The organism is Actinacidiphila bryophytorum (genome assembly GCF_016916835.1).
GTDB classification, from domain to species: domain Bacteria; phylum Actinomycetota; class Actinomycetes; order Streptomycetales; family Streptomycetaceae; genus Actinacidiphila; species Actinacidiphila bryophytorum.
The window spans coordinates 57,672-171,047 of record NZ_JAFFIX010000002.1 but is presented as its reverse complement, the minus strand read 5'-3'; the positions used below and the strand labels follow the sequence as shown (position 1 = coordinate 171,047).

99 protein-coding genes, 1 tRNA gene, 1 pseudogene and 1 riboswitch (2 of these 102 running past the window's edge) are annotated in these 113,376 nt (G+C 72.6%); of the genes and pseudogenes, 47 read left to right on the top strand and 54 right to left on the bottom strand.

Annotation, left to right across the window (positions count from 1 at the left end):
* The 4 genes from JT723_RS03945 to JT723_RS03930 all read left to right on the top strand — a co-directional run.
* Positions 1-461: the 3' portion of a glycine-rich domain-containing protein gene (locus JT723_RS03945; RefSeq protein ID WP_307794001.1), read on the top strand. Its footprint begins 4 nt before the window's first position; the window shows 461 of its 465 coding nt (coding positions 5-465); its start codon lies off the left edge, out of view; its stop codon occupies positions 459-461.
* 119 nt (positions 462-580) lie between these two features.
* Entirely contained in the window at positions 581-1,291 is a 711-nt protein-coding gene (locus tag JT723_RS03940; protein WP_251513047.1) for a class I SAM-dependent methyltransferase, read from the top strand.
* Positions 1,292-1,875: 584 nt separating this feature from the next.
* Entirely contained in the window at positions 1,876-2,367 is a 492-nt protein-coding gene (locus tag JT723_RS03935) for a sigma-70 family RNA polymerase sigma factor (RefSeq protein WP_251513045.1), read from the top strand.
* Positions 2,368-3,272: 905 nt separating this feature from the next.
* Complete coding sequence (locus tag JT723_RS03930; RefSeq protein ID WP_205042956.1) at positions 3,273-3,680, top strand: hypothetical protein; 408 nt, start codon at positions 3,273-3,275, stop codon at positions 3,678-3,680.
* A gap of 38 nt (positions 3,681-3,718) precedes the next feature.
* On the opposite strand, the gene JT723_RS03925 is transcribed toward JT723_RS03930, so the two are convergent.
* Positions 3,719-4,348, bottom strand: coding sequence for a redoxin domain-containing protein (locus JT723_RS03925; protein ID WP_240165037.1), 630 nt, complete (start codon positions 4,346-4,348; stop codon positions 3,719-3,721).
* A 110-nt stretch (positions 4,349-4,458) separates the two neighbouring features.
* On the bottom strand, positions 4,459-5,157 hold the full coding sequence (locus tag JT723_RS03920; protein ID WP_205042955.1) for a FadR/GntR family transcriptional regulator: 699 nt from the start codon (positions 5,155-5,157) through the stop codon (positions 4,459-4,461).
* A gap of 147 nt (positions 5,158-5,304) precedes the next feature.
* On the opposite strand from JT723_RS03920, the gene JT723_RS03915 reads away from it, so the two are divergent.
* A complete protein-coding gene (locus JT723_RS03915; protein ID WP_205042954.1) occupies positions 5,305-7,041 on the top strand; it encodes an IlvD/Edd family dehydratase in 1,737 nt (578 codons plus the stop codon).
* Positions 7,042-7,097: 56 nt separating this feature from the next.
* The gene (locus tag JT723_RS03910; RefSeq protein WP_205042953.1) at positions 7,098-8,285 is read left to right on the top strand and encodes a fumarylacetoacetate hydrolase family protein; all 1,188 of its coding nucleotides are present in this window, start codon (positions 7,098-7,100) and stop codon (positions 8,283-8,285) included.
* A gap of 14 nt (positions 8,286-8,299) precedes the next feature.
* Here JT723_RS03910 and JT723_RS03905 read toward each other — a convergent pair whose 3' ends face one another.
* The 4 genes from JT723_RS03905 to JT723_RS03890 are packed head-to-tail and all read right to left on the bottom strand — an operon-like array spanning position 8,300 to position 13,803.
* On the bottom strand, positions 8,300-10,645 hold the full coding sequence (locus JT723_RS03905) for a beta-xylosidase/alpha-l-arabinosidase (RefSeq protein WP_205042952.1): 2,346 nt from the start codon (positions 10,643-10,645) through the stop codon (positions 8,300-8,302).
* Positions 10,646-10,674: 29 nt separating this feature from the next.
* On the bottom strand, positions 10,675-11,571 hold the full coding sequence (locus JT723_RS03900; RefSeq protein WP_205042951.1) for a carbohydrate ABC transporter permease: 897 nt from the start codon (positions 11,569-11,571) through the stop codon (positions 10,675-10,677).
* A gap of 1 nt (position 11,572) precedes the next feature.
* Positions 11,573-12,475 carry a carbohydrate ABC transporter permease gene (locus tag JT723_RS03895; RefSeq protein ID WP_205042950.1) on the bottom strand — a complete coding sequence of 301 codons (903 nt, stop codon included), beginning with the start codon at positions 12,473-12,475 and terminating at the stop codon, positions 11,573-11,575.
* Complete coding sequence (locus tag JT723_RS03890; RefSeq protein WP_205042949.1) at positions 12,472-13,803, bottom strand: extracellular solute-binding protein; 1,332 nt, start codon at positions 13,801-13,803, stop codon at positions 12,472-12,474. The genes JT723_RS03895 and JT723_RS03890 overlap by 4 nt, the downstream gene beginning before the upstream one ends.
* 376 nt (positions 13,804-14,179) lie before the next feature.
* Here JT723_RS03890 and JT723_RS03885 point away from each other — a divergent pair, with 376 nt between their 5' ends.
* Positions 14,180-15,205: a LacI family DNA-binding transcriptional regulator gene (locus tag JT723_RS03885; RefSeq protein ID WP_205042948.1), complete on the top strand. Its 1,026-nt coding sequence runs from the start codon at positions 14,180-14,182 to the stop codon at positions 15,203-15,205.
* A 141-nt stretch (positions 15,206-15,346) separates the two neighbouring features.
* Positions 15,347-16,915 carry an LPXTG cell wall anchor domain-containing protein gene (locus JT723_RS03880; RefSeq protein ID WP_205042947.1) on the top strand — a complete coding sequence of 523 codons (1,569 nt, stop codon included), beginning with the start codon at positions 15,347-15,349 and terminating at the stop codon, positions 16,913-16,915.
* Between the two features lie 39 nt (positions 16,916-16,954).
* Here the strand turns inward: JT723_RS03880 and JT723_RS03875 are convergent, their stop codons facing one another.
* Entirely contained in the window at positions 16,955-18,133 is a 1,179-nt protein-coding gene (locus JT723_RS03875; RefSeq protein ID WP_205042946.1) for a UDP-N-acetylglucosamine--N-acetylmuramyl-(pentapeptide) pyrophosphoryl-undecaprenol N-acetylglucosamine transferase, read from the bottom strand.
* A gap of 114 nt (positions 18,134-18,247) precedes the next feature.
* On the opposite strand from JT723_RS03875, the gene JT723_RS03870 reads away from it, so the two are divergent.
* Positions 18,248-18,934, top strand: a complete 687-nt coding sequence (locus tag JT723_RS03870) for an NADPH-dependent F420 reductase (RefSeq protein ID WP_205042945.1) — start codon at positions 18,248-18,250, stop codon at positions 18,932-18,934.
* Positions 18,935-19,020: 86 nt separating this feature from the next.
* On the opposite strand, the gene JT723_RS03865 is transcribed toward JT723_RS03870, so the two are convergent.
* Both JT723_RS03865 and JT723_RS03860 read right to left on the bottom strand, forming a co-directional pair.
* The gene (locus JT723_RS03865; RefSeq protein WP_205042944.1) at positions 19,021-19,668 is read right to left on the bottom strand and encodes a response regulator transcription factor; all 648 of its coding nucleotides are present in this window, start codon (positions 19,666-19,668) and stop codon (positions 19,021-19,023) included.
* Complete coding sequence (locus JT723_RS03860; protein WP_205042943.1) at positions 19,653-20,936, bottom strand: sensor histidine kinase; 1,284 nt, start codon at positions 20,934-20,936, stop codon at positions 19,653-19,655. Before JT723_RS03860 ends, JT723_RS03865 begins: the two co-directional genes overlap by 16 nt.
* A gap of 124 nt (positions 20,937-21,060) precedes the next feature.
* Here JT723_RS03860 and JT723_RS03855 point away from each other — a divergent pair, with 124 nt between their 5' ends.
* Entirely contained in the window at positions 21,061-21,570 is a 510-nt protein-coding gene (locus JT723_RS03855; protein ID WP_240165036.1) for a hypothetical protein, read from the top strand.
* A 2-nt stretch (positions 21,571-21,572) separates the two neighbouring features.
* Here JT723_RS03855 and JT723_RS03850 read toward each other — a convergent pair whose 3' ends face one another.
* A complete protein-coding gene (locus JT723_RS03850; RefSeq protein WP_205042942.1) occupies positions 21,573-21,773 on the bottom strand; it encodes a hypothetical protein in 201 nt (66 codons plus the stop codon).
* 155 nt (positions 21,774-21,928) lie between these two features.
* On the opposite strand from JT723_RS03850, the gene JT723_RS03845 reads away from it, so the two are divergent.
* Complete coding sequence (locus JT723_RS03845) at positions 21,929-22,819, top strand: hypothetical protein (protein ID WP_205042941.1); 891 nt, start codon at positions 21,929-21,931, stop codon at positions 22,817-22,819.
* A 27-nt stretch (positions 22,820-22,846) separates the two neighbouring features.
* Here JT723_RS03845 and JT723_RS03840 read toward each other — a convergent pair whose 3' ends face one another.
* The 5 genes from JT723_RS03840 to JT723_RS03820 form a co-directional block, all read right to left on the bottom strand.
* Positions 22,847-23,356: a hypothetical protein gene (locus JT723_RS03840; protein WP_205042940.1), complete on the bottom strand. Its 510-nt coding sequence runs from the start codon at positions 23,354-23,356 to the stop codon at positions 22,847-22,849.
* Positions 23,353-23,814 carry a hypothetical protein gene (locus JT723_RS03835; RefSeq protein WP_205042939.1) on the bottom strand — a complete coding sequence of 154 codons (462 nt, stop codon included), beginning with the start codon at positions 23,812-23,814 and terminating at the stop codon, positions 23,353-23,355. Before JT723_RS03835 ends, JT723_RS03840 begins: the two co-directional genes overlap by 4 nt.
* A 7-nt stretch (positions 23,815-23,821) precedes the next feature.
* Positions 23,822-25,672 carry an alpha/beta hydrolase gene (locus JT723_RS03830; RefSeq protein WP_251513043.1) on the bottom strand — a complete coding sequence of 617 codons (1,851 nt, stop codon included), beginning with the start codon at positions 25,670-25,672 and terminating at the stop codon, positions 23,822-23,824.
* Positions 25,673-25,675: 3 nt separating this feature from the next.
* The gene (locus JT723_RS03825) at positions 25,676-26,164 is read right to left on the bottom strand and encodes a hypothetical protein (RefSeq protein WP_205042938.1); all 489 of its coding nucleotides are present in this window, start codon (positions 26,162-26,164) and stop codon (positions 25,676-25,678) included.
* 142 nt (positions 26,165-26,306) lie between these two features.
* Positions 26,307-26,771, bottom strand: coding sequence for a MarR family winged helix-turn-helix transcriptional regulator (locus JT723_RS03820; protein WP_205042937.1), 465 nt, complete (start codon positions 26,769-26,771; stop codon positions 26,307-26,309).
* A gap of 144 nt (positions 26,772-26,915) precedes the next feature.
* Between JT723_RS03820 and JT723_RS03815 the strand changes: the two genes are divergently transcribed.
* Positions 26,916-28,376, top strand: coding sequence for a DHA2 family efflux MFS transporter permease subunit (locus tag JT723_RS03815; RefSeq protein WP_205042936.1), 1,461 nt, complete (start codon positions 26,916-26,918; stop codon positions 28,374-28,376).
* A gap of 13 nt (positions 28,377-28,389) precedes the next feature.
* Positions 28,390-29,517, top strand: a complete 1,128-nt coding sequence (locus JT723_RS03810; RefSeq protein ID WP_372441218.1) for a glycoside hydrolase family 19 protein — start codon at positions 28,390-28,392, stop codon at positions 29,515-29,517.
* Positions 29,518-29,583: 66 nt separating this feature from the next.
* Here the strand turns inward: JT723_RS03810 and JT723_RS03805 are convergent, their stop codons facing one another.
* The 3 genes from JT723_RS03805 to JT723_RS03795 all read right to left on the bottom strand — a co-directional run bounded on the left by JT723_RS03805 (position 29,584) and on the right by JT723_RS03795 (position 35,679).
* On the bottom strand, positions 29,584-30,045 hold the full coding sequence (locus JT723_RS03805; protein ID WP_240165083.1) for a GNAT family N-acetyltransferase: 462 nt from the start codon (positions 30,043-30,045) through the stop codon (positions 29,584-29,586).
* Positions 30,046-30,203: 158 nt separating this feature from the next.
* Positions 30,204-32,867 carry a hypothetical protein gene (locus JT723_RS03800; RefSeq protein WP_205042934.1) on the bottom strand — a complete coding sequence of 888 codons (2,664 nt, stop codon included), beginning with the start codon at positions 32,865-32,867 and terminating at the stop codon, positions 30,204-30,206.
* Positions 32,868-33,105: 238 nt separating this feature from the next.
* A complete protein-coding gene (locus JT723_RS03795; protein ID WP_205042933.1) occupies positions 33,106-35,679 on the bottom strand; it encodes a DUF7617 domain-containing protein in 2,574 nt (857 codons plus the stop codon).
* A gap of 516 nt (positions 35,680-36,195) precedes the next feature.
* Between JT723_RS03795 and JT723_RS03790 the strand changes: the two genes are divergently transcribed.
* Positions 36,196-36,918, top strand: a complete 723-nt coding sequence (locus tag JT723_RS03790) for a DUF4240 domain-containing protein (protein WP_205042932.1) — start codon at positions 36,196-36,198, stop codon at positions 36,916-36,918.
* Between the two features lie 46 nt (positions 36,919-36,964).
* Here the strand turns inward: JT723_RS03790 and JT723_RS03785 are convergent, their stop codons facing one another.
* On the bottom strand, positions 36,965-37,600 hold the full coding sequence (locus JT723_RS03785) for an N-acetylmuramoyl-L-alanine amidase (RefSeq protein WP_205042931.1): 636 nt from the start codon (positions 37,598-37,600) through the stop codon (positions 36,965-36,967).
* Between the two features lie 493 nt (positions 37,601-38,093).
* Positions 38,094-38,252, top strand: a riboswitch (cyclic di-AMP (ydaO/yuaA leader).
* Positions 38,253-38,264: 12 nt separating this feature from the next.
* Here JT723_RS03785 and JT723_RS03780 point away from each other — a divergent pair.
* Positions 38,265-39,383, top strand: a complete 1,119-nt coding sequence (locus tag JT723_RS03780) for a M23 family metallopeptidase (protein ID WP_251513042.1) — start codon at positions 38,265-38,267, stop codon at positions 39,381-39,383.
* A gap of 232 nt (positions 39,384-39,615) precedes the next feature.
* Here the strand turns inward: JT723_RS03780 and JT723_RS03775 are convergent, their stop codons facing one another.
* From JT723_RS03775 to JT723_RS03760, 4 genes are all read right to left on the bottom strand, one after another.
* Positions 39,616-40,668 (bottom strand): MBL fold metallo-hydrolase, encoded by a 1,053-nt coding sequence (locus JT723_RS03775; RefSeq protein ID WP_205042930.1) that lies wholly within the window; start codon positions 40,666-40,668, stop codon positions 39,616-39,618.
* A 6-nt stretch (positions 40,669-40,674) separates the two neighbouring features.
* The gene (locus JT723_RS03770; RefSeq protein ID WP_205042929.1) at positions 40,675-41,616 is read right to left on the bottom strand and encodes an MmyB family transcriptional regulator; all 942 of its coding nucleotides are present in this window, start codon (positions 41,614-41,616) and stop codon (positions 40,675-40,677) included.
* A 52-nt stretch (positions 41,617-41,668) separates the two neighbouring features.
* Positions 41,669-42,409, bottom strand: coding sequence for a helix-turn-helix transcriptional regulator (locus tag JT723_RS36050; RefSeq protein ID WP_205042928.1), 741 nt, complete (start codon positions 42,407-42,409; stop codon positions 41,669-41,671).
* A 233-nt stretch (positions 42,410-42,642) separates the two neighbouring features.
* Positions 42,643-43,392, bottom strand: a complete 750-nt coding sequence (locus JT723_RS03760) for an HNH endonuclease (RefSeq protein WP_205042927.1) — start codon at positions 43,390-43,392, stop codon at positions 42,643-42,645.
* Positions 43,393-43,551: 159 nt separating this feature from the next.
* On the opposite strand from JT723_RS03760, the gene JT723_RS03755 reads away from it, so the two are divergent.
* A complete protein-coding gene (locus JT723_RS03755; protein WP_205042926.1) occupies positions 43,552-44,733 on the top strand; it encodes a DNA cytosine methyltransferase in 1,182 nt (393 codons plus the stop codon).
* Here JT723_RS03755 and JT723_RS03750 read toward each other — a convergent pair.
* The 7 genes from JT723_RS03750 to JT723_RS03720 all read right to left on the bottom strand — a co-directional run bounded on the left by JT723_RS03750 (position 44,668) and on the right by JT723_RS03720 (position 52,349).
* Positions 44,668-45,120, bottom strand: a complete 453-nt coding sequence (locus JT723_RS03750; RefSeq protein ID WP_205042925.1) for a very short patch repair endonuclease — start codon at positions 45,118-45,120, stop codon at positions 44,668-44,670. The two genes, JT723_RS03755 and JT723_RS03750, sit on opposite strands and share 66 nt — an antisense overlap.
* Before the next feature lie 10 nt (positions 45,121-45,130).
* Positions 45,131-46,141: a NaeI family type II restriction endonuclease gene (locus JT723_RS03745; protein WP_205042924.1), complete on the bottom strand. Its 1,011-nt coding sequence runs from the start codon at positions 46,139-46,141 to the stop codon at positions 45,131-45,133.
* A gap of 156 nt (positions 46,142-46,297) precedes the next feature.
* Positions 46,298-46,867 (bottom strand): Uma2 family endonuclease, encoded by a 570-nt coding sequence (locus JT723_RS03740; RefSeq protein WP_205042923.1) that lies wholly within the window; start codon positions 46,865-46,867, stop codon positions 46,298-46,300.
* Positions 46,868-46,879: 12 nt separating this feature from the next.
* A complete protein-coding gene (locus JT723_RS35715; protein ID WP_307863858.1) occupies positions 46,880-48,241 on the bottom strand; it encodes a PrsW family intramembrane metalloprotease in 1,362 nt (453 codons plus the stop codon).
* A 107-nt stretch (positions 48,242-48,348) separates the two neighbouring features.
* Positions 48,349-49,134, bottom strand: coding sequence for a tRNA (guanosine(46)-N7)-methyltransferase TrmB (gene trmB, locus JT723_RS03730; protein WP_205042922.1), 786 nt, complete (start codon positions 49,132-49,134; stop codon positions 48,349-48,351).
* A 45-nt stretch (positions 49,135-49,179) separates the two neighbouring features.
* Complete coding sequence (lhgD, locus tag JT723_RS03725) at positions 49,180-50,406, bottom strand: L-2-hydroxyglutarate dehydrogenase (RefSeq protein WP_205042921.1); 1,227 nt, start codon at positions 50,404-50,406, stop codon at positions 49,180-49,182.
* 527 nt (positions 50,407-50,933) lie between these two features.
* Complete coding sequence (locus JT723_RS03720) at positions 50,934-52,349, bottom strand: NsdA family TPR-like regulatory protein (RefSeq protein ID WP_205042920.1); 1,416 nt, start codon at positions 52,347-52,349, stop codon at positions 50,934-50,936.
* Between the two features lie 1,211 nt (positions 52,350-53,560).
* Between JT723_RS03720 and JT723_RS03715 the strand changes: the two genes are divergently transcribed.
* The gene (locus JT723_RS03715; protein ID WP_205042919.1) at positions 53,561-55,810 is read left to right on the top strand and encodes a macrolactam cyclase family protein; all 2,250 of its coding nucleotides are present in this window, start codon (positions 53,561-53,563) and stop codon (positions 55,808-55,810) included.
* 413 nt (positions 55,811-56,223) lie between these two features.
* Here JT723_RS03715 and JT723_RS03710 read toward each other — a convergent pair whose 3' ends face one another.
* Positions 56,224-57,120: a DMT family transporter gene (locus JT723_RS03710; protein ID WP_205042918.1), complete on the bottom strand. Its 897-nt coding sequence runs from the start codon at positions 57,118-57,120 to the stop codon at positions 56,224-56,226.
* On the opposite strand from JT723_RS03710, the gene JT723_RS03705 reads away from it, so the two are divergent.
* The 5 genes from JT723_RS03705 (at position 57,119) to JT723_RS03685 (ending at position 63,632) form a co-directional block, all read left to right on the top strand.
* On the top strand, positions 57,119-58,540 hold the full coding sequence (locus tag JT723_RS03705; RefSeq protein ID WP_205042917.1) for an aminotransferase-like domain-containing protein: 1,422 nt from the start codon (positions 57,119-57,121) through the stop codon (positions 58,538-58,540). The genes JT723_RS03710 and JT723_RS03705 overlap by 2 nt on opposite strands.
* Positions 58,541-58,563: 23 nt before the next feature.
* Positions 58,564-59,757 (top strand): DNA polymerase III subunit delta', encoded by a 1,194-nt coding sequence (locus JT723_RS03700; protein ID WP_205042916.1) that lies wholly within the window; start codon positions 58,564-58,566, stop codon positions 59,755-59,757.
* Positions 59,758-60,579: 822 nt separating this feature from the next.
* Positions 60,580-61,716, top strand: coding sequence for a hypothetical protein (locus JT723_RS03695; protein WP_205042915.1), 1,137 nt, complete (start codon positions 60,580-60,582; stop codon positions 61,714-61,716).
* A 114-nt stretch (positions 61,717-61,830) separates the two neighbouring features.
* Entirely contained in the window at positions 61,831-63,453 is a 1,623-nt protein-coding gene (locus JT723_RS03690; RefSeq protein ID WP_205043236.1) for an alpha/beta hydrolase, read from the top strand.
* Between the two features lie 102 nt (positions 63,454-63,555).
* Positions 63,556-63,632: transfer RNA gene (locus tag JT723_RS03685), tRNA-Thr, on the top strand.
* A 455-nt stretch (positions 63,633-64,087) separates the two neighbouring features.
* Here the strand turns inward: JT723_RS03685 and JT723_RS03680 are convergent.
* The gene (locus JT723_RS03680; RefSeq protein WP_205042914.1) at positions 64,088-64,633 is read right to left on the bottom strand and encodes a TetR/AcrR family transcriptional regulator; all 546 of its coding nucleotides are present in this window, start codon (positions 64,631-64,633) and stop codon (positions 64,088-64,090) included.
* 170 nt (positions 64,634-64,803) lie between these two features.
* Between JT723_RS03680 and JT723_RS03675 the strand changes: the two genes are divergently transcribed.
* From JT723_RS03675 to JT723_RS03660, 4 genes are all read left to right on the top strand, one after another.
* Positions 64,804-65,643 (top strand): oxidoreductase, encoded by an 840-nt coding sequence (locus JT723_RS03675; protein ID WP_205042913.1) that lies wholly within the window; start codon positions 64,804-64,806, stop codon positions 65,641-65,643.
* A gap of 135 nt (positions 65,644-65,778) precedes the next feature.
* Positions 65,779-66,663 (top strand): SDR family NAD(P)-dependent oxidoreductase, encoded by an 885-nt coding sequence (locus tag JT723_RS03670; RefSeq protein WP_205042912.1) that lies wholly within the window; start codon positions 65,779-65,781, stop codon positions 66,661-66,663.
* Between the two features lie 254 nt (positions 66,664-66,917).
* Positions 66,918-68,369, top strand: a complete 1,452-nt coding sequence (locus JT723_RS03665; protein ID WP_205042911.1) for an aldehyde dehydrogenase — start codon at positions 66,918-66,920, stop codon at positions 68,367-68,369.
* A gap of 282 nt (positions 68,370-68,651) precedes the next feature.
* Positions 68,652-68,927: a carboxymuconolactone decarboxylase family protein gene (locus tag JT723_RS03660; protein ID WP_251513038.1), complete on the top strand. Its 276-nt coding sequence runs from the start codon at positions 68,652-68,654 to the stop codon at positions 68,925-68,927.
* A gap of 638 nt (positions 68,928-69,565) precedes the next feature.
* On the opposite strand, the gene JT723_RS34820 is transcribed toward JT723_RS03660, so the two are convergent.
* The 4 genes from JT723_RS34820 to JT723_RS03635 all read right to left on the bottom strand — a co-directional run bounded on the left by JT723_RS34820 (position 69,566) and on the right by JT723_RS03635 (position 72,971).
* Positions 69,566-69,856: a DinB family protein gene (locus tag JT723_RS34820; RefSeq protein ID WP_251513036.1), complete on the bottom strand. Its 291-nt coding sequence runs from the start codon at positions 69,854-69,856 to the stop codon at positions 69,566-69,568.
* A gap of 339 nt (positions 69,857-70,195) precedes the next feature.
* Positions 70,196-70,588 (bottom strand): type II toxin-antitoxin system VapC family toxin, encoded by a 393-nt coding sequence (locus JT723_RS03645; protein ID WP_205042909.1) that lies wholly within the window; start codon positions 70,586-70,588, stop codon positions 70,196-70,198.
* Positions 70,585-70,857: a hypothetical protein gene (locus JT723_RS03640; RefSeq protein ID WP_205042908.1), complete on the bottom strand. Its 273-nt coding sequence runs from the start codon at positions 70,855-70,857 to the stop codon at positions 70,585-70,587. The genes JT723_RS03645 and JT723_RS03640 overlap by 4 nt, the downstream gene beginning before the upstream one ends.
* 635 nt (positions 70,858-71,492) lie before the next feature.
* Entirely contained in the window at positions 71,493-72,971 is a 1,479-nt protein-coding gene (locus JT723_RS03635; protein WP_205042907.1) for an arabinofuranosidase catalytic domain-containing protein, read from the bottom strand.
* A gap of 450 nt (positions 72,972-73,421) precedes the next feature.
* Here JT723_RS03635 and JT723_RS34815 point away from each other — a divergent pair, with 450 nt between their 5' ends.
* The gene (locus tag JT723_RS34815; RefSeq protein ID WP_251513034.1) at positions 73,422-73,859 is read left to right on the top strand and encodes a hypothetical protein; all 438 of its coding nucleotides are present in this window, start codon (positions 73,422-73,424) and stop codon (positions 73,857-73,859) included.
* A 40-nt stretch (positions 73,860-73,899) separates the two neighbouring features.
* Positions 73,900-74,022, top strand: a pseudogene (locus JT723_RS34810) (SpoIIE family protein phosphatase); the annotation flags it as partial.
* A 172-nt stretch (positions 74,023-74,194) separates the two neighbouring features.
* Here the strand turns inward: JT723_RS34810 and JT723_RS03620 are convergent.
* The gene (locus JT723_RS03620) at positions 74,195-74,887 is read right to left on the bottom strand and encodes an SDR family oxidoreductase (RefSeq protein WP_205042906.1); all 693 of its coding nucleotides are present in this window, start codon (positions 74,885-74,887) and stop codon (positions 74,195-74,197) included.
* A gap of 141 nt (positions 74,888-75,028) precedes the next feature.
* Between JT723_RS03620 and JT723_RS03615 the strand changes: the two genes are divergently transcribed.
* Both JT723_RS03615 and JT723_RS03610 read left to right on the top strand, forming a co-directional pair.
* Positions 75,029-75,967, top strand: coding sequence for a helix-turn-helix transcriptional regulator (locus JT723_RS03615; protein ID WP_205042905.1), 939 nt, complete (start codon positions 75,029-75,031; stop codon positions 75,965-75,967).
* A gap of 215 nt (positions 75,968-76,182) precedes the next feature.
* Positions 76,183-76,491, top strand: coding sequence for a DUF1214 domain-containing protein (locus JT723_RS03610; RefSeq protein WP_251513032.1), 309 nt, complete (start codon positions 76,183-76,185; stop codon positions 76,489-76,491).
* A gap of 42 nt (positions 76,492-76,533) precedes the next feature.
* On the opposite strand, the gene JT723_RS03605 is transcribed toward JT723_RS03610, so the two are convergent.
* The 6 genes from JT723_RS03605 to JT723_RS03580 all read right to left on the bottom strand — a co-directional run bounded on the left by JT723_RS03605 (position 76,534) and on the right by JT723_RS03580 (position 85,026).
* Positions 76,534-77,880 carry an NAD(P)/FAD-dependent oxidoreductase gene (locus JT723_RS03605; protein ID WP_240165035.1) on the bottom strand — a complete coding sequence of 449 codons (1,347 nt, stop codon included), beginning with the start codon at positions 77,878-77,880 and terminating at the stop codon, positions 76,534-76,536.
* Between the two features lie 6 nt (positions 77,881-77,886).
* On the bottom strand, positions 77,887-78,696 hold the full coding sequence (locus JT723_RS03600; protein WP_205042904.1) for an SDR family oxidoreductase: 810 nt from the start codon (positions 78,694-78,696) through the stop codon (positions 77,887-77,889).
* Positions 78,697-78,797: 101 nt separating this feature from the next.
* Entirely contained in the window at positions 78,798-79,685 is an 888-nt protein-coding gene (locus tag JT723_RS03595) for an alpha/beta hydrolase (RefSeq protein ID WP_205042903.1), read from the bottom strand.
* A gap of 202 nt (positions 79,686-79,887) precedes the next feature.
* Complete coding sequence (locus tag JT723_RS03590; protein WP_240165034.1) at positions 79,888-81,132, bottom strand: S53 family peptidase; 1,245 nt, start codon at positions 81,130-81,132, stop codon at positions 79,888-79,890.
* Entirely contained in the window at positions 81,129-83,345 is a 2,217-nt protein-coding gene (locus tag JT723_RS03585) for a molybdopterin-binding protein (RefSeq protein ID WP_205042901.1), read from the bottom strand. Before JT723_RS03585 ends, JT723_RS03590 begins: the two co-directional genes overlap by 4 nt.
* Before the next feature lie 208 nt (positions 83,346-83,553).
* Positions 83,554-85,026 (bottom strand): MFS transporter, encoded by a 1,473-nt coding sequence (locus tag JT723_RS03580; protein WP_307794108.1) that lies wholly within the window; start codon positions 85,024-85,026, stop codon positions 83,554-83,556.
* Between the two features lie 96 nt (positions 85,027-85,122).
* On the opposite strand from JT723_RS03580, the gene JT723_RS03575 reads away from it, so the two are divergent.
* Positions 85,123-85,872 (top strand): TetR/AcrR family transcriptional regulator, encoded by a 750-nt coding sequence (locus tag JT723_RS03575; protein ID WP_205042899.1) that lies wholly within the window; start codon positions 85,123-85,125, stop codon positions 85,870-85,872.
* Positions 85,873-86,012: 140 nt separating this feature from the next.
* On the opposite strand, the gene JT723_RS03570 is transcribed toward JT723_RS03575, so the two are convergent.
* Complete coding sequence (locus tag JT723_RS03570) at positions 86,013-86,213, bottom strand: alpha/beta hydrolase (RefSeq protein ID WP_372441216.1); 201 nt, start codon at positions 86,211-86,213, stop codon at positions 86,013-86,015.
* Between the two features lie 61 nt (positions 86,214-86,274).
* Here JT723_RS03570 and JT723_RS03565 point away from each other — a divergent pair, with 61 nt between their 5' ends.
* The 4 genes from JT723_RS03565 to JT723_RS03550 all read left to right on the top strand — a co-directional run bounded on the left by JT723_RS03565 (position 86,275) and on the right by JT723_RS03550 (position 89,414).
* On the top strand, positions 86,275-86,829 hold the full coding sequence (locus JT723_RS03565; protein WP_205042898.1) for a TetR/AcrR family transcriptional regulator: 555 nt from the start codon (positions 86,275-86,277) through the stop codon (positions 86,827-86,829).
* 103 nt (positions 86,830-86,932) lie between these two features.
* Complete coding sequence (locus JT723_RS03560) at positions 86,933-88,105, top strand: hypothetical protein (protein ID WP_205042897.1); 1,173 nt, start codon at positions 86,933-86,935, stop codon at positions 88,103-88,105.
* A gap of 62 nt (positions 88,106-88,167) precedes the next feature.
* Positions 88,168-88,740: an RNA polymerase sigma factor gene (locus JT723_RS03555; protein ID WP_205042896.1), complete on the top strand. Its 573-nt coding sequence runs from the start codon at positions 88,168-88,170 to the stop codon at positions 88,738-88,740.
* The gene (locus tag JT723_RS03550; RefSeq protein ID WP_205042895.1) at positions 88,737-89,414 is read left to right on the top strand and encodes a hypothetical protein; all 678 of its coding nucleotides are present in this window, start codon (positions 88,737-88,739) and stop codon (positions 89,412-89,414) included. The genes JT723_RS03555 and JT723_RS03550 overlap by 4 nt, the downstream gene beginning before the upstream one ends.
* Positions 89,415-89,542: 128 nt before the next feature.
* Here JT723_RS03550 and JT723_RS03545 read toward each other — a convergent pair whose 3' ends face one another.
* Entirely contained in the window at positions 89,543-90,091 is a 549-nt protein-coding gene (locus tag JT723_RS03545; protein ID WP_205042894.1) for a hypothetical protein, read from the bottom strand.
* A gap of 288 nt (positions 90,092-90,379) precedes the next feature.
* Between JT723_RS03545 and JT723_RS03540 the strand changes: the two genes are divergently transcribed.
* Positions 90,380-90,916 carry a YceI family protein gene (locus JT723_RS03540; protein WP_205042893.1) on the top strand — a complete coding sequence of 179 codons (537 nt, stop codon included), beginning with the start codon at positions 90,380-90,382 and terminating at the stop codon, positions 90,914-90,916.
* A 48-nt stretch (positions 90,917-90,964) separates the two neighbouring features.
* Here JT723_RS03540 and JT723_RS03535 read toward each other — a convergent pair whose 3' ends face one another.
* Genes JT723_RS03535 through JT723_RS03520 form a run of 4 tightly spaced genes read right to left on the bottom strand, consistent with a single transcriptional unit; the run spans position 90,965 to position 96,473 of the window.
* A complete protein-coding gene (locus JT723_RS03535) occupies positions 90,965-92,344 on the bottom strand; it encodes a nitrosuccinate lyase (RefSeq protein WP_205042892.1) in 1,380 nt (459 codons plus the stop codon).
* Complete coding sequence (locus JT723_RS03530; protein WP_205042891.1) at positions 92,341-94,341, bottom strand: FAD/NAD(P)-binding protein; 2,001 nt, start codon at positions 94,339-94,341, stop codon at positions 92,341-92,343. Before JT723_RS03530 ends, JT723_RS03535 begins: the two co-directional genes overlap by 4 nt.
* Positions 94,342-94,371: 30 nt before the next feature.
* On the bottom strand, positions 94,372-94,899 hold the full coding sequence (locus JT723_RS03525; RefSeq protein WP_205042890.1) for a cupin domain-containing protein: 528 nt from the start codon (positions 94,897-94,899) through the stop codon (positions 94,372-94,374).
* A complete protein-coding gene (locus tag JT723_RS03520; RefSeq protein ID WP_240165033.1) occupies positions 94,896-96,473 on the bottom strand; it encodes a class I adenylate-forming enzyme family protein in 1,578 nt (525 codons plus the stop codon). Before JT723_RS03520 ends, JT723_RS03525 begins: the two co-directional genes overlap by 4 nt.
* A 393-nt stretch (positions 96,474-96,866) precedes the next feature.
* On the opposite strand from JT723_RS03520, the gene JT723_RS03515 reads away from it, so the two are divergent.
* On the top strand, positions 96,867-98,786 hold the full coding sequence (locus JT723_RS03515; protein ID WP_251513025.1) for an ATP-binding protein: 1,920 nt from the start codon (positions 96,867-96,869) through the stop codon (positions 98,784-98,786).
* Here the strand turns inward: JT723_RS03515 and JT723_RS03510 are convergent.
* The 5 genes from JT723_RS03510 to JT723_RS03490 form a co-directional block, all read right to left on the bottom strand.
* A complete protein-coding gene (locus JT723_RS03510; protein ID WP_205043227.1) occupies positions 98,779-99,762 on the bottom strand; it encodes an NAD-dependent epimerase/dehydratase family protein in 984 nt (327 codons plus the stop codon). The two genes, JT723_RS03515 and JT723_RS03510, sit on opposite strands and share 8 nt — an antisense overlap.
* A gap of 73 nt (positions 99,763-99,835) precedes the next feature.
* Positions 99,836-100,792: an ATP-binding cassette domain-containing protein gene (locus JT723_RS03505; protein ID WP_205042887.1), complete on the bottom strand. Its 957-nt coding sequence runs from the start codon at positions 100,790-100,792 to the stop codon at positions 99,836-99,838.
* 100 nt (positions 100,793-100,892) lie between these two features.
* On the bottom strand, positions 100,893-101,657 hold the full coding sequence (locus tag JT723_RS03500; protein ID WP_205042886.1) for an ABC transporter permease: 765 nt from the start codon (positions 101,655-101,657) through the stop codon (positions 100,893-100,895).
* Positions 101,654-102,868: a glycosyltransferase gene (locus JT723_RS03495; protein ID WP_205042885.1), complete on the bottom strand. Its 1,215-nt coding sequence runs from the start codon at positions 102,866-102,868 to the stop codon at positions 101,654-101,656. The genes JT723_RS03500 and JT723_RS03495 overlap by 4 nt, the downstream gene beginning before the upstream one ends.
* Positions 102,868-104,067 carry a methyltransferase domain-containing protein gene (locus JT723_RS03490; protein WP_205042884.1) on the bottom strand — a complete coding sequence of 400 codons (1,200 nt, stop codon included), beginning with the start codon at positions 104,065-104,067 and terminating at the stop codon, positions 102,868-102,870. The genes JT723_RS03495 and JT723_RS03490 overlap by 1 nt, the downstream gene beginning before the upstream one ends.
* Positions 104,068-104,599: 532 nt before the next feature.
* On the opposite strand from JT723_RS03490, the gene JT723_RS03485 reads away from it, so the two are divergent.
* The 10 genes from JT723_RS03485 to JT723_RS03440 all read left to right on the top strand — a co-directional run.
* Positions 104,600-106,012 (top strand): class I adenylate-forming enzyme family protein, encoded by a 1,413-nt coding sequence (locus tag JT723_RS03485; protein WP_205042883.1) that lies wholly within the window; start codon positions 104,600-104,602, stop codon positions 106,010-106,012.
* A 52-nt stretch (positions 106,013-106,064) separates the two neighbouring features.
* Positions 106,065-106,349, top strand: a complete 285-nt coding sequence (locus JT723_RS03480) for an acyl carrier protein (RefSeq protein ID WP_240165032.1) — start codon at positions 106,065-106,067, stop codon at positions 106,347-106,349.
* Entirely contained in the window at positions 106,346-106,612 is a 267-nt protein-coding gene (locus tag JT723_RS03475; protein ID WP_205042882.1) for an acyl carrier protein, read from the top strand. The genes JT723_RS03480 and JT723_RS03475 overlap by 4 nt, the downstream gene beginning before the upstream one ends.
* A gap of 42 nt (positions 106,613-106,654) precedes the next feature.
* Entirely contained in the window at positions 106,655-107,824 is a 1,170-nt protein-coding gene (locus tag JT723_RS03470; RefSeq protein WP_240165031.1) for a beta-ketoacyl synthase N-terminal-like domain-containing protein, read from the top strand.
* A gap of 211 nt (positions 107,825-108,035) precedes the next feature.
* Entirely contained in the window at positions 108,036-108,737 is a 702-nt protein-coding gene (locus JT723_RS03465) for a hypothetical protein (protein WP_205042881.1), read from the top strand.
* A gap of 2 nt (positions 108,738-108,739) precedes the next feature.
* The gene (locus JT723_RS03460) at positions 108,740-109,996 is read left to right on the top strand and encodes a beta-ketoacyl-[acyl-carrier-protein] synthase family protein (RefSeq protein ID WP_251513019.1); all 1,257 of its coding nucleotides are present in this window, start codon (positions 108,740-108,742) and stop codon (positions 109,994-109,996) included.
* 24 nt (positions 109,997-110,020) lie between these two features.
* Positions 110,021-111,127, top strand: coding sequence for a 4-hydroxyphenylpyruvate dioxygenase (gene hppD / locus JT723_RS03455; RefSeq protein ID WP_205042880.1), 1,107 nt, complete (start codon positions 110,021-110,023; stop codon positions 111,125-111,127).
* A complete protein-coding gene (locus JT723_RS03450; protein WP_205042879.1) occupies positions 111,124-112,065 on the top strand; it encodes a phytanoyl-CoA dioxygenase family protein in 942 nt (313 codons plus the stop codon). The genes hppD and JT723_RS03450 overlap by 4 nt, the downstream gene beginning before the upstream one ends.
* Positions 112,062-113,042: a thiamine pyrophosphate-dependent dehydrogenase E1 component subunit alpha gene (locus tag JT723_RS03445; protein ID WP_251513017.1), complete on the top strand. Its 981-nt coding sequence runs from the start codon at positions 112,062-112,064 to the stop codon at positions 113,040-113,042. The genes JT723_RS03450 and JT723_RS03445 overlap by 4 nt, the downstream gene beginning before the upstream one ends.
* Positions 113,043-113,064: 22 nt before the next feature.
* On the top strand, positions 113,065-113,376 hold the 5' end (the start) of the coding sequence (locus tag JT723_RS03440; protein WP_205042877.1) for an alpha-ketoacid dehydrogenase subunit beta. It continues 660 nt past the right edge of the window; the window shows 312 of its 972 coding nt (coding positions 1-312); the start codon lies at positions 113,065-113,067; its stop codon lies beyond the right edge, outside the window.

The window sequence follows — 113,376 nt, the reverse complement described above, 5'->3', positions numbered from 1 at the left end:
CTACCGTCCTGGAACCCCTCACCAGCGCAAGCCCGCTCGCCCCGACCCGCGACCCGCGTGACTTCGTCACGCCCGACCAGTGGGAGAAGCTGACCGGCCTCCTCATGAGGGACTACCCCTTCGACAGCGTCATGGCGCAGCGCGTCCTCGGGCAGGGCATCGCCTACCTGATCACGGCCATGGAATGCCGGGGGCAGGGGCTGGGCCTGGGCCCCGGAAGCATCGTGGACATCGGCGTCCACATGATGATCCTCGACACCGTCGCCTACGCCGAGTTCTGCCAGAAGTACAACGGCGGCCACTTCCTGCACCACGTACCCGACGTCGCGATGAAAGTCGACGGCTCCGTGGCGCGCACCGCTCAGCAACTCGCCCGCCACGGCTTTCTCGTCGACGAGCCGCTCTGGGACGCCGACAGCTCCAAGTGCACCCCCTGCCGCCCCGGAGAAGACGGTCACTGACCGACAATTTCCCGTCTGGCCCCCGCTTCGTACCAGAGGTGGGGGCCAGGCGTGCGTCATCCGAGTGGATTCCCCGCAGCCGGCCACGTGCCCGCCCCCACCCCGCCAGGATGTGGCGGGTGACTTCCTCCATCTCACCCGGCACCGATCTTTGGCACCGCTACGGCCAGAGCCTGGTCTGCGACGACGTGAAGCGCGGTGTGGACGGCCGCCTGTTCTGGGACTGGTACCAGCGCACCGGCCCAGGCGCTGAAATCCTCGGGGAGCTGACCGGCCGCACCGTCGTCGACGCCGGTTCCGGGAACAGCCGCCAGGCCGCCCACATCGCCGAGGCACTCAACGCCGCACGGGTCGTCGCCATTGACGCCTCCGCCGGCCAGATCGACCGCGGCCGGGAGATGTTCGGGCATGTTGCCCGGCTCGAGTTCGTCCACGCCGACGCCGCCGACCACCTTGCAGCCGCACCGGACAGCGTCGACGTGGCGTACTCGCTCTTCGGGGCCGCCGATTTCACCGACCCCCGCACGTTGCTGCCCGCCATCGCCACCGCGCTGCGGCCGGGCGGAACACTCGTCATCGCCACCCTTGCCCACTACAGCAGCGGTCAGCCGCCGGAGACGGACCTCCGGCCGGCGAGCATCCCGGTACGGCGCGCGGACGGCGCCCGGACCACGATGCTCCGCTGGGTCCTCGACATTCCCGTGTGGGAAAAGGCGCTCACCGAGGCTGGGTTCGGTGATCTCACCACCGTCACGATCCGGGACGCGGGCACCGAGCAGCAGAAGCCCATGGCGACGAACCTCTTCCGCGCTGTTCGATACCCCGGCTGAGTGGCTCTCGGTAAGGCCGGCCGCGCAACCGACCGGAAGCCGTCCACCGAGTGCGTGAGCGATGCGTGAGCGGACGTGTTGGCACGTGGTAGTGCGCAGCGGACAGGGCGGCAACCTCGATCCGCCTGACCTGCGGGTTTCGGATGACGGCCCACCGTCCAGCACTGGCCCGCACGCCCTGGCCAGGACTTTTGATCCATTGGTTGTGGGTTCGAGTCCCACACGGCCTACGAGCGACAGCGATCCAGGGCTGCGTCGGCCTCCCTGAGGCGCAGTGCGAGGGCGCCCGCTTTCGCAGATCCGGGGCGTCCCCGTGAAACTCCTCCCCGGCGAACGTCACCCGTACGGCGGCCGGATGGCGTTGTAGGGGGCGAACGGGCGTCCCGACGCCGCCTCGACGGAAGGATGCCCACTCCCTCACGGAACTTAGGACTCACCCCACCACGTGCCCGGACGCCGCCGCGGTGCGGGCGATGCCGAGACGCGCCTCCCATGCCTCGGCGGCGCCGCGGAACGCGCGCTGATGCGCACGGCCACGGCGGCCGGCGAGGCCGAATTCGCCGACTGGGCAACGGCGTCCTGGCGTGGGCTGCCGCGGATCGCCTACATGCTCACACCCCGAGGCGGAGGTCGATCTCTACGTTCGGCGGTCGCTGGTCAACAACCACCGCAGCCGGCTGCGCAGAAAGCGGGTGGTCCAGTTCCTGACGGCCTCCGTACCGGACCGGGGCGACGGCGGCCAGAGCGAGACGGTCGAGCACCGCGTCGTGCTGAAAGAGGCGCTGGCGTCACTGTCCACCCGCCAGCGTGCCGCAGTGGTCCTGCGCTACTGGGACGACCCGACCGAGACGCAGACGGCGGACATCCTCGGCTGCTCACCCAACTCGGTCAAAGTCCACACCCGCCGCGCGCTGGCGGCCCTGCGCGGCCACACCGCGCTGGCCGCCGCCGGATCGCGGGCGCGGCGGTGGGCGCCGTACTGCTCGGACCTGCGGCGCACGCGTTCCTCCCGGACACCGGCACCGCCCCGCGCACCGCCGGGCACGTCCGGGTCCTGGCACCCGGCGAGAAGGTGACCGTGTACGACACCACGCGGGTGTGACCGACGTCGTCAGCGTCTACGACCCGGCACACCGCACGATCGTCGGCGCGACCGAAAGCGCGCCGGTGTGGTCGCCCCCGACCGCTCCACCCACCCCCGACGGCCGCCCACGGCCCGCGCGCTGACCTCTCGCGTCCCGCGTCCCGCGGCAGTTCGGTAGGTGACGCGGGCGGCCGGTCGGACTCTGAAGTCCGCGTGCGGCACCGCACACGAGGCGGCGACCACCGCGTCCCCGGACACCCGCCTACGCGCCGGCCCGGACGATCAGGGCCGACGACGTCGTACGCGTCCGTCGTCCCATCCAGGTACTCGAGGACCGGCGACTGGCCGAAGGGCAGGAGTCGCAGCGGCTACGGGACCGGTCCGGGACCGAAGGGTCGCAGCCTTGCTCGGAGCTGTCACCGTCGCGTGCTGCCGCGCCAATCGGACGTGTATCGCGAGCCCCTTACCCGGGGGTACCTGGGGGTTTCTCGCCGGCGTTCAGGCACCTTTGGGAACAGTCCGGATGCCAGCCGCTGCACGGGCGGGCGGAGAGAGCCAGAGCTGTTGCGGGATTTCGGCGGGAGGATCCGCTTCACGGGTAAGAGCATCGGCGTTTGCTGGGGCGTCGGTTGCGGCCAGGGCGCTCATGCACTCGGCGGCGATGACTTCCGTCAGTATATGGCCGCTGAGACGGCCGGCGGCCGAGCGGTTCCGCATCGTCACGCAGAACGGTCACGGGCGCTGAGAGCGGTGCTGGGCATTCCCCCATTCCACTTGCGGCGATCACGGGAGGGACGGAGTGGCCGGATTGTTCGTCAACTACTCGTTTATCAGCCCCCCGCATGATTGATGGAGTTCGCCGGGCCGTCCGAGCGAACTGAAAGGGAGATCAGACCGATGCGAAAGAAGTTCGCGACCTTAGCCGTCGCTCTCCTGCTGGCCGGCGGGACACTCGCCACCGCCACGTCGGCCTCGGCCGCACCTGCACAGCCCAGCGCCGACAGCTGGGACCACATCTGGACGACCGCGGACTCCGCCCACGGCGGCACGATCTACATCCACGAGCACGGCGACACCGTCCGCCTCTGCGACACCGCCGCCGACGGAGCCACCCCTCGGGCGTATGTCTCCTGGGACGGGGGGTGGTACTACCTGGCGGCCTACGGTGGCAAGGGCTATTGCATCGAGGCCAACGCCACGATGGCAGGTTTCGACCTGCCGGAGAACACGGAAATCTACGTTGACATCTATCGGGGCCCGAACTACGCGGATGAGACCTTCCACTCCTACCTCAACGACCACTGAGCTCGGTGTTTGATCCCGGGTGTCACTCGACCTGCTGATCAGCGGTTCCTCCCGGGACATCGGCGGCGGCCGTTCTTCACGCTTCGAGATGTCGAGTCACGAAGCACGGGAGAACGGCCGCCGCGTATGAGTCTGCTTCTCCCCGGGTCCCTTGTGCAGGGACGGGAACGTGCAGGCTCTGGTGGATGCATCAAGGCCGGTCGGCGTTGTCGCCGAGCCAGGTCCAGCGCCTGGGCCAAGCTTCGTGCGGGGTCGGACAGCATCTGGAAAGGGAGGCGGAGCCGCTCGGTGACCTCACGTTGGTAGTCGCTGTCCTGGCTGGAAAGGCCGTACACCTGGGTCGCGCCGGCCGCGAGCAGGTCCTGGCGGTGGTCGCGGAAGCCGCATGTCTCGGCAGTGCAGCCACGGGCGCCGGGGATGGAGTCCCAGCCTTCGGGGAGACCGGTGCCGGGGCGGCCCGTCAGCGGGTAGATGTAGAGCACCGTGCGACCTGCACCCAGCGCCTTCAGGCTGACTGTGGCGCCGTCGGTGGCGTGGAGGTCCAGCTTCGTCGGGGGAAAGCGGCTGTTGCGGTGAGCCGCCTCGTGCGGGTGCGCCACCACGGAGACGGCGCCCATCGCCGCCTGTGCCACCTCGCCGACCTCCTCCTGGACCTTGAGCAGCCGCAACAGCCGTGCCTGTGCCGGGGTTGCGTTGTCCTCGGTTCGGGCCTCGCGCCGCTGTCGTGCTTGAGGCAGCCGGGCACCGCGAAGGCCCCCGTCGCGCAGGCGGGCAGGGGCTATGGGGCATCGCGGTGCAGTGCGGGGGACTGGGCGATCTCTTTTTCTGCCGCTTCGATGATGGTCAGGACCGCGGCCGCCGCTGCCGCGGGATCGCCGGCCGCCACGGCTTCCACGACGGCGCGGTGGCCGGGCAGCGAGGCTTCCACCGCGCCCGGGGTCTGGGTGCTGATGAGGAAACTGTGTTCCAGCGCGATGTCGATGGCACGGCCCAGTGAGCCGAGCAGACGGTTGCCGCCTGCGTCGAGCAGGGCCCGGTGGAAGGCGATGTCGGCCTCGACGTAGCCGCTGCGGGCGGGTTCGGCCGCGGCGGCCTCCATGGCGGCCAGTGCGTCGTACAGGGCTCGTACGTCCTCGGGGCCGGCCCGGCCGGCGGCGAGCCGGGCCGCCTCGGGCTCGACGATCCGGCGCAGTTCGCTCGTGTCGCGCAGCAGTGCCGTGGCGTCCCCGGCCTGCTTCCAGCGCAGGACGTCGCGGTCCAGGTGGTTCCAGAGCTCGGCGGGCAGGACGCGCGTGCCGGTGCGGGGGCGCACCTGCAGCATCCCCTTGGCCACCAGAGCCTTGACCGCTTCCCGCAACGCGCCCCGGCTGACGCCGATCTCGGCCGCGAGCAGGTCCTCGACCGGCAGCGGATGCCGCGGTTCCCACACGCCGCCCACGATGCGGCGGCCGAGCTCGTCGACCACGCGCTCATGCATGGTCGGGAAACGCACCACGATCTCCGTTCACCCCTGGACGTCATTCATCGAATCATTTAATGATTGCTCCCAGACTACGGCCTGCGGGCACCCACCCGACACCGCACCACCGAGAACCAGCCGACACGAGAGCTACGGAGTACCCACATGACCGATGGGAACCGGACGAGCCGTCGCAGCCAGGCGTGGTTCGGCGCGAGCGGCCGCAGCGGCATGCTGTACCGCTCCTGGATGCGCAACCAGGGATTCGGGCACGAGGTCTTCGACGGCCGCCCCGTCATCGGTATCGCGACCAGTGCGTCCGAACTCGCCCCGTGCAACGCACATCTGACCCGCGTCGCCGAAGCCGTCAAGCGCGGCGTGTGGCAGGCCGGCGGCTTCCCGCTCCAGTTCCCGACCATGGCCACCGGCGAGACCCTGATGCGCCCCACCGCCATGCTGTACCGCAACCTGATGGCCATGGAGGTCGAGGAGCTGATCCGGGCCAACCCGCTCGACGGCGTCGTGCTCCTGTCCGGCTGCGACAAGACCACTCCCGCCATGCTCATGGGCGCTGCCAGCGTCGACCTGCCCGCCGTCATGGTCACCGGCGGGCCGATGCTCAACGGCAAGTACCGGGGTCAGGACGTGGGATCCGGCACTCACGTGTGGAAGTTCGAGGAGGACCTGAAGACCGGCCGGATGACCGAGGAGGAGTGCTTCTTCGCCGAGGGCTGCATGGCCCGCTCCGAAGGCCACTGCATGACCATGGGCACCGCCTCCACGATGGCCTGCATGGCCGAGGCGCTCGGTATGCAGCTGCCGGGCTCGGCGGCCTGGCCTGCGGTCGACTCCCGGCGGACGGAGGTCGCGCAGTCGGCGGGGCAGCGCATCGTGCGCATGGTGGAGGAGGAGTTGCGCCCCTCGCAGATCCTGACCCGGAGGGCGTTCGAGAACGCCGTCCGGGTCAACGCGGCCATCGGCGGCTCCACCAACGCCATCATCCATCTCACCGCCATCGCCGGACGCGTCGGTGTCGACCTGGACCTGGAGGACTTCGACGAGCTGGCCCGCGCGGTGCCGACCCTGGTCAACCTGATGCCCAGCGGCACGTACCTGATGGAGGACTTCTGCTACGCGGGCGGGCTGCCGGCGGTCATGGCCGAGCTGCTGCGCGGCGGGCTGCTGCACGGCGAGCAGATCACCGTCACCGGGCGTGGCGTCGCCGAGAACGTCGGCAGCGCCGGGAACGACGACACCGACGTCATCACGAGCCTCGACGCCCCCTTCCAGCCGGCCGGCACCGGTACCGCCGTCCTGCGCGGCAACCTGTGTCCCGACGGCGCCGTGATCAAGCAGTCCGCCGCGTCACCGCACCTGCTCACCCACCGCGGCCCCGCTCGGGTCTTCGACTCCCCCGAGGCCTACCACGCGGTCGCCGACGACCCGGATCTCGATGTCGACGAGAACACCGTCATCGTCATCCGCAACGCCGGTCCCAAGGGCTACCCCGGAATGCCCGAGGTCTCCAACGTCCCGCTGCCCGCCAAGGTGTTGAAGGCCGGGATCACGGACATGGTGCGCATCTGCGACGGCCGGATGAGCGGCACGGGGTACGGGACCGTCGTCCTGCACGTGGCGCCCGAGGCCGCGGTCGGCGGACCCCTGGCGCTGGTGCGCGACGGCGACCTCGTCGTCCTCGACGTCCCGAACCGCACCCTGGACCTCGACGTGGACGCCGCCGAGCTCGCCCGGCGGCGGAGGGCGTGGAAGGCACCCGCCGAGCAGCACACCAGCGGCTATGCCTGGCTCTATGTCCAGAACGTGGAACAGGCCGACCGGGGTGCCGACTTCGGCTTTCTGCGCGGAAGCCGTGGACACGAGGTTCCCCGCGACTCCCACTGAGCCCGCGCCCGGCGACCGGACCCCTCGGCCCCCTCGAATCCAGGAGAGCATCGATCATGGAACCGGCAGCAGCACGCCCCCGCCCTGTCCTCACCGCAGCCTCCGTCCTTCCGGAGGACGCCGACCAGGCCGCTCTTGTTGCACGCGTCCACGTCCCGGAGTGGGGCGGGCCGTGTGTGGCCGCGGTCCGCAACGGGCAGCTCGTCGACCTGACATCCCTCGCCCCCACCGTCTCCGACCTGCTGGAACGTGACGACGCGGCGACGGTTGTCCGGGAGGCCGAGGGCGGCCGCACCTGGAGCCTCGACGAACTGCTGCAGGCCCCCGCCGGCCGCCAGGACCTCCCGCATCTGCTGGCCCCCGTCGATCTGCAGGCGATCAAGGCCGCGGGCGTGACCTTCGCCCGGAGCCTGCTGGAGCGCGTCATCGAGGAGCGCGCGGGCGGCGATCCGGCGCAGGCCGCCCGGGTGCGCGAGCGCGTCGGGCAGGTGGTGGGCGGCGCGCTCGACGGCATCCGCCCCGGTTCGCCGGAGGCGGGCAAGGCCAGGGAACTGCTGGTCTCCGAAGGACTCTGGTCGCAGTATCTGGAGGTCGGCATCGGGCCGGACCCGGAGGTGTTCACCAAGGCCCCGGTGCTGTCCGCCGTCGGTACCGGAGCCGATGTCGGAGTGCTCAGCGCCTCGGTGTGGAACAACCCCGAGCCCGAGGCCGTACTCGTGGTGGACTCGCGTGGACGGGTACGCGGCGCGACGCTCGGCAACGACGTCAACCTCCGCGACATCGAGGGACGCAGCGCGCTGCTGCTGTCCCAGGCCAAGGACAACAACGCCTCATGCGCGATCGGCCCGTTCGTCCGCCTGCTCGACGACGGTTTCGGCCTCGACACCGTACGCGGGCTGGACATCGACCTGCGGATCGACGGCGCGGACGGCTACGTACTGCACGGCAGCAGCTCCATGCGTGAGATCAGCCGCGACGTCCTGGACCTGGTGGCCGCCACACACGGTTCGCACCACCAGTACCCGGACGGTTTCGCGCTGTTCACCGGAACCCTGTTCGCCCCCACCGAGGACCGGCACGAACCCGGCGCGGGTTTCACGCACGAGTACGGCGACATCGTGCGGATCTCCACCCCTTCCCTCGGGGCTCTCGTCAACACCGTGATCACCAGCGAGCAGGCCACGCCGTGGACGTTCGGCGTACGGGCGTTGATGCGCAACCTCGCCCGACGCGGCCTGCTGTGAAGCGCACACCCCGTTCAGGCCCGGCCCACCGGTTCGTGCCCGAACGCGGCATGGAGGCGCCTCGTGTGATCCACGTGGCGGACGGCTCCGGTGAGCGTGACCCTGGCCGTCAGGCGGGCATCCGCGGCGGAGGCCGCCAACCGCACTTCCAGTTCGCCCGGTTCGACGACGCGCCGGCCGTCGCGGCCGGTGAATGACGCGAGGTCGGCCGGGACCGTGACGCGGACGCGGTGGGCCTCGCCCGGCTCCAGGTCGAGGCGGGTGTAGCCGGCGAGGCGTTGCACCGGCTGGACGACGGAGGCGACCGGGTCGTGCAGATAGAGCTGGACGACCTCGGTGCCGGACCGCTCGCCGGTGTTGCGCACGGTGAATGCGAGGGTGAACTCCCCGTCCGTCGGGGCCTCCTGGGTGTCCGCGGTCAGGTCGCTCCAGTCGAACGCCGTGTAGGACAGGCCGTGGCCGAATGCGAACGCCGGGGTCGGGTCGATGTTCGACACCGCGCTGGCGTGTGCGAGCCGCGCACCGAGGTACGTGGCCGGCTGGGAGCCGGGGTCTCGCGGCACGCTGACCGGGAGCCGCCCGGAGGGATTGACACGGCCGCTGAGAACCCCTGCGATCGCACGGGTCCCCTCCTCCCCGGGGAAGAACGACTGCACGATCGCCGCGGACTCCTCCACGGCGCGGCCGAGGGCGTACGGCCGTCCGGCAAGCAGAACCGTGACCACGGGTGTGCCCTGATCGAGCAGGGTGTCGAGGAGGTACTGCTGCTCGCCCGGGAGGATCAGCGAGTCGGCGTCGCAGCCCTCGCCGCTCGTGCCCCGCCCGAACATCCCCGCACGGTCGCCGAGCACCACCACGGCGACGTCTGCCTCGCGCGCCGCCCGGGCGGCCTCGGGGATGCCGGAGAGGTCCTTGTCGTCGACTCCGGTGCCGCGGGCGAGCGTGATCTCGGCGTCGGGGAACTCGGCGGCGAGAGTGTCGTGGAGCGTGGGCAGTTCGATGCCGAGGGGGGTACCGGGGTGGCGGGCGCCGATGTGCTGCGGGAAGGAGTAGCAGCCCAGCACGGCAGTGGCCTCGGTCGCGTTGGGACCGATCAGGGCGATACGGCCGGGCCGGGGGAGCGGCAGGGTGCCGTCGTTGGCGAGCAGGACGATCGCCTTCTCGGCGATCTCACGGGCCAGCCGGCGGTTCTCGGGACGGTCCAGATCGACCGTGCCGCGCAGGGCCTGCGGGTCGTCGGGGTCCGCGCCGTCGAGCGCGGCCGGCATCGGGCTCCAGCCGGGGTCCAGCAGGCCGAGCGCCGCCTTCTGGGCGAGGACATGACGCAGGGCGCGGTCGATGAGTTCCTCCGGTACGCGGCCCTCGGTGACGGCCTGCACGAGGGGCGCGCCGAAGGTCTTGACGTTGGGCAGTTCGACGTCGATGCCCGCCGCGAGTGCGGTGCCGGCGGCTTCGGCCCAGTCGGCTGCGATGCCGTGCAGGGTCTTGAGGAAGGCGATGGCGAAGTAGTCGGCGACGACGGTGCCGTCGAAGCCCCAGGTGTCGCGCAGCAGTCCGGTGAGCAGGTCCTCGTCGGCGGCGGAGGGCATGCCGTCGGTGTCGGTGTAGGCGTTCATCACCGAGCGGGCGCCGCCCTCGCGGACGGCCATCTCGAAGGGGGGCAGCAGGACGTCGGCGCGTTCACGCGGGCCGACGGAGGAGGGGGCGAGGTTGCGGCCGGCACGTGAGGCCGAGTAGCCGACGAGGTGCTTGAGGGTGGCGACGACACCGGCGGACTCAAGGCCCTGCACGTACGCGGTGCCGATGCTGCCCACGAGGTAGGGGTCCTCGCCGATGGTCTCCTCCACGCGGCCCCAGCGGGCGTCGCGTACGACGTCGAGGACGGGTGCGAGGCCCTGGTGGACGCCGACGGACCGCATGTCGCGGCCGATGGCGGCCGCCATGCGGCGCACCGCGTCCGGGTCGAAGGTGGCACCCCAGGACAGCGGAACGGGGTATGCCGTCGCGCCCCAGGCGGCGAATCCGGCCAGGCACTCCTCGTGCGCCAGAGCGGGGATGCCGAAGCGGTTCGCCGAGGCGATGCGGGCCTGGGTGCGGGCCAGGGAGAGGGCACCGAGTGCGGGGTCGACGGGGACGGTGCCGAAGGGGCGCGTCAGCTGGCCGAGTCCGGTGGGCAGCAGCGCCTCAAGGTCGACGGCCTCCTCCATGTCGTGCTGGTGGGGGGCCACTTCGCCGCCTTGGTCGGAGGCGCCGACCCATACGCCGAACAGCTGTGCGGTCTTCTCCTGAAGGGTCATCGCGCCGATCAGGGCGTCGACCCTGGTGGCGGCGGGAAGGGCGGGGTCGTTCCAGAGGGGCATGCCGGGGGTGGTCCCTGCGGCCACGCCGGTCACCGGCTGAATCCGGCGGTCAGGCCGCTGAGCATCTGCCGGCGGCCGAACGCGTACAGGACCAGGACGGGCAGTGTGGTGAGGACGACGGCGGACAGGACGGCGGGGACGTTGATGCCGTACTCGCCCTGGAAGGTCCACAGTGCCAGCGGCAGGGTCCGGCGGCCCGGGCTCTGGGTGAGGACCAGTGGCAGCAGGAACCCGTTCCAGATGGTGAGCCCGTTGAAGATGCTCACGGTGAGGATGGCCGGGCGGGTCAGCGGTACCGCCAGCCGCCACAGCGTCGTCCACTCGGTGGCGCCGTCGACCCGCATCGAGTCGAACAGCTCCTCGGGTATGTCGCGGACGAAGTTGGCGAGCACCAGCACTGACAGCGGGATGGCGAAGGCGATCGACGGGAGGATCAGCGCCAGCAGGCTGTCGTACAGCTTCAGCTTGATGATGAGCAGGTAGACCGGGATCACCGTCGCCTGCAGGGGGATGGCCAGGCCCATGAGGAACAGCCCGTTCATCGCGCGCAGGACCCGCATGCGCCAGCCGCGCACGATCGCGTAGGCGGCCATGACGGAGAAGGCGACGGCCGGCAGGACGGCGCCGACGGTGACCACGGCGCTGTTCGCGAAATAGCGGATGAAGTCGGACTCGATGACCAGCCGGTAGTTGGCCAGCGTGGGGTCGCCGGAGGGCACCAGCGGGTTGCTCGCGTAGTAGCGGCTCTTGTCCTTCAGACTGGTGATGACAATCCAGTACAGGGGTATGGCGACGACGACCAGCCAGGCCCATCCGGCCACGCCGGCGGCCCAGTTGTGCCGGCGGGCCGCCGGGCGGGAGCGGCGTTGCCTTTCGCGGCGGGTGTCCTTTTCCGGACGGTGCGTCCTGGTGAGCGTGGTGGTCACGTCAGGCCCCCTCGAGTTGGCTCTCGCCGGCGTCCCGGCCTCCGAGCCGGCGCAGCAGCAGGGCGAGGGCGAGGCCGACCAGGACCAGGATGGTCGCGATGGCGCTGGCCGGCCCCATCTGGCTGCCCCGCCATCCCCGCTTGTACATGTCCAGCGCGAGAACCCGGGTGGCGTCTCCGGGGCCGCCCTCGGTCAGGACCCAGATGAGGTCGAAGAAGGTCAGCGAGCCGACCACCATCAGCGTGGACGAGGTGATGATGGTGTACTTCAGCTGGGGCAGCGTGATGCTGAAGAACTGCCGGATCCGCCCGGCACCGTCCAACTGCGACGCCTCGTAGAGGGACTTCGGAATCTGCTGGACCCCGGCTTGGTAGATCAGCGAGTGGAACGGTATGAACTGCCAGGAGACGACGAAGACGACGACGCCGAACGCGAGCCCGGGTCTGCCCAGCCAGTCCTTGCTGAGCGCCCCGATCTTCAGTCCGGCGCCCAGGCCGAAATTGGGGTCCAGCAGGGCCTTGTACGCGACCGCGATCGCAGCGGAGCTGAGCAGCAGCGGGATGAAGTACACCACGCCAAGCGCCGCCCGGTAGCGTTGGCGGCCGGCCATGAAGGTGCCCAGCAGGATGCTCAGCGGGGTCTGGACGGCCCAGGACGCGATCATCACGAGGAACGTCACCTGGAGGGCGTGCGGCAGCCCGGGATCGGTGAGGACCGTACGCCAACTGCTCAGCCCCGCCGCGTGGATGGCGCCGATCCCGTCCCATGTGGTGAAGCTCAGGACGAAAACACCGACGAGCGGAACCACGGCGAAGCAGACGAAGACCACCAGCGCCGGAGCCGCCAGCCACGGCAGGATGCCGCGCGGTCCGCGACGCGGCGGGCGGCCGGTAAGCGCGCTCATTTGCCGATGACCGCGTTGAGGTTGCCGGCGAACTGCTTGGGCGAGACGGACAGCTGGAACAGCTTCGAGATGTTGTCCAGCAGCGTCTCGGCGGCCATCGGGCTGAGCGCCTGGTCCCAGGACTGGCCGAACGTCTTGGCCTTGCTGGCGATGCCGTAGGTGAACTGCAGGAAGTCCGCGCTCTTGGAGGCGGCCAGCAACTTCTCCGTGCCCACCCGGATCGGCAGCGACCCGATGCCGATCCACTGCTTCACTTCGGCGTCCTGGAGGACGCCGTTGGCGAAGAACTCCTTGGCGACCTCCTTCTCCTCGGCGCTGGCCTTCGAGGATATGGACAGGTACTGGGCGGGGTTGCCGAAGCTGTTGCTCGGATCGCCCTTGCCGCCCGCAACGGGCGGGAAGTTCATGTAGCCCAGCCCGCCGCTGGAGACGAAGTCCCCGCCGTCGGCCTGCTGGATGCCGTACGACCAGGCGCCGTGCAGCATCATCGCGGCCTTGCCGGTGTACAGCAGCGCCTGGTCGGCGTTGGAGTCCGCGGTGATCGAGGAGAAGCCCTTGATGAACCCGCCTGCCTTGACCAGCTCCTGCACCTTGGCCAGCGCGGTGAGGGCGGCCGGGTTGGACCAGGCGTTCTTCTCGCCCTCGATGACGGCCTGGAACACCTCGGGTCCACCGATGCGGTCGAACAGGAACTCCAGCCACATCATGTTCGTCCACTGGGACTGGCCGCCCAGGGCGAACGGTGCGATGCCCTTCGCGTTGAACCTGGGCACCAGCGCCATGATGTCGTCCCAGGACTCCGGCGGGTTCACGCCGACCTGCTCGAAGAGCCTCTTGTTGTAGTAGAGGATGATCGGCTGCACGCACTCGCACGGCAGCGCGTAGATCCTGCCGTTGACGGTCGCCGCGCCGAACGAGGACGGGAACACCCGCTTCTTGACCTCGGAGTGCTCGCCCATCCACGAGGTGAGGTCCTCGACCTGGCCTGCCTCCACGTAGGTGCGCAGTGTCCCGCCGCCCCAGCCGTAGATGATCGTGGGCGCCTGCCCGGCGCCGATGGCGGACTTGATCTTCGTCTTGTACGCGTCGTTCTGGAAGGTGGTGTCTTTGATCCGCGTCTTGGGGTGGGCCTTGTTGAAGGCCTTCACCGCGCCGGCTCTGACGCCTTCCTGCGGCTGGCTGCTCAGGTACCAGTACGTGGCGCCGACGTTGCCGCCGCCGGGACCGGACGAGCCGCAGGCGGTCAGCGCCGCCGAGACCGGCAGGCCGGCGGCCAGGCCGAGCAGGGTCCGCCGGGACAGGGCACGTCGAGAGACAGGGATGTCCATGGTGTTCTCCGCGATCGAGGGCCACCGGCGTCTCATGGGTCATGCCGAAAAGGTTTCGAAAACACCGGCTGACTTTTCTGTGAGTGCACGCTAGATTTCGAAGTATCGTCGTGTCAAGAGATGTGCAAGCGCATCGCTGAGAGCCCGTCACTTCTCCGTGAGGTCAGGCCAGTGCAACGGTTGCGAGACCCGGCAGGGATCGAAATATTTTCGAAATATCGAAGATCGGGGCGCGGTGGAGTGGGTATTGGCCGCGGGGGCGACTCCCGTCTCCGCGCTCCCTGCCGCGTTGCCGTACCGTTGAGCGGGCCCACCCGAGTGACCGGCCATGGTCGACGGCTGACCACACCGGTGGACATGCAGCTGAGAGGAACCGATGCCACCGAACGCCAGGCGCGCCACTTTGGCTGACATCGCCCAAGTAGCCGGGGTCTCCGTCGCCACCGTGTCCAAAGTGGTCAACGGCCGCGGTGACGTGGCCGCACAGACCCGCGCCCGAGTGCAGGAACTGCTGTACCAGCACGACTACCTGGCACCCGTGTTCCGCCACACCGACGCCCTGGAAAGCCCGATCATCGAGGTTCAGTTCCAGGGCTGCGTCAAGTCGTACGTGGCCCAGACCCTGGAGGGCATCATCGACTCCGCCGCCGAGTCAGGAGCCTCGGTGGTGATCAGCAAGGCGTCCCGCGGCCCGAACTGGGCACGGGATCTGGTCTCAGCCGGGCGCCGCGCCCTCATCGTGGTCACCAGCGTGTACACCGCCGCGCACCTGAAGGAGCTGGCCAGGGCCGGGCTGCCGCTGGTCGTGCTGGACCCGCTGCACCTGCCGGACAGCCGGGTCCACAGCGTCGGGGCGACCAACTTCTCCGGTGGCCTGGCCGCGACCCGGCACCTGCTCTCCCTCGGCCACCGCCGTGTCGCCTATCTCGGCGGACCGGCCATGGCCGTGTGCAACCAGGCACGCATGCACGGCTATCGCGCCGCCATGGAGGCGGAAGGAGCGCGTGTACCCGAGGCGTATGTCCGGCCAGGGGAGTTCACGTACGAGACCGGCCTGCTCGGCGCGTCGCTGCTGCTGGACCTGGCGGAGCCACCGACGGCGATCTTCACGGGCAACGACGAGATCGCCCTCGGTGTCATCGAGGCCGCCCGCGCCCGGGGCCTGCGCGTCCCCGAAGACCTGAGCGTGGTCGGTTTCGACGACACGGACCTCGCCCGGATGGCGTCACCGCCACTGACCACCGTGCGCCAGCCGCTGAGGGAGATGGGCGGTGCCGCCCTGCGTACCGCCCTGCGGCTGGTGAACGGCGACAAGGTCGAGTCCCACCACGTCGAACTCGCCACCGAACTGGTGGTACGCGCCTCGACGGCACCGCCCCGGGGACGGGACCTCACCACCTGAACCCGCCGCGCCGGGGCCGCACCGCCCCGTTGTTCCGCCGGGTGCCCGCTGTTCCGCCGGGTGGGGGACAACCAAATCCGGTCGTCGGCTGTCTTGTCCGAGAAGACCCGGGAGGACCGGGGCGAGGGGGAGGGCGGATCGATGAGAGGGTTCGGCAGGGTCGGCGGGGTGGTGGCGGCGCTCGCGCTGGTGGTGCTCGGGTCGGCAGGGGGCGGGGGGCGGGCTGTGGCCGCGAGCCCGGTGTCGGTGCGGGTCATGGCGTTGCCGCAGTCGGTGTTCGTGCCGCGGCACGGCGACTCGGGGTACGCGGAGCCGTATCTGCTCGCGCTGGCGTCCGGCGGGGTCGACGGCAGCGGTGACGAGACCGATCTGACCGACGTCGAGGCGGTGTTCGACCTGTCCTCGCTGGCGGGCAAGGTCGGGGTACAGCTCACCTCGGGCGGGCCGTCGTGCACCGAGGACCAGGGGGTCGTACGGTGCCCGCTGGGGGACTTCTACCAGCGGACGGAGCTTTCGCCCTTCAAGCTCACGGCCCTGGAGGGCACTTCCGTGGGCGTGGCCGGCACGATCGGGCTCACCGTCACGGCGTCGAACGCCGCGACCGTCACCCGGACGACCCAAGTCGTCGTCGGCAGCCCGCGCTTGACCACCGACCCGGTGACGTCACAGGAGTTGACCGGGGGCAGCGTGCAGGTGTCGCCGGCGTTCGGCAACCGGGGGGACATCGCCGTCACGCAGGGCATCACCTTGCAGGTCAGCAGCGCCGCCGGGACGACCGCGCGCTACTCCAACTGCCGTTACAACCGGGCGGATGCGCCGACCGTCGCCGAGTGCACCTTCGACCGGGCGCTGGCGCCGGGCGACGCCTTCCGCACCGACGGCGCCTTCTCCTTCGCCCCGCCGGACGCGTCGTCCGGCGTGACCGTCACGTACGCGGTGTGGCCGACGGGGAATCCGCCCGACCTGGCAGGGGCGTTGCCCGCAGACGCCCCGCGCGGCACCGGCGGGCCGCTCGGGCTCACCGCGATCGACGGGTCCGCGCTGGTCGCGGGCGGCTCCACGGAGTTGACCTTCCTGCCGCCCGGCGGCACCCATGTGGACCTCGCCGCAACGGCGTTCACCATCACCGGGAAGATCGGCAGGACGGTGGACGTCAACGTCCCCTACCCGACGACGCCGAAGGGCGGCTTCGACCGGAGCATGGTCGAGGGCCCGCTGGAGGTGACGATGCCGCCGGGTACGACGGCGCTGCCGCTCGGGCGCGACGAGGAGACCGAGGCGGTGTACTGCGTACCCGCCGACGGGGGCACCAAGGCCACGTGCGGCTTCGGCCCCGACGGCTTCGGCACGGTGCTGCGCGTGCGCATCGACCGCAAGGTGGCGGGCGCGACGGGCACGATCACCGTACGGCCCAAGGGGGACATCGACCCGAACCCGGCCAACAACAGCGCCGCGATCACCGTGGCCGTGCAGGGCGGCTCCCCGTCGGGCAGCCCGAGCGCCACGCCGACGTCCGGCTCGTCGCCCGACTCTCCTGCGGGCAACCAGCCTTCCCCGATCGCGACGGCCCCCGCAGCCGGTGACGGGAACGGCGACCGGCTGGCCGCCACCGGCACCTCCGGCGCCCCACTGCTCGGCGTCGGAGGCGCCGCATTCCTCCTGGGCGGCGTCCTGCTGGTCGTACGGCACCGCCGCCGCCGCACCGTCTGACCGAAAGCCGGCCCGTCAGCCGGACCGTCAGCCGGACCGTCAGCCGGACGAAGCCGCGGACAGGATGACGTCGACGAGCCGGTCCGCGGCGTCCGGGCGGCCGTGCGACCTGGCGCGCTGGGCCATCGCGGCCCGGCGGGCCGGGTCGGTCAGCAGCGGCGAAGCCGCGTCGCGGAGGGCCGTCGGCGTGACCTCGCCGGTCAGGGCGACGGCGGCACCGGACTGCTCCAAGTGGCGTGCGTTGTGGGCCTGTTCGTTGCCGGCCGAGGTGGCGAGCGGGATGAAGACCGCGGGCTTGCCCAGGGCGGTCAGCTCGGCGAGCGTACCGGCGCCGCTGCGGGAGATGACGACGTCGGCGAGCGCGAGGACGTCGGGCAGTTCCGGTCCGACGAAGCCCGTCGGGTAGTAGCGGTTCGCCAACTCCGGTGGCAGGGCGGCGGCGTGGCGCCGCAGCGCCTCGGCGTGGGCCGGGCCGCACTGGTGGACGACGTTGGCCCGCTCCAGCAGCCACGGGAGCGTGTCGCGTACGACGTCGTTGATCTGCTGGGAGCCCTGGGCGCCGCCGGTGACGTACACCGTCGGCAGGCGCGCGTCGAAACCGTACAGGCCCAGCGCCTCGACGGCCTTCGCCGGGTGGCCGGTGAGCACTTCGGGGCGGATCGGGTTACCGGTGACCACGGCGATGCCGCGTACGGACTCGGGCAGCAGCGGCAGCGAGGACTCGGAGGAGACCGCGATCCGCGTGGCGGAACCGGCGAGTTTGCGGTTGGCCAGGCCCAGCCGCACGGTCTGCTCGTGCAGGACGAGCGGGCGGCGGCACATGCGGGCGGCCAGGCCCGCGGGGACGGCCACGTAACCGCCGGTCGCCAGGACGACGTCGGGGCGGAAGTCCGACACGACCTTGCGGGCCTGCGCGACGCCGAGCGGCACGCGCGCCATGTCGCGGACGTTCGCCGGTGACACCATCTTCAGCGGGTTCGCCGAGCGGCGGATCTTTCCGGTGGCGACGGTGGTGAAGGCGATGCCCTCGGCCGGGGCGACCCGCGCCTCCAGGCCGTCGGGGGTGCCGATCCACAGCACGTCGAGCGTGCCGCCGGCGGCCGCCAGCCGGGCCTGGAGGGTGCGGACCGCCGTCAGTGCCGGGTACGTGTGGCCGCCGGTGCCGCCGCCCGTGACGATGAGCCGGAAGGTGCGGGGAAGAGGAGAAGGGCTGTTCACCCCGCGCACCCTACTGGCTCGCCGGCCGCGGAACCGGCGGCCCCCGCTTCCGCTTCCGCCACCTGCGGGGAAGTGGGGCGGAACATTCCGGGTGCGGTCGGCGTTGGCGACCGTATGGCCACCTTGGGACTCATCGGCAGTGGACAGATCGGCGGCACTCTGGCGCGCGTCGCGGTGGATGCGGGGCTGGACGTGGTGCTCAGCAACTCGCGGGGGCCGCAGAGCCTCGCGGGGCTCGTGGCGGAGCTGGGGCCGCGGGCCAGGGCCGGGACGGCGCAGGAGGCGGCGTACGCGGGTGACTGGGTCGTGGTGAGCGTGCCGGTCAAGGCGTATCCGCTGATGCCGCGCGAGGCGCTGGTCGGGAAGACCGTGCTCGACACCGGCAACTACTACGTGCAGCGCGACGGGCACATCGCGGAGCTGGACAGCGGCGAGACCACGCACAGCGGGTGGCTGCAGCGCCACCTGGAGGGCGCGTCCGTGGTGAAGGTCTTCAACAACATCTACTTCAAGCACCTGGGCGCCCTGCCGCGGCCCGCGGGTGCCGGCGGCGACCGCGCCGCCCTGCCCATCGCCGGCGACGACGCCGGCGCGAAGGCGCGCGCCACCGAGCTGCTCGACGTGCTCGGCTTCGACGTCGTGGACGCCGGGCCGCTCGCCGAGGGCTGGCGCTACCAGCCGGACACGCCCGCCTACGGAAGCCCGTACGCGGACCAGTCGGTCGCCGACTTCACGGCACAGCCGCCCGTCCCGGCGTCGGTGGACGACATCAAGGCGGCCCTGGCGGCGGCCCGGCGCTGAGGACATCCGCACCGGAGAGGCCGGCGCCGGCCGCACATGGTCGGCGTCGGCGCGACATGGTCGGCGTCGGCCGAACCACTCGCCGTTCAGGGGTTGTTGAGGTAGGCGAGGACGGCGAGCACCCGCCGGTTGCCGTTGTCGTCGTCGGTGATGCCGAGCTTGCCGAAGAGCGAGGTCGTGTACTTGCCGATGGCGCTGTCGCTGAGGAAGAGCCGCCGGCCGATGGCCTGGTTGGACAACCCCTCGGCCATGAGGGCCAGTACGGAGTGCTCGCGTTCCGTCAGGGCGTCCAGGCGCCGGCTGGAGGAGCCGCTGGAGAGGAGCTTGGCGATGACGGCCGGGTCCATGGCGGTGCCGCCGCCGGCGACGCGCTCCAGGGCGTCGATGAACTGGTCGGCGTCGAAGACGCTCTCCTTGAGGAAGTAGCCGACGCCGCCCGTGCCGTCGGCCAGCAACTCCCGTGCGTACAGCTGCTCGACGTACTGCGACAGGATCAGGACGGGCAGCCCCGGCACCTCGCGGCGGGCGGCGAGGGCGGCGCGCAGGCCCTCGTCCGTCTGGGTCGGCGGCATGCGGACGTCGACCACGGCGGCGTCGGGCCGCCACCGCAGCAGGGCGTCGAGCGTCTCGGGTCCTGTGGCCGCCGTCGCCACCACCTCGTGCCCGCACGCTTCGATGAGGCGGACCATTCCGTCGCGCAGGAGGTAGAGGTCTTCGGCTACGACGATTCGCATGGCACCATCATCCTCACCCGCGTCGGGCCGCCCGCGGGGCTGCTGATCTCCAGCGTGCCGTCGAAGACGGCGAGCCGCCGGCGCAGCCCGTCGAGCCCGCCGCCCGCCCGCACCGCGGCACCGCCGCGCCCGTCGTCCTCGACCTCGACGGTGACGCCCGCGGAGCCGGCGGCCACCGAGATGCGCGCCCGGTCCGCGTGCGCGTGCTTGGCCGCGTTGGTGAGCAGCTCGGCGACGGCGAAGTAGAGGGCGGACTCGACCGGCGGCTCCAGGCGGAGCGGGGCGTCCGCGGTGACGACCGCTTCGAGCGGGCTGTCCAGGGCGAGGGCGCGGAGCGCGTCGACCAGGCCGCGGTCGTTCAGCACGGGCGGGTTGATGCCCCTGACCAGTTCGCGCAGCTCGGCCAGCGAGGCGGTCGCGCCGGCCCGCGCCTCCCGCATCAGCGCCCTGGCCTGCTCCGGGTCGGTCTCCATGAGCTTCTCCGCGGTCGCCAGCGACAGGCCGAGCAGCACGAGGCGGGCCTGCGCCCCGTCGTGCAGGTCGCGTTCGATGCGGCGGATCTCGGCGGCCTGCGCGACCGTGGCGTCCGCACGCTGGGCGGTCAGCTCGTCCACCCGGTCGGCGAGCGCCATCGCGGGCGACGGGCGCAGGAAGCGTACGGCCGCGGGCACGACGCAGCGCCAGGCGTACGGGGCCGCGGCGACCGCCACGAGCAGGCCGAGCGCCCCGGCGACACGCCAGGCGGTGTCCTGCCGGCTCAGCCCCAGGGCCGCCAGCGCCACCCCGGCGGGCGGTACGCAGGCGGGCAGGCCCGCGGCGAACGGCACGATCGCGGCGAAGCGCACGTCGCGCCGGTTGGCCGGGTCGGTCACCCGCAGCCGCCACTGCTGGTCCATGAGGGCGTCGCGGCGGGAGCGCTCGTAGCCGAAGCCGTTCCACCAGTAACCGGTCGACAGCTGCGTCACCGGCGGGGCCTGCCGGTATCCGCCCGGGATGACGGTGGACGTCCACCGGGCGACCAGGAAGCGGACCGCCCGGCACACCGGGCGGGCCAGGGCCGCGGTGCCCAGGCACACCAGCAGGACCGGCGCCAGCCACGACCACGGGTTGGCCGCACCCCACCAGATCCCCAGCGCCACCGCGGCGGCCCACACCGCGGGCACCAGCATGCTGACGGCGGCGACGGCGCACGCCCGTACGAACCCCACGCCGGCGCGCACCGGCCACGAACCCCGCTGTCCCACGATTCCTCCGCCTGCCGTCTCCATGCCTCCACTGTGCACCGCCCGGGGCGCGCTGCGGGCCTGGTCAGCCCGGGAGTGGGGCCAGCCCCACCCAGGTGTGGGTCCAGACGGATACCCCGGCGGCGGGGCGCTTCGTAGCGTCGTCGGCATGGACACCACACCGCACAGCACGCCGGACAGCACCCCGCACAGCACCCCGGGCAGCACCCCGGACGGCACGCAGAACAGCACCGCCGCGCCGGCCCTCCGCCGCAGCCCCGGCGCCCGGGAAGCCCTCGCCGCGGCCAAGAGCGGCATCACCCTCTACGGCGCCCTCGCCTGCGCCGCCCTCGTCGCGGTCGCCGCACTGGCCGGCGCCGGACAGACGGTGAACACCTTCATGTGGGTGCGGGCGGTCCTGCTGCCCGTCGTCGCCCTCCTCCTGCACCGGATGACCGCCGCCGCCTCCCGCGGCGCGCGCCGGGCCTTCGACCGCGTCAGCACCCTCACCGCGGTCATGCCGGTCGCGATCATCGGCGTCGACCTGATCCCGGGCATCTGCCCGCTGTGGTACGCCGCCGCGCAGACCGTCTGCATGCTGCCCGTCGTCCGCGTCGCCTTCCTCACCCGCGGCCCCGCCCTGCGCGCCGCCTTCCCCAAGTCCTCCACACCGGCCTGACGTCAACGTCCCCGCGACCGCACCCCTTTGAGCACCGCGCGCAGCACCGCCAGGCGCTGCGCGGACTGGACGGGGTCGGACGGGCGGAGCGCGGATCGGGCCGCGTGGACGGCGAGCACGCCGAGGATCAGCCGGACCACGGCGCCGCTGACGGCGGCGGAGGCCAGGACCCACACGGTGGCGCCCATGGTGAGGGTGAGCATCGTCGGTCACCTTTCTGAAACCGGGGAGAACTCCGGTGTAGCGCGCGGGGCGGCGGCACGGCTTCCCCGCAGCCGCGCGGAACCGCCCCCGGCGCCCCAACTCCGCGCAGCTGCGCCCCTGGTGGCCGACCGGGGGATCAGGGAGCATCCGGCCCATGGACGACATGGACGCACCGAGCGGCCCCCGGGCGAAACGGGAGCTGCCCTTCCCCTACGACCTGGACCTGTCGGGGGTCCTGCGCAACCTCAACCGCCGCACCCGCTGGGGGCGCGACCGGCTCGCCAACGACCGCGTCACGGCGGCCCTGCTCGCGGCCGGCATGCGGCTGCTCGAACGCCACCTCGGCCCGGGGGTCCGGCAGCGCGTCAACAGCGAGCGCCTGCTGCTGGGTTCGCTCTCGCAGCGCCGGGTCGCCGAGGAGTTCGCCCGCAACCCCGCGCCCTTCACCCGGTACGGCAACGGTGTCTCGATGCTGCGGGACCGCTGGAGCCCGCACTCGGACTTCGTGACCGACCTGATCACCTTCGCGGTCTGGCGGGAGAACTACCGCCCGGAATTCCGCGAACAACGCGCCGCCAACGTAAGGCGGTTGGTCCACGGCACGGACTTCGTACGGGCCGTGCACGACATCGCCTACCAGCACACGGCAGAAGGCCTCGGACTTCCGTCGGTGCGGCTCGGCCTCGCCCTGATGACCGCCGCCGAGGGCGACGAGGAGGTGACCCGGATCATCTCCACGGTCTACGAGGACTACCTCGGCTCGTGGAAGAAGCTGTACGCGACGGTGTTACGCGAGCGGCACCTGCAACTGCGCAGGGGCCTCACCCTGGACGACCTGGCGAACGCCCTGTCCGCGGCCACCGACGGCATGACCCTGCGGGCCATCGGCGACCCCGCCGCGGGAGTCGTGGACCACGCCCACCGCAGCTCCCTCATGGGCACGGTGGCGCTCGCGGTGATCCACGCCTTCCTCGAACCCGACGACGACGCGAGCGGTCTCACGCTGGAGCAGGCGGTCGCCGCCCGGTTCGACAGACGGCCCTGAGGTGCGGGCGAGTCGCCCCGGCGGGGGTTACTTGGTGCGGAAGCAGGGCGAGGAGACGGCGAACTGGATCAGCGGGTCGCCGTACTTGAGGTTCTTCTCCCAGGTCACATCCATCTGGATCTTCGTCGCCAGGTGGGTGGCCAGGATCTCCTGGTTCTTGCTCATGCTGGAGTCCGGGCCGTTCCTGACGATCTTCCAGCCCTGCCCGGGCAGGCGCGCGGCCAGGTTGGCCATGCCCTTGCCCAAGGCGGTGTTGTCCTTCGAGTGCACGCTCCACATCTGGGACAGCACGCGGTCCGGGCTGTCGTCGTCGCCGTCGTCGCACGACAGGTCGGTCGGGGTGCTCCGCGGCGGGAAGGCGCCCACCTGCTGTCCGGTCACGTGGGCGGCGTTCATGACAGCTGCGGACTGCGTCATGACCTCGCTCCTGACGGTCGCCGCGTCGCGCTCGGGCGTGCCGCTGCCCCCGCATCCCGCGGCCAGGGCGAGCCCACCAGCGACCGCGGCGGCCCGCCAGGCGGCGGCGAGCCGCGTCACTGCCCGGGCTCCTGTGCCGAGACGAAGAAGCGGGAGTAGACGGAGAAGGAGATCAGCGGATCCCCGACGTCCGCATTCCGCTCGAAGGTCGCTTCGAGCTGGACGTGTGTCGCCAGGTGGGTGGCCAGGATCTCCTGGTTGCGGTTCCGGCTGGAGTCGGGGCCGTTGCGCACCACGTGCCAGCCGTTCTCCGGCAGCCGCCGGGCGAGTGCGGCCATTCCGTCTTCCAGAGCCGACTCCTCCACGCCGTACAGCGACCACAGGTGCGTGACGTTGTGGAACTCGTCGGGGTCCTCGCCCTGGTCCCAGGGCAGTTCCATGGGGCCGCCCTCGGACACCCTTCCCTTGACCTGCACCATGTCGAGCACGGCGCTGGACAGTTCGGCGACCTGCGCCTTCACCTCCCGGGCGGGAAGGACTCGTGGCTGGTAGCCGAGACGGTCGGACACGTCGTTCATTTCCCCACTACCTCGGTGCTCCGTACGGCGACTGGTGTGTCAGCTTCACGTTGTCGTACCGGCCGACGACGACCTCGGCCTGGTTCTTCAGGCTGACCGACGGCTTGCCGTTGTCCATGTTCCAGTACGCACTGTGGTTGTGGGCGTCCGACGCCATCACGTTGCCGCCGAACGCCGGGTCGGTCGGGATGTTCCCGCCGCCGCCCAGGCCCATGAAGCGGCCACCGTCGCGGACGACGTGGTCGAGGCCGCCGCCGCCCTCCGCCCACATGTGCGTCGGATCGAGGCCGAGGTCGCCGGGGTGCTTGGCCTGCATGCCCGGGCTGCCCACCGCGATCACGTCGTCGACGGGCAGCGGGTCGGCCGTGCGGAAGTCGTTGTCGGGGTCGTACTTGGCGGTGTCACCGATCAGCGTGCTGCCGTAGCTGTGGCCGATGAGCGTCGTGTGCGCGTGGCTTCCGGTGGCCGCCTGGTGGGCCGCCGCGTTGCCGTCGAGGAAGTTGCGCAGCTCGGGCGCACCGGCGTGGGCGTACGAGTCACTGGTGGCCGCCGGGATGTTGTCGGGGGCGTTGTAGTCGAACCACGTGATGGTCGAGATCTTGGAGTGGGAGTCCTCCAGGTTGCTGGCCTGCCACAGGTTCACCCCCCGGTTGATGTCGCCGCCGATCTTGTCGAGCTTCGACGTCGTGCCGGGCACGTAGATGGCCGTGTGGTCCGCGGTGTCGGGGTTGCCGTTGGCCAGGATGACCTTGCCGTCGCCCTTGCCCTCGGGGTCGAAGCCCAGCAGGTACGCCTCGGGCAGGCCGTCGGTGCCGGTGGCGTCGAAGCGGGCCTGGATGGCGTCCATGCCCTTGACCCGGCCGCGGATGTGGCTCATGTCGCGGTACTTGTCGCCGTACATCGCGTTCCACACCGTCCACTCGGGGGTGTGGACCCCGCGGCCCGAGGGGTCGGCGATGTCCGCCCAGACCTGCTTGGGCGGCGGCGGGATCGAGTCCAGCTGCGTCTGGTAGTTGCCGCGGGTCTCGGCGAGGACCGTGCGGTTGGCCTCGTCGCGTACGGTCGCGGGCAGGCCGTCGAGGGCGCCGATGCGGTCGGGGTAGGCGGCGATGTAGTCGGCCTGGTCCTGCGGGGACAGGCCCTTCCACCAGTCCGCGTTGTCCTGCGGGGTGCCGTGCTTGGGCGGCGGTTTGAGGTGGCTGAGGTAGGAGGCGGCGTCCTTGTCGACGCCGGCCATGTCCTTCTGGGCGTCGGCCCAGTCCGCCGCGGAGACGGTCAGGTCGTCGTCGGCCATGAGCTTGCGCAGCTGCGGCGCCCACTTGTCGTCGGCCGCGGTGGCCTCGCGCAGGGCGTCGGATATGCGGTCGGCGATGTCCTGGGCCACGGCGTGGTGGGGGTTGGGGTCGAAGTGGGCGGCCTGGTGGTCGATCGCGCGGACCGAGGCGTCGGCGGCGCCGGTGACCGTACCGCCGTGGACGGGCTTGCCCTTGTCCTCGCCGCCCTCGGGATAGGTGACCGAGCCGTCGTCGCCGACGGTGAACTTGTGGGCCGCCGCGTCCGCGACGGCCGCGTCGAACTTCGCCTTGGCCGGCGTGATGTCGGAGACGAAGGCCCGCAAGGCGGTGCTGACCAGGCCGCACTCGACCTGTATGTAGTGGAAGTTCTCGGCGACCTCGCTGAGTTGGCGGTGCGCGGCGTCCGCGCCGACGCCGGCGAGCCCGGCGACGCGCATCTTCGCGCTGATGCCGTTCTCGATGTCGCCCTTGCCCTGGTCGGCCATGTCGCTGAGCGCGCGGTAGCCGTCGGCGAGGCCCTCGAACTGGGCGGTCTTGAGGAACTTCAGAGCGGGTACGTCCACAGGTCAGCCCGCCTGGTTCCGGCCGCCGACGGCAGGGGTGTCCTTGTAGGGGTCGTCGAGCTTGTCGAACTCGGCCTTGACCACGTCGTCGCTGACGCACAGGGTCGCGCCCGCCGCCTCCAGCTGCTTCTGCAGCGCCCCGCACCGGGTCAGCAGGCTGTTGACGTAGCCGCTCCAGGTGGGGTGCAACTCGGCCTGGGCGGTGAGGGTTTCGAAGGTGCAGTCGGAGAACTGCAGGCTGGTGTCCATGGCCTGCTGGGCCTCGTAGAGCTTGGTGCCGGCCTTGGACAGGTTGTCCGCCAGCGTGCCGACGCCCTTGGCGGCGGCCTTCCACGCGGCGATGTCGGAGGCCATGCCCGCGTCGCCGCCCGTGGCGTCGGGAGTGCCCCCGCCGCCCCCGCCGTCAGCGGCTGCGTCGGCGTGCGCCAGCGTCAGCACCGGCCCGCCGGCCACCTCCTGTTTGATCCCGGCCCATTCCGCTTCGAAGGTCACGGCCCCCACCCCTCCCCGATCACGCGTCACTTCAGGTGATCCTCGCCCCCACGCTACCCGGCGGGGTGCGGCCCGGGGCATGAGTCGCCGTACTCAGATCGGCAGCGGATCGGCCGTGGGGCGGCCGTCAGACAGCCGGGGCTCAGCCCTCGGTGGGGCTCGGCGGGGCGTCGGGGACGGACTCGCGCAGCACCGCGAGCAGGTCGAGCAGGAGGGTGCGCTGCTTGCCGGACAGTCCGCGGGTGGCCCGCGCCAGCGCGGCCCGGTCGATCTCCTCGGCCTTGGCGTGGGTGGAGCGGCCGAGCGGGGTGAGGGCCAGCAGGTACGCCCTGCGGTCGGTGGGGTGGCGTACCCGCTCGACCATGCCCTCCCGTTCCAGCGCGTCGACCAGCGACGTGACGGTGCGGGCCGCGACGTTGAGCGCCTCGCCCAGGTCGCGCATCCGCAGCGGCTCGTCGGCGGGGGTGTTGGCCAGCGCCCGCAGCAGGCGCAGCCGCGGTACGGACAGGCCGTGGCCGCTCAGCTGCCCGTCGACGTAGGTGCGCAGCCGCACCGTGGTCCTGAAGAGGTCGTCGACCAGTACGTCGCTGCTCCGGGTGTCCACCACTGGGTCCCGCCACGCTCCTTCTTCTGCCGTCGTCCGCGACTGCCCTTGCCGCCGTCGGTTCTGCCGCTGATTGTGCCGCTGCCCGTCTTCATGTGCCGACTCATAGTGAGTAGACTCAGCATATCCGCCGCCGACAGGAGGCCCATGCCCGGCCGTCGCCTCGACCAGCGCCTGGTCGTACCCGTCATGTTCGTCGCCACGTTCTTCCTCGTGGTGATGGACGGTTCCATCACCACGGTCGCGCTGCCCTCCATTGCCCGCAGTTTCGGCGTGTCGGCGGCCGGCAGCGACAGCGTGGTCGTCGTCTACCCGGTGTGCGTGGGCATCAGCATCCCCGTCTCCGGCTGGCTCGGCGACCGGTTCGGCGCCAAGCCGGTGCTGCTCACCGCGATGGGCCTGTTCACCGCCGCCTCCGCGCTGTGCGGAACGGCCGGCAGCCTCGGCCAACTCGTGGTCTGCCGCGGCCTGCAGGGCCTCGCCGGCGGCCTGCTCACCCCGGTCGCCGGCGCGATGCTCTTCCGCACCTTCACCCCGGCCGAGCGCGTACGGGCCTCGCGGATCATGACCCTCCCGCAGCAGATCGCGCCGTCCATCGCGCCCATGCTCGGCGGCACCCTGGTGGACGGGCTGTCCTGGCGGTGGGTCTTCTACGTCAACCTGCCCTTCGGCGTGGCGGCGCTGCTCTTCGGCCTGTTCTTCCTCGACAACCCGCGGCACGGCGAGCCCGGCCGCTTCGACATACCCGGGCTGCTGCTGTCGGGGGCGGCGATGTCGCTGCTGATGTACGGCGTCTGCGAGGGCGCCCGGCAGGGCTGGTCGTCCCCGGTGATCACCGGCTCGCTGGCCGCGGGTGCCGCGCTGGTGGCGGCCACGGTGCTGGTCGAACTGCGCACCGCCGCACCGATCCTGCGGCTGCGGCTGTTCAGGGACGCGCTCTTCCGCGACACCAAGATCGTCGTGCTGCTCGGCTTCGTGCCGTTCATGGGCGCGATGTACGCGGCGCCGCTGTTCATCCAGGAGGCGCAGGGCGGCAGCGCCTTCGCCTCCGGCAGCAGCACCTTCACCGAGGCCGTCGGCGTCCTGCTGACCGTGCAGCTGGTGGCCCGCGTCTACGACAGGGTGGGGCCGCGGCGGATCATGGCCGCGGGCCTTTTCTGCGTGGCCGTCGTGCTGGCCGTGATGACCACGGTGGAGGCGGGTACGGGGCCGTGGGCCTTCCGGATCTACATGTTCCTGCTGGGGCTGGGCATGGGTGCGGTCTTCATGCCGGTCACGGTCGCGTCGGTCAGTACCATCCCCAAGGAGGACATGGGGCAGGCCTCGACCCTCAACAGCGTGATCAGCCAGTTCTCGATGGCCCTGGCGCCCGCGCTGGTCGCCACCCTGCTCATCGCCGACACCCCGGCGGGCGCGCACACCGCGCCGCCGTCCGCCTACCGGACGGTCTATCTCGTGCTCGCGGTGATGGCCCTGGTCGCGGCCCTCTTCACGCTCACCATCCACGACGCCCGCACGTCGCGCGCCCCACGCACCCCGCAAGGCCCGCGCGCCCCGGGGCGGCGGGCGCCGGCCGCCCGCAGGAAGGAGCATTGGTCTGGACCTTGACAGGTCCAGACCAATGCGCTGGAGTGTGCCAGGACCCCACTCAACCCCCATAAGGAGTGGTCACGTGTCGAGACAACGTCTCATCGCGTTCCTGGCCGCACTCGCGGCCATCGTCGGCCTGGCGATCCTCGTGCCCATGTCGTCGCCCGCCTCCGCGGCGACCTGCGCCTCCGCGTGGAACTCGTCCTCCGTCTACACCGGCGGCATGACCGCCTCCTACAACAACCACAACTGGTCGGCGAAGTGGTGGACGCAGGGCGAGACGCCCGGCGCCGCCGACGTCTGGGCCGACCAGGGCAGCTGCACCGGCGGCACCGGCGGTACGACCGGCGGCTCCACCTGCAGCTACCCGGCATGGGCGGCGGGCCACTCGTACGTCACCGGCGACATCGTGCGCTACACCAACGGCCTCAACTACATCGCCACGCACGACAACCCGGGCTACGACCCGACCATCAGCACGTGGTACTGGAGCCCGTACAGCTGCTCAGGCTCCGGCGGCACCACCGGCGGGGGCACCCCGCCGCCAGGCGGATTCGTGGTCAGCGAAGCGCAGTTCAACCAGATGTTCCCGAGCCGGAACTCCTTCTACACCTACAGCGGCCTGACCGCGGCGCTCAGCGCGTACCCGGGCTTCGCCACCACCGGCAGCGACACGGTCAAGAAGCAGGAGGCCGCGGCCTTCCTCGCCAACGTCAGCCACGAGACCGGCGGCCTCGTCTACATCACCGAGATCGACAAGTCCGGCAACTACTGCGCCGCCGAGCCCTACGGCTGCCCCGCCGGCACCTACTCGTACTACGGGCGCGGCCCCATCCAGCTGAGCTGGAACTTCAACTACAAGGCGGCAGGCGACTCGTTGGGCGTCGACCTGCTCGACAACCCGGGCCTGGTCGAGACCGATCCGGCCATCTCCTGGAAGACCGGCCTGTGGTACTGGAACACCCAGACCGGACCCGGCACCATGACCCCGCACAACGCCATGGTCAACGGCGCCGGCTTCGGCGAGACCATCCGCAGCATCAACGGAAGCATCGAGTGCAACGGGGGGAACCCCGCGCAGGTGCAGTCGCGCATCAACGCGTACCAGAGCTTCACCGCGATCCTGGGCGTGCCCACGGGCAGCAACCTGTCCTGCTGACCGGCTGTCCGCCCTGAACGGTCTTCTCCGACCGGGCGCCCCGCCTCCCCTCCTGGGGGCGGGGCGTCACGCGTTCGGGGCCGCCGTGGCGGTCGCGGTACGGGCCACCGGGCGGGTCATGGTGACGTCGACCGGGTCCTCGGCGGCCATGACGAAGCCGTGCCGCTCGTACAGGCGGCGGGCAGGGCTGCCCTGCAGGACGACCAGGCCCACCGCCGCACCCTCCGCGTCCGCGCGGGCCAGCACCGAGCGCAGCACCGCAGAGCCCAGGCCGCGGCCCTGCACGTGCGGGGCGAGGTAGAAGTGCTCAAGCCACAGGCCGGTGTCCACCGGGCGGACGGTCAGGCAGCCGGCCAGGTCGCCGCCGACCGTGACGACGCAGGTGTGCCGCGCGTCGAAGGCGTCCCGGAAGCGCTGCCGTACGCGGTGCTCGTCGTAGCGGCCTAGCCGCACCAGGTCGGGGCGCATGACGAGGGCACGCAGCTCGGCTATCGGCTCGACGTCGGCTGCGGCCGCGGGGCGCAGCATCCACTCGACGCGCTGCGCGCTCTGCGCGTTCTGTGCGCTTTGTGCGCCGGGTGCGCTGGTCGCGCTGTTTGCGCTGGTCATCGGCGGATCATCTCATTCCGCACGTGCGGCTCCGCTGCCCGGGTGGCCTGGTCCGGCCCCCGGGCAGCGGGGGTGGTTCAGCGGCAGCGGACGGACTGGCTGCTGGACCCGGTCGCGGCGGCGGGGTCGGTGGACGCCGTCACGCCGATGAACGGGCGGTGCCCGCCGTCGCGGTAGGTGAAGTTCGACGTGAAGACGTAACTCGTCGCACCCTTCGGCAACTTCACTGTCTGCGGGTCCATGAGCGCGGCACCCGTCTGGGTCGGCAGCACGTTGCGCCACCACACCAGGTGCAGGGTGCCGCCCGCGGCGCCGTCGTACTCCACCCGCACGACCGCTCGCGCGATGTTGCCGCCGGGCACGCAGGTGAGCGTGGCGGTGACGGCCGTCACATGCGGACCGGCCGGCGCCGCGGGCTTCGTCGGCACCGGCGGCCTGGTAGTCGGGGCCTTGGTAGGCCGCGGCTTGGGCCGCTTCGTCGCAGGGGTGGTCGCGGGGGTCGTCGGCGGTGCGGTCGTGGTCGGCGCGGGCGCCGTCGTGGCCGGGGCCGCGGCAGGGGCCGAGGTGGTCGTCGCGGTCGCCGACGGGGTCGTCGTCACCGTCGCGGCGGCGTCGTTGCTGGTGCCGGTCGCCACCGCGGCGACCGTCAGCGCACCCGCGACGACCGCTGCCGCGACGGCGAGCAGCAGCACCTTGGTGCGGCGGCGAAGGCCGCCGCCCTCCCCGGGTGCGTCGTCGGGGACGAAGGTGAAGGGCAGCGCCGACTCGGTGGGCGGTACGGCCACGAGCAGCGGCTCGGCGGCCGACCGCGCCAGCAACGGGGCGACCAGCGCGGCCAGTTCGTACTGCCCGCGCGCCTCCCACTCCTCGCCGTACGCCGCCACGGCCACGGACTCCACCTCGGCCGCGAAGTCCCGGGCGCCCGGGGCGGGTTGCGCACCGTCCGCGGTCAAGCCGCGGGCGACCAGGGCCTGGACGTCCGGGTGCGGCTCGGCGCCGCCGGCCAGGCACGCCGAGAAGGCGGCGGTCGCCGCCTGCACCCCCGTCGCCTCCGCGCCGCCCGCCGCGACCCCGAGGTCCGCGAGCCTGACGCCGCCCCCGGCGGACACCAGGACCTTCGACGGTACGTACCCGGCGTCCCGCAGCCCGGCCTCCTCGGCCGCCGCCAGCCCCAGCAGCGAGCCCTTCAACACGGTCAGCGACGCCTCGGCCCCCGGCCTCGCCCCGCCACCTGCCAGCAGCACGTCCAGGGCGACCCCGTCCACCGCCTGCCGGATGACCGCCGCGTGCGGCCCGTCCTCGACATACGCGTACAGCCGTGCCACGTAGGGCGATTCGAGGCCGCTGAGCCCCTCCGCGGCCTCCCGGAAGTCCGCGGCCTCCGCGGCGGGCAGATACGTGATCACGACCGGCGTCCCCGACACCTGATGCCGCGCCCGCACCACCACATGCCCGGCACTGTCCTCCCCGGCTTCCCCTTCCTCGACATACCCGCCAAGCCGCCACCCGCCTGGCGGCGCGCTTTCGACGGCGGGGGTGGCGGTGGCCGGGCTTGCGGCGGCGACCGGGGGCGCCGTCGCGGCGGGCGTTGCGGACGCGTTGGCCGCGGTGGCCGAGCTTGCGCTTGCGGTCCCGGCCGCGGGCGCGGCCGCCTTCGCGGCGGGCCGGGTGCCGGTGGCGGCGGTCTTGCCTGTACGCGCGGCTGTGCGCTTGGCCGTACCGGCCGGTCTGGCCTTCTTCGGGCCGGCCTTCCCGTCGGCCGGGGGCGCCACGTCCACCGCGCCGGGCGCGGACTCGGGAGCCGCTGCGGGGTCGGCCACCGCGTCCGCCGGTGGCGTCGCCGCTGCCTCGGCAGCGGTGGCGGACGCCTTCGCCGCGTCGGCCGGTGGCGTCGCGGGCGGGGTGGGCGCGGACTGCTTCGCGCGCGTACCCGACGGGGCGGCCTTGCTCGCGTCGGCCGCGGGCGCCTTCGCCGCGGCCTTGTTCGTACGCCTGCCCGCAGCCTTGGCCGTACCGGCCGGGGCGGTGGCCTTGCCCCGGACGTCGTCGGCCGGCGGCGCGTCGGGTGTGGCCGCGCCGGCCGGGACGGGCGCGCTCCCCGCGGACTTGCGCTTGGCCGTACCGGCCGGTGAGGCCTTCTTGGCCTCTGCCGCGCCGGGCGCGGTCCCGGGATCCGCTGCGGGGTTGGCCACTGCCTCGGCCGGGGGCTTCGCGGGCGCCTCGCCCGTACGCCTGCCCGCAGCCTTGGCCGTTCCGGCCGGGGCGGCCGTGCTCGCGTCGGCCGGCGGTGGCGCCGACACCTCGGCGGCGGTTGCGGGCTGCTTCGTAGGCGTGTCCGCCGGGTTGGCGGTATCGGCGGCGGCCTTGCCCGCGTCGGCGGGCTCCTTGGGCGCGGACTTGGTCGTAGGCGTGCTTGCCGCGGGGGCCGTACCGGCCGGGGCGCTCGTGCTCGGCTCCGGCGCGGGCGGCGTGGCCGCAGCGTTGGCCGTAGCCGTCGGGGCGGCCGTGCCCGGGCTGACCTGGGGCGGCGCGTCCGCCGCGCCGGGCGCGGTCCCGGGAGCCGCTGCCGGGTTGGCCACCGCGTCGGCCGGGGGCTTCGCGGGGTTGGGCGGACGCTTGGCCGCCGGGGGCGTGCGCGGGGGGCGGGGGGTGACGCGTTTGGTTGGGGGGTCGGCGGCGGGCGCCGGGGGGGTCTGCTGGGTCTCGCCGGGTATGCCCGTGGCGTCGTGGTCGTGGTCCACCTGATTCCGTCCCTTGCGCACTGCCCCTGGTGGCGGGGCCGCCGTCCGCAGCCCCGCGTTCCTCCGGCTGCCGAGCGGTCCTGCCGGGGCTCGCTCACGGCGTCTGCGTGGACGGCGGCGAGGACACGAGGGTACTGGCGTTCGGCGGAATGCGGGTGCCCGGGGCGCAGGCCCGTCTTCCGGCGCCCGGGAGCGGCGCCGGAAGGCGGGCACATTCAGCGGCGGAACGCCGTACGGGTCAGTGGTGTTCGGCCGGGAGGAGGATGCACAGCAGGGAGCAGGCCACGGCGGACGACGGGTCGGTCGTCGTGGGGTGCGTGCCGTGCGGGGAGTTGGCGGGCGTGAAGCTCGCCGTCGCTGTGTTCTTCATCGGGAGCGCCAGCAGGAAGGAGTCGCAGTAGACCTGGCGGCTGGTGCCGGACGCCAGGGTGAAGGTGCCTGCCGCCGACGAACACGACGGCGTGCTCGGGTCGTTGACGGTGACGCCGGTGGCGTCGACCGGCCCGGCGTTGGTCACGGTGATCCGCCAGTAGGCCGTGCCGAGCAGCTGGAGCAGGCCGACGGGGCTGGACTTGACCCAGGGGCCTGCGCCGCCGGGGCCGCAGGCGTGCCACGACGTGCCCGCGCAGATCTCCTTGTTCACGGTCACGTGCGGCTGGCACGCGGAGCCGGGCTGCACCGGCACGGTGACCGTGTTGGAGGTGAGCGCGCCGGTGGAGTCTGTGCCGGTCGCGGTGTCGGCGACCTGGCTGGTGGCGCAGTCGGTGGTGACGGTCGTCCGCAGGCAGATCTGCGGGTCGTCGCCCTGGAAGTACGCGGTCAGCGCGGGGTGCGCCCCGCCGTCGAAGTCGCTGGTGTCGGTGAGGCTGAACTGCACCGTGACGGTGATCGACGGGTGGTCGGCGGCCGAGATGCCGGACAGGTCCACGGTGCCGGACGGCGACAGCGCGGGCGTCGCGATCACGGTGCCGTCGGGGTCGGTGACCGCGACCGCCGTCGCGGCCTGCTCGGTGTGCGCGAGGTCGAGGCCGGTCAGCCGGGCCTCGGTGTAGGCGGCGGTGTGCCCGGTGCCGCCGTCGCAGTAGAAGTCGGCGGGCTTGAGGGTGACGGAGGCGCCGGTGTGCAGGCAGGGGGAGCCGCCGGTCGCGGGGTCCATCGAGAAGAGGATGCCCGCGTCGCCGAGCCCGATCAGGCAGCGGGTGGTGGCGTCGTAGGAGTAGCCGTAGTCGCGTGTGACACCGGAGTTGACCGCGGGGTGGCCCGCGGCGGCGGGGAATCCGGCGCAGGGCTGGGCGTGGGTCCAGCTGTAGCAGACGGTGTTGCCGGGCAGCGGCCCGCCCCACACGGCGAAGTAACTGCGGTTGTCGCCCCCGGCGTTGACGACCTCGGGGTTGAAGACCAGGGTTCCGGCGGGCAGCGCGTCGAGTCCGGTGGCCGGGGCGGCCAGCGGGCCGCCGTCGAGCGCGTAGCAATTGGTGGACGGTGAGCCGCCGGTGGTGTCCGCGGTGCAGACACCGGTCGGGTGCCCCGCGGTGTCGTAGGCGGTGAAGGCGTTGTACGTGTTCGCGTTCGCGTCGGGTCCCGCCGGGTGGGGGGTGTCCCAGCCGGCGCAGACGGCGTCGGTCGCCGGGTCGAAGCAGCCGAGTGCCGGGCGGCCGGGGGCGGTCGAGCCGCTCGCCAGGGGCGCGGAGGACGCGTAGATGCGGCCGTCGGCGACGGTCAGGGAGCCCTGGTAGAGGGCGTAGGTGTTGCCGGGCAGGTCGTGGTTGGGCGGCACGATCGCGGCGAAGGGCTGCCCGGCGCACGGGGATTGGGTGGCGATGTCCAGGCACAGCACCTGACCGGTGCTGGCCACCCCGTACAGCCGGCCGCCCTGGGCGGCGAGCCCGGCAAGTCCGTTGGCGCTGCTGGGGGAGCCGGTCGCCGAAGCGAGCGGGAAGAAGCCGCAGTTGGCGCGGGCGCCCAGGTCCAGACAGCCGGCGCCGACCGAACCGGCGGCGACGGCCGGGTAGTAGACCACTCCGGGCCGCCCCGGGTCCATGACGTACTGCGGGGTCAGCGTCGTGTAGACGTTCCCGGTGTCGCCGGAACCGAGTGCCCCGGGTGCGGTGTTGAGCGGGCGCGGCCAGGGGCCGCCGGGGCAGGGCTGGCCCGAGGACAGGTCGTTGCAGACCACGAGGCGGGCGGCGGGGCCGCTGTGGTGGTAGATGTTCCACGCCTCGACGTCGCCGGAGGCGGCCCGGTAGAGGATCGGCGTGAAGCCGTCGCCGCCGGTGGAGCGGGTGGCGGCCTGGACGGGCGGCAGCAGGTCCCCGCTCACGTTGGTGCCCGACCCGACCGCGCTGTCGTCGACCGCCTGGACGACGGTGGTCGCGGCGCCCTGGTCGGTGGCGGAGAAGGTGCTGCCGTCGGTGGACCAGCCGGGGGTCCAGCCGGGCGGCACGTGCAGCGAGCCGGGGACGTAGGTCTGCCCGGCGCCCGCACTGCTGATCGGGTCGGTGATGGTCGCGGGCGCGGGTCCGCCGGTGGCGGAAGTGTCGTACGACACCGTCCAGTTGAGGGTGTCGGAGTGCTGGGCGAGTGAGCTGCCGGGGGTCGTGACGTTCTGCACGGTCTTCTGCAGGCCGTCCCCGCTCGGAGGCGGCGGTGTGCCGCCACCGCCTCCGCCGTCGTGGGCGGTTGCCGGGGTGAGCGAGCCGGCCGCCGTCGCGAGCAGCGCCGCCGATATGGCGACCCCGGCCCGCGCGGCGAACCTGCGCGGTCTCGGGGTCGGTGGGTGGTGCGCGGAAAGGGAGCGTAAAAGCCGGAGCATGAATGTCCCCACCTTCGTCTCGGTGCGCGCGGGCGCCTGGCCCGCGCCGCGGAACAAGGTAGGCGGCACAATGTTCGCGAGTCACCCGATCGGACGAAAGGGAAGGGGAGTTGAAAGCAATTATCCGCATGCTTTCGAGAGGGTGCGGAAGTGCGTCGATGCCGCGGCGCTTTTCCGGCCGCAATTGCCCGTCGAAGGGAATACCGAGCCGGGCGTGCGACCCGGCGCGTATCGGTTCGAGTATGCGCTTCTTTTCGCGGCGAAGCGATGTTTGGTGCGGCGGGTGTGCGGTCGTGGCAGGGCGGGTGCGGGGTCGCGGTGCGTCCCGGTACCGTGGTCGCGCTGGGGTGGTTGTGGCGGGTGGGAGGCGTGGTGAGAGGGATGTTGCGCGTGACACGGCACCGCCGCCGGTTCTGCGGGTGCGGGCGGGGCGCCCCTTCCGCCTCGGTGTCCGCCAACTGGGCTTTTCTGCAAGGGAATTGGACCCGTCAGGCGCCCCTGGCATAGTCGACAACCATGGACACCGACTCCTTCTGGACCCTCCTTGAGGACTCCCGGCGGCAGGGAAACGGCGGTGACAAGCGTGATGCCTGGCTGCGCCAAGCGCTCGCCCGGCTGCCTGCCGACGGGATCGTGGGCTTTCAGGCCTGCCTGGACCGGTTGACGGATGAAGCCTTCACCTGGACTCTGCGGGGCGCGGCCGACCGGGTCTTCGGCGGCTGGTGTTCCGACGACGATTTCCGGTCGTTCCAGCACTGGATGATGGGTCTGGGCCGGGCGGTTTTCGAGGCCGCGGTGAACGACCCCGACGTCCTCGCGTACGCACCCGAGGTCTTCCGGCTGGCCGGCCGCCCGCGCGCCGCGTGGTCCGCCGAGGACCGCCCGGCCTGGGCGGCGCTCGACACGCTCGGCCTGGAGGCGTACGAGCTGGCGACCGGCCCCTCCGAGGACTTCGGCGACGCCTTCTACGCGGCCGTGCGGGCCGTCGTGCGTGCCGCCTCACGCGGCTCCTCGTACGGCTCCTCGTACGGTTCCCTGCCTGGCTCCGCGCGGGGCGTCCCGCGCGATGCCGACGCCGCGGGGCGGGCCGGCGCACCGCCCGGGCCGGACGGCTCCCGCGACCCGGCCGGGATCCGCTGGACGGCGCTGGACGAGGAGGAGTCGGCCAGGCGGCTGCCCCGGCTGAGCGTGATGTTCCCGCTGGAGCGGCCGGCGCCGCCCGGGCACCGGCCGCGCTGAGCCGGTCCGGGGGGCGGCGCCGGACCGGCTGGGGGGGATCAGGCGGTCAGACGCCGTTGACCAGCCGCATGTAGCGCACCCAGTCCCAGTTCGGCCCCGGGTCGGTGTGGTCGGTGCCGGGCACCTGGTAGTGGCCGATGATGTGGTTGCGGTCCTTGGGGATGCCGTACTTGTCGCAGATCTCCGCGGTCAGCGCGGCGGAGGCGTGGTACATCGCGGTGGTGAAGTAGGACGGCTGGTCCACCCAGCCCTCGTGCTCGATGCCGATGCTGCGGGTGTTGTAGTCCCAGTTGCCCGCGTGCCAGGCGATGTCGTGCTCGCGCACGCACTGGTCGATGGCGCCGTCGGCGGACCGGACGACGTAGTGGGACGCGGCGGCGTGGGCCGGGTCCTGGAAGAGCGAGATGGTGTCGGCGAAGGTCTCCTGGGTGACGTGGATGACCACCATCTGGATCGGGTAGCTGGTCGGCCGGCTGGAGGCGGTGTAGTTCGCGGTGCTGGCCGGCGCCCAGGTGGCTGACGGGTAGTCGACCGTGACCGCACGAGGTGCGGCGGGCGGGGTGGCGGCCCGGGCGGCACCGCCGGGCGAGAGGTCGGCAGCCAGGCCCGCGGTGGCGGCGGCGCCGAGGCCGCCGCGGAGCAGAGAACGGCGGCTGGGCACAGCGGAGTTGGGGCGTTCCATCGAAGGCTCCCTGAGGCGTCATGGTGGGGACGGGTGCATGACAAGAACGTCGGGCTCGCCCATCGTGCGGCCCGCGCCCGCGGCATGCCAAGCGGTTCGCACATTGGCACAGGTCCAGACCACTGGTGCTGCCGCGCCGGTCACGCGGATATCTCCGCGCACGCCCCGTTCCGGCCGCCGCGTCTCCGCCCGTTCGTGCTGCCGTGCCGCGCCCCGATGGCCCCGCCCGGTCCTGGCTCCCCTGCCCCGCTCGCCCCGCCGCTGCGGGCCGCCGTCGCCGTCTCACCGTCCGTAGTCATGCCACCCCCTCCGATAACAACTGACGCACACTCACATCACCGCCCGGCCACACCGACTGTCCGGTTCATCCATTCTACGTACACCGTGCCCGATTGGTTCCCGGTGCCAACTCTCCGATTCGGCTTGGAAAACCTCTCCGGCTCTATTAACGTTCGATAACGCAGCGCGGTCGTCACCGCCGCCGACAGGCGGCACCGTGCGCTTGCCGAATCCCGTCCGCGGGAACCGGGGACCCGCCCTTCCGCTACCGCGGGAGGGGTCCAATGGGGTGAATCGGGCAGCCGCCAGGCCCGTAGGAGACCTTCCTGCTCCGAACCCGTCAGCTAACCCGGTAGGCGAGAAGGAAGGAAAGGAGTGCGCCCCCGTGGCGTCCAACCAGCCTGCCTACGCTCCTTCCCCGGTAGCCGCACCGACCGGGGAGTGGCCCTTCGGGGAGCGGGACGACGAGTCCCCGCGGCCCGCCGCCTCCGCCCCCTCCTTCGACGCGTACGACCAGGGCTCGGACCCCGGCTCAGGCCCCGACGACGCGGGCACCCGCGGGCAGCTGCGGCTCCCCCGGCAGCGCACCGGGCTCCCCGCGCGCGGCGCCGCCGTCGGCTCGGCCGTCCTCGGCATCGCGGCGATGGCAGCGGTCGGCACCGCGGGAGTGGCCGCCGCGGCCGACGCGCCCCCGGCCGCGCCGCCCATATCGGTCCCCGACGCACCCGGCTTCCCCGACGCCCTCCCGCCGGTCGCGGCTCCCGCCGCCCAGCCCGAGGTCGCGGTCGGCACGCCGTCGTACGACCCCTCGGCCGTGTCACCGGCGCCCGCGCCTGCGCCGGCCCCGGCTTCCGCCCAGGACTCCCCGCAGGCCGGCGTCACCGACCCCGGCGAGGCCCTGCGCGCCCGCATCATCGGCCAGGTCACCCGGCAGCGTGAAGCCGCCGCCCAGGCCGAGCGCGACGCCGCCGCGGCGCAGGCCGCCAAGGAGGCCGCCGCCCAGAAGGTGCGCGACCAGGCCGCCGCCGCGAAGGCGGAAGCCGAGGCCAGGGCCAGGGCTGCCGCGGAGGCCGCGGCGAAGGCCGAGGCGGAGCGGCTGGCCCAACTCGCCGCCTCGTACGTCAAACCCGTCGCCTCCTACACCCTCACCACCGCCTTCGGCGAGACGGGCAACATGTGGGCGACCCACACCGGCCAGGACTTCGCCGCCCCCACCGGCACCCCGGTGCACGCGGTCCACAGCGGCACGGTCACCTCGGCCGGCTGGGCGGGCTCGTACGGCTACCGGGTCGTCCTGCGCCTCGATGACGGCACCGAGCTGTGGTACTGCCACCTGTCGACCATGGTCGCCACGTCCGGCCAGGTCACCACGGGTGACACCATCGGCCGGGTCGGCGCGACCGGCAATGTGCCCGACCCGCACCTGCACCTCGAAGTGCGGCCCGGTGGGGGCGCCCCGATCGACCCGGTGCCGTGGCTGTACGGTCATGACGTCGCGGTCTGACGCCGTGCCTGCCCCCCGGCCCGCGGAAAGCCCGTAACAGGCCCGTACCAGGCCTGCGGCGGCCCGCACGGCGCCCGACCCCGTACCGCCCGTACCCGACCTGTACAGCCGCCCAAGAGCAGCCGGCGGCCCCGGCGTACACCCCCCCGACGCCGGGGCCGTCGGCACGTCGGCCCCCGTTGCGCGTCCCCTCAGCCGCCCGCTGGTGCGTCCAACTGCCCTGCGGGTGCGGTCAGCCGCCCGTGCCCGCCGGTACGCTCCCGGCCGCGGCGCCGTCCACCGCCGCCTCCCGCCGGTGGGCGAACTCGGCCGCCATGCCGACCAGGGCCACCAGGTCCGGGCGGCCGGTCTCGCCGTTCAGCGCGCGGTATTCGACCGCGGCGAGGATCGCCATCCGCTCGGTCAACCCCCAGGCGGGGTAAGGGTCGGCGGCGATCAGCTCGGCGGCCAGCACCGGCAGCGGGCGGCCCGCCTGGTGCCCGCGGTGGATCGCGGTGCGCAGATCGAGCAGGTAGTCGGCGTAGCGGCGCACCTCGGCCGGCGTCATCACCGGGCCGTGGCCCGGCACCACCACCCGCGGGTCGCAGTCCAGGATCGCCAGGCACGCGCGGTGCACCGACTCCAACGGCCCCGCCCAGTGCACCGGGTGGTCCTCGTTGAAGACGACGTCGCCCGCGCACACCACGCCCTCCTCCGGCAGGTGCACGATCAGGTCGCCCGCGGTGTGCGCGGGACCCACTTCGACCAGCCGCACCGCCACCCCGTCCGCGTCCAGCTCCAACTCCCCGCTGAAGGTGCGGTCCGGGTGGACAGCACGCACCACGCCGAAGTCGCCGTAGCGCCCGAAGTGCCGCCGCATGTACGCCCCGAGGGCGGTGCCGGGGTCGCTCCCGGCGATCAGCCCGGCCAGTTCCGCGGGTGCGGGCTCGGCGCACAGGTGCTCGCCGTTGGCCTCGGTGGCGATGATCTCGGCGCCGGGGAAGAGGCCGTTGCCGTACGAATGGTCTCCGTTGCCATGGGTGTTGACGACCGTGCGGATTCCCGGGCCGGGAGCGTTTCCGGAGCCTGTGTCGGCTTGGGCGCCGAGGCCGTCGATCAGCTGCTGGAGGTGCCGGGTCATGCCGGCGGTGTACGGGGTGTCGACGAGCAGCACGGCGCCCGACCCCGCGCTCCGCCCGGTCACGGCGACGCAGTTGGCCATGCCCCAGGTCGCGTGGCCGTCCGGGAGCCATGCGTGGACGTTCGGTGTCAGCGCCTGCAGCGCGTGCGGCAAAGGGGAGTTCATGGGGCCTCATTGTGCATGCGGAGGGGCGGGGTCCGGCGGAGCCGGATCCCCCGGGTCTGCGTCTCCCGGGTCTGCGTCTCCCGGGTCTGCGTCTCCCGGGTCCGGATCGACCGGGCCGCTGGCGGGTGCGGACAGGGCCGGTGCGTGCTGCGGGCGCTCGCCCTGGTCGAAGAGCACGAACATCAGCCGCCCGCCCGGCACCCCGAAAGGCCCGGCCGCGCACAACGTCGCCCAGCCAGGCCCCAGTTCGCTGTGCAGCAGCGGTAGCGCGTTCTCCGCCCGCGGCCCTATGTACTCCCCGGGCGGCGCCTGCAGCACACGGGCGACGACCGGGTCGCGTCCGGCGTCCGCCTGCAATTGCGCCAGCGTCCTGTTGTGCGGGTTGGCCGCCACCGCCGCCCGCAACTGCGGTACGAGCAGCGGCAGCCAGCTGTGCTCCCAGTCCCCGAGGGTGACCCGGGCCTCCGGGTGCAGCAGCATCCAGCGCATCACGTTGCCCGGCACCTCGCGGCGCCGGAAGACGCGGGCGAAGGCCGCGTTGTAGGCGACGACGTCCCAGGCGGCGTCGTTGACGTACGCCATCTCCCGCGACCCGTGCAGCACCCGCTCCCACGGGCTCGGCACCGCCCGCCCCAGCTGCGGGTCGAGCCGGTAGGCCGGCGGCACACCCGTCGCGTACAGGACCAGCGCCTCCCACTCGTGGTCCGACAAGTGCAGGATGCGGGCGATGGGTTCGAGCAGTTCGGTCTCGATCACCGCGAGCCGGCCGCGCTCGACGTAGCCGTACTTGTGCTCGGGCCAGCCGAGCAGCCGGGTCATGTGCTCGTGCGTGAGCCCGGCGACCTTGCGCCCGCGCGGGTCGCCGCGCGGCGCGAGCCCGAACTCCGACGGTTCCACGCGCGCCCTGGCCCGGGCCAGCAGGGCCTGCATCGCCTCCCGGTCGCGCATGCCCCCACGGCTCCCTTCCGGCTGTCACGGCCCCTGCGCGGGGCCGCACCCCTCACAGGTCCCGCGGGTCGACCTCACGGGCGAGTTTGTACCCCGCCTCGAAACGACTGCCGGCGTCCAGCCGTTCCATCAGCGCGGCCATCACCGACTGGACGTCGGGTGCGGTGATGCCCAGCTTCCTGGCGATCCGCTCGTCGCTGTAGCCGTTGGTCATCAGCCGGATCACCGCCCTTTCCCGCTCCCCGAGTCGGGCGTGATGCGGGCCTGCCGACGTACGCGACAGCGGGGTCGCGCGCTGCCAGTACGACTCGTAGATCGCCGCGAAGGACGCGGCCAGCAGCGGACCGCGTACCCGTACCAGCGGTGCCACCGCCCCCTCGCCCGCAGTCAGGCAGGCCGTCTGCCGGTCGAAGACCATCAGGTCGTGCGGCACATGGTCCAGGACCCGTACGCTCACCCCGGCCTCCGAGACCCGCCGCAGATGCGCCGCGTGCCGCGGCACCGCCAGCAGCGCCCGCGGGTACACCGCCCGCACCCGCACCCCCCGCCGGGCCATCGCGGCGTCCAGCGCCAGCGCCACCCCCGTCCACTCCCCGCCCTGCCGCAGGGCGTCCGCCGACTCCCGCACCTCCGCGGTCAGTTCGCGCAGCACCTGCTCGTGCTGCTGCGGCAGCGGATACTCCTCCACGACCACCCCGGCCGGCACCTTCGCCCCCGCCCACGCCCCCGCTCCGGGCACCGTGCAGAACCGCCCCGCGCCCGGCATCCGCCCGGCCCTCGCATCCTGCTGCACAGCCCGGCCCTCCTCGCCCACATCGCCCGCGACCGACGACCCCTCCCACACCGCCCGCACGCCCACGCGCCCCCGTGCGTTTACTGTCGACACGTCAGATGCAGAGTGTTACAGGGGTGTCACACGTTTTCCAGGTCGAATCCGTCGAGGAAATCAACCACCCTAAACCCCCTGAAAAGCCGCGCCTTGTACTGCGTCAGGTGGCTGCGGACCTGTCGCGCTGAACGGAGCGCTCAGTCTCCGGCCCTGGTCCGCCCCGCGAGCTGTACCCGGACGGCTTCCGGCGTACGCCAGGACTCGCCCTCGAAACGCCGGTGACACATCCGGTGGCAGTTGGCGCAGAGGAACGCAAGATCGCTGAGCGTGGTCTGGCGTACACCGGATACATGGAGCGGCAGCACGTGATGCACCTCGATGTAGCCTTCGCCGACGGGGCCGTAGAAGTCTGCGAAGCCGAAGCCGCACACTGCGCAGGACAGCGGCGTGCCGGTCCTCCGTGCCTCCGCGATCTTCGCGAGTCGCAGGGATGGGCTCCGCTCCCGGGCCATGAGGACACGGGTCAGGAGGCGTCCCTCGAGCGCCGCGCCGCCAAAGTCGTCAGTCTCCTCCGGCTGCGGCTGAGCCGCCTCAAGTTCGCCGGAGGCATAGGCCTTGCGGAGAGCGCCTGCCATTGCCAGCATCTCGGTGGGCCGCTCAGTGAACTGGGCGATCACGACGTGGTCGAGCTTCCCGCACCGAGTCGGCACCCCCGGGAAACCGGGGCGGTTGGTTGCAAGATCCGTCGTCTTCCGGCTCACGCTGCCGGGGGACCGGAACTGCGGTACTGAACGGACCACTTCCGCGTCGTGGATCGTGAGCGACCGCAGCATTTCAGACAGCTCCTGGACCGCCCTGTGCCCCTCGCGGAGTTCGCACCAGTCGTTCTCTACCACAAGAGCGCCGGCGAGCAGCAGTTCATCCCATGTCCATGCAGGGCTGCGCATAAGTCATATTGTATGGCTTGCGCGACGGATCTAGGGTCGCCAGCGGGCGTGGGTGTTCCTGCATGCAGACTGGTGGCTGGATTGTCAGTGGTGTCTGTCACCCTCTGTGTTGGTGGACTGCACCGTGTGTCTGCCAGTGGACGTTACGAAGGAGAGTGCATGACTCGCACCGGGCCGGAGGCCAGTTTCACATCGGTGGAGATTTGCGCTGGTGCTGGCGGTCAGGCTGTGGGCCTGCACATGGCCGGATTCCGTCACCTCGCACTGATTGAGATCGACCAGGACGCCTGCGCGACCCTGCGCGCCAACGTCGAGAAGGACTCCAGCTGGGGGGACTGCAAGGTCATCAACGCCGACCTCAAAAAATTCAAGAGCGATGACCTTGGACTGAAGCCGGGCCAGCTTGATCTCCTGGCGGGCGGCGTCCCTTGCCCCCCGTTCTCCTTCGCCGGGAAGCAGTTGGGCGCCGACGACGAGCGTGACCTGTTCCCGCGGATGCTGGAGATGGTGGCTGAGCTGGAGCCCAAAGCAGTGATGATCGAAAACGTGCGTGGGCTGCTTGAACCAGAGCACAAGTTTGCCGCCTACCGCTCGGAAATCGTTGAGGCGCTGGAGAAGATGGACTACCGGATCTGTTACTGGAGGGTGCTGGAGGCCCGTGACTACGGAGTTCCGCAACTGCGCCCCCGTGCAATTCTGGTGGCAATGAAGGCCGAGTACCACCGGCACTTCAAATGGGTTGAGCCGCAGCATGCAGTCGTCACAGTAGCTGCGGCACTGCGGCAGTCGATGCGCAGCCGCTTCCAGGCTGACGGCAGTGCAGGCTGGGAGAAGTTCTACAAGAACTGGCTGGACCAAGCCAAGCTGGGCAGTGTCGCCCCGACTCTGGTCGGAGGGTCGAAGAAGCACGGCGGTGCCGATCTCGGCCCGACAAGGGCCAAGGAAGCCTGGGGAAAGCTTGGTATCTGCGGACTCGGTGTTGCCAACGAGCCGGAGGAAATGACGTCTCCTGAGCGCGATCTTTACAGCCCGCGCGGGCCGAAACTCACTGTCCGTCAGGCTGCGATCATCCAGGGGTTTCCGAAGACCTGGAAATTCTCAGGCCGGAAGACCGCGGCCTACCGCCAGGTGGGCAATGCCTTTCCGCCGCCCGTAGCCAAGGCGGTCGGGGAGCAGATTTTCGCCGCACTTGATGCAGGAAAGAAGGAACTGGAGCGCCGGAAGGCCGAGGACCACGGAAAGGAAATGCTCTTCGATATGACGGTGCCGGCGCCGTCAGGGCCGCCGCGGTCGGAGCTTGTCGACAGTCGCCGCAATCTGAAGCGCGCAAAGGTCAGGTGACTCGTGCTCCCAGAAGCGGAGCACCGTCCAACCTGCATCGACGAGGCGCAAGTCGGTGTCCCGGTCGCGGGCCATGTTCGTGGCGACCTTCACTGACCAATAGCCCTGGTTGGTCTTCGGCGGGACGTAGTGCTCGGGGCAGCCGTGCCAGTAGCACCCGTCGATGAACACAGCTACCTTCGCCGGGCGGAAGACCACGTCAGCTGTCCGGCGAAGATCCGCCAACGGCCGTGCTGCCACGCGGTAGCGCAGGCCGTGTGCGTGCAGCAGGCTCCGAATCAGCCGCTCAGGTTTGGTGTCCCGGCTCCTGATCGCTTGCATGTTGCGGCGGCGAGCTTCGGATGACGCCCACGATCCGTCTGGTGGTGTCCAGCGTGCGGATTCCATGTCCCTCTGCCTACGCTTCCTTGCGGCCCTGAGGCTCGGGAATCCTCGGTGCCGGACCAACCTGAGCACTCGGTTCAACAACCACCCAGTATCGGCCGTCCAACTCCGCCTGAGGCAACCCGGCGTGCTGCGGCCCCGCCGGTGCGATCTTGAACGCCACAAACTCACCTGCCCCGGGCACCGGCCCGCCAAGCGCCTGGGCCACGGCCTGGTGCGACAGATAATCGCCGAGAATAATGATCCCTTCTTCCCTCAGCTTAGGCCGTGCTCGACCTCGGTCGCCTTCCCGTACCCGTGCCATGTAATCGTACTGCTGAGCCACTGTGCGGACCACACTCCGGCTGATGCGGCGACTGTGTACGAGTCGGAACAATTGATTTACGCGCTTCTGGCCTTTGTTTCTGCCCGGTAGCAGGATCTGCTCCCTCGTTGCGGCATCGAGGTGGAGCAGCAGATTTTCAGGCAGTTCGCTGTTCCGCCACAGCCAGCAGATATTCCTGCGGCTTGCAGCTTTGATGCTGCGCTTCCCGTCCCGATTCTTGCCAGCGTTAAGAATCTCTTCGCTGATTCGGATCAGCCCACCGCTCCACGTGCTCGTACTGTCATCTGCGCAGAGGAGCAGGCATAGATGGCCCATAGCCTCCGGCGGAATCATCCATCCGCCGAAATCTTGAGAGTACTTACAGTCGACTTCGATGTCTTCGATCCGGTAGTCCATATCGGACCCGTCGTCGAAGTCGAACTCCCGGTGCAGATTGATTTCTACCATCGAGCCGGCGTGCGTTTTCTCCGTCTGACGGAGCTGCTCCCAGGCGTAACGGCCGGTTGTCTCGCCGCTGAGTAGCTGATCGAATGTTTCCCGGATCACCCTGCCGAACCTCTTGCCATCCGGATCAAGAAGGAGGAGCCGGTCCCGCACGATCATCAGTTCGCTGTCGGCTTCTATCTCGGCGGCGGCCTGGATGTTCCGTGCGGCTACCACGTCGTCTTCGAACGGGAGCAAGCTGGCACCTAGTTTCATGGGATGTCCGAGAGTATCCGTGCCGGCTCGCCCTGGCGTGGGCTCAGCCGAAGATGAAGCGCACCAACGATCCGCGCGGCAAGTGCCTGCTGTCAAATAGGGCTGTGTCTACCGTGCAGCGATTGGCCATGGCACCCACGGCTGGAGCGGTCCGCGTCAGGAAGTCGTCGGGTACGGGCGGAGGTCGGTGGTCTCCAAGGTCCAGGGGCCGACGACGACGGGGGAGCCGAAGGCGTAGTCGTGCTGGGCGCGGTAGCGGGGTCCCTCGGGGGAGGGGCCGGGATCGGTGAAGACCGTGAGGGTGGACTTGCGCGGGTCGACCACGAGGTAGAGCCCGATGCCCATCGCCGCGTAGTCGTGGACCTTCTCGACGTAGTCGTTGGTGTGGTCCGACGGTGAGACGACCTCGACCACCAGTGGGACGTCCTGGGGGTCGAAGGGGGCCATCGTGGACTCGGCGAAGATGGCGTACGGGACCACGATCACATCGGGACGACGGAGCTTCCCCAGCGCAGCGTGTTCGACCTCGCCACCGGTGTGGGCGACGAGATCAGGGGGGAGCTGCTTGTCGAGTTGCTGGCGGATGCGCAGAGCCACGTATTCGTGCGGCCTCGACGGCGGCATCATCATGACGATCTGGTCGTCGCTGATCTCGAACCCGCGCACGAAGTCAGGCGCGCGGTTGGCGAGCTCCTCGGCGACTGCATGCATGCGTGCGTAGTCCATGCCGTCATTGTCCTACAGGTGCTTCGGTCCCGGGGGGAGCCATGTGGCCGGGGGGTGGGTGTATTGGGGCAAGTACGGCGGGCGGGGGGGGGGGAAGGGGGGTGGCCAGGGGAGGGGGGTGGACTGGAGGAGGGCGGGTTGGGCCAGGGGGCGGTCGCGCCAGAGGTGGTGGAGGAGTTCGGACTCGCGGGCCGTGAAGTCCTGGGGGGTCAGGCCGCGGGTGGCGGCGGCGCGGAGGAAGGCCAGGTGGGTGGCGTAGCCGGCGTAGTCGCGTACCGCGCGGGCGCCTGCGTCGCCGTGGAAGCGGCGGGCGGTGTCGCGGGCGTCGGACCTTATGCGCATCGAGCCGAGCGCGACGGGCTCGCGGGGGTGGAGCCAGCCGGCGGTGGCGTAGACGGCCAGGTGGGTGCGGATGGTGCGCAGTTCGCCGGCGCGTGCCCAGAAGGCGAGCCAGACGACCAGGCCGAAGACGGGGATCATCACGGCGACGTAGACGGTGAGGAAGCCGACCGGGGACAGCTGCGAGGAGCCGTTCCAGGCGCCGTGCAGGACCATGGCGAGCAGCCAGCCGCCGACGGGGGCGATCCAGCGCCAGGGGCGGCCGGGGCGGGTGGTGGCCGCGATGGCGAAGCCGATGCCGGTCATCGAGGTGAACAGCGGGTGCGCGAAGGGCGTCATCAGGATGCGGACGAAGAAGGTCGCCGCGGTGGTGGAGTCCAGGACGCCGGCGCCCACGGCCTTGTCCTCGCCGAAGGCGGTGCCGAGGTAGAGGATGTTCTCGGTGAAGGCGAAGCCGGTGGCGACCAGGCCGCTGAGCACGATGCCGTCGAGCAGCGACTCGATGTGCCGGCGGCGGAAGAGGAAGAGCAGCAGGATCGCGGTGCCCTTGGCCGTCTCCTCGACCAGTGGGGCCACGAAGGTCGCACCCCACCTGTCGGACTGGGTCTGGGTGGCGGACAGGGTGGTGGCCAGGAGTTTGGCACCGTACTCGTTGGCGAACAGCGCGACGAGCGTGGCGGCGCACGCGCCCCAGGAGAAGGCGAACGCGACATTTTGCCAGGGGCTGGGGGCGACCCGGTCCAGCCACAGGAAGGCCCCCACCAGCAGCGGTACGGGCAGGACGGCCAGGGCCAGGCCGACCAGGAAGGGCTCGGTGCCTATGTGCTTGCGTACCAGCGCCAGGATGACGACCCCGCACACCGCGAGTGCGGTGAACAGCGCACCGGTACGCACCGCCCGGCTCTCCCAGAACGGCCGCCGCGGGGCGTAGTGCCAGGAGCTGGGGGCGACCGGTACGTACATCTGCTCGTCGGACCGGCGGCCGTCGGACGGCGGGCCGGGCTCGGGTTGGGACGAGAACGAGTACGTGGCCACCTGTCGACAGTACGGGGCGACTGCCCTGCTCCGCGAGGGTAATGGGTAGCCGGATACGTGTGCTGGCGCCTGCCCCGGCGCGGGGCGGAAGGGAGTCGGGACCGGGTTCAGACCCGGGTGAAGATCAGGTCGCGCACCACGTGGCCCTTGGCGAGGCCCTGCCGTTCGAACTTCGTCATCGGCCGGAAGTCCGGCCGCGGCGCGAAACCCGTCGACGGGTGGGCGTTGGCCAGTTCGGGCGCGGCGCTGAGCACGTCGAGCATCTGCTCGGCGTACGGCTCCCAGTCCGTCGCGCAGTGCACGACCGCACCGGGGCGCAGCAGCGGTGCGACCAGGGCCAGGAAGGACGGCTGGATCAGCCGCCGCTTGTGGTGCTTGGCCTTGGGCCAGGGGTCGGGGAAGTACACCCGCAGCCCGGAGAGCGACGCCGGCGGCAGCATGTCGCGCAGCAGGACGATGGCGTCGCCGTTGGCGACCCGTATGTTGCGCAGGCCCGCGCGGTCGGCGAGCGCCAGCAGGTTGCCCTGCCCCGGGGTGTGGACGTCGACGGCCAGGATCCCGGTGGCCGGGTCGGCGGCCGCCATCGCCGCGGTCGCGTCGCCCATCCCGAAGCCGATCTCCAGCACGACCGGCATGCCGGCGCCGCCGTAGAGCGCCGCCAGGTCCAGCGGGCTGCCGTCCAGCTCGACGCCCCACGTCTCCCAGTGCCGGTCGATCGCGGCGGCCTGCGCGTGCGTGATACGGCCGCGCCGGGCGTGGAAGGAGCGGATACGGTGCTCGCCGCGCGAACCGGCGGGGTCGGCGGCCGGCCCGTCCGGGAAGCGGGCGGCCGGGGACGCGGCCGCAGCGGGGGACGCGGCGGAGGCAAGGGAGGCGGGGGATGAAGTGGACACAGTAGGTCCGATTCTACGGGACTGCGCCGGTGGCCCCGCCGCAGGTCACAGCGCTGCCAGCACCCGGCGGGCGACCTCGCGGCCGATCGGCAGGGCGGCCGTCGCGGCCGGGGAGGGCGCGTTCAGCACATGCACGAACGGGGGCGAGCCGGCGAAACGGAAGTCGTCCACCAGGGTCCCGTCGGGCAGGACGGCCTGGGCGCGTACGCCCGCGGGCGCCGGGCGCAGGTCCGCGGGCCGCAGCGCCGGCAGCAGGCGCCTGGCGTTCGCGGTGAAGGCCCGCTTCGACAGCGAGCGCAGCACCTCGCCGGCCTCCTGCCGCCAGTGCCTGCGGGCGATCCGCCAGGTGCCGGGGTACGCGGCGGTGCCCGCCAGGTCCCGCGGGCGTACGGTCCAGCGGCCGTACCCCTCCCTGGCCAGTGCGGGCACCGCGTTCGGGCCGAGGTGGACACCCCCGTGGACGTCGCGGGTCAGATGCACCCCGAGGAAGGGGAAGTCCGGGTCGGGAACCGGGTAGACCAGGCCGCGGACCAGCCCGCGGCGGGCCGGCGCCAGCTCGTAGAACTCGCCCCTGAACGGCACGATGCGCAGCCCGGGGTCGTCCCCGGCCAGCCGCGCGACGCGGTCGCTGTGCAGGCCCGCGCAGTTGACCAGCACCCTGGTGCGAAGCCGGGGCCTCTCGGCGCCCGCGTGGGCGGTCACGGCGACCGTGCCGTCCGCGTCGCGGTCGATCGCGGTGACCCGCAGGCCGTAGCGGATCGTGCAGCCCGCGTCCGCCGCGAGGCCCGCCAGTGCGGCGGCGACCGCGCGGAAGTCGCAGATGCCGGTGGTGCCGACGTGGATCGCCGCGAGGCCGGCGACCTCCGGTTCGTACCCGGCGATCTGGACCGGCCCCAACTCCTTGACCGGGATGCCGTGTTCGCGCCCCCGCTGGACCAGCGCGTGCAGGCGCGGCAGCTCCGCCTGCGCGGTGGCCACGATGAGCTTGCCGGTGACCTCGTACGGGATGCGGTGCTTCGCGCAGAAGTCCGGGGTCTCGGCGCAACCGGCCAGCGCGTAGCGCGCCTTGAGCGAACCGGGGCGGTAGTAGATGCCGCTGTGGATCACGCCGCTGTTGCGGCCGGTCTGGTGCCGGCCCGGGGCGAGTTCCTTCTCGACCACGGCCACGCGGATGGCGGGCTCCGCCCGCACCAGGGCGAAGGCCGTCGACAGGCCGACGATTCCGGCGCCTACGACCAGCACGTCGTACGCCTCTTCCAGAGCCGCGCTCATGCCACGTCCTCCTCACGGGCCGCCCGTGATCAACTTACGCGCTCCAGCTCCCGCTGGGGGGTACGTCTGCGCCCTCCGTCGCGCTTCCGCCTGCCGGCGGGGGTGCCCTCTCCGCCGAGGGTGAGCGTTTTCCGGGGCACGGTGCCCGCGGGGCGCCCCTTCGGCAAGGGGGCAACCATCAGGGGCGCGGGGAACTGCGCGCTCAGCCTCCCCCAGCGCTTCGCCTGGGGGTGCCCCTACTCGCTTCGCTCGCCGGCGGGTGGTCCGTCTCCGGACCGAAGAGCCCCTTTGGGTCGGTGACGACCCGCGCCCCGGTGGGGGCTGGGCGCGCCCACGCGGCGCCAGCCGCAGATCAGACGCAGCCCCGCGCCCCTGAAAACGCTCACCGCCCGCCGCAGGCGCACCCCTCAGCCCCTGCGGCCAGCGGATGGCTCGGCCCCGCCGAAGAGGCACCCTCCGCGCCCCGGGTGGTTGCCCCCTGCGCAGGGGGAGCCGCCTGAGCCGCCGCGGCCAGCGGATGGGCACCCCTACGCGGGGGCGGCCAGGAGGGGGCGGGCTCGTTCGCGGAGTTCGAGCACGCGCGGCTCGTCCGCGTACGGCTCCAGGCGGTGGAGCAGGTCGCGGACGTACTCCGTGGTGCGGGCCGAGGAGATGCGGCCGGCGACCTCGACGGCCTTGACCCCCGCGGCGCAGGCCGCGTCAAGGTTGCCGGACTCCAGCTCGGCGACCGCCGAGACGACGAGCCGCAGCCCGTGCGACCGCACGAACTCCTCGGTCGGCCGCGCCAGCGCATGTTCGGTGAAACGTTGCACCTGGCGCGGTATGCGCAGGTCGCGGTAGCACTCGGCGGCGTCGGCGGCCAGCCGGTCGTAGGAGTAGAAGCCGAGCCAGCTCGGGTCCGCGTCGCCCTCCCTGGCCCGCTCCAGCAGCGCTTCCGCCGCGGCGAGCGAGGCCCCGCAGGCCGCCGCCTCGCCGGCCTTGGCGTGGGCGCGGGCCTCGACGAGGTGGAAGAAGCTCATGGTGCGGGCGGTGGCCAGGCCGCGGTTGCGTTCCAGGGCGGCCTGGGCGAGGTCGACGCCCTCGTCGGCGAAGTTGCGGTAGGTGGCCTGCAGCGACATCGACGCGAGCACGTACCCGCCGAGCGGCACGTCGGCGGCGGCCCGGGCGAGCCGCAGCGCCTGGATGTAGTACCGCTGGGCCGCCTCCTGCTGGCCGGTGTCGAAGGCCATCCACCCGGCCAGCCGGGTGAGTTCGGCGGTGGCGCCGAAGAGCGCGCGGCCGACGTCGTCGCTGTACGAGCCGAGCAGCAGCGGCGCCGCCTCGACCCGCAGGCACTCGGGCACCATGCCGGAACGCCAGTCGCCGCCACCGTACTTGGAGTCCCAGCGGCGGGCGTCCTCGGCGGCCTCGCGGAGTTTGGAGACATCGGTGTGCCCGACGTGCGCCATGCCGGGCGCGGGGGCGTCGCGGGCGACCGTGGCGTCCGCCGGAGTGATCAGCCAGCGCGACGCGGGCGTCACGTAAGCGCTCACTGCGAAAGATCCGGCCAAACTCTGCCAGATGCCGGCGCCGCCGGGTCCGCGGCGGCCCGCGAGGTCCAGCCGCCACAGATCGGTGGCCGATTTCACCGCCTCGCCGACGTCCCGCGGGAAGGCGAGCCCGACCTCCGGCGCCGGGTCGGCGTCCGCCAGCCCTATCTCGTGCAGCGGCACGGGGCGGCCGAGTTTGCTGCCGATGGCGGCGGCGATCAGATGGGGCGCCGCGCCCTGCGGCACCATTCCCTTGGCGACCCAGCGGGCGACGGACGTCTTGTCATAACGCAGCGTCAGACCGCGTTGCGCACCCAGGTCGTTGACCCGGCGGGCGAGTCCGGCGTTGCTGATGCCGGCCAGACCGAGAAGGGTGCCGAGTTTCTCGTTCGGCCCGCGGTGTTCTCTGTTCACTGCGGTTCACCTCGTGATGCCGCTGGGGCAGGCCGGCGGGCCTGGTCTGTCGTCGGGGGTGCGGGGGTCACCCTCCCCTGGAGTCCGATTCAGCCACCGCGGAGGCCTGTTGGCGGCGATCACGGTGCCTGTGCCGGTTGTCCGAGCCGCGCGTACGGGTGCGAACCGGATGCACCCAGCGTAGTTCGCCGCCTCCCGACCGTTAAGGGTCTCGTGTCGGATGGCGCGAATCCAGCCCCTTACAGGAACGCGACGGTGGCGCGGAAAGTGCCCCGGGTGAACTTCCGGCGGGCATCCGATGATTCGCCGCCGCGGGTGCCCGACTCGGCGCCGGCGGACCGCCGTTCGTGTCCGGCGGCGCGTGCTCCCGGTATATGTGGCCGTGCGCCTGCCTGTGCGCTCTGTGCCGATGTGGCTGCGGGCGGTTGCATGGGGAGCCGTGGGTCGGCCCGCGCTTCCGCCAGGCGGCTATGGCGGGGTGCGGCGGGCCAGCGAGTTCCGCTGCCACAATCCCCGCGGGTGGCGGACCGGCCCGGGGGGCGTTGAGTCGCTTCCCGGGCCGTGTGTTGTGCGCGGGCCGCCCCCTCCGGCCGGGTGCCGCGGCCCCGATCCGCCTCCCCGCCCGGCGGCGGGCGGCACGCAGCGTGCTGTGTGCCGCACACGCGCGGTAGTCGCACCGGCCGCGGCCGGTCGCTCCGGGTCGCGGGCGCGGGCCGCCCGGCGGTCCGCCGGAGCCGGCTCGGCGGGCTCCGGACGAAGATCGGCGGCGGAAAACGATCGCCTCAACCGGGCTCGGTTACCCGGCATATCACCCCCGGCATGTGCCGGGGCCGCGGCAAAACTTTGGCGCGAACCCGACGTTTCGGCCGGGGGGCGACTTCGGGGTGCCGGTGGTGTCCGCAACGCCCGTATGGGGGGCGTTTGGCGCCCGCCCGGGAGCGGCGGGGTGCGGTGCTGGTACGGTCATCTCCCGTACGGCTTCGGCGAATTGCTGCGATTTGCGCGGTTTCGCCTCCCGGCGGCGATGGCCGACAGGTGTCGGGCGCACGAACCGGCGCACCCGGGAGCACTCATGCGCCTCCTTGCGCGCATCCTCGTGGCAGCATGGTCTTTCGGACGTCAGACGTGGCGGCACGGCGGGGCGAGGCGCGCGCGAGGGAGCGGTGGGTCGGAGCCTGCGCATCGGCTGTCCACAGCCTGTGGAGGCGACGATGCGGTGGTTGGTGGGGTGGAGCAGTGCCACCGCGGGTCCCGTTCCCGGCGACGGCGGCAGGACCCTGCTGCCGGTCGGCGCCCAACTGCTGTGGGGCGACGCCGATCCGCTGTGGGCGGTGGGCGACTGGCGCACTGACGAGGTCCGCGTCGTCCACGCGGACTCCGCTCACGCGGGCGGTACGTACGGGGCCGTGTCGTACGGGTCCTCTCCGTCGTCGTCTTCGTCCTCGTCGTACGGCTCTTCTTCGTCTTCCCCGTACGGTTCCGCTCCGTACGGCTCCTCCAACGGCAGCGGCTCCCAGGGCCTCGCGCGGCTCGCGGTGCTCGGGCGGTGCGGTGCCAGCGACGCCGAACTGCGGCTCGGCCTCGTCGCCGCCCGCGGCGGCGCCCTGCGGCACGTCACCGCCTGGCCCGGCAGCTACACCGCCGTCCTCCAACTCGGCCGCCGCATCACCGTCCTGGGCGACCTCGCCGGTGCCAGGCCCGTCTTCCACACCCGCTTCTCCCGCGGCACCGCCTACGCCACCGCCGCCCTCCCGCTCGCCGACCTCATCGAGGCCGGGCTCGACGTCACCCACCTCGCCGCCGTCCTCGCCTGCCCCGACGCCCCGGAAGCCCTCGGCGACGGCACGCCCTACCTCGGCGTCCGCCGCGTCCCACCGGGCCACGCGCTGACCCTGCGCGAAGGCGCCCCCGAGATCACCGGCTACGAACCCACCGCCTCGCTCGCCGTCGGCCACCAGCCCGCCACCTCCGCCGACGCCGACGCGGCCATCGCCTCGATACGCGACGCGCTGGTCGAGTCCGTGCGGGCGCGGCTGGCGCAGCCGCGGTTCGTGCCGGACGTCGGGGCCGGCGGCCCCGACGACGACTTCGGCGCGCTCAGCCCCGCCCCCGGCATCGGCGCCGACCTCTCCGGCGGCAGCGCCTCCGCCACCCTCGCGCTGCTCGCCGCCGGGCTCCCCGGCATGCCAGGCACCATCCCCGGCGCCCCCGGCTCACTCGCCGGCGAACGCCTGCTCGCCGTCACCTTCAACGACCTCACCGCGGGCGGACTCCCGCTGCGGGACGGCGAGTTGGCCCGCGCCGGGGAACTCGCCGCCGACCCGCGGCTGCGGCACGTCGTCGTACCAGGTGGCGAAGAAGCGCTTCCCTACGCCGACTTGACCGGCGGCCCCGCCGTACCGCTCACCGACGAGCCCGGCCCGTCGCTGATCGTCGCGGAACGCCACCGGCGCAGGCTCGCCGCGGGCGGCGCCGACCACCTCATCGGCTTCGGCGCCCGGCAGGTCCTCGACGCGCACCCCGCGCGGCTCGCCGACCTCCTCATGGACCGGCGCCGGCGCCACCTCGTACGGCCCGTCGCCGCACTCACCCGCGCGAGCGGGTCCGCCGCGGCCGGGCCATCCGTCCTCGTGCCCTTCACCGTGCCGATCACCGTCTACCGGGCCGCGCGGCGGCTCGCCCGCACCCCTTATCAACAGGGTGTGGAGGACGCGGCGGCCCGGCTGCTCCGGTACGCCTCGGGTTCCGCCGCTGCCGGGGCAGGCAGCGCCTTCGACGGTCCCATCGGGGCGTCGCTCGCCGCGATGGCCTGGGTCCGGCCGGGACCTGCCGCCCGCTGGCTCACCGGGGAAGCGCTCGCCGAAGTGTCCGTACGGCTGCAGGACGCCGCCAGGCGGCCCTGGCCCATCGAACGCCCCGGCGAGCGGCGGGCGCGGGCCGCGCTCGCCCGGCACGCCGCCGACTTCCGCGTCCTGGAGCAGGCAGCCGCCGTCCCCAGCCAGCGGCTGCACGCGCCCTACCTCGACAACGCCGTCGTCCGCGCCGCCCGCGCCCTCCCCGGCGCCCTGCGCGTACGGCCCGGTGCGCGGGCCGACATCCTGCGCGACGTGCTGGCCAGCGCGGGGGTGCGGTCGCTGCCCGCGGGGTGGGGCGCCGCCTCCCACTCCTCGGCCGCGGCGGCAGCCGCCCGTGCGGGTGTGCGGTCGGCGGTCGACCCCCTGGTCGAGCTGTTCGAGGCCCCGCTGCTCGCGGACGCGGGCCTGGTCGACGCCCGCGTCGTACGCGACGCCCTGCGCTCGGCGGCGACGACGCCGGGGGCGCCGCTGGACGGGCTGGGCGAACTGGTCGCCGTCGAGCTGTGGCTGCGGCGGCTGCTGGCGCGGCGGGGGTCGTGCTGGACCGGCACGGAGTCGCCTGGGCGGCGAGCCGTCGCGAGCGGGGTGCAGCGGCTGTCGTTGTGACCGGGGTGGTGCGCCTGCGCTGTGCGGTCGGGGTCGGTGCCGTGCGGTGCGGTGTCCCCGGGGGTGCGCGTGCTGTGCGGTCGGGGTCGGTGCCGCTTCGGGGGTATCTCCTCGGCCTGCGCGCCTCGGCCCTTCCCGAACGAGGCGGCGGGAGTCGCGCGCATGCCTGCGGGGACACCCCCGAATCGTCCCCTCGGGCCGGTTTGGCGGCTTGCGGTCGTCGTCTGTGGGGTGGGCTTTGCTACGTCCTCGGCAGCGGTAGCTGCTGGCGGTTCGCCGGTGTGCACGAGCCTGCAGTCGCCGATGGTGGGGGCGCCCCACAAGGAGGCCCGCACTCGACATCTCATCTGCACGGGTCTGGGGGCACCCCCACGCGGAGCTGTGGGGGAGGGTGGGAAAAGGAACCCGCGCCGTCAGGCGCGGGCGCGTTGCGTGGACGCTATGCAGAGGAGGACGGCGACCGCGGTGGCCGGCGCGGCTGGGGGGACCTGTTCGGCCAGGAGCAGGGCGGACCACGCCAGGGTCAGGAGCGGCTGGGCCAGCTGGAGCTGACTGGCCCGGGCCACCCCGATGAGCCCCATCCCGCGGTACCAGACGACGAACCCGCCGAATTGCGAGACCGCGGCAACGTAAAGGAGCCCGCCGACCCCCCGAGGGGTGACCGGAACAGCCTCCGCCGGCCAGGCGACGAGCGCCGTCACCGCGGTGACAGGAAGGGCCGCCACCACGGCCCAGCCGATGACCTGCCACCCGGCCATGTGCCGGGAGAGCCGCCCCCCTTCGGCGTACCCCGCGGCGCAGACGAGCAGCGCACAGAAGAGGTAGAGGTCGGCGAGCGTCGGCGCCCCCTGGCTCTGCTGGAGCGTGAAGGCGATGACGGCCACCGCCCCGGCGACCGCGCCGTACCAGAAGCGCCGGGAGGGCCGTTCGCCGGTGAGCGTGACGGACATGACGGCGGTCGCGAGCGGCAGCAGGCCGATGACGACAGCGGAGTGCGCCGTCGAGGACGTGCGCAGCGCGAGGGTGGTGAGCAGCGGGAAGCCGATGACGCACCCGGCGGCGACGGTGAGGAGTCCACGCCAGTGGCGGCGTTCGGGGACCGGTACGCGCCGGGCGGCCAGGCAGGCGAGGGCCAGGAGTGCGGCGAGCACGCCGCGCAGCCCGGTGGCCGTCCAGGGTCCGAAGCCGTCGAGTGCCCAGGCGGTGGCGGGGAAGCTGAAGGAGAACCCGAGGACGCCGAGCGCGGCGAGTGCGGTTCCGTGGTTCGCTGCTATCCCGGGGATTCGGGTAGCGCTATCCTGTGCTGTCATGAATGAGGGTAGCAGTGTGGCGCATTTGCTGGGCGTATTGCGGGCCGAGCTTGCGCGCTACCCGGAAGGCGGCAAGTTGCCGTCCAGTCGTGCCCTGATGGAGCAGCACCGGGTGAGCCCGGTGACCGTGTCGCGGGCGATCGCGGCGCTGGTCGCGGAGGGTGCGGTGGTCTCCCGGCCGGGGGCCGGGGTCTTCCGGGCCGCGGCGGTGGCGCCCGCGGGGTATCGGGGCGACCTGTCGTGGCAGGAGGTCGCGCTCAGCGCGGGGCAGCCCAGGGTCGCCGACTCCGGTGGCGTCATGGCCACGTTGGCGGTGCCGCCGGCCGGGGTCGTCGACCTGGTCGGCGGGTATCTGCATCCGTCGCTGCAGCCCGAGCGCGCGCTGGCGGCGGCGTTGGCCAGGGCCGGGCGGCGGCCCGGGACGTGGGACCGGCCGCCGGTGGAGGGCGTGGGGGAGCTGCGGGACTGGTTCGCGCGGGACATCGCGGGGGCCGGATCGGCGTTGGGCGGCGCCGATGTGCTGGTCACGGCGGGCGGGCAGAGCGCGCTCAGTACGACGTTGCGCGCGCTCGTCGCCCCCGGCACTCCGGTGCTGGTGGAGTCGCCGACGTACCCGGGCATGCTGGCCGTCGCCCGGGCGGCGGGCCTGCGTCCCGTACCGGTGCCGGTCGACGCGGACGGGGTGCGTACGGACCTGCTCGCGGACGCCTTCGCGGCCACCGGCGCGCGCGCCTTCGTGTGCCAGCCGCTCTTCCACAACCCCACGGGGGTGTGCCTGTCGGCCGAGCGGCGCCGGGAAGTGCTGCGGGTCGCCCGGGAGGCGGGGGCCTTCGTGGTCGAGGACGACTTCGCCCGGCGGCTCGCCCACGCCGACGCCCCCGCCCTGCCGCGGCCCCTTGCCGCCGACGACCCCGACGGCGTGGTCGTGCACGTGCGGTCGCTGACCAAGGCCACCTCGCCGAGCCTGCGGGTCGGTGCGCTGACCGCGCGCGGCCCGGCGATGGACCGGCTGCGGGCCGGGCAGGTGGTGGACAGCTTCTTCGTGCCCCGGCCCTTGCAGGAGACCGCCCTCGAACTCGTCGGCTCGCCCGCCTGGCGCACCCACCTGCGGGCCTTGCCCGGCGCCCTGCGGGACCGGCGCGCAGCGACCGCCGAAGCGGTGGCCCGCGAGCTGCCCGACGTACGGCTGCGCGTCCCGTACGGCGGCTACCACCTGTGGCTGCGGCTGCCCGACGGCACCGACGAAGCGGCGCTGGCCGCGGCTGCCCTGCACAGCGGTGTCGCCGTCACCGCGGGCCGCCCCTACTTCCCCGCCGAGCCGCCCGCCCCCCATCTGCGGCTGAGCTACATCAGTGCGGTGAGCACCGAGCAGCTGCGGGAGGGCGTGCACCGGCTGCGGCAGGCATACGATCGGGTCTGACCGGTGGGTGAAGGGAGTGTGCGGTGACCGTATGGGACGACGTGGTCGGCCAGGCCCCTGTGGTGGCCGAGCTGTCCGCCGCCGCGACGGACGCCGACGCGCTCGTGACGACCGGCCAGGGCGGGGCGCGGATGACGCACGCCTGGCTCTTCACCGGCCCGCCCGGCTCGGGCCGCTCCACCGCCGCCCGGGCCTTCGCCGCCGCCCTGCAGTGCGTCAGCCCCGACCGCGCGCTGGGCGCCGCACCCGGGTGCGGCTTCTGCGACGGCTGCCACACGACGCTGGTCGGCACGCACGCCGACGTCGAGTTCGTCCGCACCGACCTGCTGTCCATCGGCGTCAAGGACACCCGCGACCTGGTACGGCGGGCGTCGATGTCGCCGGCCGGCGGCCGGTGGCAGGTCATCGTCCTTGAGGACGCCGACCGGCTGACCGAGGGTGCGGCCAACGTCCTGCTCAAGGCGATCGAGGAGCCGGCCCCGCGCACGGTGTGGCTGCTGTGCGCGCCCTCCGTCGAGGACGCCCTGCCCACGATCCGCTCGCGGTGCCGGCTGCTCAGCCTGCGCACACCGTCGGCGGAGGCCGTCGCCGACGTGCTGACCCGGTGCGACGGCATCGACCCGGGGCTCGCGGCGGAGGTCGCCAGGGCCACGCAGGGCCACATCGGGCGGGCCAGGCGGCTGGCCACCGACGAGGCCGCGCGGGAGCGGCGGGCGGCGGTGCTGCGGGTGCCGCTGCGGGTCGCGGACGTCGGCGGGTGCCTGCGGGCGGCGCAGGAACTCGTGGACGCGGCGGCCGAGGACGCCAAGGCGGTCGCCGAGGGCGTCGACGCCAAGGAGACGGAGGAGCTGCGGGCTGCGCTCGGGGCGTCGGCGGGCGCGGGCTCGCGGATGCCGCGGGGGACGGCGGGGGCGATGAAGGAGCTGGCCGACCGCCAGAAGCGCCGCTCGACCCGCACGCAGCGGGACTCCCTCGACCTCGCTCTCACCGACCTCGCCTCCTTCTACCGCGACGTGCTGACCGTTCAGTTCGGGATGGGGGAGCGCATCGCCAACACGGAGGTGGGGGACGGGATCAGGAAGATCGCGGCGAGTTCGCGGCCTGAGCACAGTCTGCGGCGGATCGAGGCCGTGCTCGCCTGCCGCGAGGCCCTCGACCGCAACGTCGCCCCCCTCCTGGCCGTCGAGTCCCTGACCCTGTCCCTCCGCACGCCCTAGCCCCGCCTGCCCCGTTCCAACGGCCCCCTTGCGCAAGGGCGCGCGCATCCGCCGGCCGCGGTGGCTCCGGGGCTCCCCTTGTGCCAAGGGCGCGCATCCACCGGCTGCGGTGGTCGCACGGCTCCCCTTGCGGCGGGGGTATGCTTCCGCCGGCCGCGGGGGTCGGGGTGTCCCTTGCGGCTGGGCCGAGCACGTAGGGGCGCGGGGAACTGCGCGGCCGGCCCTCCCCCAGGGCTTTGCCTGGGGGTGCCCCCATCTCGCTTCGCTCGCGGCCGGTGGTCCGGCACGGACCGAAGAGCCCCTTCGGGTCGGTGACGACCCGCGCCCCGGCAGGGGCTGAGCGCGCCGTTCCCCGCGCCCCTGGGGGGTGCCCCCTTGCGGAAGGTAACCGTCCGAGCCACCGCGGCCGGTGGAGGCGTGCCGCCCCGGCGCAGGGGCAGCGTCCGAGTCACCGCGGCCGGCGGAAGCGCGCCGCCCCGGCGCAGGGGCAGCGTCCGAGCCACCGCGGCCGGTGGAGGCGTGCCGCCCCGGCGCAGGGGCAGCGTCCGAGCCACCGCGGCCGGTGGAGGCGTGCCGCCCCGGCGCAGGGGCGCCGTCCGAGCCTCGCGGGCGGCGAGAGGGTGCCCTCGCGGGCAAGGGGAGCCGTGGGGCCGCTGTGCCCAGCGGAAGGGCGCCGCCCCGCGGAGGGGAGCCGTTTGGGTGATCGACCGGGGTGTGGGCGCGACGACACCCCGGGCTGGCGCCGCCGCCGTTGCATGGTGCAGGCAGTGGTCCCGCCCGCCGTGCCCCCCTCGGGACCGCAACCGTCCCGAAGGGTGTGCCGTGGCTGACGTCGTGCGGTCGGTAGCGATGGTGCTGGCCGCTGCCGCGGCCGTACTGCTCGGGCACCGTGCCCTCCGGCACTGGTGGTCGGAGCGCGCCGGGCGGGCGTACGAACTGCCCGAGGACCGTACCGGCACCGCCCTGCGCGCGGGCGCCGCCGGAGCCGCGGCGCTGCTGGCCGCAGCGCTGGCCGTACCGCTTCTGGGCAGCGGCGCCGCCGACCGTAGCGCGGCCGGCACAAGTGCGGCCGCGCCCGCGCTCGTCGCCGTACCGCCGCCGCCGGCCCGTACACCGGAACCCGCACCGCCGCCGCCCGAGGTGCGCACCCTCGGGCACCCCGCGGGCGGCACCCTCGACCAGCTGCAGGAAGGCACCCGGGTATGGCTGCCCCCGCAGTACGCCTCGCCGAAGGCAGCCGGCATCGGCTTCCCCGTCGTCGTCGCCCATGTCGCCGCCGACGCGGACCCCGACCTCTACGACGGCTTCGTCCTCGCCGCCAAGCGCGGGCTCGCCGACTCCTTCGTCCTCGTGCTGCCCACCGGCTGCGCCGGTGACTCCGCCGCACTCGCCGAGGTCGCGCGCCGCTACCGCGTACTGCCCGCCCCTACCGCCACCGGCGTCATCGGGGTCGGCGCCGGCGCCCCTTGCGCCGTACACGAAGCACTCGCCACCACGGGCCGCTACGGCGCCGCCGCCGGGATCTCCGGTCTGTACCCACCTCTGGCCCCATCATCACTTCCGCATCCCTCCTTGCTGCTCGCCGCGGCCCCCGGTGAGACCGCCGCGGGCGCCGCCGCACTCCGCTTGCGCGACGCCCTGCACCCGCACGGCGACGAGGTGCGCGTCATCGACGGCGTCGCCACCCACCGCGAACTCTTCGCCCTGGTCGCCGGCTACCTGACGGAAAAACTCGACGGTCCGGCCAAGGCCGTCACCCCGCCGTCCCCCGCACCAACCCCCGTAGCCCCCGCGGCCCCCATCGCCCCCGAAGCCCCGTCCTCCCCTACGGCCCCCGCATCACGTGCTCCCCTCGCTCCTCACGCCCCGCTCATCTCCCGCACCCCCTCCGCGGCCCCACAAGCTGCCTACCCACCCCACACCGCACCGCAATCCCGCAAACCGGCGCAAAACTCGTAATCACTCATTAGGGGACACCGTTCCCGGCTGCCACCGCCCGCGGCCGGTTACGCTCGCACCCATCCGTCGGGAGGACCTGAGCAGCCGATGCACCCCACGCACCACGTGCACCCCATGCACCGCACCCGCCCCTTCCGCATCCCGGCCGCCGTGATCGCGGTGACCGGGCTGCTGCTGTCGGCCTGTTCCGGCGGCACCGGCCACCAGGCCGCCGCCTCCGTCTCCGCCCCCTCCTCCGTCCCGGCCGCGACCGCCGCCCCCGCCCCGTCCGACACGGCCGCCTCACCGACCACCACGGCCACCCTCGCCCCACTCCCCGCCGCCATCCCCGCCGACCTGGAGCCGTACTACAAGCAGAAGCTCAGCTGGCGCTCCTGCGGCGTCCCGGACTTCGAGTGCGCCTCCATGAAGGTCCCGCTCGACTACGCCCACCCCGTCGCGCGCGACGACCTCAAACTCGCCGTCGCCCGCAAGAAGGCGTCCGGCCCCGGCAAACGCCTCGGCTCGCTGCTGGTCAACCCCGGCGGCCCCGGCGGCTCCGCCATCGACTACCTGCAGTACGCGGCCACCGGCTACCCCGCCGCCGTCACCGCCCGCTACGACATGGCCGCCGTCGACCCCCGCGGCGTCGCCCGCAGCGAGCCCGTCAAATGCCTCAGCGACAAGCAGATGGACGCGTACACGGCCGTCGACTCCACCCCCGACACCACCGCGGAGACCGAGAAGCTCGCCGCCGCCGACCGCACCTTCGCCGACGGCTGCAAGAAGATGTCCGCCGCCCTCATCGGCCACGTCTCGACCGTCGACTCGGCCCGCGACATGGACGTCCTGCGCCAGCTGCTCGGCGACCCCAAGCTCAACTACGTCGGCAAGTCCTACGGCACCTTCCTCGGCGCCACCTACGCCGGCCTGTTCCCCCAGCGCGTCGGCCGGCTCGTACTCGACGGCGCCATGGACCCCTCCGTGAACGCCCTGGAAAGCTCCCGCGTCCAGGCCGGCGGCTTCGAGGTCGCCTTCGACGCCTTCGCCCGCGACTGCGTCAAACGCTCCGACTGCCCCCTCGGCCGCACCTCCGCCGCCGACGCCGGCACCCGCCTCGACGCCCTCTTCGCCGGCCTCGACAAGCACCCGCTCCCCACCGGCACCGACCGCCCCCTCACCGAGGCCCTCGGCACCACCGGCGTCATCGCCGCGATGTACGACCAGGAGGCCTGGCCCGCCCTGCGCGGCGCCCTGATCAGCGCGAACAAGGGTGACGGCGCCCCGCTGCTGCAGCTGTCCGACAGCTACTACGAGCGCGACGAAGCCGGCAAGTACAGCAACCTGATGTACGCCAACGCCGCCGTGAACTGCCTCGACCTCCCCCCGGCCTTCCGCTCCCCGGCCGACGTCAAGAAAGCCGTCGCGAGCTTCCGCGCCGCCTCCCCGCACTTCGGCACCGCCCTGGCCTGGTCCTCCCTGATCTGCGGCTACTGGACGCTGCCCGCCACCGGCCACCCCGAACGCATCCAGGCCAAGGGCGCCGCCCCGATCCTGGTCGTCGGCACCACCCGTGACCCGGCCACCCCCTACACCTGGGCGCGGTCCCTCGCCGCCCAGCTCTCCTCCGGCCACCTCCTCACCTACGACGGCGACGGCCACACCGCCTACGCCCGCGGCTCCACCTGCATCGACACCGCCGTCAACGCCTACCTCCTGTCCGGCACCGTCCCCCCGCCCCACAAGAAGTGCACCTGACCTGCACCCTTCCAAGATCCCCACCCGGTCAGTACCACCCCCCACAACCCTGTAGACTTGCCCCCGCTGCGCCTGCCACCCTTGGCCCCGAGCGCGCAGCACGCCGCCTTAGCTCAGTTGGCCAGAGCAACGCACTCGTAATGCGTAGGTCTCGGGTTCGAATCCCGAAGGCGGCTCCATGGTGAACCCCAGGTCAGGCTGCTGACCTGGGGTTCCTTGTTTCGGGTGACCTTGGAATCCAGGCCTATCGGACACTCGTGGCCGACGTATCGCAATGCGTAGGTCAGAGGTTCTAGCCGCGTAGCGCTCTAGTATGGTGAGCCCCCTGACCTGCGACTTTGTTGTGATCGGTGTTGAGGGCTGGGTACGTGCAGGTCGTAGCCGTGGCCGAGCCGTGGCCATGTGTGCAAGGAGCGTGCAACGGCGCTGGCAGAACTCAGTCCACGCAAGGTTGAAGTCCTGTCGACTTCCTACAAGGTGTCGAGCGTGGCTTGCTTTCGGACCTGCGCTGCACCGATTGAGGGCCTGAAGCCTGAACGCGGCATGAGGCGCTCCTTGGCGAGGGGCTGTATTCAGGCGTCTACGGCCAGAGTTCTTTGTCCGAGTGCGGGGTCCGTCGTGCTTGGGTGAGGTGTCAGGTCGCGCCGAGGCCGTTCAGGAGGGTGTCGGCGACGAGATCGGCGGCCTGCGGAGGTTCCAGGTCGGGGAACCGGTGGGCGACAGTGTCGACGAGTTCGTCCAGGATCGTCCGCGCCCAGGCCGCGTCAACGTCGGCGCGCAGGTAGCCCTCGTCCAACGCGCGGCGGATGAAGGCGTCGAGGCGTGCACTCTGCTCTTGTCGGCGGACACGGGCGGCGGGGTCTTTCTGCATCATGAGGCGCGTGTCGACCGGCCATTCGCGGCTGACGGGGATGATCCCCTCCAGGTAGCGGTGGAGGGCGACCGGCAGGGGGGCCTCAACCAGGCGGGCTTCGTCCAGAACGCGTTCGGCGGAGTCGAGCTTGGCCTGGAAAACGGCGCTGAGCAGGACTTCACGGTTTGCGAAGCGACGGTGGACGGTGGTCCGGTCCACCCCCGCGGCGCTGGCGATGGCCGCCATGGAGGTACCCGGGTCCTCGGCCAGGAGTTGAGCTCCGGCATGGAGGACGGCAGTCAGGTTACGCGCGGCGTCAGCTCTCATGATTCCGCTATTCTACTCGCGAGCCCCACTTAGATGCCGAACCTCCCGATGTGAGATGCAACACTACTAAGTACTGCATCGCAAGTGTTGCAATTAAGTCAATTTCGTCTACGGTGGAGTTGCCGTCCCGTTCGGGGCGGTGAACAGGAGACGAAACGAGGCAACGCGTCATGGCACGGACTTGGCTGATCACGGGGGGCTCGCAGGGCCTGGGTAAGGCTCTGGTGCTCGCGGCCCTGGAGGCCGGCGACAACATTGTGGTGACTTCCCGCAAACCAGAGGCGCTGGCTTCCCTGGGGGCCGGGCACCCGGACCAGCTGGTGGCGGTGGCGCTGGACGTCACCTCTCCGTCCCAGTCCCGGGACGTGGTGGCCGCGGCGGTGGAGCGGTTCGGATCGGTTGACGTCGTCGTCAACAACGCCGGCTACGCCACCAGCGGCTCGGTAGAGGACTTCCCCGAGGATGAGTTCCGCGCGCAGGTCGATACCAACCTGTACGGCGTGGTCAACATGACCCGGGCGGTCCTTCCCGTCATGCGCCGCCAGCGGTCCGGGCACATCGTGCAGATCTCCTCTATCGGCGGACGTGTGGGTGGTACGCCTGGCCTGAGCGCCTACCAGACCGCGAAGTTCGCCGTCGAGGGGTTCTCCGAGGCATTGGCGAACGAGGTGGCACCGTTCGGTGTCAAGGTCACCATCGTCGAGCCGGGCGGCATCCGCACCGGCTGGGCCGCGGGTGCGGCGGAGTCTTCCGGTCCCGTAACCCCCGACTACGAGGAGACCGTGGGCCTGTGGCTGGCCCGGTTCGCGGACTACGCCGGCAACGAGCCCGGTGACCCTGACCGCATGGCCCGCGCGATCATCGGCGCCGTGGATGCCGAGGAGCCCCCGCGTCGGCTGCTGCTCGGCAGTGACGCCCTGGGGATCGCGATCAGCTCGGAGGAAGGCCGTCTGGCCGAGGCCAACAAGTGGGCCGAGGTCAGCCGTTCCACGGACTACCCCACCACCTGACGGAACCGTGCGGGCGCGGCGGCGGGCTGGTCGAAGCACCGGATCCCCGAGCCGCCCGTAGCCTGGACCTCCCGCGCCGGCCGACTGCCCCGCTCCGCCGGGTCGGCCACCGATTCCCCGTAGGGGCGAGAAACAGTGACCAAGACCTTTCTGATAGCCGGGGCCGCCGGGGGCCTGGGCGGCCGTGTCGTCGCGGCGGCGCTCGCCGCCGGCCACAACGTCGTCGCGACCGACCTGGCACCCGACACGGTGCCCGTCCCCCACGAGCACCGTGACCGGCTGCGTGTACGGGCACTGGACGTGACCGACCCGGCCTCCGCGCGTGACGCGGTCGCCCACGCGGTCGCCGAGTTCGGAGCCGTCGACGTGCTCGTGAACAGCGCCGGCGTCCGAGGTGTCGGCTCGATCGAGGACATGCCCGAGGACGAGTTCCACCGCGATGTGAACGTCAACTTCTTCGGCGCGGTCAACACGGTCCGCGCCGTGCTTCCGGTGATGCGCCCGCGTCGTTCGGGCAGCATCATCAACCTCTCCACCATCGGAGGCCGGCGCAACCAGCCCGGTCTGGGGGCCTACCAGTCGTCGAAGTGGGCGCTGGGTGGGTTCACCGAGATCCTCGCGCGTGAGGTCGGCCCCATCGGGATCCGCGTCACGCTGGTGGAGCCGGGCGGCATCCACACCCCCTGGGCGGTCGCCCCGATGCCGGTGCCGGACATCCACGACGAGTACGAGGAAACGGTCGGCGCCTTCGCCCGCACCTACAACAACAACCCCGACGTGCAGCGTGGTGACCCGGCCAAGATGGCCGCAGTGATCCTGCGCCTCACCGAGGAGCCGGCCCCGCCGACGCGGCTTCTTCTGGGCTCCGACGCGGCCTGGCTCGCCCCGCAGATCGCCCGGGCACGTGCTGCGGAGGACGCACAGTGGCATGAGCTCAGCGTGTCCACCGACCGCGACGGAGCCGGCGATTTCGCCGACTCCGCGGTCGCCAAGATGGTCCGCCCACCCGAAAAGGGCTGACCGGGAGCGATCCGCGTGCCGGCCGCCCGGGCCGTGCTCCTGCCCGACTGCCGGCGACATCACCACAACGAACTTCTGCGCTGCTGGGCGCACGCCCCAGAGCGTGCGGCCACGGCTGGCGGCAACGTAAGTCCCCGGCCGCACCCGCAGCTCGTCTGCCGGCGCAGCACCGATCGGGGTGCGCACCGGCGATGCGCACCCCACATCTCCCTCCCCCTTCCTTATCCGCCACCGCACTTGAAGGAATGACAGACATGACTGTGCGCGACAATCTGTACATCGGTGGTTCCTGGGTTGCTCCCAGCGCTCCGGAGCTGACGCTCGACATCCTCTCCCCGCACGACCAGTCGGTGCTCGGCCGCGTGGCGCAGGCCGCGCCGGCAGACGTGGACAAGGCCGTCGCCGCGGCCCGCGGCGCCTTCGACCACGGTCCGTGGCCGCACACCACGCCGGCAGAACGTCAGGAGGTCGTGCGTCGTTACGACGCGCTGCGTACCGCCCGCGCCGACGAGATTGCCGCGGCGATCTCCGCGGAGAACGGTTCCGCCGGCTGGTTCACCAAGGTCGGCCAGCCCTTCCTGACCCGCCAGGTCAACGCCTACCTCAAAGCGGCCGAGGAGTTCGGCTGGGAAGAGGTCGTCGCGCCGTCCGACCCGTCGGTGGCCTTCGACACCATCGTGCGCCGTGAGGCGATCGGTGTGGTCGCCGCGGTCATACCCTGGAACTCGCCGTTCTCCGCTGCCACCGCCAAGCTGGTCCCGGCCCTGCTGGCCGGTAACACCGTCGTGCTGAAGGTCTCCCCGGAGAACTCGCTGAGCATGGCCCTGCTGGCCGACCTCTGGAACGAGGCAGGCCTGCCCGAGGGCGTGCTCAGCGTCCTTCCGGCAGACCGTCAGACCAGCGAGTACCTCGTCTCGCACGCCGGGGTGGACAAGATCTCCTTCACCGGTTCGACGCGGGCCGGCCGCCGTATCGCCTCCATCGCCGGCGAGCAGCTGAAACGGGTGGGCCTGGAGCTGGGCGGCAAGTCCGCCGCACTCATCCTGGACGACGCGGACCTTACGGCCGCTATGCAAGGTCTGCGGTTCGGCTCCCTGGGCAACAACGGCGAGGCGTGCATCCTGCAGACCCGCATCCTGGCCCCCCGCAGCCGTTACGAGGAGGTCGTGGCCGCGGTGAAGGAGATGGTCGAGTCACTGAAGGTCGGCGACCCCTCCGCCCCCGACACCTTCATCGGCCCGATGATCCGCCGCGACCAGCAGCAGCGCGTCATCGACTACATCAACATCGGTATCGAGGACGGCGCCCGCCTGGTGACCGGCGGCCCGCACGTCCCCGAAGGCCTGGAGAAGGGCAACTACGTCACCCCCACCGTGTTCGCCGACATCGACAACAGCATGCGCATCGCGCAGGAGGAGATCTTCGGCCCGGTTCTGGTCGTCATCGCCTACGACGACGATGACGACGCCGTCCGCATCGCCAACGACTCCGAGTACGGCCTGTCCGGCGGTATCTGGACCTCTGATCCCGACCGCGCCCTGGCCACCGCCCGACGGCTGCGCACCGGCACCGTCACGCTGAACGGATCGCCGATCAGCTTCGACGGCCCCTTCGGCGGCTACAAGGCCAGCGGCCTCGGCCGTGAGTACGGCAAGGTCGGTCTGACCGGCTACGTCGAGCACAAGTCGATCACCCGCCCCCGGTAGTCACACCCCAGCGGGACGGACTACCGGAGAACGAAGGGCCCGTCCCGCATTGCTCCCCGATCCGCCCCCCACCCAGGGGCCCCGCTCGCAGACCACGGGGGAGCCCCGCCGTCGCAGTCCGGACGGGACATTCGATCCACGCCCGGTAGCCCGGACGGTTCACCCGACCGAGCAGACCGATTGCACACAGTGCGAGCGTGGAAATCAGCCTGGTGCGACGAACAACCGTCCCGCCGCCCCGGCGAACCGGCCTCCGGAGCCGACTTCCGCAAGGTCGCGACGGTGCACACGTTCGGGGACTCATGGACCCGTACCGCACTGTCGACGCACGACCGATCCCTGGTCTCCGTCGCCATCGCCGCGACGCTGGGCGCGTTCGAACCGCTGCGCGGACAGCTGCGCATCGCGCTCAACAACGGCGTCACCCGGGACGAGATCGTCGACCTCTTCATCCACCTCGCCGCCTACGCAGGAGCGGCCCGCGCCTTCGAGACATACCAGGTCGCCTTGTCCGTCTTCGCCGAGAACACTTCCTCCAACCCGGTTGAGTCGGCCTGAAGCGCGGTTCCGGTGTTGCCACCGGCCCGTTTCTCCAGGCCGCTCTCCGAGCCCGGCGTACGGCCCTGGGCGGCGAGCTCGGTGGCCAGACGCCGCAGCGACTTCGTGGTCCAAGTCAACGGCTCGGGTCACCTTGCGTGCTGTCCTCGACCAACGCCAACAGTGCAGCCCGGAGTCCCGGGTCCTTCGCCGCCAGCGCGGGACACCCCACACCTCGCCGACGTACCCGGTCATCGGACTCGGCATCGTGGTCCAACTCGGCCGGGCCCCGACTGACGCACCCCGTGGAGACCCCCGCGGCCCTGGCGACAGCCGCGATCCCGCATGTCCGGGCACCCGGTGACCCACGACGTCATCGATCTCGATGAGCGCCACCGGATCGACGATCTGGCCATCCGCACCCCGGCCGCCGGACAAGGTCGCCCACCGCCGAAATCAGACGCCTTCGCGCAGGTACAGGTCGCGCAGCAGGCCGATCTCGCCGCCGTGATGTGTGACCTCTTTCAGCGCGTGCAAGCGCGAGCTTCAGATAGGTCTCATCGGCAACCGCCCGTGCCCATGCCTATCGGCGCCAGGAGGCGCTTGTCGCCGAGGGCTGCGATACGGGAGATGAAGTGCTCCCAGTCCTCGGCCAGCGCCTAGACGCCCCTTTTCGCGGTGCCCGGCCACTCGTGGCGGTCGCCGAGCTCGGGAAAGTCCTCGAAGAAGTGGATCACATAACCGCGCAGGCAGAGGCTGCCGATGTGCCAGATGCGCCAGGCGATCGTCGTGAGGGGGTCCGATGCCTCCGGACTCGATTCCGGAAACGGCGTGGCGACGCAGAAGACACCGTCGTCGCCGGGGCGGACGCTGATGCGGTCGCTGACCGGCGCCCAGTGGTACTCGGCGTCGGTCAAGTCCTCCAGGCGCTCGAACAGCCGGAATCGCACGTTCTCGAAGATCGAATGTCGCGCGTGACGGGGCCGGGCACGATCATGTCAGCCATGTCAGCTCCAGGGCCCGGTGGTTCCGGGGCGGTCGCGCAAGGCGGTCAGGAGCGGGGCGGCGGGCGTGCAGCCGCGTCGTGCGGCTCTTCCCGTGCCTCGATGATGTGGGGCCCGTGCCTGGCCTGGTCCCGGCGGCACCGTCGGGTTCGGGCGCGGGCGGCCAGGATTGCGGGCGAGCTCGGTTGCGTCGCACGCGGTGGCCTCGCGTCGGTCGGTACGCCGCCCCGGTGGGCGGGGGAGGGGAGAGCGGTGCTGCGTAGCTGCCGCAGGTACGAGCTCGGCTCAGATCTTGATGATCCGAATACCTGGTCCGCAGAGCAGGAGGAGATCCTCGGGGTCCGACGTCAAGATGGTGGCGGGGGAAGGCGCAGCCAGGGCGGTGGCTGCCACGATCGCGTCGATGGCGTATTTGTGGCCGTGCAGTCCGGCTGCCGCGAGGAGTTTGCTGGCGTGACGTGCGATCGCTTCCGTGGGCGGAATGACGTTCACACGTGAGATGGCATAGTCGAAGCGAGCCTGTTTGGTTCGGGGGTCGCGAGCCTCCACGAGCGTGACGGAACTGGTGACGACGCGGATGTCCTCCGATTCGGCTGCTACCAGCCACTCGGTGAGTTCGGGCGTGGCCTGTACGAGCTTGGACAGCCCTTCGCAGTCCAGGACGAGCGTCCCGCTCATGCGGCGTCTGCTGAATCGCCGGCGGTACCGCGGAGGACTGATCGTTTGGTCTCGACTGCTGCCGGGTCGACCGGCCCATGCTTGCTCTCTGCGTCCTCGATCAACTCGCGCAGCCGGTCCCGCTCCAGCTGCCGCTGGATGAGGTGTTCGACGTATGCAGACATGCCTCGACTGCCCGTGCGCTCCTTGAGCGCCGCGATGGTGCCTTCGTGCAAAGAAACGGATACCGGCCGGGTGGGGCCTTCGCCGGGAGCTGGGGGTGTGGCCATGGATGGATTATAACAAATGAAATGTTATTCTGGGTCGGGTGCGCTGATGCCGGAACGTGTGGGCAACGGGTGAGCGGACGGGAGCGCGCGCGTTTGACTCGAGCGACAGCCGACCTCTGCCAGCAGATCCGCCGCCACCTCATGATCTGAACCCAGCACGCCACAGGCTGAGCGACCTACAGGCACCGGCATGAGCGTTCCTTGTCGGAGGACGACAATCCCGATGAACGAGGCCCTTGGCGTCTTCGGTGGCCAGCCGGTGGCCGGACGCCTTTGGGCGACGTAACACGAGGCACCACAGGCCAACAAGCCGCACGTGCTCTGATCAGGCAGAACAGCACCAGACAGCACGACCGGGCACCACACAACACGAAGACTCACGGTCTCGTAATGCGTAGGTCCCGGGTTCGAATCCCGAAGGCGGTTCCGCCGAAGCCCAGCCCGGACAGTGTCTGAGCTGGGTTTTCTCGTTCAGCGGATCCGGCGTCGGCGCCGAGCGCGTGCGGACTTGCTGCCGGTGGTCTCAGTCCTGGTCCCAGTCCCCGATCCGGTTCAGGGCGTCCTGGGACAGGCGGGAGCGCCCCCACCCCCCTCCCAGGCATCTCCTGCCGCGGACCGCAACTGCTGTTGCTGTGCTATCCCAGGGTCCACTGTTGGTTGGGCTGGGCGTTGCAGGTCCACAGTTCGGCCAGGGCGCCGTTGGCCGTGGAGGCGGCGGTGACGTCGAGGCACAGGCCGGACTGGACGCCGGTGATCGTGCCGTTGGAGTTGAGCTGCCACTGCTGGTTGGACTGGCCGTTGCAGGACCAGGTCTCCACCTTGGTGCCGGCGGTGGTGCCCTTGTTCGCGGCGTCCAGGCACAGTTGGGTGCCGCCCAGGGTGACCGTCAGTTCGTTGGAGGAGGTCCGGGTCCATTGCTGGTTGGCCTGGCCGTTGCAGTCCCAGATCTGGAGCTGGGTGCCGAGCGTTGTGGAGGAGTTCGGCACGTCCAGGCACTTGCCGGCGCCCACCGCGTGCAGCGGGCCTGACGTGCCGCCGCCCGAGGTGGTGCCGCCGTAGCCGGCGGCGGCGATGTTGGCCTGGACGGCGTTGTCGGTGGCGTCGGAGGGGTAGCCGGCGACGATGGCGCCCTCGTAGAAGGTGCCCTGGGACTGGTTGGTGTTGCCGTTGCAGCAGTCGCCGCCGCTGCCGAGGATGATCGCGCCCTGCTTCTTCATCGGGCTGTAGCCGGGGGGCAGGGAGCCGTCCCACAAGGTGGTCAGGCCGCCGGACTGGGCGTTGGCCCCCTTGATCGCGAACCTCGACGTACCGTTGTTCTTGAGCATCGCGGTGACGTATCTGCTGGTGAAGGCGCGCTGGTTGCCGTTCCAGGACTGGCTTCCGCCGGAGTACAGCCCGTATTCCAGGTCGGCCTGGACCCAGGGGCCGCTGCCGGAGCAGCCGCCGAACCAGCAACTGGTGCCGAAGTAGATCGCGTCCATCGCGCCGGCGCCGTCAGCCCGGCGGTCGGTCTCGCTGTTGCCGTAGTCGAAGCAGCAGCCGCTGTTGACGTGCGTGCCGCTGGTGACCATGTACGCGCCTTCCGGCGCGCTGCCGGTGGGCACGCCGGTGAGGTGGCCGTCGCGCCAGTAGCTGTTGCCCGGGTTGATGTACAGCGAGTACACCTTGCCGCCGCTGACCGTCAGCGACTCCGAGGTCGCCTTCGCGGGGGTGTCGGAACCGCCCGCGCCGCCGGGGCCCTGGTACATCACGTCGTTGCCGTGCCCGGACTGGTCGTACACCGTGGTGATCACGCAAGTGGTGCCGGAGCAGAAGGCGTCCTGCGCGGCCGCGTCAGCCCGGCCGCCGGCCGCCACCACCCCGATGTTCTTCGTCGCGTTGTCCGACGAGCGCCGGACCTGGTACAGGCTCCCGGTGTACGAGCCGTACAGGGCGCGCACGGTGCTGTGCGCCGCCACGCACGGCGTGCCGCCGGAGGCGTAGATGTCGCACGCCTGCTGTGTCGCGGCTTGCGACGTGGCGGCCGTGCCGGTCAGAACGCCGGCGGCGAGTGCCACCACGGTGCCCGCGCCCAGGAGTGCGCGCCGCACGCGGCGCATCCACGATCGGTGCATGGTGAGTTGCTCCTTGTCTTGGAACTCTTCGGAACTCGTCGGACGTCGGCGGACGGGACGTCGGCACGTCGGGACGTCGGAGGCGGCAGAGACCACATCGAGGCAGGCAGGACTCCTTTAGTTAGCGCTAACATCGCATGGGGCTATTGCGCCGTGGGATTGCCCACGGGTTTCGGAGAGACGGTCCTCTCCGTGTCGCAGACCTGTCAAGAGGCGTGAACCCGGATTCGGACAGCGGCTGTCGGCGTACGGCGGTACGTCCCGGGCCGGACATCCCATCTTCCGAGCCGAGGGCGGGTCGCCTGGCCTGCTGAAATGTTAGCGTTAACGCGCTAAGTCCAGGTATACCCGGCGCCGTGGCCGGGGGCTCTCGCGGGCTGGCTACGCTGAGCCCAGGTGCCGAGTGCGGGGAGATGGCGAGTGGCGGGGAGGCCGTCGACGGGCCAGGCCGTGGAGCTGCTTCAGGCTGAACTGGAGACCGGGCGGCAGGCGCTCGGTGGCCTTGACGCCGAGGGCGCCTGGCGTGCTTTCCTCCGCTTCGCCTGGCTGCGCTTCGACCTTACGGACACACCTGACGCCGACGGTCTGCTGTTCCAGTACGGGACCTACGCGTTCGACGGTCCTGCGGTGTTCATGGTGGACCTCACCCGGCAGTTCGAGATCGCCGACAGGCAGGGCGACCACGACCACTTCCTGCAGGTCCACTGCGAGCTTCGGTTCGGAGCCGCACCCGCACTGCTGGCCCTGGGGAGCTTCGACTCGTGGTTCTTCCACGGTGGCGGGGGCGATCTCGACGAGTGGGCCGAGGCGATGAGCGGGCGGGAGGGCTGGGCGAGGATCCGCACGCTGAAGCCCGCCGGGATCAGGGTGCACCAGGAGCGGGTGTAGCCGCTGACAGGCGAAAGTGCCCGTGGCCCGCTACGGGCGTATGGCCGAGGCGGGCTCGTTGACGCGCGTCCGCCCCGGAGACCAGTTCGTGCTGTACACCGACGGGGTCACCGAGACCCGCGACCCCTCCGGCGAGTTCTGCCCGCTCGCCGAGCGCCTCCGCTCCTGGGGCGACGAGGCGCCCCACCACCTCCTCGAGCACCTCCACCGCGACCTGTCGCCTACAGCTCCGGCCGGCTCGACGACGACATCGCCGCGCTCGTGGCCCAACGGCGCCCCGGCCGGAACCCGAGATGAGGCTCTGACCAGTACGCTCCGGCAGCCCGCCGGCGTGGTCAGGCGGGCTGGCCGAGGGGGCGGATGGTCAGGGTGTTCAGGTCGACGCCCGGGGGCTGGGTCAGGGCGAAGGAGATGGCCTCGGCTATGGGCTCGGGGGGGAGGGCGAAAGAGGGGACCGGGGTGTCGTGCCAGAAGGGGGTGGCGGTCATGCCCGGGTTGACGAGGGTGACGCCGATGCCGCGGGTGGTGGCGTACAGGCGCAGGTTCTCGGCGAGGCCCGTGGTGGCCCACTTGGTGGCCGAGTAGAGGTTGGCGGGGGAGTTCTTCAGGCCCGCGACGCTGCCGATCAGGATCAGGCGACCGGCGGTGGCCTCCAGGTGGGGGACGGCGGCGTGGGCCAGCAGGGCGGGGCCGAGGACGTTGGTCAGGACCATGGGCGCCCACCGGGCCGGGTCGCCGGCGCCGATGGAGTCGCCGGACATGAAACCGGCGTTGGCCACCGCCGCGTCGAGGGCGCCGAAGTGCTCCACCGTGCGGGTCACGGCGGACTCGGTGGCCTGCCAGTCGGCCGCGTCCGCGACCAGGCCCAGCAGCCGGTCGGGGTGGCCGGACTCGTCGACGAACGCCCTCAGCCTGCTCTCGTCGCGGCCGGTGACCGCCACGCGGTGGCCGCGGTCGAGGAGCAGGCGCGCGGTGCGGGCGCCGATCCCGCTGGTCGCTCCGGTGATCAGTACGGTCTTGGCCGTCATCGTCATCCTCCTGGGATGTGAAGGGGGAAACCAGGTGCTGCCACCACGAAACCGGCGGCCCCCAAAGCGGACAAGCTCGTGTTTATGGGGGGTATAAACGCGACCCCTCTCACCCGCCCCGGCCCTGGGTACCGTGGAGGAATGGAACCCCCGCCGGAGAACCGCTCGGACAACCGCTCGGACAACCGCTCGGACATCCGTGACTTCCTCGTCAGCCGGCGGGCCAAGGTCGCACCGGAGCGTGTCGGGCTGCCCGCCGGACGGCGGCGGCGGGTTCCCGGGCTGCGGCGCGAGGAGGTCGCGGTCCTCGCCGGGGTGAGCACCGAGTGGTACACGCGGCTGGAGAAGGGCCACATCAGCGGGGTGTCCGAGAGCGTGCTGGAGGCGGTCGCCCGGGCGCTGCTGCTCAGTGAGGACGAGCGCACCTACCTGCTCGACCTGGCCAGGGCGGCCCGGCCCGCCCGCCGCGAGCCGCACCGCCGCGAGCCGCACCGCCGCAAGGACGTCGCGGTCCCGGCTTCCGTCCGGTGGACGCTGGACGCGATGACGATGGCGCCCGCCTTCGTACGCAGCGGGCGGCTGGACATCGTGGCGAGCAACGCGCTGTGCAGGGCGCTGTATTCACCGATGTTCGGCAGCGTCACCACGGCCGGGCGCGGGTGCGCCAACTTCCCCCGGTACTTCTTCCTCGACCGCGGCTCCCGGGACTTCTTCGCCGACTGGGAGGAAGGCGCGAGGGCCACGGTCGCGGTGCTCCGCGCCGAAGCCGGACGTGCGCCGCACGACCGGGACCTACGTGGACTCGTCGGCGAACTCTCCACGCTCAGCCCGGACTTCCGCACCATGTGGGCCAGCCACGACGTCCGGATCCACCACGAAGGCGTCAAGCGGATCGACCATCCGGAGGTCGGCCGGCTGGAGTTGGCCTTCCGCTCCCTGGACCTCCCGCTGCCGCAGCGGACGGCCGACGAGCTGGTCGTCTACGCGGCCGAGCCCGGCACCCCCTCGGAGGACCGGCTCAAGCTCCTGGCCAGCTGGACGGCACCGCAGGCCGCGGAAGCCGTCCGCCCGCCCCGCTGACCTCACGCCCCCGCTGAGAACTCGGCCGAGATGCCGGGTCCGCGCCCCGGTGCCACGCTGGAGACCCAGGGCACAGGGACGGACGGGAGTGCGCGCGTGGGGAAGCTGGGTGACGACCTCGGGACGTTGAGCCGTGAGGCGTACTTCTCCCGCCCACCGAGCCGCTGGCCCTGGTCAACGGGCTGATCGGCAGGGAATTCCTCGCCCGCGCCTACGTGATCCACTTCGACGCCGGCGCGCTGCCCCCGGTCGAGGCCTTCTGGTCGGTGACGATGTACGACGCCGAGGGCTTGCAGGCGCCCAACGAGCTGGACCGCTACGCGCTCGGCGACCGCGACCCGCCGACGTACAACGCGGACGGCTCCCTGGACCTCCACCTCGGCCGGAAGAACCCGGGGCCCGGGCGCGAGCCGAACTGGCTGCCCGCCCCCGACGGCCCGCTCGGCGTCACGCTGCGGCTGTACGCGCCCCGCCCCCAGGTCCTGGACGGCCGCTGGACCCCGCCGGTCGTACGAAAGGCCTGACCGCGAGGCCGGACCGCAACGCCTGAGCCCGAGAAGCAGCCGTCAGCCCTTGCCCGCCGCCGGACCCTCGGGGGTGCCGAAGGCCCGTTCCCGCCGGGCGCCGGAGGCGAAGACGACCGACCAGCTCAGCACGGCGCCGATCCTGCTGCGGAAGCCGGTGAGGAAGGCCAGGTGGATCAGCAGCCACACCAGCCAGCCGAGGAAGCCCGACAGGTGCAGCCGGCCGACCTTCACCACGGCCCGGCCGCGGCAGATGTAGGCGGCGCTGCCGAGGTCCAGGTAGCGGAAGGGCCTGGGCTTCTTCTTACGGCCCTCGACCGAGTGCCGTACGTGCCGGCCGGCGTACGCCCCGGTCTGCATCGCGACCTCCGCGAGGCCGGGCAGCCGGTCCAGGCCCATCACGTCGCCGGTGACGCGGATCTCGGGGTGCCCGGGAAGGGTGAGGTCGGGCTGCACGGCGATACGGCCGGCCCGGTCGGTCTGCGCGCCGGTGGCCCGGGCCAGGGCCGCGGCGATCGGCGGTGCCTCGACGCCGGCCGTCCACAGCACGGTGCGGGCCGCGAAGCGGGTGGTGGTGCCGTCGCGGTCCAGCACGTCGAGGCCGTGCGCGTCGACGCCGGTGACCCGGGTGCCCAGGCGCAGCTCCACGCCGAGGCTCTCCAGGGTGCGGGCGGCCCGCTGGGTCAGGGGCCGGCCGAAGGCGCCCAGCACCTCGTCCGAGCCCTCGAAGAGCAGGACCCGCGCCTCCGCCGGGTTGATCGTGCGGAACTCCCGGTCGAGCGTGTGCCCGGCGATCTCCCGGATCTGGCCGGCGAGTTCGACGCCGGTCGGGCCGCCGCCGACCAGCGCGAAGGTCAGCCACTGGCGCCGCTCCTCCGGGTCGGCCGCGGTCTCGGCCATCTCGAAGGCCCGGTAGAGCCGGCGGCGGATGTCCAGGGCGTCGTTGAGCGTCTTCATGCCGGGGGCGTGCTCGGCGAACTCGTCGTGCCCGAAGTAGGACTGGCGCATGCCGACGGCGACGATCAGGTCGTCGTAGGGCAGCGCCAGTTCGCTGCCGTCGGGCCGGCGCGCGTGCACCACGCGGGCGCCGGCGTCCACGTCGGTGGCCTCGGCGAGCAGGCAGCTCACGTTGTGGTGGCGGCGCAGGACGGCCCGCAGCGGCTGGGCGATCTGGCCCTCGGACAGGATGCCGGCCGCGCACTGGTACAGCAGCGGCTGGAAGAGGTGGTGGGAGCGGCGGTCGAGCAGCGTCACCGCGACCGGGGCACGGCGCAGCGCGCGGGCGGCGAACAGGCCCGCGAAGCCGCCGCCGACGATGACCACCCGGCGGGGCGTGACATGGGCCGGCAGCTCCGCGGCCTCCGCCCGGCTCTCGTCCTGGTGTGCCATCGGCGCTCAGCCGCCGGTGGCGAAGCCGGGGAAGAGCGTCATGCCCCCGTCGACGAACAAGGTGGTGCCGACGACGTAGTCGAGCAGGTCGGAGGAGATCGCGACGACGGCGTTGGCGATGTCGTCGGGGTCGCCGACGCGGCGGTAGGGGATCAGCTTGAGCAGTTCCGCCTCGGCTTCCGGGGTGTCCCAGGCGGCGGTGTTGATGGGGGTGCGGATGGCGCCGGGGGCGACGGCGTTCACCCGGATGTGCTGGGGGGCCAGCTCCTGGGCGAGGGTCTGCATCAGCATGCCGACACCGCCCTTGGACGAGGCGTAGTTGACGTGGCCGCTCCAGGGGATGACCTGGTGGACCGAGCTCATGCAGACGATCTTCCCCGCGGACTTCGACACCTCGGGGACGACACCGCGGCGGACGAACTCCTTGGCGGCCTCGCGCGCGCACAGGAACTGCCCGGTGAGGTTGACGTCGATGACCTTCTGCCACTGGGCGAGCGACATCTGCGCGACGGCGGCGTCCCGTTGCAGGCCGGCGTTGGCGACCATGATGTCGATGGTGCCGAACTCCTCCACCATGCGGGCCACCATGGCGACGACCTGGTCCTCGTCGGACACGTCCGCCTCGTGGGCGTAGGCGCGGACCCCGAACCCGGTGATCTCGTCGACGACTTGCCGGGCCGCGTCGGCGCCGGCGACGTAGTTGACCACGACGTCGGCGCCGGCCCGGCCCAGCGCGATCGCGGTCGCCTTGCCGATACCGGAGTTGGCACCGGTCACCAGCGCCTTCTGCCCTGCCAGGAGTTGTACGGACGTCATGGGCCGAGCGAAGCACCCGCCGCCGGAGGCGGGCGCCCGGACGCGCCCACCCCGGCGCACAACGGCAGGGCAGGTCACCGGAACGGGCTACGCCCCGGGGGTCACAGGCCCAGCAGGGGGCGTACCCAGGCGGCCAGCCGGGCGATCGCGTCGTCGGCCTCGGGGGCGCGGCCCGCCATCATCTGGAAGGTGTGCTGCATCTCGGGGAAGACGTCGAGGCGGACCTCGACCCCGGCCTTCTCGGCGTGCTCGGCCAGCCGCCGGGAGTCGTCGAGCAGCACCTCGTGGCCGCCGACCTGGATGTACAGCGGCCCGAAGCCGGTCAGGTCGGCGTACAGGGCGTTGACGTACGGGTCGCGGGGGCTGGTGCCGTTGAGGTATCCGGCGGCCATCTGCGCCACCCAGGGCTGGTTGAACAGCGCCTCGACCTCGCGGTTGGTCTCCATCGTCCCCCCGGTGACCTCCATGTCGACCCACGGCGAGATCGGCATCGTGGCTGCGGGCAGCGGCAGGCCCTCGTCGCGGGCGCGCAGCTGCAGCCCGAACAGCGCGACGGCAGCGGCGGAGTCCCCGGCCAGGGCGATGTGCTCGGGCCGCACCCCCGTGGCCAGCAGCGCCTTGTACGAGGCGAACACCGTGTCCAGGGCGACCGGGTGCGCCCCCTGCGGCAGCAGCGGGTAGCCGACGACCAGGGCGCGTACGCCGGCGGCCTTCGCCAGGTGGGCGAACATCCTGCGGTGGGTGTGGACCGACCCGGACACGAATCCGCCGCCGTGCACGCAGAAGAGCACCCGGTCCCGGTCGCTGTCGTGCGGGGTGACCCACCAGGCGGTCGACCCGGCGACCTCGGCCTCCTGGTAGTCGACACCGCCCGGCTCGGAGGTCAGGACGTCCCACTGCCGCTGGTCGTGGATCGGATCGCCCTCGGCCGGTCCGGCCAGCCACGTCCGGTAGATCGCCGCCACGGCGGCGGACTGCGCACTTGCCATTGTCGTTCCCGTCCTCGTGCCCCTGGCCTTCCCCGGGGCTGTCCCGGTGCCCCGCGGGGCCCTCGTCCGTACGGACACCGCTGACGGCCGGAAGTCACCGCACGGACCGGACGGGCCTGCGGTCAGGTCGCGGGTGCGGGCGGGGACGGCGCGCGGCCCGGGCCGGAGGGTGTCCGGGCCGGGCCGCGCGTCCTCCAGGGGGTCAGAAGGCGGTCAGGCCGAGGGGTGTGCCGTTGCCGGTCGGGCCGTCGTAGCCGGGGACGGCGGTGCACTGGTAGTCGCCGCCGCAGTCCGTGCCGGCCGCGTTGCTGCCGGTGGCCACGTCGGTCAGGCCGGCAGCGGCGGTGTAGAGGCGGGAGGCGTCGGGGAAGCGCGCCGGGTGGCCGGCCAGGGCGATCACCGCGGCGAGCATCGGTGACGAGGCGCTGGTGCCGCCCACCACCGACCAGCCGGCGGCCTGCCCGCCCGTCTCGTCGGTGGTGTACACGGCCAGGCCGGTCTCGGGGTCGGCGTCCATCGAGACGTCGGAGGTCATCCGGCCGGGGCAGTTGGGGTCGTGCTGCCAGGCGGGCTTGTCCACCCAGGCCGAGCAGCCGCTGCCCGCCCCCTCCCATGCGCTCTCCGTCCAGCCGCGGGCGCTGCCCGGGTCGGCGGTGAGCGTGGTACCGCCCGCGGTGATCACGCTCTGGTAGGCGGCGGGGACGCTGGGGATGCCGTAGCCCGCGTCGCCCGAGGACGCGACGACGGCCACACCGGGGTGCGTGTAGTGGGCGGCGAAGGCGGCGTTCTGGTTGCTCTCCGATGCCGCGTAGCTGTTGGAGATCTCGGTGGCGCCCAGGGCGGCGGCGGTGTCCACCGAGGCGGCCAGCGTGTCGCCCGCCGCCTGGTCGGCCTCGACCAGCAGCAGATGGCAGGACGGGCACAGCGCGGAGGCGGCGTCCAGGTCGAGCGCGGCCTCCACGCCCCAGCCCAGGTCGGGCGGCAGCGGGGCGGCGTCGCCGCGCTGGTTGGCCTTGCGGAAGCAGCCGTTGGCCGTGGTGCAGGGCGGCAGGCCGAAGGTCGTGCGGTAGACGGCCAGGTCGGCTTCCGCCTGCGGGTCGTCGCCCGCCTCGACGACGGCGATGGTCTGGCCGGTGCCGCCCTCCGCGGGCAGCCGGTAGGCGGCGCGCAGTTCCGACGGGCCGTATCCGGGCGGCAGTTCGGCGAGTGCGGTGCTGCGGGCGTTCGGGCCGCGTACGCCGAGGCCCGCGTGGACGTCGGTACGCACCTGGGCCAGGCAGTGCACGGCGCCCGGGTCCGCCGGGCCGCACACCGCGCGTACGGGGGCGGGGGACGCGGTGGCAGGTGCGGCGGGGAGCAGGAGGAGGGCGGCGGCGGCCGCCACGCACCACAGCGACGTCCTGCGGGCGGACCTCGGACGGGCGGGCCACCCAACGGTGCGTGTCATCGCAGACCCCCCTCGGCCAGGCTGTACGCGGCGGTGACCGTCTGGGTGAGGGTGCCGCCTGCTGCGTCGGCCGCGGTGACCTTGAGGGCGGGGGCGGCGGTGCCGGTGTTCTGCCAGGTGGCGTGGTAAGTGCCGGCCGCGCCGGTGAGGGCCGCGGGCTGCCAGGTGGTGCCGCCGTCGAAGGAGACCGACACCGCGGCCGAGGTGATCGCGGCCTGCGAGCCGCGGCCGTCGTAGGACAGGTGGCCCACGGTGAGGTCCATCGCCTGCCCGGCCCCGGTGCTGGTGTTGGACTGGTCGGTGTCCAGGCGGTAGGTGAGGGTCAGGGCCGGCATGATCCGGCAGTCGGTCTCCGGGCACGGCACGTTTGCGGGCAGGGCGAGCGCGGGATCGCTGCCTCCGGGGTCGCGGAAGCCGAGGTCGGTGTGGGTGCGGGTCGACTGGGTGGCGCCGGTGCCGGTGCGATCGGTGTCGAACACCGCCCGGTAGGTGGCGGGTTGGCCGGTGGCCGGCACCTGGGCGCCGATGACGTCCGGCTCGTCCGCGACCTTCGTGCCGTTCTGGTAGAGCGTGAAGTTCGTGGACGTGGCGGAGGTGCTGCCGATGTGGTCGGGTTCGCTGTCGCCGGTCGGGAAGTACAGGCTGAACAGCCCGCCGCCCGCGCAGGCCGTGCAGTCCCGCAGCTGCTGGTCGCGGTGCGCGCCCAGGCCCGGCGCGAGCGGTCCGTGCGCCCAGTCGATCCGGTGGGTGGAGCCGGCGGCCAGGGTCGTGATGTCGGCCTCGAACGTGTCCAGTTGCGGGGTCAGTTCGGTGTACGACCAGGCGCCGCCGTCGGCGGTGCCCATGTACTCGGTGCGGGTGCCGGGGATGTGCGTGGCGCCCTGGTCGACCGGCGGGGCGAGGACGGCCTGCCCCGCGGCCTCCACCGCCCGGGTGAAGTCGTCGACGGGCAGCACGTAGAGGGCGCCGGAGAAGCCGCCGCCCGCCGGGTCGGCGGAGAAGTGCTGCTCCATGGTGGCCAGTTGGTCGTCCCGTACGGCGAAGGACTGGTCGGCGGGTACGTCGTCGGAGCCGAAGGCCACGTCGTAGCGGTAGGCACCGCTGCCGGTGGCGGAGCCGGAGCTGCCGCCCCACTGGACGGTGTAGCGCGAGCCGTCGGGCGCGGCGGGCTGTGCGTTGACGTACACCGCCTCGGTCGAGGGGTCGCCGATCTGGACGCTGTCGAAGGAGACCAGGCCGGTCGGACCCTTGCGGAACCAGGTGAGTTTGAGCAGGTCGGCCTTCGCGGGCCGGGGTGTGGTGACGCCGACCCGCCGGTCGGCGGCGCTCTCGTCGGCGGTCACGGCGGTGGTGCCGCCGCTGTCGGCCACGGTGGCGTTCTGTGCGACCTCGCGGTAGGCGACGGCGTTGCCCTGTGCGTCGTGGTCGAGGAAGACGGTGTAGATCGCGTAATGGCCCGCGGGGACCTGGACGTTGCCCTCGCCGCCGTCCACCGGGACGGCGGTGCCGAAGCGGCTGACGTCGTCGGTGTTGAGCACGATGCTGCCCATCGGGGTGTCGGCCGGCGCCCCCGCCAGGCCCGCCGCGGTGATCTGCAGGGTGTGCAGCGGGAAGTCCGGGTGGGCCGCCGCCTGCGGTGCGCCGCGCAGCCGTACGGAGGCCAGCGACGGCGGGAGGCGGTGCTCCCGTACGGCCTGCGCGAAGGCGGCGGGCGTCAGGTAACCGGCGGCCGTCGAGCGGCCGGTGGAGGTCGAGGTCGAGGTGAGCTGGACGCCGTGCGGGGCCGTGGGGGTGGCGCCGTCGGCGAAGTCCAGCGTCACGGGTATGCGGCCGTCCTGCGTGGTCTGCCGGGCGAGCGCGGTGACGTCGAAGAGCGACAGGTCGAGCCCGCGGCCGATCTGCGGCATGGCGTCGGCGGGCAGGGTGTAGCGGTCGCCGCCGCCGACGCCGAAGGACAGCAGCGTCCCGTCGGCGCCCGCGCCGGGCAGCACACGGTAGGCGGTGACGCGTTCGCCCGCCATGTCGACGCGGATGCGCTGGCCCGTGACGAGTGTGAGGGTCTTCGAGGCGGGCGGTGCAATGGGCCGTACCTGGGGGGAGGTCGGGGCGGGGGCTGCGGTGGCGGGCGGGCCGCCGGTCAGTGCCGCGGCGGCGGCCACCGCGGCCGAGACCGCGAGCGCGGACGCCGCGCGGCCGTTTCCTCGTGTGGTCATGGTGTTCCTCCGTGGGGGGATTTCTGGGGGATGTACGCCGCGCCGTCCGCGTACCTGCTGCTGCGGACGCCGATTCGTGGCACCCCCACGGGAGTTCACTGTGACACAAGTTACTTCGGTGACCCAGGGTGCGGTCGTGACGCGTCGTCATGGACAGAACGCGGCAACCGGCGCTGGGAGCCCGGGCCTTGACGGCGGGCGGGGGCGGTCAGCCGTGACCGTGCGCCGCTTGGGCGTGCCGCGGCAGCAGGCCCACCAGCAGCAGCGTCACCGTGTTCAGCGCTGCGGTGACGGCGAACACCAGCGCGGCCGCGGCCAGGTAGGAGTGCGGGGAGTGGGCCGGGGCGTGGGCGGCGCGGCTGAAGAACACCGTGCCCAGGGCCGCGACGCCGACGGCACCGGCGAACTGCTGGACGGCGTTGAGCATGCCGGCGCCCGTGCCGACCTCCTCGGCGGTGGCGTCGCCGATGACGAAGTCGACCAGCGGCACGAAGACCAGGCCGGAGCCGAAGCCGGTGACCAGCAGCGCGGGTGCGAGCCGCCACACCGTGACGTCCGTGCCCCAGCGGGCGGTCGACCACCACAGGGCCAGCAGTCCGGCCACCGCGACGGCCAGCCCCAGCTGGAGGCTCGCGCGGCCCAGCCGCTCGGCGAGCACCGCACCGGCCAGCAGTACGGCGGCCGCGGTGCCGGCGGCCCACGGGACGAGGGTCAGCCCGGTGTGCAACGGGGTCCAGCCCAGGCCCAGTTGCAGCATCAGGTTGACGACAAGGACGAAGGCGCTCAGCGAGGCGTAGAAGCCGGCGACGACGACCAGGCCGCCGACGAAGCTGCGTCTGCGCAGCAGGGTGGGCGCGATGACCGGGTGGGCGCTGCGCCGCTCGGAGACCACGAAGAGGCCGAGCAGGACGGCGGCGCCGCCCATCATGGCGTACGTCCAGGCGGGCCAGCCGAGGTCGCGGCCCTGGATGAGCGGGACGATCAGCAGCGCGGAGGCGGCGGTGAGCAGGCCGACGCCTGCCAGGTCGAGGCGGGCGGCCGGGTCCTCGCCGCCGCGGCGGGGCAGCACGCGGCGGGCGAGCAGTCCCGCGGCGACCCCGAGGGGGACGTTGATCAGGAAGATCGGGCGCCACCGGCTGCCGTAGAGGTTCAGGTGCAGCAGCCAGCCGGCCAGGACGGGTCCCGCCACGGTGGCCAGGCCCATGATCGGGCCGATCGGCATCAGCGCCTTGCGCAACCGCTCGGGCGGGAAGACGACCTTCACCAGGGCCAGGCCCTGCGGGATCATGACCGACCCGCACAGGCCCTGCAAGGTGCGGGCGGTGATCAGGAAGACCGGTCCTGGTGCGAGGCCGCAGGCCAGCGAGGCCGCGGTGAAGCCGGTCATGCCGAGCAGGAAGAGCCGGCGCCGCCCGAGCAGGTCGCCGAGCCGCCCGGAGGTGACCAGGCCGAGGGCGAAGGCCGCGGTGTAGGCGCTCAGCACCCACTGGACGGTGACCTGGCCGCCGCCGAGGTCGGCGCGGATGGCGGGGCCTGCGAGGGTGGCGACGCTGGAGTCGACCAGGTCCATCAGGTCGGCGAGGAAGACGACGGCCAGGACGAGCCAGGCGGTACGCGGTGGCAGCGTGGCGGGGGTCGGGTGGTCGGCGGGTGGTTGCGACACGTGCTGGTCAGTAGACACGAACACTGTTCTACAGCGGAACGCTGTTCTATACAAGGCGAACGGTGTTCTTCGTGATGTGGAACACTGTTCGTGGCGATTCGCTAGACTGCCCGCATGTCACCGAACCCGCAGCAACGGCGTGCAGCGCGTCACCGGCTCGGCACCGACCAGGACGCCCCCGCGGCCCGGCGCGGGCCCTCCGGCGGGCGCAAGAAGCCGATCACGGTCGACGCCATCGTCAGCACCGCCTTCGGCATCGTGGAGCGGGAGGGCTACCCGGCCCTCACGATGCGCCGGGTCGCCGCCGTCCTGGAGACCGGGCCGTCCTCCCTCTACGCCCACGTGGTCAACAAGGAGGACCTCGACGAGCTGCTCATCGGCCGGCTGTGCGCCGAGATCGAGCTGCCCGAGCCCGACCCCACCGCCTGGCGGCAGCAGATCGCCGGCGTCTGCACCCAGCTGCGCGACCAGTACCTGCGCTACCCCGGGATCACCCAGGCGTCCTTCGCCGCCGCCCCCTCCAACCTGGACACGCTGCGGGTCGGCGAAGGCATGCTCGCCATCCTGCTGGCCGGCGGTGTGCAGCCGCAGGCCGCCGCCTGGGCGATCGACTCGCTCTCGCTGTACGTCAACGCCTACTGCCTGGAGCACTCGATGGCCCGCGGGCGGCTCCAGGACGGCGGCGAGGGCTGGGTGCTCAGCCGCGCAGAACTCCTGCGCCGCTTCGCCGCGCTGCCCGACAGCTACCCGCAGACCAAGCGCTACGCCGCCGAGCTGACCGCGGGAACGGTGCACGACCGCTTCGACTTCACCCTCGGCCTGATGGTCGACGGACTCCCCAGGAGCGGGGCCGCGGATACGTGAAGCTCCTGTGAACACCCTGCGCCTGCGCTGTCGGAGGGGCGCCTATGCTTCGTCCGACGATCACGCGGACCAGGGGAGGGCGCGCCACCGGGGCCGGTCGTCCGGCCGGGGTCCGGCATCCGGCATCCGGCGTGCGCCGGTCATCCGGTCAGGGCCGTGCGGAGGAAGGCGGTGATCTCCGTGCGGGCCGGGGCGGCATGCGGGGCCATGCCCGGCATGCTCAGGAAGGCGTGGCCGGCGCCCTCGTACTCGGTCAGGCGGGTGGGGGTGCCGGCGGTACGGAGGGCTTCGGCGTAGCGGCGGCCGTGGTCGGCGACCGGGTCGTGGGTCGGCACCACCACGAGCGCGGGCGGCAGCCCGCCCAGGTCGTCGGCGTGCAGCGGCGAGAGCGGGCGCGGGTCGGTGCCGCTCGGGACGGCGAGCCGTTCGAGCCTCTACCGGCACTTCCGTAACAAGACCGACCTGCTGCGTGCGGTCGCCGACCGCATCCTGGTGTCCGCCATGGAGGGCCACCGCCCCGAGGGCGACTGGCGGCAGCGCATCCACACCCTGGCCCTGCGGCTGCGCGAGGCCTTCGGGCAGCAGCCGCAACTCGCCGCGGTCTGGGGCCGCTACGCCTCGGGCGGCACCGGCGCCCGGCTGGTCATGGAGGAGCTGCTGCAGGCCCTGCGCGCCTCGGGACTGCCCGACGAGGACATCCCGGCCCACTACCACCGGCTGGTGATCCTGATCGCCGCCCTGCTCTCCGCCGAGGCGGGCGTCAGCTCCCTGACCCCGGAGGAGTACGCCCAGGGCACGGAACTCTTCCGCGTCTCCGTCCTGGGCGCCGACCCGGCCGACTACCCCGCCCTGTCCCACTTCGCCCGCGCCCTCCAGCCCCTGGGCGCCGACCGCCCCGCGGCCTTCGAGTCCATCCTGACGGCCCACCTGGACCACATCGCGGCCACCCTCCCCTGAGCGCGGGGGCGTTGCGGGATTCCCGGGACCCCGCGCGGGCGGGTGCGCCAGGATGGGCGCCTGGATCCGGCGCGGCGCGGCGGTGGTGGGAATGGCGGTGGGTGTGAGCAGTGGGGATCTGGTGCGGCTCGGGATCGCCGGGTTTCTGGAGATCGGTGTGCTGCCGCCGCTGTGCTACCTGGCGGCCCGGCTGATCCTGCGGGAGATCGGCATGTCGAACTTCTGGCGGGGCGGCCGGGTGCTGTTCGTGTGGCCGGTCCGGGTGGACGAGCGGCTGTGCCGGCGGCAGGCCAGGCGGATGCTGGCCGTGGTGCGCTACCACGGGCACCCGATGGGTCTGACGACCGCCGAGCTGTCCGCGGCGCTGCGGCACGCGACCCGGGTGCAGCGCACCGTCAGGTCGACCACCAACGCGGTCTCGCTCGGGGCCGGCATCCCGGTGGTGGCGGCCTTCGGCGCGGTGGTCTGGGCGATGGTGGCCCAGGCGGCGGCCTACGACGTCGCCGTCCTGATGGTCACCCTGGTCGCGGTGTACATGTGCGGTGCGGCCGTCGCGCTGCAGGCGTCGCGGCAGTCCAAGGACTGGGCCAGGTTCGTCGCGGACGACGCCGCGGCCGTCACCTGCCGGCAACTGCTGCTGGAGTTCGCCGACTTCGCCCGCAAGGACGGCAGCCCCGTCTACGTCGAATACCTCGCGGGCCGGCTCTGCCGGGAGCTGGGCGACTTCGTCTCCACCGAGCGCAACTTCCCCGACAAGGAGCGCTCCAAGCAGCTCAAGGCCCATGTGGCCGCGGTGCAGCAGGAGTTGCACGCCCTGACCAACGGGGTGCTGCGGGACGGTGCGGGCGCGGTGCCGGCCTTCGCCGCCGCGATGTCCGTCCTGACCGAGCGGCTGGTCCAGGAGCGCTGGCTGCGGCTGCTGGACGTGGCCGACGTGGCCGAGGACCCGGTCCGCACCGAGACCGCGACGCAGCAGGAGGCGGCCAAGCGGGACGGCTGGATCGTCGTCGGCGGCTCGCTGACCGCGGCGCTCGGGCTGGGCGCGGCGGCGACGCTGGGCATCCCGCTCGCGGCGGCGGTGCCCGCGGCCGTCGTCTTCCTGCTGGGGCCTGCGACGCTGTGGGGCAGCAAGAACCTCGGCTGGTCGCCGCGCGACCTGCTGCGGACGGCCCAGCGCAGCGTCGAGCAGACGGCCGCGCAGCCGCAGGCGGCACCCGAAGCCGCGCCCGCCGCGGCCCAGGCCGCCGCGCCCGGGGAGTCGCCGGCGCAGCCGTGAACCGATCCGGGGCGCACAAACGCAATCCCTTTGCGCCCCGCGTCCGTAACTACGGTGTGCGGATGGGGACACCGGGTGAGCGGTTGCCGGATGAGGCGTTGCTCGCCGGGCTCGTGACGGGCGACGCCGACGTCGCCGTGGCGTTCGTCCGCAGGTTCCAGGGGAGGGTGTACGGGGTGGCCGTCGCGGTGCTCGGCGATCGGGGGCTCGCGGAGGACGTCGCACAGCAGACGTTCGAGCGGGCGTGGAAGCACGGGCGGGTGTACGACGCGCGCCGCGGTTCCGTGCAGGCCTGGCTGTGCACCATCGCGCACAACCTGGCCGTGGACGTCGCCCGGGCACGCCGGGCCACCCCGGTGGACCCCACGGAGGTCGGGCGGCTGCTCGACGCCGTCGTCACCACCACCGAGGGGCAGGCCCTGGCCCGCGAGTCGGTGGCGGAGCTGCGGGCGGCCATCGCGGACCTGCCCAGGGAGCAGGCGCGGGCGGTGATGATGGCCGGCATCTACGGGCTGACGGCCAAGCAGGTCGCCGAGAGCGAGGGGATTCCGCTGGGCACCGCCAAGACGCGCATCAGACGGGCCATGGGGCGGCTGCGGGCCGCGCTGGCGGGCGAGACGACGGGCCGGCCGTGACCGGCGCCGCCGGCGGCTCCCCGCCCCCGCCCTGCCCCCGCCGCGACCTCGCGGCCGACCTCGCACTCGGCGTGCTGCACGGCCAGGAGCGGGCCGCGGCGCTCGCGCACGTCGCGGACTGCGAGGAGTGCGCGGGCCGCCTCGCGGCCTTCACCGCCGTCGGCGACGGGCTGCTCGCCCTGCTCCCGGAGGTCCAGCCGCCCGCTGGCTTCGAGCAGCGCGCCCTGGCCGCGCTCGGCCTGGGCGCCCGGCCCGCGGCGGCCCGGCGGTGGGTCCCCGCGGCTGCCGCCGCTGCCGCGGCGGCGCTGGTCTTCGGTGCCGCCGGCTGGTTCGCGGCGACCGCCGCGCACCACGGGCCGGGCGGCACCGCGGCCCCGGTCAGCAGGACCGCACCGCTGCTGAGCGCCGACCACCGCCCGGCCGGGCGGCTCTTCCTCTACGCCGGCGACCCGGCCCGGCTCTACATGGCGGTCAGCGGCGACCCGGGGCTGGGCGACCGCACCGTCTACTGCCAGCTGCTGCGGCGCGACGGCAGCGTCGTACCCGTCGGGTCCTTCCGGCTCGTCGGCGGCTCTGGGTGGTGGGACGCGCCTGCGCCGGCGGACGGGGCCGCGGTCACCGGTGCCCGGCTGGTGACCGCGGCCGGTGCGGTGCTGGCGTCCGGCAGCCTCTGACGCCGGGGCGGCAGCCGGTGCCGATGGGGGAGTCACCGGCTGCCGCGGACCGGCCGGGGGCGGCGGCCGGGGCCGAGGAGGGAGGGGTCGAGGAGGGCGGGTGCGGGCCGAAGGCGTGCGCGGGAGCGTCAGTCGGGGATGCCGACCACCTGCTCGGGGTCGGTCACGGTGATCTGCGGGTCGCCGCCGCAGCCCGCGCTCTGCCGGTCCAGGGTGCCGGTCATGAAGTAGAGGCCCTGGTCGTCCTCGGTGCCCTGCACCGAGCCGGTGTAGCGGCAGGTGCCCTGCGACGTGGTGATGTCCAGGTCGATGCCCGCGAGGGTGAAGGAGCGGCCCCCGCTGGTGCTGGTGAAGGTCCAGCCGAGCGAGTGCGGGGCCACGGTGACGCCCTCGTCGCAGGTCATCGTGAAGCTGTCGATGCGGGCGACCACGTCGCCGCTGCCGTCCGACGAGGTCACGGAACCCCGGAAGACGTCACCGCAGCTCGGTGCGAAGTACTCGTGCGTGACGCCGCCGAGCGAGGTGTCCCACCCGGTGTATCCCACGACGGTGGGCACTTGCGTGGCGCCGGCCGGCGAGGCCGCAGCCGGCGACGCCTGCGTGGCGCCGAGGAAAAGGGCGGCGGCTGCGCCCGCTCCGAGTGCGCCGAGCTGTACGGATCTCCGCCGTGCGGTCATGTCGTCTCCCTCAGGTGCGTCGCGATTGCCTTGCGCACTCATTACGTCGGGACGCGTCCGCGGGATTCGCCTCCCGTCCCCGGCCGTATGTGACGTGGGCCACTCAGGTGACCTGACGCCGTACCGTGCAGAAGAGCTGACGCCGTGTGAGGTCGCGGAAGGGGCCGTGTCATGATTGGTGACGCAGTGCGAGCCCGTCGTGCGGGAGATCCTGCGCATGGCGGTGTGACCACCCGTACCTTTGACCAGCTGTTACGGCTCGATTCACCGCGAGGAGCACTCAACGCCATGTCCACGCAAGGAAGCATTCCCGGTTACGAAGCCGGTACGTGGGTGATCGACTCCGCACGTTCCGAGGTCGCCTTCCAGGTACGCATGCTCGGCTTCATGAAAACCCGCGGCACCTTCGACGCCTTCGAGGGCACCGTCGTCTTAGCCGACAACCCGCTGGACTCCTCGGTCAACGCGGTCATCCAGGCCACGTCCATCAACACCAAGCACAAGCGGCGCGACCAGGACATCCAGCACGCCGGCTACCTGGACACCGGGACGTACCCGACGATCACCTTCGCCTCCACCGGGGTGCGCACCGACGGCGCCGACTTCCTGGTCGACGGCGACCTGACCGCGCTGGCCGTCACCAAGCAGTCCACGCTGCGGCTGAAGGTGCAGGGCATCGAGACCGGCGCCGACGGCAGGAAGACGGCCAGGTTCTCGGCCACCACCGAGGTCAGCAACAAGGCCATCGGGGTGACCAAGGGCTCGGCCTTCATCAACGACACCAGCCTGGTCTTCCTGGAGATCGTGGCGACCAAGCAGGACTGACACCATCGGGGACTTCCTGGGGGAGGGGGCCGGCCGCGGCCCCCTCCCTCACGGTTTGAGCGCCCGGTCCACCAGGGCTCCCGCCGCCCCGGTGTAGGCGGCCGGGTCGAGCAGCGCGGCCAGCTCCCGCCGGTCCAGCACCCCGTGCAGCTGGGGCAGTTCCGCCAGGACGTCGGCGAGGTCGCGGCCCTCGCGGGAGGCCCGCGACGAGGCCGCCGCCAGCAGCTCCTTGGCCGCCGACTTGCCCAACCGGGGTGCCAGGACGGCCGATACGCGCTCGGCGGCGATCCGGCCGCCGGTCGCCGCGAGGTTGGCGCGCATCCGCTCGGGGTGCACGGTCAGGCCCGCGGCCAGTTCGACGGCCGTGTGCGCGGCCCCGCCCGCCAGCCGCAGGCACTCGCGCAGCGGCAGCCACTCCGCCTGCCACAGGCCCGCCGCCCGCTCGTCCTCGGCGGGCAGGACCTGGGTCAGCACCGAGGCCAGCGCGGGGACCTGGACCGCGGCGGAGCGGATGAGGGTGGCGAGCACCGGGTTGCGCTTCTGCGGCATCGCGGAGGACACGCCGCGGCCCGCGGGCGACGGCTCGGCGACCTCGCCGATCTCGGTGCGGCTGAGCACCAGCACGTCGACGGCGATCTTGCCGAGGGCGCCCGCGGTGTGCGCGAGGACCGCGGCCAGGTCGGCCAGCGGGGTGCGCAGGGTGTGCCAGGGCAGCACGGGCACCGCGAGGCCGGTCTCGTCGGCGAAGGCCGCGACCAGGTCGACGACCGCGTCCGGGCCTGCGTCCTCACCGGCGTACTGCTGGTAGCCGGCGAGTGTGCCGGCGGCCCCGCCGAGGGACACGGGCAGTCCGCCGTCCGCGACCCGCTCCAGGCGCTCGGCCGCCTCCAGCACCACCTGCCGCCAGCCGGCGGCCTTGAGGCCGAAGGTGGTGGGCACCGCGTGCAGGGCCAGGGTGCGCCCGGCCATGACCGTGTCGCGGTGGGCGGCGGCCATGCCGGCCAGCGAGTCGGCGACGGCCCGCAGGTCGGCGCCGATCAGCCGCAGCGCCCTTGCGGCCACCAGCATCGCGCCGGTGTCCATGATGTCCTGGCTGGTCGAGCCGCGGTGCACGTACTCGGCGGCGGTGGGGGACCGGTCGGCGACCACCGAGGTGAGCGCCGCGACCAGCCCGACGACCGGGTTCGCCGTCTCGCGCGCGGCCACTGCCAGGGCGCGCACGTCGAGGTTCTCCGCGCGGGCGGCGGCGGTGATCGACGCGGCGGCGTGCGCGGGCACGGTGCCGCAGCGGACCTGGGCGCGTACGAGCGCGGCCTCCGCGTCGAGCATCGCCTGCAGCCATGCGGTGTCGCCGACGGCCGCCTCGACCGGGGTGCCGGCGCGGACCGGGGAGAGCAGGCCGGTGTCGGCCCAGGGGTCATGGCTCATGCGCCCGCACCCGCTGCGGTGCCGTAGCCGGTCAGGACCTGCTCGGGCAGCCGCACCGGCGGCAGTTGCGGTACGGGCAGGGCGAGGACGGCGGCGGCGATCGCGTCGGAGTCCTCCAGGGTGACCGAGCCGACGCCCGGCCTGATGCCGGCGGCCGTCACCCAGTGCACGGACTCGGTGGGCACCCCGTAGGCGAACCTGCGCGGGTGCGCCCTTCCGCGGGCGTCCAGCAGCCGGTAGGGGCGCTCGGACACCGCCAGGCCGCCGGTCTCGTAGTCGGTGCCGTCGGACCCGGCCACCCGGTAGGGGCGGCACTGACCGGTGCGCAGCAGCTGGCCCATCAGCGGGTCGGCGGTGCGCCGCAGGTCGATGTCCGGCAGCCGGCCCTCGATCAGCACGGTCGCCCGCACCAGCACGTCGGGGATCTCCCGCGAGGTGCACACGAAGGCGGGGGCGCCGGGGTCGGTGTCGATCTGCATGCCGGGGCCGGTCACGGCCAGCACCCCTGCGTCGATGAGCGCGGCCATCTCCTCGATGCGGGAGGCGGGCGGGCCGATCGACAGGTAGGCGTTGAGCGGGGTGTACCAGCCGTCCAGCTCGTCGCGGTGCGAGGCGGCGTCAAGACCGCCGTGGTCGACGGCGAGCCGCACCTCGTTGCGCAGGTCCCGCAGGATGTCGAGGGCGGCCTTGAAGGGGCCGCTGACATTGCCCTCGTGGGCCTTGCGCACGTCCTCGTCGAGGTAGCCGCGCAGCCAGGCGCGGAAGGCGGCCAGGTCGTGCAGGTCGCCGGCGTCGTAGGGGCGGGCGACGCGCGCCCAGTCCCAGCGCTCGGCCTCCTCGATGCCGGCCTCCTCCAGCAGCTCCCGCTCCGCCTCGCCGGGTGCCGAGGTGAGGTAGCGGGCGGCGAAGTCGGCTGCCGCGGTGGGGGTTTCCCTGCGGGCGATCAGCGTCTCGTAGTAGACGCTCTGCACTTCCATGGCGATCAGCGACCACAGCCCGGTGCCGAAGCGGATCGGCTCGCGGGCGGTGGAGGGGGTGCGCAGCGCGGCGACGTACTCGGCGGTCAGCAGCCGGGGGGCGTAACGGCCGTGCGCGCCCTTCTCGTTGTCGCCGCGGGCCTGGTAGGGCACACCCCGCCGGGAGCCGGCGAACAGCCGCGGCTCGCGGCCCGAGGGGCGGTAGACCAGCTGCCCGTCGACGCGTTCGAAGACGCCGCCCCTGCCGTGGGTGAACAGGGCCATGTAGTCGAAGAAGTTCAGGCCGAGGCCGCGGATCAGCACGTGCTCGCCGGGGGCGACGGACGACAGGTCCACGTCCGCGGGGTTGGCCGGCGGCACGTAGGTCAGGTTGGCGCCGGCGGCGAAGCCGGCCAGCTCCGCCTCGTCCCCCGTGGGCAGCACCGGTACGTGCCCCTGGGCGAGCATCACCGCGGAGAGTCCGGTCAGCAGGGTGCCGTCGTCCAGCAGTACGGTCTGCGGCCCGGCGCCGCCGAGGTCGGCGTCGCCGTCCACCAGGCCGATCGCCCGCGCCTTGTGGACGCGGACCGCCACGTGCGCGGGCGCGTTGGCGGCGACGTGCCGGAAGGCCCAGGTCAGGTACTGGCCGTAGAGCGCCCGGGTGGGGTAGGTGTCGGGGCCGAGCGCCCGCGCCTCGGACAGGGCCGCGTCGTCCATGGACGTCGCACCGGAGGTCGCCGCGATGTGTTCGAGGGCCTTGGCCCACTGGTAGAGGCTCGGCCCCTCCTCCAGCGGCCCCTCGATGTGGACGCTGGCGTCGGTGAAGACCGTCACCTGGGAGGCGACGGTGTTCATCAGCAGGTGCCGGGACTGGGTCGGCCGCCACACCCGGCCCGCACCGGGCGGGTCGGGGTCGACGACATGGACGGTGAGGGCGCGCCCGCGGGCGGACCTGCGCTCCTGGGCGCAGATCCGCTCCAGCAGGGAGAGGCCGCGCGGGCCTGCGCCGACGAGGCACACTTCGATGCGTCCGCCGCTCACAGCGGGACTCCGTTCACTGGTGGTCGCGGCTCACTTGGCGGTCGGCGGCTCGAAGCGCAGCGGGGTGATCTGGTGGACGTCGTAGCGGTCGCGCAGCTTCTGCACCGCACCGGAGTCCACCGTGGTGCCCGCGGAGAAGATCTCGCAGATCTCCTCGAAGTAGCGCTCGTGGTCCGGCGGCGGCGAGGCCTGGAAGAGCATGCGGACCGGGGTGTCGGTGGCGTTGGTGAAGGCGTGCGGGGTGTGCGTCGGCACGAACATGCAGCTGCCGGGACCGGCCCGCAGGATCTGCTCCCCGTCGGGGGACTTCCAGTCCCGCCAGTCGTCCTCCGTGCGCTCCACCGGCTCGAACGCGAAGACGTCCAGCTCGCCTTCGAGGACGTAGAAGAACTCCGTGGAGTGCTCGTGGACATGGGCGCCGACGTTGAAGCCGGGCGGCACGACCACCTCGAAGGTGGAGGCGAAACCGCCGTCGGCGCCGGTGACCTTGAACGTGACGTCCTGTGCCTTGGTCAGCAGCCTTTTGCCCTGGCCGGGCGGGACGATGAGGCCCTTCATGCGACGTGCCCTCCTGTGGCTCGGCTCTGCAGCAGCTGCGACAGCTCGATCCTGCGGACCTTCATGGTCGCGGTCCTGGGAAGCTCGGACTGCGGGAGCTGCACCGGGTCCGCCAGCTGCGGGAAGTCCGCGGCGGCGGTGCGCCAGCGCTCCATGTCCAGCGGGCGGTCGCCGTCGGTGCAGATCACCGGGATCGGCTCGGCGTTCGGGCCGATGACCACGACCAGCTCGGTCAGCTCGTCGAGCCGGCTGATCATCAGGTCCTCGATCTCCAGGGTGCTGCTGGTCTCCGGCACCATGTCCACCTCGCGGTCGAGCATGTGCAGGCAGCCGCGCCTGGTGCGGTAGCCGACGTCGCCGGTACGCCACCAGCCGTCGTGCTTGTTGGCCTCGTAGCGCTCGGGCTCACCGAAGTAGCTGTGTGCGATGCCGTCCCAGCGGACCTCGATGGAACCGGGGTTGGCCTTCGAGGGACGCTTGCCGTTCCGGCTGACCACCCGGATCTGCGCGCATCCTGGCATCGGGTAGCCGACGCAGCGGCCGTCGGTGCGGTGCACCGACTTGCTGAAGTAGGGCCGCCCGACGGCGGGGCCGACCTCGCTCTGCCCGTAGATCTGGAAAAACAGCGGCACCCGTCGCTTGGACGCCGAGATCAGCCGGGTGATGGTCCTGGGGTGGATCGCGTCGAAGGTGCTGCTGAAGTACTTCACCGACGCGAAGGGCTTGCGCGGGTCGTCGGCCAGCGGCTCCCAGTCCATGAACGCGTTCGGCAGCGCCTCGATGAAGGTCGGCTTGTGCGCGGCCAGCATCCCCGCCACGTCGTCCGGCTTGGGGTTGTTCATCAGCAGCACCGGCATCGCCTTCATCAGCACCAGCGACATCGCCGCGTACATCCGCGAGTGCACGAAGGGCAGGTTGATCGCGACGGTGTCGCGCCGCCACATCAGCGACAGCAGCCACCACTGCGGGCGCAGCCGTACGCCCATGGTCCGCGGGGTGTGCACCACGAGCTTGGGCACACCGGTGGTGCCGGAGGTGTGGGTGATCATCGCCGGCTCGTCCAGGCCGCGGAAGACCGGCTCGACCCGCGGGGAGCCCGCCAGGTCGGTGAGCGCCACCGCTCCGGGCCACTCGCCGTGCGAGACGATCACCGTCTTGGCCAGTTCCATGACCGGCACGTCGGCCAGCACGTGCAGCTTGGGCAGGTCGGTCAGCAGGTGCGGCCGGTGCAGCCGGCCGAGCAGGATGCCCACCGTGGCGCCGTCCAGCGCCGGCTGGAGCATCACCGGGACCGCGCCGACCCGGGCGGCGGCCGAAGCCAGCATCCACACGTCGAAGTTGGGGGACTTGTAGATGGCGATGGTGTCGCCGGAGCGGACGCCGGCGGCGGCCAGGCGGCCCGCGAGGTCGTCCACGTGCTCGGCGAGCCGGCCCACCGTCAGACGCCGACCCGCGTCGGGGAGCACATGGAGGTCGTGGTCGAGGCTGAGCTGGGTCGCGCTGTTCTTGGCCGCGGCCATTTCCGGCATGCTGCCGAGCTGAAGACCGTGCTTGGATATCGCACGGTCGACCATGAAGCCCATCATCGTTGGACCAGCTCCCTTTCCAGGAAATGCGATGGAATTCGGGTCGTCGCCGGCTCGGCGGCGCGAGAGGACACGCTCAACGAGCACCGAGGCGTCCCAGCATCGGCCACCTGGCTTGCGTCGCACTGTCGACGGGGTTGGCGCCGGCTTGGCGGTGGGCTGGCGGGCAAACCGAAGAATCAGCCCGAATTCGGGCGAGAGCGCGACATTTTTCGGGCCTTGACAGGGAGTCACCCGATGGCCACGCTCGTATCCGGTCATCAATCGGGAGCTGTTCCTGGCTGTGTCTGTGTGATTCACGGGGGTGCGGCCATGATCATGGCCGGGCAAGACAGCAGTGCTGGTGGCGGTCCTTTTGTGGAATTCCGGGCGCTCGGGCCCGTGGAGGCCGTCGTCGGCGGCCGGATGGTCGATCTGGGTACTCCCAAACAGCGGGCGTTACTGGCCCTGCTGGTGAGCCGCGTCGGCCGGCCCGTCACCGTCGACGTGATGCTGGAGGAGCTGTGGGAGGGGCGCCCGCCGCCCTCCGCCCGCACCTCGCTGCACGCCTACGTCGCCAACCTGCGCCGGGTGCTGGAGCCGGCCAGGGAGCGCAGGACGCCCGCGACGGTGCTGCGCACCCACGGCCAGGGCTACCTGCTGGACAGCCGGGCCGTGCGTGTCGACGTCCACCGCTTCTGCGAGCGGGCCACCGCCGGGTGGCACGCGTGGGGCCGCGGCGACCGGCGGCTGGCCCTCGGCGAGTTCGAGGCGGGTCTTGCGATGTGGCGGGGCCAGGCCTACGCGGAGGTCGCCACCGCCACCCATGTGGTGCCCGAGGTCGAACGCCTGGAGGAGCTGCGTCTGTCGCTGGTCGAGGGCCGCTGCGCCGCCCTGCTGGCCGCCGGCGCCCACGAGATGGCGGTCGCGGAACTCGAAGCCTTCACGCAGGCGCACCCGTTGCGCGAGTACGGCTGCGAACTGCTGAGCCTGGCCCTCTACCGGGCCGGGCGGCAGGCCGACGCGCTCGCGGTGCTGCGCACCAACCAGCAGCGCCTCGCACGGGAGTTGGGCATCGACCCCAGGCCCGCGCTCCAGCACCTGGAGAGCGAGATCCTCAACCAGGCGCCCGCGCTCGACTGGCAGCCGCCCGCCCCGCCGGTCATCCGCGACCTGCCCACCGTGCCGGCCCCCCGCACCGCCGGTTCCGCGCCGGACGCCGACGTCTTCGTCGGCCGGGAGGCGGCGCTGCGCCGGCTCGCCGAGGCGCTGCCGGCCGCCGCGGCCGGGCACGGGCAGGTGGTGACGGTCTCCGGCGAGCCGGGGATCGGAAAGACCGCGCTGTTACGCCGCTTCGCCGCGTCCGCCGGCGTCCCCGTCCTGTGGGGCGCGAGCCCCGAGCATGTGGCCGCGCCGCCGCTGTGGCCCTGGCAGCAGGTGCTGCGCACGCTCGCCGCGTGCTGCCCGCAGTGGCCGGTGCCCGACCCGGTGGCCGAACTCCTCGACAGCGAGGTGCTGCGGGCCGGGGAAGGCGCCGACGCCGACACCGCGACGCTGCGGCGCTTCGACGCGATCGTGGACTACCTGACGGGCGCCTCGCAGGGCACCCCGCTGGTCGTGGTGCTCGACCACCTGCACCGGGCCGACACCGGCTCGCTGCGGCTGCTGGCCCACCTGGCCGACGCGCTGCCCGCCGGGCGGCTGCTGGTCGCCGTCGGCCACCGCTCGGGCGAGCCGGCGCTGACCGAGACCGTGGCGGCGCTGGCCCGCGCGGAGACCACCGGGATCGTGCTGGGCGGCCTCGACGTACAGGAGACGCAGCGGCTCGCGGGCGCCATGCTGCACCGGGAGGTCGGCGCGCACACCGCGCAGGCGCTGTGGGACCGCACCGAGGGCCACCCGTTCTACCTGCGGGAGATGGTCAAGCAGCTGACCGGTGAGCAGCGCATCGAGCAGCCGCACACCGTGCCGGTGCCCGTGCCCGTACGCGAGGTGGTGCTGCGCCGGGTGGCCCAACTGCCGCCGTCCGCCGCCGGGGTGCTGTCGGTGGCCGCGGTCGCGGGGCGGCACTTCGACATCGACGTCGTCGCCGAGGCCGCGCCGGTCGGCATCGACGCGGCACTCGAAGCGCTGGACGCGGCCGTGGCGGCGGGGCTGGTCGCCGAGGACCAGCAGCGCCTGGGCTGGTTCCGCTTCACCCACGCGCTGACCGCCGAGGTGCTCTACGGGTCCACCGGGCGGCTGCGCAGGGCGCACCTGCAGCGCAGGATCGGCCAGGCGGCCGCCCGCAGCAGGGCGGGGGAGACCTCGGAGTTCAGCTGAGCCCGGAGACAGGGGACCTCGGAGGTAGGCCGAGCCGGGAGAACCAGTCGACCGTCATCGCCAGGCCCTTGTCGAAGTCGACCACCGGCTGCCAGCCCAACTCGGCCCGGGCCAGGGTGATGTCGGGTCTGCGCAGGCCCGGGTCGTCGACCGGCCTTGCCACGAAGGCGATCGGTGAGGCCGACCGGCACAGGTCGCGGACCCGGCGGGCCAGCTCCAGGATCGTCAGCTCCACCGGGTTGCCCAGGTTGACAGGTCCCGGGTGCACCGCGGCCGCCGCGGCGAGGATGCCGCCGACGGTGTCGTCCACGTAGCACAGGGACCTGGTCTGCGAGCCGTCGCCCGCGACGGTCAGCGGCTCGCCCGCGAGCGCCTGCGTGACGAAGGTCGGCACCGCCCTGCCGTCCTCGGGCCGCATCCGTGGGCCGTAGGTGTTGAACAGCCGCACGATGACGGTGTCCACGCGCCTGGCGCCGCGGTAGGCGGTGGTCAGCGCCTCTGCGTAGCGCTTGGCCTCGTCGTACTGGCTGCGCGGGCCGACCGGGTTGACGTTGCCCCAGTAGTCCTCGGTCTGCGGGTGGACCAGCGGGTCGCCGTACACCTCGGAGGTGGAGGCCAGCAGGAAGCGGGCACCTTTGCGGTGGGCCAGGTCCAGGGCGTTGGCGGTGCCGTGCGCACCGGCCCGCAGCGTCTCCAGCGGGTGCCGGGCGTAGTCGTGCGGCGAGGCGGGCGAGGCCAGGTGCAGCACCAGGTCGACGGGACCTGCCACGTCGAAGGGGTCGCACACGTCCCGCACCTCCAGCGAGAACCCCGGATCGGCCGCGCGCGCCCGCAGGTTGTCGGTGCTGCCGGTGATGAGGTTGTCGATGCAGACCACCTCGGTCCCCTCGGCGCGCAGCCGGTCGCACAGGTGCGAGCCGACGAAGCCGGCGCCGCCCGTGACGACCGCGCGGCGCACCGGCCGGCCCTCGCCCATGTCCCGCTCCTCGTCCGTCGTGTCGTCCTGCCTGCTGTCCGTCCCGCCGGGCTCCGCTGTGCCGCGCGCCATGTCAGGACTCCCGCAGCGAGCGGCCGGTCCTGGTCAGGAACACGTCGTCCAGCGTGGGCCGGTGCAGCTCGATGGTCGTCAGCTCCACGCCCACGTCGGCCAGCGCCCGCATGATGCGCGGCATCGCCGTCTCGCCCGCGTCCACCGCAAGCCGCAGGCCGCCCTCGTCGCGCAGCTCGGCGGACCGTACGCAGTCCTGCTGGGCCAGCACCTCGGCCGCCTTCGCCGCGTGCTCTGCGACCTCCACCGTGACGACCTCGCCGGCGATCTCCCGCTTCAGCTCGGCGGGGGTGCCCTCGGCGACGATGCCGCCGCCGTCGATGATGGCGATCCGGTCGCACAGCGCGTCGGCCTCGTCCAGGTAGTGCGTCGTCAGGAAGACGGTCATGCCCTCGGCCCGCAGCCGGCGGATCTCGTCCCACATGTGCGCGCGGCTCTGCGGGTCCAGGCCCGAGGTCGGCTCGTCCAGGAACAGCACCTTCGGCCGGTGCACCACCCCCAGCGCGATGTCCACCCGCCGCCGCTGGCCGCCGGAGTACGTACGGCAGTGCCGGTCGGCGTACGCGGTCAGGTCGAAGGCGTCGAGCGCGGCCGTGGCCCGCTCCTGCGCCTCGGCCCTGCCCACCCCGTACATCCTGGCCTGCATGACCAGTTCCTCGCGGGCCGTCACGTCGTCCCAGGTGCCGCCGCCCTGGGCGACGTAGCCGATGCTGCGGCGGACCGCCGCCTGGGCGGTGCGCAGGTCCGAGCCGGCCACGACCGCCTCGCCGCCGTCGGGCGGCAGCAGCGTGGCCAGCATCCGCAGGGTCGTGGTCTTGCCCGCGCCGTTCGGGCCGAGGAAGCCGAATATCTCGCCCTCGGCCACCGCCAGGTCCAGGCCCGCGACCGCCTCCACGGTCGTGGCCTTGCGGCGGCGCCCGGTGCGGAAGGACTTCCGCAGTCCCCTGGTCTCGATCATGGAGGCGTCCTAACGTCTGTGTGGGGTACGGGGTGGGGCGCACCGGTCGGGTACGGTCCGGCGGTATGGCGCACCGGTCGCGTACGCCGGTCCCGTAGGTTCAGCGCACCGAGCGGGCGAACAGCCGGGCCGACCACGCCAGCGCCAGCAGTGCGACACCGGCCAGCAGCGCCAGGCTCTGCCAGACCGAGGCGTCGCCCGCGTGCCCGGCGAACAGCGCGCGCATGCCGACGACCGCCCGGCTGAAGGGGTTCCAGTCCGAGACCCGGCGCAGCCACAGCGGGGCGAGCGCCAGCGGCAGCAGCGTCCCGGACAGCAGCATCAGCGGCTGGGCGATGTTGTTGACGACCTGGCCGAGCGTGTTGGGGTTGCTGACCTTGAGCGCGATCCCGTAGCTGACCGCCGAACTGGTCAGGGTGATCAGCGCCAGCAGCGCGTACGCCAGCAGCAGGTCGGTCACGTGCACGAACAGGCCGAGCGGCATGGCCAGCAGGACGATGACCGCCGCCTGCACCACGAGCACGACCACGTCGCGCAGCGCCCGCCCGAGCAGCAGCGCCACCCGGCTGACCGGGGTCACCCTGGCCCGTTCGATCACCCCCGAGGCCAGCTCGGCCAGCAGCCCGAAGCCGACGTAGAGGCCGCCGCCGAGCGCGAGCGCGACCAGCATGCCGGGCACGTAGATGCGGTAGGCGTCGGTCATCGAGTCGGCGCCCATCGACGCCAGCGCGGGTTTCAGCAGCGGCGCGAACAGCGCCATGTAGACCACCGGCTGGGCCACGCCCAGCAGGATCGACAGCGGCGACCTGGTCAGCAGCAGCATGTGCCGCTGGAAGACCAGCCAGGTGTCACGGGGTGTCTTCATGCCGGGTGCGCTCCATCCGTCGGGCGTCGGTCGGGCAGTGGCCCGGGGACGTGGTCGGTGCTCTGGTCGAGCAGCTTCTCCAGGTGCCGGGCCGCGGCTGCCGCGCCGCCCGCCGCGGCGAAGGAGTCGCGTACGCGGTGGGCGGCGGCCCGGTAGGCGGGGTCGTTTAGGACGGCCAGCAGGTCCGCGCGCAGCTGCTCCGGCCGTACGCTTGCGAACCTGACCCGGCGGCCCGCGCCGACCGCGGCGACCCGGGCCGCGTTGATCGGCTGGTCGCCCTTGATCGGGGCGACGACCAGCGGCACCCCGTGGGCGAGCGCCTCGCACACGGTGTTCAGGCCGCCGTGGCTGACGACCGCGTCCAGCCGGGGCATCAGGTCGAGCACCGGCACCCGGGAGCGCACCAGGACGTCGTCCCGCGGCGGGTCCTGGACCGTGCCGTCCGGTGCCACCACGACCGCCTGCACCTCGCGGCCCAGCGGTCGCAGCGCCTCGACCACCCGGGCGTGGAAGTCCTGCGCCAGGTCCATCGACAGCGTGCCGACGGTGACCAGGACATGGCGTCGCGCCGGGTCCCACCAGTCCCAGGGGAAGTCGGTGTCCGGCGGGCGCCGCGCCAGTGCCGGGCCGACCAGCACCGCGTTGTCCGGCCAGTCCAGCGGGCCGTTGAGCGCGCTGCCGGTGAAGGCGACCAGCAGGTGCGGCGAGAAGCGCAGGTCGTGCGGCGGCCCGCCCGGCATGCCCGCCGCGGTCCAGGCCGCCGCCATCCGGCCCTGTATCCACGCCTCGACCTTCGGCAGCACCCGGTAGGGCCGGGTCAGCTCCATCGTGGTCGGCGCCAGGCTCGCCCAGGGCAGCCCGGCCCGGTGCGCGGCGATGGCGCCGGCCACCGCGTGCTGGTCCACCGCGAGGACGTCGGGCCGGAAATCGGCGACGGCACGCTCGATGCCGGGCAGGGTGACCTTGGCGTGCGGGACGACATAGCCCTCCCAGCGCGACCTGGCCGCCGCCATGCCGCGGTCGGCCTGGCCGCGGTGCGCACGCAGCGGGATCGGGGCGATCGCCGCGTCCGGGCCGAGGACCGGCCGCAGGAAGGACTCCGAGCCCGCCCACAGCACCTCGTGCCCGCGCTCGGCGAGCGCCGCGGACACCGCGGCCATCGGGTTCACATGCCCGGTCAGCGGCAGCGAGACGAAGAGGTAGCGGCCCATCAGCGGCGGTCTGGGCCGGGTGCCGGATCGGCGTGGGCGCCGTCGGTGCGGTGGGCGGCCACGTAGGCGGCCACGTCGGCGACGGTCAGCTCCACGATCCGGTCGATGTCCAGGCCCGCCACATGGCCCGCGAGGTCCACGCCGTCGCCGTACGCCCGGCTCAACGCCAGGCTCCACGCGGCCAGTTCGTGGCTCTCGACCAGCAGGTCGCCGTCCACGCGGGTGGTCGGCACGACGGAGTCCAGCCAGGCGCCGTCCTCGCCGACGACGGCCCGCAGCAGGTCGGCGACCGGGCGGATCAGCGCGTCCACCGCGGGGTCGCCGTCGGCAGGGCGTATCGCGCGCAGCGCCCCGTAGGTGACGACGCCGGTGTCGAAGCCCTTCTTCATCAGCGGCCCCGCGTGGAAGAAGCCCAGCACGTCCACCCCGCGCTCGCGCGCCAGTTGACGCATTGCCGTCCTGCCCTGCTCCAGCCGCCTGATCTGCGCGAAGGACGGGTCCCAGGAGTTGGCGACGGCCGGGCTCCAGTCGACGGTGGCGATCTGCTCGAAGCCGGCCGCGGCGGCCAGTTGCTCGTGCTCTTCGAGCGAGGAGAAGTCCGGCATGACCTGGTGCTGAAGGATCTGCCGTACGAGATCCCGCTCGCCGGCGTCCAGTTCGCCCTCGCGCACCGACCAGGTGGCGACCGCCAGGGTGCCGCCGGGCCGCAGCAGCCGCATCGCCTCGGCGAAGAAGGCGGGCCGGTCGGGCAGGTGCATCAGGCTCTCCAGCGCCCACACCACGTCGAAGGACGCGTCGGGGAAGCCGGTGGACAGGGCGTCCAGCTGGTGGAAGCGGGCACGGCCGGCAACTCCTGCGGCCTGCGCCTTCTCGTTGGCCCGCGCCGCCTGCTTGGCGCTGAGCGTGACGCCCTCCACGGTGCAGCCCATCCCGCCCGCCAGGTGCAGTGCGGGGCCGCCGATGCCGCAGCCGACGTCCAGGACCTTCGAACCCGCGGGGACGCGGGCGAAGTCGACGAGTTCGCGCACCAGCCGGTCGGTGGCCGCATGGCGGTCTGCTCCGCCCGCGCCGGGAATCTCTCCCGGGTCCCAGAAACCGTGGTGGACGTGTTCGCCCCACAGGTCCTCGTACAGATCAAGAGTGATGTCGTAGTAGCGCTCCACGGCCGTGTTCAGGCCGGCGCCGGTCCCAGGTTCCACTGATGGCCAATCCTCGAATGCTGGCAGGAATGCGGAATACGAAGGCAGCACAAATAGAGCCGTCGGCTCGGACCGGTTCGATCCGTGAATTGGTCTCTACCGCATGGGCGTGCACGGTCATGCGGAGGGTAAATGTTGCACCCTTCGGGTGCGAGGGGAGAGCGCGCGCAGGAGGGCACGAAGAGCAGGCCGTGAGGGTGGCCGCAAGGAAAAAGGACCGCCTAGCCGTGAGGGGCGGCTAGGGGATCACTTGTACGTGGTGCAGGTGTTCTGGGCTGGCAACTTGCTGCCGGATCACGGCAGTTGGCCAATTGGCGCCATGCTAGCGGCGGGTGTTGCCCTCGTCAATACGGGGAATTTGTGTCCTGAGTGACTGATTGATACGCCAGAGAATATTGGGAAGTTGTCCGTGCGGGCAGCGGATCCTGCCCTTCCGGCCGGGTCTTGACAGCGCCGAATTCAGAGTTGAAAGTTCGGCGTGGGAATTCCGTCGGCTCTTTTGATCGCGTCGGGAAAGAGGTTCTGGCTCTTCATGAAGGCTGCATCGACAAACCAGCAGAAGAGCGCCGCCGTGGACCCCGCGTGGGTGGACGAGGTCCTGCTCGCCGGCCCCGGCGCCGACGTGTGCCTGGTCTTCGAAGCCCCCGTCACCCGGGACGAGTTGCGCCGCCAGGTCGCCGAACGGCAGGCCGCGCTCACCGCGGTGGGCCTGCGCCCCGGCGGCTCGGCCGCGCTGTGCCTGGCGCCGTCGCTCGCCCTGGTCGCCAACCTGCTCGCCGGGTGGCGGATCGGGGCGCAGGTCGCGTTACTCGACCACCGGCTCACACCGTTCGAGACCGAACGCGCGCTGGGCCGCCTGGAGAGCCAGGTCGTGGTGTCCGCGGGACCCGTCGCCGCGGGACCCGCCCGCGGCTTCCACGCCCAGCGCGACACCGCACGCGCCCGCCCCGGCAGCCCCGCCCGCACCCCGCACGCCCTGGTGCAGCTCAGCTCCGGCTCCACCGGACCCTCGAAGATCATCGGGCGCACCGTGGACGACCTGATCGCCGAGATCGGCAGGTACGCGGTGATGGAGGGCGTGCCGCAGGCCGGCGAGCGCATCGTCTCGATGGCGTCCGTCGTCCACGTCCTCGGCCTCGTCGGCGGCCTGCTGCACAGCCTGCACGCCGGCGTCCAACTCGCCTTCCCCGCACGGGTCACCGGCGAAGGCATCCTCGCCACCGTCGCCGAAGGGCGGCAGCCGACCACGCTGCTCGGGGTGCCCTTCCACATCCAGCTGCTCAGCTGGGTCGCAGAACCGCCCGCCCTGCCGCAGCTCACCGGCATGACCACCGGCGGCGAGATCGTCAGGGCGCAGGTGCACGACGCCTTCACCGCCCGCTACGGCATCCGCCTCGGCAGCATGTACGGGATGACCGAGGTCGGCGTCATCGCCACCGACCTGTACGGCGAGCACCGGCCCGAGGTCACCCCCGCGCCCGGCATCACCGTGCGCGAGTCCGGCGGTGAACTCCTCGTCGCCACGGACCAGTCGCCCTACCTCGGCACCCACGACCCGACGCGCTGGTCCGACGGCTGGCTGCACACCAGGGATGGCGGCACCGTCGACCCCGGCACCGGCCGCGTCCGGGTGCTCGGCCGGCTCGACTCGCAGGTCTCGGTCGGCGGCCTCAAGGTCGACCTCACCGAGGTCGAACACACCCTGGCGGAACTGCCGCAGGTCGCCGACGCCGTCGTCGTCTACGGCACCTCGATCGAGGCGTACGCGGTGCTGCGCGACCCCGGCACGGGGGCGGCGGTGGAAGCCGGGCTCGCCGAGCGGCTGGCCGCGTACAAACGGCCCCGCCGGCTGCACTTCGTCGAGCAGCTGCCGCGAACCGCCACCGGGAAGCTCGTCCGCGACCAGGCCGTCCTGCGGGCTGCGGACCGCAGCCGCAGCTCGTGACGGCCTCCGTTGTACCGCCCCTAGCCCGTACCGACCGAAGGGAACCCGCGCGATGTCCACAGGGACTGGGATCACCGACGAGATCCGAGCGTTCGTGCTCGGCTCGCTGACCGAGATGAACTACAGCGTCGCCGGGGTGGACGACGACACCCCGCTCGGCCCGGCCGGCGTCGACCTGGAGTCGCTCTCGCTCGCCGAGCTGGGCATCCGGGTCGAGGAGCGCTTCGGCGTGATGTTCGAGGAGGACGAGGCCGAACTCCTCGGGACCATGACCGTCGGCGAGTTCGGGGCGGCGCTGGCCGCGCGGATCGCCGCGGCGCCGGCCGCGGGCCAGTGAGCGAGGCGGACGCGCCGGGGGCCGGCCCCGGGCGCGAGGAGATCGTGGCGATCCTCGCCGCGTTCGGCGACCGCCCGCCGGAGGAGGTGCCCGAGGGCATCGACTCGATGGAACTCGCCTGGCTCGTCCACCAGATCGAGGAGCGCTACGGCGACAGCGTGGACGACGCGGCCATGTCCCGTATGACGACGGTCTCCACGGCCCTCGACGTGCTGGCCGAACTGCGCTCGGGGCGGCACTCGCCGGGCGGGCCGGCTGCGTGAGGACCGCCTTCGGCGACCGGGACAGGAGAGGAGGTGAGCGGGATGGCAGCGACGGGCATGGGCGCGACGGGCGGGGTGCGGCGCGGGCCTGAGGACGTCGTCATCACGGGGGTGGGCGTACTCAGCGCCTTCGGTGACGGGGTCGGGCCGGTGCTGGACGCGGCACTCGCCGGGCGGCCCGGCTTCGCGCCCGTGCGGCGCTTCGACGTCGCCGGGCGGCGCACCGTCCACGCCGCCGCGCACCCCGGAAACCCGGTGCTGGGCGAGGAGTTGGTGCGGATCATCGGGCACGCCTGCGACGAGGCGGGCCTGAACGGGGCGCAACGCGCCGAGAGCGCACTGTACTTGGCGGTGCACGGCGACCCCGAGCTGCCCCGGGTACCCAAGCACGAGCGGGCCGCCCACGGCGCCGACACCTTCGCCCGCGGCATCGCCCGCCGCGCCGGGCTGTCCGGCGCCGCCCGCGCCTACACCTCGGCCTGCGTCGCGTCGAGCACCGCGGTCGCCGACGCGGGTGCGCTGGTCGCGCGGGAGCGGGCGGAGCGGGTCGTGGTCGCGGCGGGATATCTGGTCGAGGCCGACCAGTTCGCCGTCTTCGACGCGGGGCGGGCGCTGGCGCGCGACGGCCGGGTACGGCCCTTCAGTGCCGGGCGGGAAGGGCTGCTGCTGGGCGACGCCGTGGTGGCGGTGGTGGTCGAGTCGGTCGCCGCGGCCAGCCGGCGGGGAGCCAAGGTGCTCTCCCGGCTGGCGGGTTGGGGGCGGGCCGGCGACGCCCACCATGTGTGCAGGCCGCGCCCTGACGGTGCGGGCCTGGCCCGCGCGATGGCCGACGCACTGGCCCGCGCGGACCTCGCGCCCGGGCAGGTCGGCTACGTCAACGCGCACGGTTCCGGCTCCCCCGCGGGTGACGCGGCCGAATCCGCGGCGATCCGGCGGGTCTTCGGCGAGGACGCGGCGACCCTCGGGGTCAGCTCCACGAAGTCCGTCCACGGCCAGGCCCTGGAGGCCGGTGCCCTCCTCGAACTGGCGGTCACCATGGCGGCCTTACGAGCCGGCCGCCTCCCGGTCAACGCCGGCTACCTGGCCCCCGACCCCGCCTGCCCCCTCCCGCTGATCCTGACCCACCCCACCCCCTCGTCGTCCCCCCACGCCCTGAGCCTGACCACCGCCTTCGGCGGCGCGAACACGGCCCTCCTGGTGACCACCCCATGACCCCCCGCGCCCGCACCGGTGTGCGGCTCCCGTCGTCCGGCCCGTTTCTCGTCGGCCGTCGCCGACCCCGTCCCCCTGGTGGCCCCGCCATGACGCCGACCTGCGGCCCGTCCTGCCCTCGGCCCGGGTGCCCCGCACCGGTGTGCGGCTCCCGTCGCCCGGCCCGTTTCTCGTCCGCTGTCGCCGACCCCGTATCCCTGGTGGCCCTGCCATGACCAGCACCCCGCAGGCGGCAGTCGACCGCCTCACCACCCGCGCAGAAGCCGCAGGCCTACGCGTCGTCGCCGCGGCCGCCTGGCCCGAATCCCCCGCCGACACCGACCCCCCACCCATCCCGGGCTTCGTGATCTCCACCTTCAGCCCCCTGGCAGCGGCCACCGCGACCCGCTGCTTGACCCGAGCCACACCGCCTGCGGCGGGCGCGGAAGTCAACGAGCGCGCGGCTCGCGCGACCCCCGCGCCCGCAACGCCACCTGCCGCCTCCGCCGGCAGCGTGCCTGCGGCCGTCGTTCCCGTGCGCCGGGGGTCGGTCAGTGACGGTGTGGCGGCGTCGGCGGCCGGCAGCCTGCCGGGTCTCGCACCCCGTCTCGCCGCGGCGCGGACCGCGGTCGTCGTGGTCAGTGCGTTCGGCGATGTCGTCGGCGCGATGCATGTCGCGGATGTGGTGGATCGCGGGGGGCGGCCGGGGCCGTTGATGTTCTTTCAGGCGGTGCCGAATGCCGTGGCCGGGCATGTGGCCGTGCGGTGGGGGCTGGAGGGGGCCGTGGTGTGTGTCGGGGATGTGGGGGCCGGGGTCGAGGTCGCCGGGGGGCTGATCGAGGACGGGGATGCGGACGAGGTGCTGGTGGTGTGGGTGGAGCAGCTGCCCGACCGGGCGGAGGCCGTGCTGGTGGCAGCAGGGGGAGGGGAGTGAGCGTGAAGGACGTGGTCGTCAGCGGGATGGGGATGGTCACCCCGGTGGGGTGCAGTGCCGGCGAGGTCTGGGGGGCGATGTGTGAGGGGCGGTCCGGGATCGGGCGGCCGGAGGCCGGGAGCCTGCTGGACGGGAGCGTGGAGGTCGCCGCGTTCGGGCCGGCGATCGAACCGGAGTCCGTGCTGTCGGGGCCCGAGGCGCGGGTCGTGGACCGGTACATCGTGATGGCCCTGCGGGCCGCGGCGGACGCGCTGGCCGACGCGGGCATCGAGGTGGGGCGGGACGTGGACCCGTACCGGATCGGGGTGATCCTGTCCGGGACCGGCGGGCTGGCCACCCTGGAGGCGCAGGTCGTCACCAGGACGCAGCGCGGCCGGCTGGGCGTCAGCCCGTATCTGCTGCCGGGCATGCTGCCGAACATGGGCGCGGCCCGTGTCGCGATACGGCACGGCATCCGCGGCTACAGCTCCTCGATCGCCACCGCGTGCGCGGCGGGCGCGCAGTCCGTCGGCGAGGGCCTGCGGCTGCTGCGGGCCGGCGAGGCGGACGTCGTGGTGGCCGGGTGCAGCGAGGCGCCGCTCTTCCCGACGCTGGCCGACACCTTCGGCAACGCCCGTGCCCTGGCCCGCGGTTGGGCCGACGACCCGACCGGCGCGAGCCGGCCCTTCGACCGCCGCCGCAACGGCCTGGTGCTGGGCGAGGGCGCCGGCGTCCTGGTCCTGGAGCGTGCCGAGCACGCGGACGCCCGCGGCGCGGCGGGCTACGCGAGCGTCCTGGGCTGGGGCGCCACCAACGACGCCCACCACCCCACCACCCCGCACCCCGAGGGCGAGGGCGCCGCGGCCTGCATGCGCCTGGCCCTGGCGGACGCGGGCCTGGAACCGGCCGACATCGGCTACGTCAACGCGCACGGCACCAGCACCAAGATCGGCGACCGGGCGGAGGCCCTGGCGATCCGCCGGGTCTTCGGCCCGGACACCCCGCCGGTGAGCGGCACCAAGGCGGTCACCGGGCACATGCTCGGCGCCTCCGGCGTGGTCGAGTCGGCGGTCGCGGTGCTGGCGCTGCGCCGCGGGCTGCTGCCGCCGACGTACAACCTGGACGACCCGGACCCGGCCTGCGACCTGGACCACATCCGCAAGAGCCCGCGCCCGGCCCCCCACATCGGCCAGGTGATGTCGAACTCGTTCGGCTTCGGCGGCCACAACGTCAGCCTCGTGTACGGCCTGCCGGGCACCCGGCTGTCCCGCGCGGTGTGACGACACCGATCAGAAGGAGCGGAAATGGACTACCTCGGCATCGATCATGTCGAGTTCTACGTGGGTGACGCGCGCCAGGCGGCGTTCGTCCTGTGCTCCGCCTTCGGCTTCCGCCTGTGCGGGCAGGGCGGTCCCGAGACCGGCCTGCAGGGCCGGCGCAGCCTGCTGCTGGGCCAGGGCGACTGCCGGGTGCTGCTGACCTCGGGCCTGCTGCCCGACCACCCGGCCGTCGAGTACGTCTCCCGGCACGGCGACGGCGTCGCGGTCGTCGCCTTCGGCACCGACGACGCCAAGTCCGCCTTCGCCGAGGCCGTTTCGGGCGGCGCGACCGCGATCGAGGCGCCGCGGACGTACGAGGGCAAGGACGCGACCGTCACGACCGCCACCGTCTCCGGCTTCGGCGACGTGGTGCACCGGCTGGTCGAACGGCACGGCACCGAGGGGGACTTCCTGCCCGGCGGCATCGAGATGCTCGACGGGCCGCCCGCGGACGCGTCGCCGGCCGGGGAGCCGGACCTGCTGCGGACCATCGACCACGCGGCCGTCTGCCTGGAGTCCGGCACCCTGGAGGCCACCACCCGCTTCTACCGCGAGGCCTTCGGCTTCGACGTGATCTTCGAGGAGTACATCGAGGTCGGCGGGCAGGGCATGTTCTCGCAGGTGGTGCAGAGCCCCGGCGGCGGTGTCACGCTCACCCTGATCCAGCCGGACCTGAGCCGGTCGCCAGGCCAGATCGACGACTTCCTGGCCTGGCACGCCGGCCCCGGTGTCCAGCACCTGGCGCTGAGCAGCCACGACATCGTCGCCGCCGTGGACGCGCTCGGCGAGCGCGGTGTCGGCTTCGCGCCGACCCCCGACAGCTACTACGGCCCGCTCGGCGACCGGCTCGGGGCCGTCGACCTGCCAGTGGAGCGGCTGCGCCCGCGCGGCATCCTCGTGGACCGCGACCACTGGGGGCAGATGTACCAGATCTTCGCCAAGTCGCTGCATGTGCGGCGGACCTTCTTCTGGGAGCTGATCGAGCGGCACGGCGCCCGCACCTTCGGCACCAGCAACATCCCCGCCCTGTACGAGGCCAAGGAGCGCGAGCTGGCCGCCGTACGCGAGACCACGCAGGCAGGCCTGTCATGACCGACACGACCACCGTGTCCGCCGAATCCCCCACCTCCTATTCCCTGACCGACGCGGACGCCGCCCTGCTGCCGGACGACGACGACGTCGCCTTCTACGCCGAGCACGGCTGGTTCCTGACCGAGAAGCTGCTGACCGACGCCGAGGTGGACGAACTGGCCGCGGCGAGCGAGCGCTACTACCGCGGGGAGCGCAGCCGTACGCTGCCGGTCCGCCCGCCGCGGCTCGCTGCCTGGCAGCCCTCGGACGGACCCGTGCAGCGGCACAACGACTACGTGCACGTCGAGAGCGACCCGATCGCCCGCATCCTGCGCAAACCGCTGATCGGCGCGGTCGCCGCCCGGCTCGCGGGGGCCGCGGAGATCCGGGTCTTCCAGTCGACGCTGATCCTCAAGCCCGCCGTCGAGGGCGAGCCCAGCAACATCGTGCCCTGGCACTTCGACAAGCACTACTGGGCCACGTCCACGTCCGAGCGGATGCTGACCGCCTTCATCCCCTTCCACGACTGCGACGAGGAGATGGGCACCCTCACCGTCGTCGACGGCAGCCACCGGTGGAAGGAGACCGGCCGCGAGGACTCGATGACCCGGCACTTCGCCGACCGCGACAAGGACGACCTGGAGCGGGTGCTCGCCGAGAACGCCGCCTACAACAACGCCGAGATCCGCAAGGTGCCGCTGGTCATCCCCAAGGGCCACATGAGCTTCCACCACTGCCTGACCTACCACGGCAGCGGCCCCAACCGCAGCGGCCGGCCGCGCCGCGCGGTCTCCTTCCACCTGCAGGACGGCGGCAACGAATACCGCGCCTTCGCGCTCAGCGACGGCACCCAGGCCGCGTACAACCACGACGTGCTGGTCCGCCGGCTGCCCGACGGCCGGCCCGACTACGCCGACCCCGCCTACTGCCCGGTGCTGTGGCGCGCGGACCGGCCGTGACCGCCGGGCAGGCCCCGGGCGCCGCGGGGCTCTACCGGACCGTCGCCCTGATCAGGGGCTTCGAGCAGCGCGCCGTCCAGCTGGTGCGGGACGGGGTGATCCGCGGCGGCATCCACCCCTGTACAGGTCAGGAGGCGGTCGCCGCCGGCACGTGTGCCGCGCTGCGTCCCGACGACGTCATCACCAGCACCCACCGCGGGCACGGCCACGTCCTGGCCAAGGGCGCGGAACCCGCCCGCATGATGGCCGAGTTGGCGGGCCGTACCACCGGGCTCAACCAGGGCAGGGGCGGCTCCATGCACGCCGCCGACTTCGCCGCGGGAGTGCTGGGCGCCGACGCGATCGTCGGCGCCGCGGTGCCGATCGCGGCGGGCGCGGCCTGGGCGATGCGGCAGGCCGGCTCCGACCGGGTGGCGCTGGCCTACTTCGGCGACGGCGCGGTCAGCCAGGGCGTGGTGCTGGAGAGCTTCAACCTGGCCGCGCTGTGGCGGGTCCCGGTGGTGCTGGTCTGCGAGAACAACGGCTTCGCCACCTCCATGCGCCCCGCTGACACCATGGCCGGCACGGTCCTCGCCCGCGCCGCCGCCTTCGGCATCCCCGCGGCCACCGTCGACGGCATGGACCCGCAGGCGGTGCTGGACGCGACCGCGCAGGCCGTCGAGCGGGCCAGGTGGGGCGGCGGACCCACGCTGCTGGAGTGCGTCACCTACCGTTTCGACGCCCACCACACCTGGGAGCACACCGCACGCCCCCGCTACCGCACCGCCGAGGAGGTGGCCGCGGGCACCGCCCGCGACCCGCTGGAGATCCAGGGCGCCCGCATCCCCGCGGCCACCAGGGAAGCCGTCGACGCCGAGGTCGCCGCGCTGCTCGACGAGGCGGTGCGCTTCGCGCTGGACAGCCCGCACCCCGACCCGGCCACCGCCCTCGACCACCTCTACGCCAGCGGCCTGCGGGCCAGGGCGGGGGCGCTGTGACGCGGCAGCAGGGAGGTTCGTGATGCCGAAGCTGTCCTACCTCAAGGCGCTCAACCGCGCGATCGGCGACGAGATGGAACGCGACCCCGCCGTGTGCGTGCTCGGCGAGGACATCGGGGTGGCCGTCACCTACGCCACCGCGGGCCTGCTGCGCCGCTTCGGCCCCGACCGGGTGCTGGACACGCCCATCTCCGAGCAGGCGTTCACCAGTTTCGCGACCGGCGCCGCGATGGCCGGTATGCGGCCGCTGATCGAGTTCCAGATCCCGGCGCTGCTCTTCCTGGTCTTCGAGCAGATCGCCAACCAGGCGCACAAGTTCTCGCTGATGACCGGC

Excerpts from the sequence above, each read along its gene's own strand:
- JT723_RS03510 (WP_205043227.1), bottom strand. The coding sequence starts at position 99,762 with ATGGGCGAGGGCCGGCCGGTGCGCCGCGCGGTCGTCACGGGCGGCGCC.
- hppD (WP_205042880.1), top strand. The coding sequence starts at position 110,021 with ATGGACTACCTCGGCATCGATCATGTCGAGTTCTACGTGGGTGACGCG.
- JT723_RS03905 (WP_205042952.1), bottom strand. The coding sequence starts at position 10,645 with ATGCCCCTCTGGAACGACCCCGCCCTTCCCGCCGCCACCAGGGTCGAC.
- JT723_RS03485 (WP_205042883.1), top strand. The coding sequence starts at position 104,600 with ATGAAGGCTGCATCGACAAACCAGCAGAAGAGCGCCGCCGTGGACCCC.
- JT723_RS03865 (WP_205042944.1), bottom strand. The coding sequence starts at position 19,668 with ATGCGAATCGTCGTAGCCGAAGACCTCTACCTCCTGCGCGACGGAATG.
- JT723_RS03910 (WP_205042953.1), top strand. The coding sequence starts at position 7,098 with ATGGAACCGGCAGCAGCACGCCCCCGCCCTGTCCTCACCGCAGCCTCC.
- JT723_RS03590 (WP_240165034.1), bottom strand. The coding sequence starts at position 81,132 with ATGACACGCACCGTTGGGTGGCCCGCCCGTCCGAGGTCCGCCCGCAGG.
- JT723_RS03930 (WP_205042956.1), top strand. The coding sequence starts at position 3,273 with ATGCGAAAGAAGTTCGCGACCTTAGCCGTCGCTCTCCTGCTGGCCGGC.
- JT723_RS03555 (WP_205042896.1), top strand. The coding sequence starts at position 88,168 with ATGGGGACACCGGGTGAGCGGTTGCCGGATGAGGCGTTGCTCGCCGGG.
- JT723_RS03675 (WP_205042913.1), top strand. The coding sequence starts at position 64,804 with ATGGCACGGACTTGGCTGATCACGGGGGGCTCGCAGGGCCTGGGTAAG.
- JT723_RS03690 (WP_205043236.1), top strand. The coding sequence starts at position 61,831 with ATGCACCGCACCCGCCCCTTCCGCATCCCGGCCGCCGTGATCGCGGTG.
- JT723_RS03715 (WP_205042919.1), top strand. The coding sequence starts at position 53,561 with ATGCGGTGGTTGGTGGGGTGGAGCAGTGCCACCGCGGGTCCCGTTCCC.
- JT723_RS03620 (WP_205042906.1), bottom strand. The coding sequence starts at position 74,887 with ATGACGGCCAAGACCGTACTGATCACCGGAGCGACCAGCGGGATCGGC.
- JT723_RS03645 (WP_205042909.1), bottom strand. The coding sequence starts at position 70,588 with ATGAGCGGGACGCTCGTCCTGGACTGCGAAGGGCTGTCCAAGCTCGTA.
- JT723_RS03575 (WP_205042899.1), top strand. The coding sequence starts at position 85,123 with ATGTCACCGAACCCGCAGCAACGGCGTGCAGCGCGTCACCGGCTCGGC.
- JT723_RS03615 (WP_205042905.1), top strand. The coding sequence starts at position 75,029 with ATGGAACCCCCGCCGGAGAACCGCTCGGACAACCGCTCGGACAACCGC.
- JT723_RS03920 (WP_205042955.1), bottom strand. The coding sequence starts at position 5,157 with ATGCATGAGCGCGTGGTCGACGAGCTCGGCCGCCGCATCGTGGGCGGC.
- JT723_RS03790 (WP_205042932.1), top strand. The coding sequence starts at position 36,196 with ATGGACACCGACTCCTTCTGGACCCTCCTTGAGGACTCCCGGCGGCAG.
- JT723_RS03525 (WP_205042890.1), bottom strand. The coding sequence starts at position 94,899 with ATGAAGGGCCTCATCGTCCCGCCCGGCCAGGGCAAAAGGCTGCTGACC.
- JT723_RS03855 (WP_240165036.1), top strand. The coding sequence starts at position 21,061 with ATGGACACCACACCGCACAGCACGCCGGACAGCACCCCGCACAGCACC.
- JT723_RS03545 (WP_205042894.1), bottom strand. The coding sequence starts at position 90,091 with ATGACCGCACGGCGGAGATCCGTACAGCTCGGCGCACTCGGAGCGGGC.
- JT723_RS03505 (WP_205042887.1), bottom strand. The coding sequence starts at position 100,792 with ATGATCGAGACCAGGGGACTGCGGAAGTCCTTCCGCACCGGGCGCCGC.
- JT723_RS03585 (WP_205042901.1), bottom strand. The coding sequence starts at position 83,345 with ATGACCACACGAGGAAACGGCCGCGCGGCGTCCGCGCTCGCGGTCTCG.
- JT723_RS03885 (WP_205042948.1), top strand. The coding sequence starts at position 14,180 with ATGCCACCGAACGCCAGGCGCGCCACTTTGGCTGACATCGCCCAAGTA.
- JT723_RS03835 (WP_205042939.1), bottom strand. The coding sequence starts at position 23,814 with ATGAACGACGTGTCCGACCGTCTCGGCTACCAGCCACGAGTCCTTCCC.
- JT723_RS03740 (WP_205042923.1), bottom strand. The coding sequence starts at position 46,867 with ATGGACTACGCACGCATGCATGCAGTCGCCGAGGAGCTCGCCAACCGC.
- JT723_RS03880 (WP_205042947.1), top strand. The coding sequence starts at position 15,347 with ATGAGAGGGTTCGGCAGGGTCGGCGGGGTGGTGGCGGCGCTCGCGCTG.
- JT723_RS03845 (WP_205042941.1), top strand. The coding sequence starts at position 21,929 with ATGGACGACATGGACGCACCGAGCGGCCCCCGGGCGAAACGGGAGCTG.
- JT723_RS03450 (WP_205042879.1), top strand. The coding sequence starts at position 111,124 with ATGACCGACACGACCACCGTGTCCGCCGAATCCCCCACCTCCTATTCC.
- JT723_RS03810 (WP_372441218.1), top strand. The coding sequence starts at position 28,390 with ATGCGCTGGAGTGTGCCAGGACCCCACTCAACCCCCATAAGGAGTGGT.
- JT723_RS03775 (WP_205042930.1), bottom strand. The coding sequence starts at position 40,668 with ATGAACTCCCCTTTGCCGCACGCGCTGCAGGCGCTGACACCGAACGTC.
- JT723_RS03755 (WP_205042926.1), top strand. The coding sequence starts at position 43,552 with ATGACTCGCACCGGGCCGGAGGCCAGTTTCACATCGGTGGAGATTTGC.
- JT723_RS03750 (WP_205042925.1), bottom strand. The coding sequence starts at position 45,120 with ATGGAATCCGCACGCTGGACACCACCAGACGGATCGTGGGCGTCATCC.
- JT723_RS03870 (WP_205042945.1), top strand. The coding sequence starts at position 18,248 with ATGGCCACCTTGGGACTCATCGGCAGTGGACAGATCGGCGGCACTCTG.
- JT723_RS03470 (WP_240165031.1), top strand. The coding sequence starts at position 106,655 with ATGGCAGCGACGGGCATGGGCGCGACGGGCGGGGTGCGGCGCGGGCCT.
- JT723_RS03600 (WP_205042904.1), bottom strand. The coding sequence starts at position 78,696 with ATGACGTCCGTACAACTCCTGGCAGGGCAGAAGGCGCTGGTGACCGGT.
- JT723_RS03710 (WP_205042918.1), bottom strand. The coding sequence starts at position 57,120 with ATGACAGCACAGGATAGCGCTACCCGAATCCCCGGGATAGCAGCGAAC.
- JT723_RS03480 (WP_240165032.1), top strand. The coding sequence starts at position 106,065 with ATGTCCACAGGGACTGGGATCACCGACGAGATCCGAGCGTTCGTGCTC.
- lhgD (WP_205042921.1), bottom strand. The coding sequence starts at position 50,406 with ATGAGCGCGGCTCTGGAAGAGGCGTACGACGTGCTGGTCGTAGGCGCC.
- JT723_RS03795 (WP_205042933.1), bottom strand. The coding sequence starts at position 35,679 with ATGCTCCGGCTTTTACGCTCCCTTTCCGCGCACCACCCACCGACCCCG.
- JT723_RS03895 (WP_205042950.1), bottom strand. The coding sequence starts at position 12,475 with ATGAGCGCGCTTACCGGCCGCCCGCCGCGTCGCGGACCGCGCGGCATC.
- JT723_RS03535 (WP_205042892.1), bottom strand. The coding sequence starts at position 92,344 with ATGAGCCATGACCCCTGGGCCGACACCGGCCTGCTCTCCCCGGTCCGC.
- JT723_RS03915 (WP_205042954.1), top strand. The coding sequence starts at position 5,305 with ATGACCGATGGGAACCGGACGAGCCGTCGCAGCCAGGCGTGGTTCGGC.
- JT723_RS03745 (WP_205042924.1), bottom strand. The coding sequence starts at position 46,141 with ATGAAACTAGGTGCCAGCTTGCTCCCGTTCGAAGACGACGTGGTAGCC.
- JT723_RS03605 (WP_240165035.1), bottom strand. The coding sequence starts at position 77,880 with ATGGCACACCAGGACGAGAGCCGGGCGGAGGCCGCGGAGCTGCCGGCC.
- JT723_RS03850 (WP_205042942.1), bottom strand. The coding sequence starts at position 21,773 with ATGCTCACCCTCACCATGGGCGCCACCGTGTGGGTCCTGGCCTCCGCC.
- JT723_RS03595 (WP_205042903.1), bottom strand. The coding sequence starts at position 79,685 with ATGGCAAGTGCGCAGTCCGCCGCCGTGGCGGCGATCTACCGGACGTGG.
- JT723_RS03760 (WP_205042927.1), bottom strand. The coding sequence starts at position 43,392 with ATGCGCAGCCCTGCATGGACATGGGATGAACTGCTGCTCGCCGGCGCT.
- JT723_RS03680 (WP_205042914.1), bottom strand. The coding sequence starts at position 64,633 with ATGAGAGCTGACGCCGCGCGTAACCTGACTGCCGTCCTCCATGCCGGA.
- JT723_RS03665 (WP_205042911.1), top strand. The coding sequence starts at position 66,918 with ATGACTGTGCGCGACAATCTGTACATCGGTGGTTCCTGGGTTGCTCCC.
- JT723_RS03805 (WP_240165083.1), bottom strand. The coding sequence starts at position 30,045 with ATGCTGCGCCCCGCGGCCGCAGCCGACGTCGAGCCGATAGCCGAGCTG.
- JT723_RS03860 (WP_205042943.1), bottom strand. The coding sequence starts at position 20,936 with ATGGAGACGGCAGGCGGAGGAATCGTGGGACAGCGGGGTTCGTGGCCG.
- JT723_RS03815 (WP_205042936.1), top strand. The coding sequence starts at position 26,916 with ATGCCCGGCCGTCGCCTCGACCAGCGCCTGGTCGTACCCGTCATGTTC.
- JT723_RS03785 (WP_205042931.1), bottom strand. The coding sequence starts at position 37,600 with ATGGAACGCCCCAACTCCGCTGTGCCCAGCCGCCGTTCTCTGCTCCGC.
- JT723_RS03520 (WP_240165033.1), bottom strand. The coding sequence starts at position 96,473 with ATGGTCGACCGTGCGATATCCAAGCACGGTCTTCAGCTCGGCAGCATG.
- JT723_RS03635 (WP_205042907.1), bottom strand. The coding sequence starts at position 72,971 with ATGCACCGATCGTGGATGCGCCGCGTGCGGCGCGCACTCCTGGGCGCG.
- JT723_RS03500 (WP_205042886.1), bottom strand. The coding sequence starts at position 101,657 with ATGAAGACACCCCGTGACACCTGGCTGGTCTTCCAGCGGCACATGCTG.
- JT723_RS03540 (WP_205042893.1), top strand. The coding sequence starts at position 90,380 with ATGTCCACGCAAGGAAGCATTCCCGGTTACGAAGCCGGTACGTGGGTG.
- JT723_RS03495 (WP_205042885.1), bottom strand. The coding sequence starts at position 102,868 with ATGGGCCGCTACCTCTTCGTCTCGCTGCCGCTGACCGGGCATGTGAAC.
- JT723_RS03890 (WP_205042949.1), bottom strand. The coding sequence starts at position 13,803 with ATGGACATCCCTGTCTCTCGACGTGCCCTGTCCCGGCGGACCCTGCTC.
- JT723_RS03640 (WP_205042908.1), bottom strand. The coding sequence starts at position 70,857 with ATGGCCACACCCCCAGCTCCCGGCGAAGGCCCCACCCGGCCGGTATCC.
- JT723_RS03770 (WP_205042929.1), bottom strand. The coding sequence starts at position 41,616 with ATGCGCGACCGGGAGGCGATGCAGGCCCTGCTGGCCCGGGCCAGGGCG.
- JT723_RS03465 (WP_205042881.1), top strand. The coding sequence starts at position 108,036 with ATGACCAGCACCCCGCAGGCGGCAGTCGACCGCCTCACCACCCGCGCA.
- JT723_RS03705 (WP_205042917.1), top strand. The coding sequence starts at position 57,119 with ATGAATGAGGGTAGCAGTGTGGCGCATTTGCTGGGCGTATTGCGGGCC.